This is a genomic window from Mucilaginibacter sp. (assembly GCF_965277465.1).
Taxonomy (GTDB): domain Bacteria; phylum Bacteroidota; class Bacteroidia; order Sphingobacteriales; family Sphingobacteriaceae; genus Mucilaginibacter.
On sequence record NZ_CBDICW010000002.1, the window covers coordinates 1,268,775 to 1,384,117 of the forward strand.

The window sequence follows — 115,343 nt, forward strand, 5'->3', positions numbered from 1 at the left end:
CTGGCCGCTTGCCAGCATGGCGATAACCGCTGCATAACCCGTTATACACCCGCATTTATATTTGATAAAGCAAACGCGCTATTAAATTCATTGCTTCATACAGAATTAGCGTAAACACCTGGGCGGTAAGGCAACCATTAACCATATCAGGCCGTAGTTACATAAAAGGGCTACCGGTATAAGTGATTCTTCGGCCTTATTATTAACTGCATTCCAATTTAATACTTTGAACGCTATTGTATCCGGTATTTTGGCAATCCTTAACAAGGCTGAAAAGATCAAGCTATTCAGGCTGATTTTTTTTGATTTTGTCATCGGCCTGCTTGATATTGTTTTTTTAGGTTTTCTATTATTAGTTATCAATTTTTATACGCAAAACAAAAGTAACCCATACCTTAAATTTTTACCGGCTGCCTTAACCAATCAAAATTCAATGCTGCTTTTATTGGTGTTTTTAATTCTTTTCGGCGTTAAAAATTGGTTGGGCTTTGTTCAGATCCGGTCGCAGCACCATTTCTTTTATAATATAGCAGCAAGGTTATCCAAACAAAATATCCGTAATTATTTAAATGGCAGCTATCAGGATTTTATTGAGGTTGATTCATCCACCCACATCCGGAAGATCAGTTATCAGCCTGTTGAATTTAGTCACCACGTGCTTACCAGCCTGCAGCAAATCATTTCGCAGGCAATTCTTATTTTTTTTACTACCTGTGCTATAATCGCCTATCATCCTTCATTGTTTTTACTCCTGCTGCTGTTATTACTGCCGCCCGTAATGCTGTTGTCTGTTTTTATCCGCAAAAAGCTAAAAAGTGTAAGGGGCACCATCGTGTCATCCGGCGAAAAAAGTCTACAACGCCTGCAAGAATCATTATCCGGTTTTGTCGAAAGTAATATCTATCATAAAAACGAGGTATTCACCGGGCGCTATTTTGCTTATCAGCAGCAATTAAATAACAATATAGCAACACAGCAAACCTTACAGGCGCTGCCGCCAAGGCTTATTGAGGTTTTTGCGGTAATGGGCTTTTTTATTCTGGTGCTGATCAACAAGCTATCAACCCATACGCCTGCTGTTGATGTTTTAACTATCGGCATTTTTATGGCTGCCGCCTACAAGATCATTCCGGGTATGGTGAAAATAATGAATAGCGCCGGGCAGATAAAAACCTACCAGTTTACCATTACTGATCTGCAAAATGATTCAGTTATAAAAGAAACAGCGCCAACCGAAACTGTGCAAGGTATTAGTTCCATAGCGTTTACCAATATCTCCTTCAAATACAACAGCTATCAGGTTTTAAGCAATATCAGTTTTGAGCTAAATAAAGGCGACTTCGCGGCTATTACCGGGAGCTCGGGCAAAGGGAAAACTACTGTGTTGAATGTGTTATTGGGCTTTTTAAAGCCTGATAATGGGGTAATTACAATTAATGGGCAGGTTTTAAATATTGACGATTTAAAAAACTACCGGCGTAAAATCTCGTATGTAAAGCAGCAGACATTTTTTACCGGCGATTCTGTTTTACAAAACATTACGCTTGCTGATCCCGAACCAGATCAGGATAAACTAAAAAAAGTAATTTCTTTTTGTGGGATTGATGAAATGCTGAGCTGTTACCCCGAAGGTATTGATAAAGCCATAAGGGAGAACGGGAAAAATATAAGCGGCGGCCAGCGCCAAAGAATTATGCTGGCACGTGCCCTGTACCATGATTTTGATGTGTTGATTATTGACGAACCATTTAGCGAGTTGGATGATGCGGCCGAAACTGCTATCCTTTTTAAATTAAAACAGTTGGCCCGGCAGGGAAAAATAATAATATTCATAACGCATAATAAAGCCAGTTTATCATTCTGCAATAAAATTATAGCATTGGATGAAGTGTAGTCAGGAAACGTTGGTTATTCTTACACCCGGCTTCCCTAAGGATGAGGCCGATACCACTTGTGTGCCCCCGCAGCAAATATTTGTAAGGGCACTGAAACAGGTATGCCCGGGTCTTAATGTAATTGTTTTAACGTTTGAATATCCTTTTCACACTGCCGAGTATGAATGGCATGGCATCAGGGTTATCCCGATAGGCGGAAGGGATAAGGGGCGATTGTTCCGCCTGCGTACCTGGCAAAAGGCATGGCTCATATTGAGTAAGCTCAACAAAGAAAACCAGCTGTTAGGTTTGTTAAGTTTTTGGATGGGCGAATGTGCTCTTGTGGGTGATAAGTTTGCCAAACAAAAAAAACTGACCCACTACACCTGGCTTTTGGGGCAGGATGCTAAAAAAGGCAACAAATATTTTAAATGGATAAAACCCAAAGGCGATTCGCTGATAGCTTTATCTGATTTTTTAGCAAGAGAGATTAAGCAAAACTATAAAATAACACCTGCACACATCATCCCGGTTGGGGTAGACAGGGCCATGTTTGGTACCGCGCCTGTAAAGCGGGATATTGATATTTTGGGTGCAGGCTCTTTGATCCCGCTAAAGCAATACCATCTTTTTGTTGAAGCCATTGCTTTATTAAAAGAGATCTTCCCTAATATTAAAGCGGTTATATGTGGTAAAGGTCCTGAAATGCAGCAACTGCAGACCATGACAATGGAAAAAGGGCTGTCGGCTAATCTGTTATTCGTTGGCGAAGTTGCCCATACCGAAGTATTGGCATTGATGCAGCGCTCCAAAATATTTTTGCACCCTTCAAATTATGAGGGTTTTGGCGCTGTTTTATCCGAGGCCTTTTATGCCGGGGCTCAGGTTGTTTCTTTGACTAAACCAATGAATAAGGATTACAGGCACCACTACGTAGTAAAGGATATGGACGAGATGATAACCATTATTTTGTCTATCCTTCGCAGCAAAAAAATAGACCATGAACCTGTTTTGATATGCCCTGTAGAGCAGATCGCTAAAAATATGATAAGCCTTTTTGTTGACTGAGGTGTATTAATCCCTCAAAAAGTATCAATATCGGCAGCTGTAAATTTGATGTTACCGGTAACTGTATCGCCTGCCAGGTTCTTAAAAATTACGGGGAACGATGGGATGGGATTGAAGCGCCCGGCAAATAAATTATGCAGGGTGGTACCGCTGCTTGTATGAAAATGTATTTCCTTAAGGCCCAATTTGCGGGCAAGTTTTATTAGTTGATCCATCAGTATATAAAAATCAGCAGGGATCACGGAAAGATCCCCGATCAGCAGTGTATGACTGATCTTAATCCATAAAATTGATTGCCCTATCCGGATCAATTGGGTTTTTGTATAGGTTTTGTATTGCAGGTAGTGATGATCCCGGTAAACTCCGGCAAAGCCATCTTTTAATACAGCGTTTTCCATTCCGTTTTGCGGCAGCAGGTAAGGTTTGAGTATGAGGTGCTGGTAGTTTTCAAACAACCTTTTAGTTAACGAAAACTTTCTGAAAAAGCGTCCCCATGAAAAAGTACCTGTTGGGATAATAAAAAGATCAAGGTGTTCCGTTTTTTTCCAGCCCAATTTATTCACAAAGCCCGGCAATGAGTTTTGATTGGGGAACCCGAAAATCAACTCAATACCACATTCGCGGCAAAGCTGATAAGTATGCAAAGCTAATTCAACAAACAAACCCTGGTTTCGGTAGTCGGGATGGGTCATGGTATCGGCAGACTGTGCCGAAAGGATGATCCTATCGCCTAAATCAATAAAACAGGGGATAACGCCGTAAAATGCGATGGGTGTTTGGTCAGTATTATAAGCAATAAAACCCGTGTATTCAACCCCGGTAAAAGCAGTATTATATTTTTGAGCAAAAAAGCCATTAACAGGCGTTTTATTATAAACAGCTGTATATAAACATTCCATATCAGGTAAGCTATGGGCACTTAATCTTTCAATAGTATAGTCTTTTTTCCTGCTGTTACTCATACTTGTGCTTTATGGTGGCATACATTTGATTAATAACCGATATAAATGGGTTAACAGTAAAGCGTTCTCGCAGGTAACTATTAGTATGATCGCTTGCTGATAAAAAATCGGTAGCTAATAGCTGCTTGTACCCTGTTTGTTTGGCAGCAGCAATTACTTCATCAGAATAGCTTCCATAAGGAAATGCAAGGCTGTTAACTTCTTTACCAGTAAGGTTTTCAAGATATTGTTTGGAAAATGACATTTCTTCGGCAGCATCCTGGATGCCGATCTTCGCCAGGTCATTATGGTAATAGCCATGTGCGCCAATGGTTAGAAAAGGCGAGGCCGATAGCTCCCTGATCTGCTCCGTTGTCATTTGCAGCCAGTAATCGTCTAATTGTTTATTGGTTTTAAAATTTGCTGTGGGGGATAACAGCGCCATCATTTCGGCCTTTTTATCAAACCCGCATGCCCGTAGCTGGTCTGCCAAACTTATCCCGTTTACGGTTGAGAGGAATTTATTATGCCGATCCTTATAGTAATTCTCACCATTTAAGTTGATGTTTTGTGGCCCGGTTTTACTGCTGATGCTTAAAAAATCGTTCCATAATATATCATAGCCAGCAGCCCTGATAGCAGTAATAAAAAAGGTGGCAGGTATTTTATACTGCGCTAAAAGTGGTAACACGTATTTATGATTATTCGTAAAGCCATCGTCAAAGGTTAGGCAAATATTAAACTTATTGTCACTGAACTTTTGCTGGTAATAATCGGCTAAGGAAACTACGTTGAAATGCTTTTTATAGAATTTAAGGTGTGCCTCAAATGTTTTTTGAGTCAAAAAAAGGGTGTTGAACCGGGTAGGGTTTTGCTGGCAAATGCCATGATAAACCATGATCCTGCTTCCGCGTGCCTGTTTGTAAAAGTTATGATAAAGACCAAGCGTGTGGTAAATATCCCTGCTTAAGTATTTAGCTTCCCGGTAAAGCCTTGCACATATTTTTTGAATAATGGCCATAAGCTAATCCGGTTGATTATTTACAGGGAAATTAACCGATGGCTGATATTGCCTTATCTTCTCCATCAGTTCCGGCAAATCACCCTGAATATACCTGCAAATACCATTCATATAAACCTTGCTGAAGATAGAAAGGTCTATTTCGTTTAATTGTGGCAGTATAGATTCATCAAAAAGACGGATATTCCCTTTATGGATCACCATTAGTAGGTCCTCTGGTTCAGTCGCGAAAAAGTTTTTGTATCCATTCTCGTTCTGTTTTATTCGGGCGATAACCATATCTGCATCCTTGCCTTCGGCAATCTCCCCGGTGTTTAACTTCCAGATCTTTGCCGGGTTTAGGGTTAGTGTATCATAAAGTTCTTTATCATTCAACAACTTGGTTTTTTTGGCTAATTTTAGGTGTTCCCAAATATTCCATGATCCTGTTAAGGTGGAGTCGGTGCCGAATAATAGAGTGCTGTAATTCTTTAAAGTATCTACACGCGCTGTTTTATTCAGCAGGAAATAATTAGATTCCGGACACCAAACCAATGCCTCAAATTTTTTAGCCTGATCTTCGGCCATAGCTACGGCATGGATACCTATCAGTTTCTTTTTTAGCAGATTATACCTGATGAGCTGGTTAATTTCCTCGAATGCCAACCAATCGCTTCCCTCTCCAACATGGATGGTAACCGGCAGTTTTTTTAGCGGATTATTGAGTTTGATTTTCCAGTGTTTTTCAAACATTACGGAATGCAGGCTTTGGGTATCCTCAAAAATAGAGATCAAATCGCTGGTGAGCCTTGAGGATTCACCATGATTTATAACCGTAGTTACCCCGCAAAGCAGGTTTTTAAATACGCCCCATTCTGATCGCAGCAAAACAGGGATGTTTAATACTCCCGCTATTTCTGTTTTATAATGATGATGGATGTATTTGCCCCATTCGGTGTAATTGTTATAAGTTTTATCACCTAATTGAGGGAACAAGTTAAAGTCCAAATGATCGTGCGAATTGATCAACCCAGGGAAAATGATGGCATCCTTAAACGTTATGTTTAAAGGGTTGGCAGTCCTGATAAAAGCAGTGTTCGCTATCTGCGCTATTTTTCCATTCGCAACCCTTACGTTAACGGGTTCATGCTCACCAATCATTTTTACATTATTCAGGATCATCACCTCCTCCTTAAATGCATCCCATAAATAATAGGGTAGCCTTTAAATTTTTCATAAACATGCAATGCATTCTGTTCCTGGTAATAATGCTTCACCGTTTCATCAACTGATTTTTCAACCAGGTTTACCAATAGCAATTGATGCTTTTTAAAGATCTCCCTAATTGCCTCGGTAGTATGCACAAAATTCCTGACTGCAATTTGCGATTGCCCATGCTTAAAGGTTCTTTTCCCTCCTGATGCCAGCGCATTCGGGTGGAAATCGGTAATGATAAGATCTCCCTTTGTTTTTAATATCCTGCTCCAGGCATTGGCAGCTGTCTCAAAATTTTCAATATGTGCAACCGTTAGGGTAGATACGATCATATCAAAAGTTTGATCGGCAATCGCAGTAAAATTATCGTCAGTAATAATCTGGGTTACGGCAGATGGAAACTTAGCTTTTAATTTACCCAGCATCCCCGGCGATACATCAAAGCCGGTTAAATTGGCTGGCTGCGCGGCATAAATTTCGGGCCAGTGTCTGCCTGTACCGCAACCAATATCGGCTATGGTTTTACTTTTTAGTTTAATAGTGTTCAGCAATTGGGTAAATACTATTTCATCTAAATCAAGCATCAGGTTACCTGGCTGTGCATCATAATTATCTGCCCAAATATTGTACGCTTCAACAACGCCTTTTTCCTTTACCGGGGCACTGAATATGTTTTTACGGATGTATTTTTTTAGCGTTTGTATCAAGGCCGTATGCTGTTAGTAAGTGAATAAACCGTGCTTATATCAGCAAATACGTGTTATTATTTATTGGGGTTGCCCTGGGCTATTTTTATTTATTAAAGCAGGCAACCATAGCTTTTTATGGCGCGTAACTATAGTAGTATAGTTTATTAATTAGGGTTAAATGGGTTTGTTGTGATTGTTGTCCCCGTTTAGTTTGGGTGAATACCGGTGGGCTCAACCCCACCGGTATTACGGGGATAGCGCACATTATTAAAACATATTGCATATAAAAGATGAATAAGATATTACTGTTTAATCCAAAAAGTGCCAATAATAAATATCGCATTCCCAATTCTATTTTAAACATAGCCGCCTCGGTTAATGGTAAGTATGATTGGGTAATTGTTGAAGGGAATTGCGAGGCCGATCCGGTAAAAAAAATAGAATCGTATTTAAATACAGGCGAGTTCAAATATCTTGGTTTTACGGTAATGCCTGGTCCGCAGCTAAGGCAGGCCATTATTGCAGCAAAGCTGATCAAAGAGCGTTTTCCCAATACCAAAATGATATGGGGTGGGTACTTTCCATCCAATCAGCCAAATTCTGTGTTGTACTCGGGCTATGTTGATTTTATTATCAACGGTCCTGGCGATAATGCTTTCCCCAACCTCATTGATGCTTTGGAGCGCAATCAACCTTTTGAGTTTATCAAAAACCTGATTTATAAAGCGCCGGATGGCCATATTGCTAAAACCGCAAAAGAAGACCTGATAGATCAGGATTCATTACCACCATTGCCTTATGATAAACTGAATACTTTTTACCCTATCCCTAAATTTTTAGGCAAAACCTATTTAGGTGAACGAACGCTTGCCTATCATTCAAGTATAGGTTGCCCTTTTACCTGTTCGTTTTGCGCGGTGGTGCCCATTTATGAGGCCCGGTGGAAGGGCAAATCGGCACAGAACATGTATAAGGATTTAAAATATATCAAGGATAAATGGGGCGCAGATGCCATTGAGTTTCACGATAATAACTTTTTTGTATCAGAAAAACGGGCTGTTGAATTTTCAAGACTGATTAAGGATGACAACATGACCTGGTGGGGTATGGCCCGGATTGATACCATGAGTAAATTCAAAGACTCATCATTAGCCGCCATTCGCGAGGCGGGGTGCAAGATCATTTTTTTTGGTGCCGAAAGTGGTAATAACGAAGTGCTGGCCCAAATGGATAAAGGCGGCACACAAACCGGCAACCAGATCATTGAATTTGCCGAGCGCCTTAAAAAGTTCGACATTATCCCTGAATATTCGTTTGTTTTAGGTACGCCCGCGCCAACACCCGAAAAGGTACAGGCGCAGATAGATTTCGAGATAGATTTCATAAAAAAAGTAAAAGCTGTAAACCCACGCACCGAGATCATTATTTATACCTATAGCCCTGTACCAACCGAAGGATCGGAAATGTACAAGCAGGTGCTGGCAAGCGGGTTCAGGTTTCCGCAAACGCTGGAAGACTGGATAAGCCCGGCATGGGAGAGTTTCGACCTCAGGAAAAATCCGCTTACACCTTGGTTAACACCCGAGATGATTGATAAGATCAGGAATTTTGAAGTGGTATTGAACGGCGTTTATCCAACGGTAACTGATATTCGACTCAATATGCTGAAAAGAAAAGCGATACAGGTAATCGCAGGCCTGCGCTATAAAGCAAACCTGTACCAATACCCTTATGAAATAAAGCTGCTGCAAAAAATATGGCGATACCGCCAACCCGAAATTCAGGGATTTTAGCTGCTGCTTATAAACTGATATGATGCCCGTTAAAGAGCTATATAATACTTACAAGCGTTACAGAACCTTGCAAACGCATAAAATAAGCGCATTGCCTATTGTTATACTTATGCCGCATAGCGCCTGTAACTGCCGCTGCGTAATGTGCGATATATGGAAAGATAACAAAAACCTGAAACAGTTAACCGAACAGGATATAACGGGCTTGCTTACGTCCTTAAAACAGTTTGGTACACAACAGGTATTGATGTCCGGCGGGGAGGCTTTGCTCAATACCAACTTTTTCAAGCTCTGTCAGATCCTGAAAAATCAAAATATTAAAGTTACCCTGCTTACCACCGGCCTCACCATAAAAAAAAATGCACAGCAGATATTGGATTTAGTGGATGACGTGATTGTTTCTATTGATGGTGATGAGCCATTGCATGATGCCATCAGGAATATTCCGGGGGCGTTCGGTAAATTAAAGGAGGGTGTGCAGTATTTGAAATTATTAAACCCCGGTTACCGGGTAACGGCGCGCACGGTAATTCATCGCCTTAATTTCAGAAACTGGGAAGCTATCATCAGGGAAGCAAAGGCAATGGGTATTGACCAGGTAAGCTTTTTGCCTGCTGATGTAAGCAGCCATGCCTTTAACCGCCAAATGGCCTGGACAGAACCTAAACAAAACGAGATATTAATAGCTGAACATGAGCTGCCTGAATTGCAGGAAATGATAAGCCGGCTAAACGGTAACAATAACGGCGCTGATTTTAAAACAAGGTTTATAGCCGAATCAGCCGAGAAGATACAGGACATTTATCGTTATTACGCGGCTTTTTATGAGTTAAACCCGTTCCCCTTTAAAAAATGCAATGCGCCCTGGGTATCAACCGTAATTGAGGCTGATGGAAATGTTCGCCCTTGTTTTTTTCATGATACGATTGGTAACATTCGTGATGCATCATTAACCGAGATCTTGAATAGTGAGGATGCTATCAGCTTCAGAAGAAATTTAGATATAGCTAAAAACCTGGTATGTGTAAAGTGCGTGTGCTCATTAAACTTATCGCCACTGGCAAAAATTGCTTAAAAAAGTTATGAAAAGTATATTATTTACCCACTCTTACTTTTTGCGTTTTGACCCTAAACAATGGCAGTTAGGGCAGCCTTATCCGCCATTGGGTACTATTTATGCCGCGGCTTTAATGCGGCAGCATAATTACCGGGTATCTCTATTTGATACCATGTTCGAGAGTGATCCGGAAGCGGTTACCATAGCCATAAATAACATTAAGCCCGATTTTTTTGTGATCTATGATGATGGTTTTAATTACCTGACCAAAATGTGCCTCACCAACATGCGCGAGGCGGCTTTCAGCATGAGCAAGATAGCAAAGGCAAACGGGTGTACTGTGATTGTTTCCAGTTCAGATTCGACAGACCGTTATGAAGAGTATTTAAATGAAGGTGCAGATTTTGTAATAATTGGCGAAGCAGAGCATACTCTATTAGCGCTAACCAGTCATATCGATGCTGGTTTAAATAACTATGATACCATTAATGGGCTGGCTTTTCGTGATAATGGCAAAACCATTAAAACAGCAGGTCGCCCGGTTTTAAAGGATTTGGACAGCCTGCCATTACCCGCCTGGGATTTGGTGGATATGGATGCCTACCGCCATACCTGGCTTAAACATGCAGGCTACTTTTCATTGAATATGAGCACCACCAGGGGATGCCCTTTTAAATGCAACTGGTGCGCCAAGCCAATTTATGGCAACCGCTATAATTCGCGCACTGCCGGAAATGTAGTTGCCGAGATAAAGCTGTTGAAGGATCAATACCAAATAGACCATATTTGGTTTTGTGATGATATTTTTGGTTTAAAACCCGGCTGGGTACAGGAGTTTGCCCTGCTTTTGCAACAGGAGGCGATCAGTATCAGGTTCAAGATCCAGTCGCGGGCCGACCTGTTGGTACAAGAGGATAACGTAAAAGCCTTAGCTGCATCAGGCTGCGAAAATGTTTGGATAGGGGCAGAGAGCGGATCGCAAAAGATACTGGATGCAATGGACAAGGGGATAATGGTTGAACAGATCCATGATGCCACCCTGCTTATGAAGCAGTATGGTATCAAACCTTCCTTTTTTATCCAGTTTGGTTACCCTGGTGAGTTAAGGGAAGATATTCAGCTCACTATTAATATGATCAATGAGCTTTTACCTTTCGAGATCGGGATTTCGGTATCATACCCCTTACCCGGCACCTCTTTTTATGATAAGGTAAAAGCTGATCTGAAGAAAAAAACAAACTGGACGGATTCCGACGAGATGGCGCTCCTATTCACCAACACTTTCCCACCATCATACTATAAACAGTTGCACAGGTACGTACATCAAAATTATCATAAGCACCTGGCTAAAAATAGTATGGTTAAACTGATTAAAAATCCCTTGAGTGCAAATACAAAAAGCCTGCGTAAAGCGATATCCGTATTGTACCATGCTCCCGCAACCTTAATAGCAGGCTTTAAACTTAAACAGCTGGAGGAAGCCTAAATATGGATGCCATTACAATAAATACCATTGAACAACAAGCCGAGCGGGCCTTTAGCAGCCAGTCGGTTATTTTTGATGAACTGTACTCCGGCAATACCATTGTTAGCTATAAAAGAGAGCGGGTGCGCAGCCATGTTTTAAAATACATTGCCCCTGGCGGTTCAATCCTGGAGCTGAACAGCGGGACTGGGGATGATGCCTTGTTTTTTGCCAGTCAAGGGCATAAGGTACACGCAACAGACCTGTCAGCCGGGATGCAGCAGGAGTTAGTGCATAAAGTAAAGGTATGCAGGATGCAAGGCATGATTAGTAATGAATTATGTTCATATACTATGTTGCACCAGTTGCAAAATAAGGGGCCATTTAACCATATCTTCTCCAATTTTGCAGGCTTAAACTGTACCAATGAATTGGATAAGGTACTGGCATCATTTAATGATCTCTTACTGCCGAACGGGATAGTCACGCTCGTGATCCTTCCCAGATTTTGCTTGTGGGAAACGCTGCTTGTGTTTAAAGGTAAGTTTAAAACTGCTTTCCGCAGATTTTTTAGTGGCAATGGTAGCAAGGCCCATATTGAGGGGGTGCATTTTAAATGCTGGTATTATAATCCATCCTACATCAAAAATCACTTAAAGCCTGAGTTTGATGTTTTAAGTGTTGAGGGTTTATGCACCATTGTGCCGCCCTCATACATAGATGGATTTGCAGAGAAATACTCCAGCCTTTATAATTTCCTGAAAAGAAAAGAAGACCGGCTAAAATCCAAATGGCCTTTTAATGTTATCGGCGATTATTATATTATCTCTCTCAAAAAGAAAGCCTGAAAGGAAATATCAATTATAAGCGCAGTGCTTAGAGTAAATTTAACCGCAAAGGGCACTAAGAAAGGCACAGAGAAACGCCGAGTTGAGGGGGTGCAAGGTATTGCACTCTTGTGTGGTAAACGTATAATTAATTCGAGAGGCTATTTTCGTACTCATTTAAAATATAAGCTATTCTGCGCTCATAGCGGGCCAACAGTTTGCTTTGAAAATTTGTTGGTTCGGGTTTGGCAAAGTGCTTACCGGTATCCATCGCCATAATTATGCCGTGGCTATTCAGTCTTTTTTGCCGGGTTTTTTTCAACCAGCGGCTGGCGGTAATTTTCATCAGTTTATTATCAAGGGCATTGCCGGCCTTATTGTTAAACAGCAGTTCGTAAAGGTTCTTGAAAAAACGGTTTCTAACTGGCTTAGCTGATGAAATGCGCATGTTTTTATTGGGTAAAAAATCACGTGTCCAGGAGTTGGCCGCATAAAATTTTTCAAATACGGTATCGCCCTGTAAAGGTATCAGCGTGCATACTTCAATGGCGGTATATATGTTTTGTTCGGCTATTTGTAATTGTTGTTCATCTATATAATAATTCATACAAAACAGGTGCTCTTTGTTAACCAAAAAGGTTAGTTTTTTAAAGCAGTGCATTATGGTACGGGCTATCCAAAGCTTATTTTTTGCGGTAATGATAAACAAATCAATATCAGAGTTATCATCGGCAAAGTTTTTTGACAGAGAACCTGATATAGCAATCCCCCGAACAAAAGGGAAACGGATCAGCATGTTGCCAACCTTTTCGGCAACCTTAGTTAATTCGGCCGCTTTTTTGTTTCCTTCGTTTCTTCTAACCGCTAAATGATGGTCGTTTTTCAACGTATAAAACTTATCAAACTGGTGGATCACGCCATTATCAAGCAGGCGTTGCAGGGCATTGTCAAACACCTCGAAACTATGTTTTTGCTGCAGAAACAGGTAGAGCTCGGCACGTGTTAAGGGATAGTCAAACATGTCGAAATAGGCCAGTGTTTCTAAAATATTTTCCTTGATTACCGACAAGTTCTTACTGATTAATGGATATGGGCTATTTAGCATTTATCTGTTTGTAATTGATTGATATACAAAATAAACTATATAATTATGACGGTATGAACAAGCCTTTGGTTGCCAGTGCTGTTAAATATTTATGCTGATTTTACAGGTATTGAAACCAGCTTTGCAGGTAGATTGGAGAACACGAAAAACGAAAAGAAAAAAGCGTAGAAAAATACTCCCTTATCTACATCCAAAATATTTTCAGATAATGAAACAAGGGTGATGATGGACATAAACGTAAAAAATAGCAGGTCCCTTTGCTGGATGGATATTTTGAATCCAAATACTAAAGTGGTTATATAGATGAGCAGGCCAATCGCCCCCGACTTTATTAAAAAGCTTAAATACTGGTTATGTGAGTTGAGTTTATGTAAGTAGGAGCTGTACAGCTTTTTATTAAAGAAACTATCCTGTAAAAGGCCAACCTCTGAGCCAGCCCCGTAGCCAATTACGGGCGATTTTCTAATCAGCTCAACTGCAATACCCCAGCGCTCCAACCGTGGATCAAGCGTTTCGCCGGGCTGGGCTTTGGTAAGGTCGCTTTTAAATTCAATAATATAGCGTTCGTGAAGCGTACCCGATAGAAATATAGCAGCTATCAGCAATACGCTGAACGATACCGTAACCCCTGCTAATATCCAACGCCTTTTCCCTTGTAGTAAAAAGTAGGGGATGGCCATATTTATAATTAAAACAAGCGTTATGAAAATTGATTTTGAGCTAAGCTGCATAATCCCGGCAGTTAAAATACAGGCACATACTAAATGAAAAACCCTGTAATAAAACCGGGTTTCTTTGATCAGCATTGATAATAAAAAGATCAGACTAATAGCTAACTGCATTGAAAAAAAGGTAGCATGCATATCAATCGGTTCCGAAAAATTATGATTAGTAAATGCGCTTGAAAAAAGTGCGTTATAAGGGAGCTGGTAATGCCTGATGGTTAGCAGCGCATCAGCATATAAATAAATAACCGTAACGGTACAAACCAAAGCAAATGAATGCAATAAAGGCGACCGGTATTTTTTAAGATCGAGCGGATTAAGGCAAAAAATGACCGGGATTATTAATATGGCAATACGCTCACCCCATTCGTTAAAAGCCTCTGCTTTATTCAGGGTATAAATAGTGCTCAGTACTGTAATATAAAATACAGACTGTAGCACAAGGGTACGCCAGGTAAACAAGTATTTCAGATCCTTTTTGTTAAGCTGGATAAGGGTATGCAGGGCAAGGCTTATCAGTATAAGGTGGCTATAAAACCTGTCGAACGGTAAGCTTGCCATTAACAACAGCAGGTGATAATAACTGATTTGATTGGCAAGGTTATCCTTTATGCTAAACAATGCGTTCATATTTTGCGTTGCGGTGGCACTCTAAAATATAGGCCTCGTACTGGTCAATTATCTTTTCCCAGTTAAACTGGTATTTAATTTTGTGCAGGTTATTACTCACCATGGTTTTTTCAGGCTCGGTACGTTGCACGGTTTCAACCAGGTTTCGTACCTCTTTAGCGTTGGAAAAATAAAACGCATCTGAGCTTAATACAGATTTATTAAAAGGGTTATTATGCGCAGCTATCAGCGCCTCGCTGGCCATTGCTTCTAACAGGGAAGGGTTAGTGCCACCAACACTATGCCCATGAAAATACAGGTAAGAGTTATTTTGTAAGGACCGTACTTTAGCCGTATCAAAAATTGACCCTTTAAACTCAATCCGGTCATCATTTTTAAATTTATCGGTAATAAATTTTCCAAAGCGGTTGCTGGTATCGCCCAAAACCTTAAATGTTCTGTGCGAACTGCTGTTGTTAAAGCCCTCTAATATGGTTTCAATATTATTTTCGGGCTCCATCCTTGCCATTAGTAAAAAATAGTCTTCCTTAAGGGCCTCACTGCTATCTATGTGCTCCCGTTCCTCTTCTGAAAACAGATCGGCCCCGTAAGGAATATATTTGCTGTTAACATCGTACTTTTCGCTCAGGTATGATTTAATCACCAGCGAATCAGATATGTAATACCGGCTATGCTTTACCGCTAATTTTTCGGCATATTTTAAAAACTTTTGTACGGTGGGCGAGTATTTTGACCGCTTCCATTCAAGCCCGTCCATATTGGTAATGATGGTGCTTTTTGACGGATACAATTTGCCCCAAACCGAGCTGCTGGTATAGCCCATTATTAAAACCACATCAAACTTTTTTTTACGTGCATCAAGCAGGCAATTCAAATCATAAATAAACTGCCCGGCAGTACCCACTAAATATTCCGGGTCGTAACAATGCTGTATGTGCACACCGTTCCATGAATCTTCTTTATAAGGGTGATTATGGGAATTGTAGACGGTAACAGAGTGTCCTCTTTTTACCAATCCCTCCGATACATACTCTGAGATGTGCTCAAAGCCCCCGTAATAATTGGGGATGCCCCTTGTACCTAATATTGCGACTCTTAATTTCATGCGATGGCTGCTAATTGATATGCTTTTAAAGTTTGTATGGCTGCCTGTTGCCAGGTGTGTTTTTCAATTATCTTATTGCGTAATGTTTCAGTAAAGGGCGATGCTGCTGCTTTTTCAACTGCGGTAAGTATGCTTTCGGGTACAGCTGGGTCGCAGTAAAAAGCATCGTCGCCAAAATATTCACGGGTATCACCTTTGTCGGTTATTACAATGTTGCAGCGCATGCAGGCCGCTTCTATTGAGCTTAGCCCGGTAGTTTCAAACCAGCTGGGCAGTATATGTACCTTGGCGCGGCTGTAATATTCAAGCAGCTCATCCTGCGGTATGCGGTCAACAAAATGGATATTATCTGCTGCTATACTCCGGCACTGATAATAATAACCTCCTTGGTTTGGTGCATGTGCGCCAATAATTACCAGCGTATATTTGGTGTTATTTAAAGCCTTGATCAGGTTGATATGGTTTTTTCGTCCCTCAATACGGGCAACACAAATAACCAGATTAGCATCTTTTGCTATTAATTGGTTTGACGGGAACTTTGCCGGGTTAATACCATTGGTAATTACCTTATGCCTAACCTTACAGGGATAAGCCTGCTGCACCCGCTCATATTCAGATTCGGAATTTGGCAGTATCATTTGGGTACGGCCCAATATTTCAATAATACTTTTGCGCTGTCCTTTCCATAAATAATCAATACTGGCTAAATGATCTTTGCGCAATAACCAGCGGGCAATGGTTTTAACGTATTCAATGCCATCGCCGGGTAGCCAGCTTAATAAGGCGCCAATGCCTTTGCGGTGATGTTTATCATATTCACTGTAACTGCAAAGTATAGTTGAAACCACAAACGGCTTTTTAGCCTTTTTATAATGATAAAGGATATCAGCCGGCCTGATGATATTAAAAAAATGAAGCAGGTCATACCGCTCGTAAGCTATAACAGCATTTGATAACAAAATTTCAACACCAATGCCCATACCATTAAGCTGCCGGGCAGTTTGCACCACCTGCACAGTATCCCCACCAGGAACGGTGTATAATGTTGACCGGGTTATGAAAGCTACCTTCATCATTTTTGATACTTTTTTTAGGAGGTTACTTTATGCAGCCAGTTAATAAATCTTTCGGGGCAATAGCTTACCAGGTACAGCAGGTAATTATCCAACCGTAAAGGATGCAGGTTTATGGCCATAACCATATTGATGCGGGCTCTTTCTGGTTGGTAATTATTAAGCAGGTACTTTTTAGCGCATAGCGCATAGTAGGCTCCTTCTTTTATTTTTGGCGAATATTGCTTGCCACCTATCTGGTATAGCTCATCGCCTTCGGCAGCGGTAATTACTCTGTTTTTTAAGGTGTTGTATTTGATGGAGCGGAATTTGCGGGTACGCCATTTTTCATCGATGGTAATCGATTCAGGATTTAGCCTAACCCTGATGAGCGTTTGCGAAAGATTGCAGGCCTTTTCGTTTTTCAGGATATTCACCCATAAAAAATGGTCCTCATAAGTATAAGCATGCTCGTTATAGCCTCCATTATTTAAAACCACTTCCTTTTTATAAAATACGCTGGAGTGTATAAACGGGCACACCGAATATTTTAACTGCTGGATCTCCTCGTTTAAATGTCCTTCGGGATGATGGGTAAAAATGAAATGACCGTCAGCATCCATATAATCAACCGCCGAACCAATAATGCTGTATTCAGGATAGGCTGTTATAAAATGATATTGTATTTTGAGGCGATTTGGCAGGCATATATCATCAGCATCAAATCTGGCTATGTAAGGTGCCCTTGCGTGTGCCAGGCCAAAATTAAGTGCAGCAGCTATCCCTTTATTTTCCTGGTCGATCAATACAATCCGCGGATCATTAAATGAACGGATCACTTTTTCCGTATCATCGGTTGAGCCATCGTTCACTATTAAGAGCTCAAAATTTGCAAATGATTGTTCCAGTACAGATGCTATGGCCTCACCTATATATTTAGCCGCATTATAAGCAGGCATTAAAACAGTAACCTTTGGATCATTAGTGTGCATAATTCAATGGTGTTTTTTCTGTATGCTCTTTTATGTTGAGGAATAGCAGCAATTCAAATAATACAACTACCGATAATTGCTCAAACCAGTAATCAATAAAAAAAACAGAGCTCATTATAAACAGCAGCGGTAAACCGTATGTAAGTATTTTATAATGCCTGGCAAAAAAGCCTAAATAATAAACAAAAAACGCAATTATGCCAATCAGCCCGTACTCGGCAATTAACTGGTCGTAAACAGAATACGGACTGTTGGTTAATGAATGGTTGCCCGCCCTTTTGCTGAAAAAATCGAGGTATATATCCAGGTGATTGGTCAAAAAATCAGGGTTTATGTAAACATGCCTGGCCGGGTAACCACCTGCAAAGCCAAACCCAGTGGCCCTGAATGCGAGCTTTGACGAAAAGTTTCCTATACCATCGCCCGTAATTATTTTAGCCGGGTGTAGCATCAAAAATTTAGCGGTTTGTACTATCCCCATAGCCTTGCCTGGTAAGGCAAGCAGGAATGTTTTTTTTGACGATAACGGCAAACTTGACCGGTGCGCATCAATAAACGACAATAGCTGCTGCTGATCGGGCGTGGTATCCGTGGCCGATTGAAAGGGCAGGGCATTAATATCGGCCTGGGTTATCAATATCCTTCCGTTATCGGTTTTAGGTAATAAGGCCCGGGATGTTTGTGCCTTGTTGACTTTTTTTACTTGTTCAGCTGTTTTTGAGATGCTATCTAAGTAACGTTTGGCTATATCCTGCTTTACTTCATCCGGGCTGGCTATAATAGCAACTTGTTTAGAAGTGTTTAGCGGTGCAACGCTTGGTTGCGGGTGCCTGATGATATTTACAAAAGTTTCGGCAGTGTACTTGTTGTTTTGCGGCGAGATCTTCCCCATAAAAACTACCAACAGCATCAGACAAAGGGCTATCAGGCTTTTTTGATCTTTACTGCTATTGAAAATGAACAGCAGTGCCAAAACAAAAACCAATGTTATGTTGGTGAAATTGCTGCCTGTTAACAGCAGGATTGCCATACAGGCCAGTACCATAACCGGGCTTTTTCTCACCAAAAAATAAACTACGCCGAAAGCATTAATGACGGCATTGGTGGTTGAGGTATCAAATGCCAGTCCGCGGATATAATCGCCGGTGCTGATAAAATATTTCTGGCGTTCGCCCTGGTAGCGGTAAGGATTAATTACCCCCGTTTTGTATATAATATGTGCAATATTGTAAAAGGAAAAGACTGCATTTGTAATGAAAAAAACCAGAATAGTTTGGTGAATAACAGCGGTATTATTCCTTTCAACCGAAAGCTTAATTTGGTGGGTTGCCAATATACAGAGCAGCCAAAACCCTAAGCCTGTAAAAAAAACTATCAGGTAATTGAAGCTGCTATATTGCCTGTTGATAATTAAGCCTACAAAAGGAATTACAAGGATTAGTAAATAAAAAAGCGGAATCCTTGAGCTTTTAAGGCTGAAACCAAACTTGAAATCAAACTGCAATAAATAAATAACAACAATCGCAGCAATTTTTACGGCCAGCTTTACATCCAAAAAAAGCAGCAAGAACAGCAGGAGCTTCCAGTCCACGCTGTTCAGTGTTTTTTTTAAATTAAAAGGGGCAATGCTGTAAGTCATTGTTCAAAGCTTTAAAACCTTTATGTTTTGATAGTAGTTACGACTTGAAAATTGAAAGGGTTGCCTGCCGTCTGTTCAAAATATTACGGCAGCTAAAAGGGCTCAGTACTCCACTACAAAGGCATCCTTAACGGGCTGGTTTTTATGCTGTCCGTTTTCCATCTGGCTCAGCAACTGGTATTTGCGCCGGGTATTTTTAATAGTGATTTTGGCAATGCGCCATCCGTCGTGCCCATCCAAAAAACCTAAATAAATAATGTAGCTTTTTATAAAGCCAAAAACAGGGGATAGGTATAGCTTAACAAAACCTGCCCGTTTCCCGCTACGGAAATATTTTTTGGCGCTAAGCTTAGCATAGTAATCTCCCTTGCTGTTAAACTGGTCGGCATCCTTAGCCGAATAATGGTGAATGCAGCCTTCAAGCTTTTTAACCTGTATATAAGCAGGTATCATCAGCGTTTCGTGTACCACGGCTTCGCTCCATTTTACCTTGCTGCGGTTAAAAAGCCTGATGTGATGGTCCCTGCCCCAGCTACCCCATTTAATAAGCTTATACCCAAAGTACGATCGGAATTTTATGTCATATACTATAGCAGGGTTGTTATATTCAACAGTGTTAAGGGCGGCTATCAGGGTATCATCGGGTATTTCATCAGCATCAATGCTTAATATCCAGTTATATTTAGCGGCCTCAATTCCTTTGTTTTTGTTAGCACTGTAACCGTCCCATTGCTTTTTGTAGATCCTACAGCCATCGGTAGTTGCATCATCGGCTTCACCATTATAAATTATTATAATATCGTCTGTTATCTGCCGGGCCTTATCTATGCAGCCATTAATAATATCAGCAGTGTTTTTAGTAATAATTACAACAGATACAGGAACCATTTATTGATAATTTGCGGCCTTTAAAACCAGGTGTATGCTCATAATACCGCCCGATTGGGTTAAAGGGTTGCCTGTTGTTATTAATTTTTTAGTAAATTTCCTTTGGATAAGGCTGTAATAGGATACTTATAACTTTTGTATTTTTAATTGCTTGGTAAACAGTATTTTAAAAGAGTGCTGTGATTTTTTTTTATAGCGAAGCAACCTTTAACCAATTATTACCGTGATGTAGTAAATAAGGTGCAATTAATTAGCTAACAGAACATAACCCGTATGGGAGAAGAAGATTTACATCAACTGATCAGGGGCTGTATTAAACAGGATAGAAAATGCCAGAAAATGCTGTATAAAGCTTTCTACGGCTTCTCTATGGGGATATGTTTGCGCTATACCGGCAACCGCGATGAAGCAGCCGAAGTAATGAACCAGGGTTTTTTAAAGGTATTTACCCATATTGACAGTTTTGATACCAGCCGCCCCTTTAAGGCCTGGCTTGGCCGTATCATGATGAATGTATCTATTGATCATTACAGGGCCAACCTCAAAATGGCTTATACCGAAGACCTGGACAATGCCGAGCACATCAGCGATGGCGACCTGGCGGATAAAAACCTTAACTATAACGATCTTTTGGCAATGGTACAGAAACTGCCGCAGGCTTACAGAACTGTATTTAACCTGTTTGCCATTGATGGTTATTCGCACGAGGAAATTGGAGTAATGCTTAATATAAACGCCGGTACATCAAAGTCAAACTTACACAAGGCCCGGCAAAAGCTTAAGCAAATGATATTTAAGGCAGATTTGCCTGCCAATGGTGCCAATTATAACAGCGGCATGGACTATACCCCTATAGTGGCTATCAAGGCGATAAACATGAACGGGGTATTTTTAAATAAAGGTATTAGAGAATGAACACGGACAAGGAAAAAAGATTAGACGATCTTTTTAAAAAGAAGCTGGATGACCCGGTCGATGAGATCAGGTACGAGGAGGGGGATTGGGATTCGCTTGAACAAATGATGGAGAAACCCAAAAGGAGAGCTATTGTCTATTGGTTACCAATTTTAAGCAGTGTTGCCGCATTATTGCTATTGTTTTTAGGCTGGTGGACATTTAAACCGCAAACAATAACAAAGCCGATAAAAAATCAATTACAGGCGGTTCAAACCCATAAAAATATTGATAGCATAACAGCACTTAAAGCAACACAGCAGCAGGCGTCGCCGATTCAAAAGGTACAGTCCACCATAAATTATGCGGCAACTGCCGGTAGGGTAAAACGTGTTAAAGTGAATAACGGAGGGGCATTAAATACCTCACCGGTTAATAATGGCCATATTGTCGCTGTTCCAAATAATCAGCAGGCTAATAACCAACTTGGTAGTGATCCTGATAAAATGCTGGTAGCGGTTAAGCCCGAACCTGTTTATAGAGTAAGTGGTATCGATGCCAAATCAATAAGCCTGGTTAGTTTAAAAAGGCCGGTATATAATTCAGGCTCCTTACTTTCAAAAGGAAAAAATGGTTTAAAGGTAAAACCGCCTTATCATTCACAGTACGCTTTAAGTGTTTTGGCTGCGCCAGATGTTAATGGAGTAGGTTCATCTTTTACACAGGGGAAGGTTGGTACCAATATAGGCCTCATGTTCTCTGCTGGGATAGCACGAAAACTTACTATTAGTACCGGAGCGCTATATTCGGTTAAGCCATACAGCACCAGTTTTGGTAACTACCATACGCCATACCAGTTTAAGGTTGACCCAACAAGTGTTATGGCCGATTGCCGGATGCTCGATATTCCAATCAATATTGGGTACCAGGTATATAACAAACATCAAAATAAAATATCAGTGGGCACTGGCCTGTCATCATACATTATGCTGCACGAAAATTATAAGTTTAATTACGAGTACGCCAATACTACCGGGCCCGTAAACTATATAGTGCCCAACAGCAATAAGTACTTTTTTGGGGTGCTCAATCTTAATGCTACTTATCAGCACCAGGTTAATTCAAAGGTGGGTATCAGTATCCAGCCTTATGTAAAACTTCCCCTAACAAATATCGGCTACAGCCAGGTAAAACTTCAAACTACAGGGGTAGCCATCGGGCTCACCTGGAACTTAAACTCGCTAACAAAACCTTAGAAAAATGAAACATATCAGTATTATTTTACTTGCCTGGATGAGCATCTTCCAGACAGGGCAGGATCTCTATGTCTGTAAAAATGCCAGCGTAAGCCTTTATTCAAGTGCCCCTATTGAGGATATTAAGGCTGCCACCAATACAGCAGCATCCGTATTTAATGCCACCACAGGCGAACTTAACTTTAGCGTGGCTATCCGTTCCTTTAAGTTTGATAAATCATTAATGCAGGAGCATTTTAATGAAAACTACATGGAAAGTGATAAATACCCGCAAGCCACATTTAAAGGCAAGCTGCAAGCGCCTGTTGATGTTACCCGGGATGGCACTTTCCCCATTACAGTTGCTGGCGAGCTAACCGTTCATGGTGTAAAACAAACCCGGACAATCCCCGGAAACCTGGTTATAAAGGGTGGGGTAATTACCATGACATCGGAGTTTATGGTGAAATGTGCCGACCACCATATCGATATTCCGCAGTTGGTATTCCACAACATTGCCGAAAGTATTAAAATGAATGTATCGGCCACTTACGCGCCATATAAAAGCAATCCAACCAAATAATTAACCGCTATGAAGAAATACTTAATCCTTTTAAGCTGTATAGTTACCAGCTTTAACTTGGCCGCTCAAAAAACTCATCAGGCCAATAAGCCAAGCGCTACCGATTCATTAATGAATGCCATGAGCGGTGCTAACGATACCAAAACAGATCCGGTTATTGCTACCTTTAAATCAACCAGGCTTATCCTGTCCGAAACATCAGAAACCGTAAAAAAGAACAACCTGAATTTTGTGGTGATACACCGCTTTGGCGATATTGGCGGTGTTGCAGGCGGCGGCAAAACCTTTTGGGGGCTTGATAACTCAAGCGATATTTATATCGGTTTTGAATATGGGATTACCAATAACCTTGATATTGATTTTGGCCGAAGTAAATTTGAGCAGCAGATTGATCTGGGTCTTAAATATGCCATATTACATCAAACCGCAAATGATGCCACGCCATTTGCCATAACGCTATTGGGTAAAGCCGGGCTTAAGCCCTACGCCAACGATGGTTCATTCAATACCTATGCTGATCGTTTTACTTATATAGCGCAGGCTATAATTGCCCGTAAGTTTTCGCCCAAATTTTCAATGCAGCTAACGCCGACTTTCGTTAGGGATAATTCGGTATATCCATACCTGCCCGGTAACGAGAACCAGTTTTTTGCTTTAGGCATAGCAGGCAGGTTAAAGGTTACCAAACGTTTAGGCATTATATTAGATTATGCGCACCCTTTCTCATCATTCAGGCAGCATGCAACGGGTGATAACGCCTTTTACGATCCGTTGGGTGTAGGTATTGAGATTGAAACCGGCGGCCACGTATTTACCATCAATTTCTCAAATGCCAAAGCCATTTCCGAAAGCAGTTATTTAAGTGATACCCAGTCTAAGTGGACAAAGGGCCAGTTCAGGTTGGGCTTTACCATCAGCAGGATCTTTGACCTTAACTCCAAACACAAAAACAATTTCAAATAACATAAACAATTTTGTTTTCGGTATAATGTGATTAGCTTTAAATCAATAAACCGATTTAAAGCTAATCCATTTTATGAGGTATAAATGTTCTGCATTGCTGTTGTTTGCAATAGCAGCGGTTGTTTCCTGTAAAAATTCATCTTCCCTATCAGCTGATAATGGCTGGAGTACGTACGCAGGCTCAAAAGAAGGAAACAGGTATGCAGCAAACGGGCAGATTACCCTCAAAAATGTTGCTCAGCTTAAAGTAGCGTGGACCTATAGCTCAAACGATAAGGATACCGGCAACCGGAGCCAGAACCAATGTAACCCCATCGTTATAAACAATATACTTTACGGCACCAGCCCCAAGCTGAAACTGTTTGCTTTGGATGCCATTACGGGTGTACAAAAATGGTCATTCGACCCGGCGGCTGCTGACAGCTCAAAAAAGGAAGACGCTTTAGCTTATTATAAAGTTTGTCGCGGCGTAGTTTATTGGGCAGATGAGAAAAGCGAAAACAAGCGCATTTTTTACAGCGTAGGTTCCAAAACCTATGCTATTGATGCAGAAACAGGTAATGTGATCAAAGACTTTGGTAAAGGCGGCTATTTAGACCTGACCGAAGATTTTGGCCGTAAAACTGAATCGTTTGTATCGGGCACCACGCCCGGGATTATTTATAAAAATCTGTTAATTATTGGTACCCGTGTTGCCGAATCAGAGGATGCGGCTCCCGGCCATATCCGCGCTTATAACGTACTTACCGGGAAACTGCAATGGATTTTTCACACCATTCCGCATCCCGGAGAAAAGGGATTTGAAACCTGGCCGGATAGCACCGCGTGGAAACGTTTAGGGGGTGCCAATAACTGGTCGGGCATGGCGCTGGATGAGAAACGGGGGATTGTTTATGTCCCGACAGGCTCCATTGGCGGAGATTTTTATGGCGGTAACCGTAAGGGTACTGATCTGTATGCAAACTCGCTTGTTGCGCTTGATGCGGCAACAGGTAAATACATCTGGCATTACCAGGTGGTTCACCATGATCTTTGGGATCGTGACCTGCCGGCCAACCCCAACCTGCTAACCTTAAAACACAACGGGAAAATAATTGATGCCGTGGCACAAATAACCAAGCATGGCTACATTTTTATGTTCGACAGGACTAACGGCCAGCCTGTTTTCCCCATCAATGAAACGCCTGTGCCACAAAATGCTTTACCCGGCGAGCAGCCATGGCCAACACAGCCCATCCCAACTTTACCGCAGGCATTTGCCCGCCAGCATTTTGGCCCCGAAGATGTAACTGATCTATCGCCCGAAAAACATAAGGATATGCTGGAAAAATATAATAGGGTAAAAAATCGCGTCATGTTTTCGCCGCCCAGCAAAGATGGCGGCTGGATCTTTCCCGGCTTTGATGGCGGTGGCGAGTGGGGCGGGGCAGCCTTAGATCCTGAAACAAAGGTTATGTACATCAGCAATACCGAGCTGCCCTGGGCGCAGGTAATGATAGATGTGCCTAAAAATACCAACGACCATACTTTACAGGGCGAGGGGCATGCTATTTATAATAAGTATTGCATATCGTGCCACGGGCCTGAGCTAAAAGGGAACGGGACTGCTTATCCCTCGCTGGTTAACATCAATAAAAAATACACTATTGAACAGGTAAGTAAAATTGTGGAGAACGGCCGCAATATGATGCCATCTTTTAAGCAGATCCCGGCAGCAGATAAAAAAGCATTGTTAGCATTTATTTTAAAACTACCCGAAGTTAAAGGAGCAGCGGGCAGTGATGTGCCAAAAGAGCCTTTTTCTGTAGCAAAGCCTACTTATCAAGTCCCGTACACCATGAATGGTTATAATAGGTTTTTAGATAAGGATGGTTACCCGGGTATAAAACCACCCTGGGGCAGCCTGAATGCTATCGACCTAACTTCAGGAAAGATATTATGGAAAGTTCCTTTGGGCGAATACCCGGAGCTTACAAAACAGGGAATCCCGGTTACCGGGACAGAGTTATATGGCGGCCCGCTGGTTACAAAGGGCGGCCTTGTGTTTATAGCCGCCACTAAAGACGAAATGATACGCGCGTTTGATAAAGCTACCGGCAAGCAGGTTTGGCAGGCCAAATTACCAGCAGCAGGCTATGCAACCCCGGCGGCTTATACCATAAATGGTAAACAGTATATTGTTATTGCCTGTGGCGGGGGTAAGGTGGGCAGTAAATCGGGCGATAGTTATGTTTGCTTCGCACTGCCCGATAAATAGCATAGTAAGTTGATTTTTTGATATTATTAACTATTTTGTTGGCTGATAATAAAATGGTTTATGGATAAAGGAAGATTAGAGGCATTTAGCGATGGGGTAATTGCCATTATTATAACAATAATGGTGTTAGAGTTAAAAATACCTCACGGTGCTGATATTGACTCATTATTGCCCTTGCTTCCTGTTTTTGTGAGCTATGTACTCAGCTTTATTTATGTAGGTATTTACTGGAACAACCATCACCATACCATGCAGCTGGTACAATCGGTAAACGGAGCTATCCTTTGGGCCAATATGAACCTGCTTTTTTGGCTCTCACTGGTTCCTTTTGTTACCGCCTGGATGGGCGAAAATCACTTTGCACACTGGCCTGTTTCCTGCTATGGCGTAGTTTTAATTATGTGTTCTCTTTCTTATGCTTTGTTTATCATGGTACTGATAAGGCATCATGGCAAAAACTCGGAATTGGCCAAAGCAATAGGAAAAGGAAGTAAGGGTGCTATATCATCCATTATTTATGCAGTAGCAATAGCTGCTTCATTCTTTAACTCGAAAATTGGATTTGCTTTTTATATAGTTGTGGCCTGCATCTGGTTTATCCCCGATAAAAGGATAGAGAAAAGAATAATAACCGAAGAACCTCCCTGTACCGATAAATAGGTGATACTTTTATCAAGTAAAAGCAGCCACGTTAAAAGTAAAATCAAAAATTGTATGCAGACTAATTGTTTGTAACATACAATCTCCGTGTTTCTCTGTGCTTTCTTAGTATTCTTTGTAGTCATTTACCACAGAGAACACTAAGATTAAAACGCAGAGAACACTAAGAAATATTTTAACTGTTTTTAAAGAAATTGACTTTTGACGGAGGCCCTTACATAATTTGTTTGGCGTATTAATTTAAACAACCTGCAATGTTCTGCTTGCTTTTGAATTATTTGTTTCTATTCCCGTTACCAGCCAAAGGGCAAGTATGCAACCATAGCTTCCGCCACGCTCAACCCATTCAAGCATCTCGTAATGCGGGTAAAATAACTCGCTGGCTATCTTCCATATCAAAAAGACAAATATTACCGGGCGTATAGGTTTTATTAATACCGTTATAGCCGCTGCAATTTCAAGTGCGCCTATTAATTGGGCGGTACCTTGTGGATTAGTAAAACCAAGCATGGTATATTGACTAATTAGCCCTTTCTTTTCAATCAGGTTAAGCCAGCCATGCCCTGCCAACAATAAAAACACCACCACTTTAAGGCAGTTGATAACGTTTACCAATGCTTTTGGGTCGATTGCCGTATCAGGGTCAATCCTGGAAAACAGACTTTTGATATTTAATTTGATCCCGCCCGACATTAACAATAGCGCTAAGGGAGCACCAAAGTTACCTGCCCGTTCAATAAACTCGGCAAAAGGCTCGCCTGACAGGGGGCGCATCAATGCTGTTGCAATTCCCCATACCACCAGCCAAAAAGGGATTATCCTTAACGGAAATACCAGCATAAGTATGCCGCATAGTATATCAAATGTGCCAACTATTGGCATTAAATGGTAGGCCATAACTTTGCCAATACCAAATACGGCAAAGTAGTTACACCAAATAGGTTTGGTTATTATTCCGAATGAACCATGCCCTATAAAACACATGGCAACGGCAAAGCGAAGCGTATAATGAAGTTTTTGTTGAATATTACTCATCTATATAAAAGAAAGCTGATCTCCCTTAAAAAGGCAGATCAACGGGTTTACAATAATGTTAATTAAAAGGGTTAACATATTGCTTTTGGAGGCTGATGAAAAATAGGCAGATAGCTGTTAATGGGTTTTACATGTAAACAGCTCATGCTTGCTTTAAGCAGCACAACCGGCGATGAAAACCTGTAAAGCACTATTGGAAAACTATAATTCCCAAGGTTTATAAGCTTGCCAAAAGGTACATGATCTTTCTTATTGATGGGTATATCGGCAATATCCCTGGCATTGATGATGTTTTGATTGAAGAGCCTTGTTTTTTCGTAATTGGGTACGCACATCAGGAAAATAGTATCTGATGTCAGCTTTATTTTTACGTAGTTATAGCAGGTGTTTTTAAACTGGATCTGCCCGTTAATTTTTTCATAACCAGTCCAGCTTTGAACAGATGGAGTATGTACGGGAACCTTGATCTCAACCAGGTCGTTTACGTTATACCTGTTTTTACTTATCTGCTCGTTAAACAACTTATCAGATCGGTAAACAAAATATTTGTACAGCAAAATATGCCCGCAAATGCTAAACATTTGCACACTCAAAAAAACTATGGCAATCAGCTTTTTCAATCAGTTGTAGTTTTAATAACGGTCTTTATAAAAGTATTAGAAATATACTATCAGTAAAAGTTTTTTTTAAAATTATTATGAAGTAAATAAATTGGAAGCTCCGTCATCCTAAAACAAAAAAAGCAGCCTTTTTATAGGCTGCTTTTGTATATGTAGTGACAGTTTTAAACTTCTTAAATGAAATTAGAAATTGAATGAAATTTCAAGATTGGTTTGCAATACCGTGATAGGTTGTTTGGTAACCAGGCGGCTTCCATTAATTAACTGGTCGGTATCGCCGGTGTTTTTCACTTTTACACCTTTCGAATCAATGTAATTAGCTTTTAAACCAAGGTCCCAACCTTCAGCAAAAGTCCAGCGAAGGCCTGCGCTACCGCCGTATGCAAGTGCTGTACCTGTTGAGCTAAGCTGATTGATTGTTTTTTCGGAGCTGGTTGAACTATCAAATATAATGGTAAGGGCGGGTGTTGAAGCACTTTTTACGATACCTGCCGATGCTCTTAGATCAAGTATGAATTTACCACGTGTAAATGAATATTGGGGCCCTATCATAAAGTTGTAATTATGATAACGGTTAACACCTTGTACCAGTGTGGCATATTTATTAAGCTGTGAATTATAGCCATCAGCAAGAGTTTGTGCATTATTGGTAGTTAGTTCGCCCTGATCCTGAAAAGTAAACATTCCACCTATGGCCAGGTTTTTATAAACATAAACCGCACCATCTAAACCAACAGTTGCGCCTCTTTTGGCAAAACCAGAACCATTAGCATAATCATAACGGGCAAAATCTCCAAGCGGGCTTGATAGACCTGCTGTTAAACCCATGTAGCTTTTAACATATTCTTTAATATCCTGTGCTTTGGCATAAAAAGAGAAGAGCGAAATTATTGATAGTAGTGTAAACGTTTTTTTCATTTTATTATATAGGGAATTTATTTAATTTTTTTGATGCGCTTAATATTTTGCCAAATATAGATATACATCGGTTATGCAAACGAATAAAGGAATGCAATAGTATCCATATTAATTCTTAAAAAATGTTAAATTATGGGTGTTGCAATGATATAGTAACCCATTTTAACCATTTGGATGTATTACATTGTTAATTTAGCACCCGGCAAAACTAAGGCAAAGCTCCCGGGTTTTAGCTCGCACTTAAATTTGAGCTGTAAAATACCTGGGTAATTAAAGCAGTATATTAAACTTTTATATTAGCAACCAGCACCTCAAAATCATAGCCGATAAACAAGCCGCTATCAATTACGCCTGTAATTGATTTAATGGCTTTTTCCATTTCTTTGTGAATATCCTTAAAATGAGCGTCCAGCAAAAAATTGCCGTTCTCGGTAATGATTGGTCCGTCCTTACCTTTGGCAGGCCTTAAGGATAGGTCTGTAACGCCTAATTTTAGTAATTCAGTTTCCACATAAGTAATGGCCCCCGGAAAAATCTCAATAGGCACCGGGAATTTTTGACCAAGTTTGGTAACCAATTTGCTATCGTCAACAATAATATAGCTTTTAGGGCTCGATCTTATTAAAAGCTTTTCTTTAAATAAAGCACCTCCGCGGCCCTTTATTAAGCTTTGGTCGGGGTCAACCTCATCAGCACCATCAAAAAGCCAGTCGGGCTTATCGGTTATTAAATTAGTTAGCGGAATGCCCAAAGTAGTACAGGTCATCATAATTTCTAACGAAGTTGGGATGGCCTTGATCTTTAAATTTTCGTTCTTTATCCGTTGCGCAATAGCAAATAACGCCAAATAAACGGTAGAGCCCGAGCCTACGCCCAATACGTCACCATCTTTAACCTTTGCCGCAATTTTGTCGGCTACAATCTGCTTGCCTTCGCGGTTTACTATATTATCAGACCAGCCCGTATTTGCTAATAATTGACTATTCCAGTTCATTTCAGATGTTTTTTAACAGGTATTATCCTGCAAACAAAGCTAATTGTTTTTTCATATAGTGTTTACGATCCCCACTACTATAAATATTATGAAATGTAAAACTGACAATTTTTATATAAATCAGGCTGTTTTATAGCTAAACAGGCGCTATATCAGGCTGTAATTTATATATTTGGTTTAAACACCCGTAGCATGACCCATTTATCATCCATCAAAAATAAGTCGAAAGCTTTTTTTAATTTTTTGGCGGCATCCATATCTTTTTGCCTGTTAATTAACTCTCCGGCATTTGCGCAGCAAGCCAATCAGCAATGGCATTATGCTATCACATTGGATCCGGGCTCAAAAATTATCCATGTCAGTTTAAAACTAAGCGGTAATAAGGCTGATACCATCCCCTTTAAAATACCGGCATGGACAACCGGCTACTACCAGTTTATGAACTTTGATAAAAACCTTTCGGCTTTTAGCGCTACAGATGGGGCAGGGAAACCATTGGCCTTTACACAGTCAACACCGGGAACATGGAAGGTAGCTGCTAAGCATGCCAAAGTTTTAATGCTGCAATATGATATAAAGGCAAACCGGAATTTTGTAGCCGGAAATTTTTTGGATGAAAACCATGCATTTATATCACCCGCAGGTGTGTTTTTATATGCAGCAGGAAACATCAAACAGCCCGTAACCCTAACCATTAAACAATTTGAAGGATGGAACCGAATTGCAACAGGCATGGATCATGTAGCCGGCGATATCGCTACCTACTATGCACCTGATTTTGATATTTTATATGATAGCCCCATATTGATGGGCAAGTTGGAAGCGCTGCCCGCTTTTAAGGTAAATGGCATTCAGCATGATTTTATTGGCTACAAAATGGGATCGTTTGATAAGCAGCAGTTTATGGACGATATGAAGAAGATAGTTGAAAATGGCTCAGCTATTATCGGCGATATTCCATACAATCATTATACCTTTTTAGCAATTGGCCCCGGTGGGGGTGGTATAGAGCACTTAAACTCAGCCGCGGTTGCATTTGATGGCAATGTGTTGAATACGGCAGCTGGTCGTATAAAATTATACAGCTTTTTGGCGCATGAGTATTTCCATAATTATAATGTTAAACGTATCCGCCCAATAGAACTGGGTCCGTTCGATTATGAAAATGGCAGCAAAACCGAAATGCTCTGGGTATCGGAGGGGTTTACAGTGTATTATGAATATATGATATTGCGCCGTGCAGGGCTTACCACGTCTGCCGAGCTGATCAGCCAGTTACGAACCAATTTGCTTAATTACGAAGCCAAACCGGGGCATTTATATCAATCAGCTACGCAATCAAGCACAGATACTTGGTCTGACGGGCCTTTTGGCCGTACAGGCGATGAGGTAAATAAAACTATATCTTACTACGACAAAGGCCCGTTGTTAGGCCTAATGATAGATTTAAAGATCAGGCACGAAACCCAAAATAAGAAAAGTCTTGATGATGTAATGCGCACGCTTTACCACCAGTATTACCAAAAGCTTAAACGCGGTTTTACTCCGCAGGAGTTTAAACAGGTTTGTGAGCAAACAGCAGGTGTTCCGTTGACCGAGCTTTTTGAATATGCATCAACCGTTAAGGAAGTTAATTACCACAAATACTTTGCCTATGCCGGTTTAAGTATTGATGATACCGTAAAAACACAACCCGGCGCATGGCTGGGCATCACCGCACAAAACCGGAAAGATACCCTTACCGTGACCGATGTTGACTGGCAATCACCAGCATGGAATGCCGGGATCCGGAATAAATGCAAAATTATGATGGTGGATGGCAAACCTGCAACTGCTGATGATTTAAAATTACTTTCAACCAATAAAAAAGCTGGTGATGTAGTAACCGTTGACATTATTAAAAATGGAAAACCCGAGCAGGTGAAATTGGTATTGGGAGTACATAATGCAAAAAGCTTTGAGATAAGCCCTGTTCTGCACCCCGATCAGTTACAGCAGGAGATTTATAAAAGTGTTTTTGACGGAGGGCATTAATGATTTTTAAAAGCCTCACCTAAATCTTCTCCAAAGGAGAGGACTTGAAAAACATGTTGTTTAAACCTTGACCTATCCTTTAACAGGGAAGGAATCGCAAAGGGGCCAACGCTTTTTTTAAAATACACCTAAGAGAACTCAAATCAAAAAGCGGGCAAAGGCCTGTCAGAAAAGCGGGCCTGGGAGTATGGCCTCCGGGGGGGAAGCTTTTTTCTGACTTGATCTTTGGTTAATTCCATCTAAGGGAAAGTGACTAAGACTCAGCGGCTATGAGCGGCACTGTGATTCCATTTACTACAAAGTACCTTTATTAAGCATAAAACCCCTACCTGCCCTTCCCCAGGGAAGGAATCGCACAGGGCCAATGCTTTTAAAAGCCTTATATGAATTTCCTTCAAAGAAAGGAAACGCAGAAATTCGGTTTGATCAGTAAATTAATCCTCAAAAAAAGAGACAGGTTCCAGTTCCTTTAATTCATCATCAGTAAATAACCGGGAGTGAATCATAAAACGGAATCCGGTTGGGATCTCAATAGAAAAACTCGACCCACGTCCTTTAGTTATCGTAACGGTAAGTTGCGTATGCTGCCAGTATTCAAACTGATCCTTACTCATCCAAAATTCGCAGTTATCAATTTCGCCTAATTTAATATCGCTGCCGCCCAGCTTAAATTCGCCTTTTTCAAAACACATGGGCGATGAGCCATCACAACAGCCACCACTTTGGTGAAACATCAGCGGGCCAAAACGGTCTTTTAATTCCTGAATTAAGCCCGATGCTTCGGGCGTTACCAATACTCTTTTTACCATTTTGCTGTTTTACTAAATGTAAAAGCACATACGCAAGGTAGCTATATACCTTTACGCATGTGCTTAATAAAATCAATTAATCAGTTACTAAAAAAAGCCCAGTTTATTTTTGTTGTATGAAATTAGCATGTTTTTGGTTTGGCGGTAGTAGCCCAGCATCATTTTATGATTTTCGCGGCCAAAACCCGATTTTTTGTAGCCGCCAAACGGTGCGTGTGCAGGGTAGGCATGGTAGTTATTTACCCAAACGCGGCCTGCTAATATAGCACGGGGTACCTGGTAAATTTCATGGGCATCACGTGTCCAAACTCCGGCACCCAGGCCATAAAGGGTATCGTTGGCAATTTCAATGGCTTCTTCGGTAGTTTTAAAAGTGGTAACGCATGCTACGGGGCCAAATATCTCTTCCTGAAAAATGCGCATTTTATTATGCCCTTTAAATAAGGTGGGCTGGATATAATATCCACCGGCTAATTCGCCGTCTAACTTTTTAATTTCGCCGCCGCATAATACTTCGGCACCTTCTTCTTTACCAATTTTAAGGTACGACTGGATCTTTTCGTACTGATCATTTGAGGCCTGCGCACCCATCATGGTAGTACCATCCAAAGGGCTACCCATTACTATGGCATTTGTGCGCTCAATAACACGGGCAATAAATTTATCATAAATGTTTTCGTGTACCAGGATACGCGATGGGCAGGTACATACTTCGCCCTGGTTCAGGGCAAACATTACGGCACCTTCAACTGCCTTATCAAAAAATTCATCGTCGGCATCGCCAACAGATTCAAGAAATATATTTGGCGATTTACCGCCTAACTCCATCGTAACCGGGATCAGATTTTCGGATGCATATTGCATAATCAAGCGCCCGGTAGTGGTTTCGCCTGTGAATGATACCTTGGCAATGCGTGGCGATGAGGCCAGCGGTTTACCAGCTTCGGGGCCAAAACCCGTAACAATATTTAATACACCCGGAGGCAAAATATCACCTATCAGCTCCATCAAAACCATAATAGAAGTTGGGGTTTGTTCTGCTGGTTTTACCACGCAGCAATTACCTGCTGCAAGGGCAGGGGCAATTTTCCAGGTCGCCATTAACAGCGGAAAGTTCCAGGGGATGATCTGACCTACAACGCCCAAAGGCTCATGCAGGCAAATGCTTACGGTAAATTCATCATGCTCTGATATGCCGCCTTCTTCGGCGCGGATAACACCTGCAAAATAACGGAAATGATCTATAACCAAAGGCAGATCTGCTGCGCGGCATTCGCGGATGGCTTTGCCGTTGTCAATACATTCTACTACTGCAAGATATTCAAGGTTGGCTTCAATAACATCAGCAATTTTATTTAAGATACCTGCCCTGTAAGCAGCTGATGATTTACCCCACGTAGCATAAGCCTTATGTGCGGCATCTAAAGCTAATTCAATATCTTCCTTGCCTGAGCGGGCTGCTTTTGTAAAGACTTTACCATCAATAGGAGAAATGTTATCAAAATATTCGCCTTTAACGGGTGCAACAAATTTGCCGCCAATAAAATTGTCGTACTTCTCCTTAAAGGAGGGTTTTGAAATAATACTCATGTTTTTTAGTTTTAATTGGTACAACTAAGTTAGGGTAATGGTTAGCTGCGCAGTTGCACAATGGTGTCAAATAATAGCACTATCGTGTCATTTTATATAAGTAGTTGTAAATGCTGTTAACTATATCTAAATTGTACCTAATTAGGCAGCAGCCATGACCAATAAAAACCTGGTTTCCCCATTAAGCTTATCAAGCGGGAAAGAAATTAAAACACTGGTAGAGCACCGAAAGGCTTATACCCTAAACCACTGTGAGCTTAATATTTTTGAAACCTACCAGCGTAGTGAACTTGTACCCTTAACCTTTAGCGACCTGGTTATTACCAGTATGCTGCGGGGCAAAAAAGTTATGCACCTTTTTGATCAGCCGGGGTTTGATTATTTGCCCGGTGAAACCGTTATTGTGCCGCCAAATATTACCATGACCATCGATTTCCCGGAAGCATCTGCCAGCCAGCCATCGCAGTGTACTGCATTGGCTATTAACCACCTGGAGATTATGAACACGCTGGATTTTTTGAACGAGAATTACCCCCGGGAAGATAACCGCATCTGGAAGCTGAACTATAACCAGTTTCACTTTTTTAATAATTATGAGCTGGCCCAGCTTATTAATAAGCTGATCCGCATTAGTACAGGGGATGCTTTAACCAAAGATGTGCTGGCAAACCTAACGCTAAAAGAACTACTGATCCGCATAATGCAGATGCAGAATTTGCACGATGTAAGTGATCACATGCACGAGCTATCAAGCGGTAGCCGGTTTGCTTTTGTGTTAGAATATATAAAAGTGCACCTTACAGATAAGCTGAATATTGATTCGCTTAGCCAAATGGCATTTATGAGTAAGGCCAGTTTTTTCAGGGCCTTTAAATATGAATTAGGGATCTCTCCGGTCGACTATATTATCAGGGAGAGGGTGCAATTAGCTAAACAGCTGATGAATAATCCTTACAACAGTATATCCGAAGCTTGTTTTAAGGCTGGCTTTAATAACCTCAATTACTTTAGCAGGGCATTTAAAAAAACCGAAGGCATTACTCCGAGCCTTTATCGTATGCGGTTAAAAACTAACCTTTAATCAGGTCAATTGAACCAAATCTTTTATTCCGGCTTTTTATATTCAAATAGCATTAGCTGTTTAGCTGAATACGTTATTCTGTCAATATTGCTGAAAAGGATTGGCCATACCCGCCACGCCTATATTATTAGCTGTATTGAAGATAAAGCATAACACAATATTTAAGTTGCTATTATATATAAGTTACGCTTTTTGCCTATTTTGTGATGCTTAAATTATCTGGTTGATTTTTAGTATCTCAACCATTTAAAACGTATATATATTAGCCTCTATGAGTGTATTTACCAGGTATTTAAATATTTTAAAGGTAACAATAATAGTTTTTTTAAGCTTTATTGCTGGCAGTAGTTTTGCCCAAACATTGTTGCAGCAGGATAGTATTAAGATAGCAATTGAACCTGAATATAATAAAGTTGGCAGTACACACCGGTTTTTATTCGGCGAAAATTACAGAAACTTATGGTCGGCTCCGGTTAAAATGAAGATATTTTATTTAAATACGGAAAAGGGAGGCCTTAAAATATTACAGCGTGGCGGTGGTATGCAAACCAAATCGCTCCGGTTGGAAGACCCTAACGGTAAGGAGTGGGTATTAAGAACCATTCAGAAATATCCCGAAAAAGTATTGCCACCTGGCCTGCGTGAAAGTATTGCAAAAGATATTATTCAGGATCAGATTTCGGCCGAGCATCCGTTTGCTGCCCTAACTGTGCCGCCATTAGCTGAAGCTTTAGATATTGCACATGCGCACCCGCAGGTAGTTTATGTACCAGATGACCCTGCCCTGGGCGAATACAGGAAGGATTTTGCCAACCAGGTTTTTTTATTGGAAGAGCGAGAACCCTTAGATGTTGATAAGACAGATAATGTAACTAAGGTTCAAGGTAAAATACAGGATGATAACGATAACCGGGTTGATGAAAAAAAGGTTTTAAGGGCCCGTTTGCTGGATATGCTTTTAGGCGACTGGGACAGGCATGAAGACCAATGGCGCTTTGAGCGTATAAAAGACAGTATTGGAACTTTATATGAACCCGTTCCGCGCGATCGTGACCAGGTTTATAATAATGGTTATGGTGTTTTCCCGTGGTTAGTTTCAAGGCACTTACTGATGGCTAAGTTTCAAAACTATGGCGATCATATCCGGTCTATAAAACGGTGGAACCTTAATGCCCGTTATTTTGACCGCTATTTTTTAAACGGACTAAATGAGCAGGACTGGAAAACCGAAATAACTTACGTACAAAGCAAACTGACGGATAAGGTTATTACTGATGCCATTAAATTAATGCCCGATACCATTTATAAGCTCAGCGGTGCGGAGATCATTCACAAGCTTATTTCCCGCCGAAACGTGCTGATGGAACAGGCTATGAAGTATTATCGTTTTATATCAAGCACGGTTGAGATCCCTGCATCTGATAAGCGCGAAAAATTCAATATAATAAATGAGCAGGATGGCAGTGTAACGGTAACCGTTAAAAAGTTAAAGAAGGATGAATCGGTTGGCCGCACCATTTATCAGCGCACGTTTGATCCGGCTGTAACTGATGAGATTAGGCTTTACGGCATGGGCGGTAAAGACTTGTTTGCTGTATCAGGAAAAAATTCGTCGCCAATTACTATACGGATGATAGGCGGCGATGATAAAGATACTTTTTTGATCGACAGCACCATTCAGGGTAAAGGTAATAGGTATGTTTATGACCGGTCTGACGAGAAAAATAACTTCCCCAAGGCATCGCAGGTGCACTTAAGGCTGGGTACTGATACCAGTGTAAACGCTTATCATAAGTTTAGCTTTAAGTATGATTTTTTACAACCCTTACTTTTGGCAAGCTATAACAAGGATTATGGTGTACAATTTATCGGCGATTTTATTTATCAGAAACAGGGTTTCAGAAAAGACCCTTATGCTTTCAGGCAAAGCCTGATGGTTAATTATGGCTTTGGGGCACATTCACTGTTGTTGAATTATAATGGCGATTTTGTAAAAGCCGTAGGTAATAATGATTTAGTAGTTGATGTTTTATCAAAGGGGCCAAACTATCAAAGCTATTTTTTTGGTATAGGTAATGAAACCCAGTATGTTGACAGGGGCGATAAGGAAAGACAATATTACCGTAATGTTTACAACTATCTTAATATTGATGTTAGGCTCAGGCACCGTTACAACAAATGGACTGCAAGCGCAGGCATTATAGCCCAGTATTATAATGGTGATAAGGATGGTAACCACGGCAGGTTTTTGAATGATTATAACCAGTTGTATCCTGATAAAAATGTGTTTGGCTCTCAGGGTAATGCAGGTTTAATTGCCGGGCTTATTTTAGATACCCGCGACAAGAGTATTATACCACATAACGGTGTTTTGTGGAACACTACACTTTCGGGTTTAAAGGGCCTTAATTCCAGTTCAAACAGTTACGGACACTTAACCACTCAATTTAGTTTTTATTTAAATCCCGATAAGGATTCAGTATTTGTAATTGCCAACCGTGTGGGTGGTGGTACAACTTTTGGTAATGCTGCATTTTACCAGCAATTACAGTTGGGTGGCAATGAAAGCCTAAGGGGATATTACATAGGCCGTTTTACAGGTAAAAGTATGGCCTATGATAATTTTGAGGTACGCCTTAAATTATTGGACGTAGCATCGTACCTGTTACCGGGTACATTAGGGGTTGTTGGTTTTAATGATATTGGGCGCGTTTGGACACCCGGCGAATCATCAAACCAATGGCACGATGGTTATGGCGGTGGCATTTATTACTTACCCGGCCAGTTATTTTTGGTACAGGCAGTTGTTGGTTTTTCAAAAGAAGGCGCGTACCCTTATATCTCTGCCGGTTTCAGGTTTTAATTTGTTTTATATCAGAAGTTAATAGATCAGTCTATTAATTCCTGGTATAAGGTTTCATAGGCAAAAAGCTGGTCTATAGGTTGTTTTTGGTTATGTAATACACTAACCCTTAACGCCTTTAAGCCCGATACTCCCTGCAAATCTTCCACATCAAATTTTTCAATTTCGGCGCCAAGTATTCCTTTTGCCTGCAGCAGGTTAATATAGTTCAGGTAGTTTTCTTCTTCCTCCATCGTTGATAAAATGATGGTGATCTTATTTTGCTGGGTTATCCGCTCTTTGGTGCCTTTTATAAAAGCTTTATCAATGCGTTTTTTAATAACCTCGTAGCGTATGTTATAAGCCCCATCAATATCAAAATGCTTTTCATCCATCCTGAACCGGATAGATATTACATTACTGAAAACTAAAACCAGTGAAGTAACCCCTAATGGATAAGGCAATGTTTGTTTAAGATGATATTGTTCAATGCCCATTTCGCAAAGTACCAGTAGCTGCCAAAACTGCAAATGGTGCAGGTGTGTTGCCTCAAAAGGCTGATCGGGGTTTATGGATGAGCCTGCATAAAGACTATGCTCAACACCATCCGTTTTAAATCTTTCAAAATAATGCGGATAATGGGCCTGCGCTTCGGTTTGCCTGTTATCTAATATGGCTATCAGCCTTTCGTTGATAAGAGATAGCGTAGTTTCGTAATTGCGCCGGTTAATATAAAAATCGCCGGTCAGCTTGTCCGTTTCCCTGAAATAAGCTTTAACCTTTTCGGCAATTGCCGGATCAAAATTTTCAGATTGGTTAAGCAAGGGATAAATATTGGTTTCCAGGTAATGCTGAATGTGTTGTTCCGTATCGGCTTTTACACCATTTTCCAAATCATCTACAAAGCTTTTAACATCAGCAGCTATCTGTTCGGCAATAATAATATAACTTCCCTGGTAAAGCTGATTCAGTAATAAAATAAGTTGCTCTAATTGTTTGCTCAGGTCGTTTTTAACACTCAGGTTACGGGTTATTGACGAGTCTTTTATGTCGATCTGTCCGTATAAAGGGTATACATCATTAAACACAATTTCTTTTAAATGATAAGTTTTACCGGCATTTTTGTTGCGGATATATTTTAACGCTTCGTTTCTGAATTTCCAGTTAACGCTGGGGTGCAGCGCAGTGTAGTTTTTTTGAATTACAGCCTGAATCCTGTTTTGCAGATCATTTATATTGCGACTTATGGTATCCACAATAAAAGGCATTACAATATCAAGCTTTTGGGTGTTAACGCTGTTAAGCTCTCTTTTTCTTTGCGAAACCAATTCTAAAATACCAAGCAGTTTATCATCCTTAACAATAGGGGCAAGGATAAAACTTTTAATGCCCTGGGCCGAAAAGTGTTTGGCCACATAACTATCAGGATTTAGGGCGGCAAATTCTGATACATCAGAAACAGAGAGTGGCTGATGTTTTTTAACTAAATTTTTGTACGAGCCGCTTTTTAATATGTTTTTGCAATCGGTTTCGGCTTGCTCCTGTAACAGAAAGCTTTGTACTTTTTTGCCGAAAGATGTATTGGTAAACCTGTCGTTTTCCTTGTCAAAGGCGGTAAACCCAATCTTAAGATCTGGTATCTTATATATTGATCTGAAAATTGACTCAAGGTTCTGCTGTAAATCAGGTTCGTTGGCATTGCCTAACAAGCTGCCTTTTAATGATGATACCGCGTTTTCGGTAGTAGCATCAAATAAGGTCATTATACCAAAGCCTTTTAATATCCAGCTGTTTGGCGGAAATTTAGCCTTCCAAAGGTCAAGATCATCGAAATTATCCATCAACAGGTTTATATCGGCCTGGTTTAGCTCAACTGATTTTTCGGTAGGGATGATCTCTAAAAAATCGGCATTGTACAAAATCCGGTAGTGCCGTGCTATGCCATCCGCAGTTGGTATATCATAAAACAGGGGCTTGCCAAAATCAAGGTGTGTGCCGTAATAGGAGTTGAGGATAATGCAGCTGGTCATGATATAAAACTGGTGTTCATCAAAATCGCGGATATTGAATGCGAAAGACGTACCTGCTGCATTTAAAATATTCAAAAACCGCTCAGTATAATTAAAAGTTAAGCCTAAAAATGGGATGCTTACCGCTTTTATCTCGTTTAAACTAAGTGCCGGGGGAAAAAGGTCTGCTAATAATTCTGAAATTATCGCACTTTTATTATCTATAAGTGCGGTATCAGTTATGCCGTCCCTCAGTTCGGGGTAAGGCTCAATTTTGGCTAATAATAGTTTAGCGCGTTCAGCATCAGGACCTTTTGCTTCGGCGGCAATTTTTTCAAACCTTTCAATAACCTTATGAAAGGAAAGCTTGATGATAAAGGGGTTATCAGAAAATTGCGGAAGCATCATTGCGGGGTAATATTTATTTTGAACAAATTTATTAAAAATATAAAGTGGAGATAATTACACACCAAATAGTTACACTCAGATAGTTGTTTTTTTACTTTGCTTACACTATTAAGTATAGCAAACTAAAAAGGAGCAATTTAGTTTATCTTTTTAAAAACATAAGCGATGTTGCAGTGCCTGCACCCAGTACAATGCCGGCTGCCACATCGGTAGGGTAATGAACGCCTAAGTACATGCGCGAATAACTAACCGTACCTGCCCATAAAAAGGCAGGGGTTATGATATACCATTTGGGGTAGGCCATTGATAATGCGGTTGCCGTGGCAAAGGTTGATGCTGCATGCCCCGAAGGGAATGAGGTGCTGCCCGCCCTGTAAACCGGCACTATATTTATATTTTGAATAAATGGCCGCCGGCGCTTTACAACGTGTTTAATAAGTGTCATTAACCCGTAGGATATGGCCGTGCTGCTTGCCACAAATAATGAGTTTTGCCGCAAGGCCTCGTTATGATAGGCTATACCGCCAACAAGCATTGCTGCAGGGATTCCAATATCGCCATATCTGTATGTGTTTGACATGAAGAGCAAAAAACCTGTTTTTTCGGGTGTGCGGGTGTTTTGAATATCAATCATTATACGATCATCAAACTGTTGTATGGGCGATTGTGCATACAGCTTACCCGGCAAAAAACAAGAGATCAGTACGGAAATGAATATTACAAAAAAAAGACGTTTATTTAGTATTCTATGCATGCAATGCTTTTAAATGGCAAAAAAATGAAGTTTGATTCCTTACTTTTACATTAAACAACAAGGTACAAACTTTAAAGCATTCATAACAAAAACCATTAGTTATACCCAACAAACAACCTCTGAATATGAATTACCAGCATTTACTTGAATATGCGCAGGATTATGTTTTAACTTATTATAAAACGCACGATACCACCAGCCTGCTTTATCATAATCAGCAGCATACAGAGGAGGTTGTTGAAGCTGCCATAAAAATTGCCAACCATTATCAGTTAAACGACCACGACTTTTTTATTGTGATGGCATCTGCATGGTTTCATGACCTTGGTTATATGGAAGATATAAATAACCACGAGGAGCACAGCGTTAAAATAGCCCTTGCCTTTTTTGAGCAGCATAAACTGCATAAGGATGACGAAGATTTAATTAAAGGCTGCATCATGGCCACAAAAATGCCGCAGGCGCCAAATACATTGCTCGAAGAAATTTTGTGCGATGCAGATCTGTTCCATTTAGGGCTGAATGATTTTTTTAAAAAAGATAAGCTTTTATTTAAGGAGATCAATATTCTGCATCATGCTGATATGAGCAAACTGGAATGGCGCGAAAAAAGCGTTAAGTTTTTAGAAGCACATACCTACCATACCGATTACTGCAGGCTTTTATTAAATGGCGATAAACAGAAAAATATTGAAGAGCTAAAAAATAAAGTAGAAAAAGAGGAGAAGGAAGAAGAAAAAGAGAACGACAAAGCTGCCAGGAAAGAAGAAAAAAAACATGCTGAAATGGTTGCCATAAGCGAAGGTATCCCGCTTGAAGTAACAGCGGAGCCGGAGCAAAAAAAGAAAAAGAAAAAAGATAAAGAGGAAAAGCCTGAAAAGGGAATTGAAACCATGTTCAGGATCAGCTCAAGCAATCACCAGCGACTGAGCGACATGGCCGATAAAAAAGCACATATCATGATCACGGTTAACTCCATCATCATGTCGGCCATTATAAGTTTGGTATTGCGCCGGTTAAATGAATATGGGTACCTCATCATCCCATCGTTTATATTGCTTACGGTTAGCCTGCTGGCCATGACTTTCTCCATCTTATCAACCCGCCCTTCCATCCCCAATGGTACCTTTACTCCCGAAGATCTTGAGGATAAAAAGGTTAACCTGTTGTTTTTCGGTAACTTTTATAAAATGAAATTAGAGGAGTTTAACAACGGCATGCAGATGATGATGGAGGATAAAGACTTTTTGTATGGCAGCCTGATCAAAGATCTGTACGCGCAGGGAGTTGTCCTTGGCAAAAAATATCATTTACTCCGCATAGCTTATAACATATTTATGTTTGGATTAATTGTGGCTGTAATAGCTTTTATCATCGCATCTGCATTTTTTAGCCACAATCCATCAGTATAATAAATGGAACACCGTTTTTATAACCGTGATTTAAGCTGGCTATCTTTTAACCAGCGTGTAATGGAAGAGGCTGGCAATAACAAGGTGCCATTGCTGGAGCGAATTAGGTTTTTGAGCATTTTTTCGTCAAACCTGGATGAATTTTACCGGGTACGTATGCCTGTGCTGCATGCCCTTAAAAAGATAGGCGAAAAGGATGATACCCCTATTAATGCCGATGAACAAGCAGGGATACTTAAACAGGCCATAGCTATGGTTAATGCCCAGCAAAACAGGTTTGGTCAAATATTAAAAGAACAGCTTATCCCTTTATTAAAGGCTGCTAAGGTTAATCTTTTATACAATGATCCTTTTCCCGCTGAGGTTGCCGGGGCCGCTACCGAATATTTTTTTGCGGAAGTACTGGCATTTTTGCAACCCGTCGAAATAAATGATACCAAATCGTTTTTCCCGGGGAATAACTGTCTGTATTTTGTTGTTCATTTGTTGGATGGCGTTGGTAAAGAAAAATTAGTACTGCTCAACATCCCGTCAGATGAGTTGCCGCGATTTTTTACAGTTAAAAGTGATGGTAAAACCTATATTGCTTTTTTAGATGATATTATCAGGTACAACCTTGATAAGGTATTTAAAAATGAGCAGATACAAGGTTGCTACAGTATCAAAATAACCCGCGATGCAGAACTCGACTTACAGGATGAATACCCCGGCGATCTTTCTGTAGAGATTGAAAAGCAGCTTAAAAAAAGAGATTTTGGTTTGGCTACCCGCTTTTTGCACCAGGCAGGTATTCCGCTGCGAATCCTTCAGTCGGTAATCCAGCAATTTGATCTTCAAAACTCAAACATAACCGAAGGCGGGCAATACCATAACCTTAAAGATTTTTATTCGCTGCCGGTAAACATACCGGGTACTTTGTTTGATAGCTGGCCAGCTATTAGCCCGGCAGAAATAGAGGCCGCGCCTGATCTGTTATCACTTATCGTAAAAAAAGACCTGCTCATCAGCACTCCCTATCAAAGTTATCACCCGGTTTTGAGGTTTTTTAATGAGGCGGCAATTAATCCCGATGTTCAGGAAATTTATGTTACCCTTTACCGTGTTGCCAGCAACTCAAGGATAGTTAATGCTTTAATAAGTGCCGCTAAAAATGGTAAAACGGTGAAGGTAATGGTTGAACTAAAGGCCCGCTTTGACGAAGCCAACAACCTTAAGTGGGCAAAAAAAATGAAGGATGCCGGTGTTAGGATCATTTATAGCATAACATCGCTTAAGGTACATGCCAAGGTTGCCCTGGTAAAAACCAAAAAGGATAACCGCATGGTTTATACAGGTTTATTAGCTACGGGTAATTTTAATGAGTCGACCGCTAAGTTTTATACTGATCATATCCTGTTTACCGCCAACCCCAACTTGTTGCGCGAAATGGAGCTGCTGTTTATATTTTTAAGCAAACGTGAAAAGCCATCGCTGGAAAAACAAGTAAAATTTAATCATTTGCTGGTAGCCCAGTTTAACCTGCAAAGTAAGTTTATTGAGCTGATTGACCTTGAAATTGAATTTGCAAAACAAGGATTGCCTGCCAGTATCACCCTAAAAATGAATAACCTGGAGGAGCAGGTGCTGATCAGTAAATTATACGAAGCATCGCAGGCTGGGGTTAGTATATCGCTGATAGTCCGCAGTGTTTGCTGTTTAATCCCCGGCATTAAAGGCATGAGCGAAAATATTATAGTAAGGCGTATTGTTGACCGTTACCTGGAACATGGCAGGGTATTTATTTTTAATAATAACGGCAATACCGAAGTTTTTTTAGGCTCGGCCGATTGGATGAACCGCAATATTTATCATAGGATAGAGGTTTGTTTCCCGGTTTATGACCAGGATATAAAAGCAAGCCTGCTTAAAATAATAGCGCTGCAATTAAGCGATAATGTACAGGCGGTGATGCTTGATAAAAATATACAAAATATCCCGGTGCATGCTGATATTCCCCCAATACAGGCACAACAAGAAATATACAGGCTGCTTTTAAATAAAGCATAGTACACTGTAAGTCTTTACATTATGTCGTCAGTAAGCTTTTTTATTCTTATTGACGACATCTTTCCTCCATTTGCTATTACTATAAAAACTTGCAGATTTTAAATACATCGATTTGAAAAATTATTAGATTGCGGGTAGAAGTTACTATACCCCCAATGCACTTAGATCTGTATCAAATGTTGTTGAATAATGATGAGGCTGCTTATAGCATGATCTATAAGGCGCACTATGCCATTATTAAACAATACATTTTAAAAAACAATGGTTCAGAAGATGATGTGAAGGATCTTTTTCAGGAAGGAATTATCGCGCTTTGGGATAATATCCAATCTGAAAAATATGCACATACTAATGATAGTATGTTGCACGGCTATTTCCGTACTATTTGCAAATACAAATGGATGGAAATAATCAGAAACAGAAGTAAAACGGTGATTATTCAGGCAGATGAGAATTTAGACCTGCAAAGTGATGAGCTGGTATTGAACAGCATGATTAAAAGAGAAGAGATACAGGCCTTTACCGATGTGTTTGCTGGTTTGAGCGACAAATGCCGCCAAATATTGTCATTATTTTATTATGATAAAAAAACAATGAAACAGATTAGTGTAATTACTGGTTATGAAATAAGTTCAATGCGTAACGAAAAATATAAATGCATTGAAAAGCTAAGGCAGCTTTACTTTAACAAGCAGCCAAAAAAGTAACAAAATGGATAATGAATATACCGTTCAGGATATTATAAACTTTATTAATGGTAAAATGGATAGTACCGCCGCCGCTGATTTTAGTGCCGCTGTTAAGCAAAATACAAAACTTGCCAGTGAAGTTACTGAACAAAAGCAATTAGCACGCCTGGTGCAAATAGCTGCTATTAAAGGTAAGCTTGATGTTATACAACAACCCTTTGTTTCGAGCGAAGCAGATGTAGTTGAGTTTAAACCAAAGGCTAAGCAACCGCTTGTTTGGTTGTTTTTAGCTGTAGCTGCTACTATTGCCGGTATGGCGTTTTTTTTATTTTTTTACAATAGCAGCCAAGACACAAGCCAAAAAATCTTTGCTCAATACTTTCAGGACGATAACGGTTTACCATCATTAATGGGGGCAAATGCTACAGCAATGGATGAGGCTATGGTTTACTATAAAGCCGGCGATCATCAAACAGCGACTGCAAAATTTGATGCCCTGCTCGCTTCCGATCCAAAAAATGATACGGTAAGGTATTACGATGCCCTATGCAAGGTTCGCCTTAAAAATGAAAACGATGCTATAAAATTGCTGTCATCCATAAATTCACAAAATAAGGATGGCCTGCTTTATACAAAAGTAAGGTGGTATACCGCTTTAGTGCTTATTCACCAGGAAAAAATACCCGCCGCTGTGGTTATATTAAAGCAAATTGCAGCTGCTGATGCCCCCGACTATAAGCAGCAGGCAGCAGATATATTGGCAAAATTGAAGTACGACTAAACCGATCTGTTTATCTCTTCCACTTTTTAAAGCCTACGGCGCCAATTGTTAAAACGCCAATTGCCCCAAATATCAGGCTATAAGTAGCAGGTGTGTTATTCTGTTCAAGGTGTATTTTTTCGTTGTTGCCAAGCAGTACCAGGCCACTCCAGTAAAAAGGATCAGATAGTTCAGCATCGGCTTTTTTCAGGAAATCCTTTTTAGCATTATATAAAGCGTCTGCTGTGGTTTGTCCTTCGCCTAAATGTTTATAAAACAATTCAGTTATGGTTGATGCTGTTTTTTCATCTATGGGCCATAAACTCATAATAGCACTTTTGCAGCCCGCGTAAGCAAAGCCGTACGATAATGACATCATCCCTTCACCTTCTTTATACTTGCCTGCACCTGTTTCGCAAGCGGTAAGGATCACCAGGTCCGCATTCAGCTTCTGGTTATAGATCTCTGACGAATACAGATACCCGTCATTGGCCTTATTATCGGTTGATAATTCCTTCGCAAATACCAGGCATGATTTCATCGGGTCAATATCATTTAACAAAGCATGCGATCCTATCTGTAAAATATTGTTACCGGGTGCTTTTTGTTTAAAGTCTGATTCTGTAGCATCATTGCCTACCTTTTTAGTAACGTTCCATGAGCTTGATAATGCATTACCCAATTTAATCATAAAAGGCTGGTAAAGGTATAACAGGTAATCCTTGTCGACAGGTAATTGGTTATCAGCCGCAAACTGTTTGTAATCACTTTTTAAATGATCATCAAAACCCGGAGCAGCATAATAGGCTTTTTTATTAGTTTGGGATAAATGCTCTTTATCAAAAGGGTTAAGTAATGAAAACGCAGAAATGGCATAGCTGAAATTGTACTTGTTGATCAAAAAATCAGCTTTATTAAATTGATTATTGGGGGCGGCAGGCTTGGTAACCAAAGCCTCAAAACTTAAGGCAGACAGGGGGCCATCGGCACTGATAATGATCTTGTTGCCGGGTTTAACATACTGCTCAAGTGGTTTTACAAGCTCCTTGTATACGTTATAAGCTTTTTTGTAATAAGTTTTGGCATCGTAATTTTTAAGTAAAAGGCTTAAATCGCCAATCTGTGCCAACACTTCATCTTTTTTTTCGAGTTTTATAATGGATGCATGTTGCTTACCGATCAGCATTATATAGACCTGTTTTTTGCTGATCAGGTATTCGGCAAATACGGTATTCGTATCAGGCAGCCATTGTTGTACGTCGCGTTCATTTAAAACGTAGGGTAAATATTTTAAACGGTAATAATTGTTATAGTGACTGGACAGATAGCTTAAAAACTGTTCGTAAACTTTATTGATACTGTCTTTTTTGCTAACCGCCACACTTCTGTCTGCCGCGGCGGTAACTTCATTGCGTATAGCTGTTTCTCTTTGAATAACCGCAGCTGGCACCCCCGAAAACTGTACCGTTTTGGAGCTTAAAACAGTACTCCGTAAAAATGCGCCGCGTTTATTTTCGGCATAATTTAAAATACTGTTGCGGTACTTTTCATCGCCGGTAAGTTCAAAAAGCTCGTACGATATATCGGCTGATATTTTATAGTAATCATACATCCGCTGGTATAAACCCGCCACGCTCTCCGGCGAATCAAAATGTGTGGCATAAGCCTGTATAAACTTATTCGTAGCATTACATAAACGGTAAGCTTCCTTTAAGTACTGCGTTTTTTGCTTCCTGTCTGTTGTGTTTTCAGCGCGGTTAAAAAAAATATCAACCCTGCTGGTCATATAATCTGGTATGTAAATATCAAAGGGGATAGCTGCCGTATGGTCAATAGCACTGGTATCTGTTGCCATATTGGGTATAAACATGCCCAGCGCTTTATTGCTGTATTGTATGGCCTTATCGTATTGCCTCAATAAACCATACGAATCGGCTTCGGCATCATAACCCCAGGCTACGTAACTGTGTTTAGGCCCATATTTTTTCAGGTACATCTCTTCAACAGCAATTTGCAGGGGCAGGGCCAATTTTGGCTTATCCATATTGTTATAGGTACGGGCCATGTCATCCATACAAAAGGCTATGGCAATGTTGTCTTTTGTGTAGATATTTTTTTCAAGCGCCAATACTTTGCCATAGTAATATAGAACAGAATCATAGCGCTCCTGGTACGAGTACAGGTTGGCCATGTTTGAATAGAAGTTGATAAACTCCTCGCTGTTTTTACCGAAGATGCTGCCGTTAAGCTTTATATTCCTTAAAAAGTAATACTTGGCCTTGCCATAATCGTGGGTGTTGGTAAAAAGCCGGCCATAGCAATTATTCACCAGGCTTGATTGTAAACTTTTTGCCGGGAATGTAATGCGAGCCTGGTGGTCCATACTATCGGTAAAAGCAAGGGCATTTTTAAAGTCGGTATTATAAAAATAGGCCTGCTGCATATCATGGTCGGCATTAAAAAGCAGGATGGGGTTATTGCTTGCCAGGGCAAAGCTCCTTTCTTTTTTTGCATACTTTATGGATGCTGCGTAATCCATGTTATTGATGCTAACTCCTGCTAACGCATGGTTAACCAGGATATGCAGGTAACTGTTGTTAGGGAACGAGCGGTCAATTTGAACAGCATATTTATTAATCATTGATAAAGCAGTATCCGCATTGCCGTTTTTATTAACAAACAGCACCCGGTTTAACAGCGCCAGGTTATAGTAAAAAACAGGATAGCCCTTACTGCCTGCTAAGTCCTTAATGCTTTGCTGACTTAAAGAGTCGGCAGTATTGGTTTGCTGCAAATGCTCAAAGTACGGCAGCTGGCCTAAATCAAGCCTCGCCCTTAAAAAAGTATTTTTAGCCTTACCCGTCCCGATTATTTTACGGGCCTTATTAAAGTTGTAAGCGGCAGAATCAGTTGCTAAGCCGGCAATATATAATTCGCCCTTTAACGTATAAAAAGTAGCATAAAGTGAATCGTTTTGAGCTTTGTTAATCAAAGGCCCGGCTTTTTTTAAATATTTAAAAGATATGGTGTATGCCGATTGATTTTTTTTAATAGCGGCCATCCATAATAAAGCCTCTGCCTGGTGTTTTATATCATTTTTATCCCTGTAAAATTGCAGCGCATTGGCAGCTATATCAAAAGCCTTGTTGAAATTACCATAAGTATAATAAGCATTTTCAATAGCAGGGATAGTAGCAGTTACAACGTGCTTATTTTTTTGGGCAGGCTTTGAACAGCCGGTCAGGAATATTAAAAAGAGCAGCAATGCAAATACATTATTTAAGCCATAAGGAATTTTCATTTCATTAACTGCATTACCTCAAAGCTAATCTAACTAAATCTTTTTATTTGTTGGATAGCATCCTTACAACTACAGGGAGTTAAATATCTATTAACCAAAAAATTAATTCTTTTTTTTGACGACATATTTTGCCCCCTTGCTATTTGTTTAAAAAACCTTAATTGGTTTTCAATAGGTTTTTTTAATTCACATTCATAGATCACTGCTCTTCAAACTCTTCAATTGTTCTTTATAGATCAGTTATTATTAGGGCAAAAGCACCCGTGAAGAGGGGGCTTTTATAATTTTTCAGTAAAAATTAAGATGGTGTTAAATTCAAAATTCAGGTACTTGTATATTTTTATAGGCCTTGCAGGGCTTGGGTTAATGGTTTATATTGTAGTTGATTCCTATCCTTTTGTAAACCCCGGATATATTTTATTAACCGCCACCATTGATATGGTGTTTTTTTTCCTGGCCTATAAAACCTATCCCGAATAATCTGTAATTATTTTACTTTAAGGCTTTTAAGCGTTACCCCAAAATATGATGATGCCTAATGGTATTTAATTGGCACGGCTCCCAGCTGTTACGCCTGCTTGTTTTCTGAGCAGCTACCATGTTCAGGATATTGATTTGTTTCATTTTGTAGTTGATGTGCCCTTTTATTTAGGGCTGGTATGGTGTTTATTGTTAATTTTAACAAAATTTAACATTTATACTTCACTTTTTCTTGGCAAAAAAATGATCATCTTTTTAAGTTTGCCTACCGAAAAATAAAAATGCTTTAATGGAAGAATTAAATAGTAATACCGGGCAGCTTTCGTCTGATGCTGTAACAGGTAGTTCATCGTATTCAACAGATATAAGGGCGCTTAATGAGATGATCCAAAGGGAAAGCGCCTTTATTGATCTTCTTAAAATGGAGATGGATAAAGTAATTGTCGGTCAAAAATATATGGTCGACCGCTTGCTGATCGGTTTATTGGCCGATGGGCACATCCTGTTAGAAGGTGTACCCGGGCTGGCTAAAACTTTAGCTATCAATACCCTGTCAAAAGCTATCCAGGCCGATTTTAGCCGTATCCAGTTTACGCCCGATCTGTTACCCGCCGATTTGCTGGGTACCATGATCTATAATCAGAAAAAAGAAGAGTTTATTGTACGTAAGGGCCCTTTGTTCAGCAATTTTATATTGGCCGATGAGATAAACCGTGCACCCGCAAAAGTGCAAAGTGCTTTATTGGAGGCCATGCAGGAAAGACAGGTAACCATTGGCGATACCACCTATCCACTGCCTACGCCGTTTTTGGTATTGGCAACGCAAAACCCTATTGAGCAGGAGGGAACCTATCCTTTACCTGAAGCGCAGGTTGACCGATTTATGCTGAAGGTTGTTATTGGCTATCCAAACAAGGAAGACGAAAAAAGGATTGTACGCGCCAATATTGCACCGCAGGGCATGTTAAAGCCCAATGCAATAATTAAGCCCGAAGATATTATCAGGGCGCGTAAAGTGGTTAGGGAAGTTTACATGGACGAAAAAATAGAGCAATACATTATTGATATTGTTTTTGCTACCCGTTACCCTGAACAATATAAGCTATCTAACTATAAAAACCTGATCACTTACGGGGCTTCGCCAAGGGCAAGTATAAATTTGGCGCTGGCATCAAAGGCGTATGCCTTTATTAAGCGCAGGGGCTATGTAATTCCGGAAGATGTAAGGGCTGTTTGCCATGATGTTTTAAGGCATCGTATCGGCTTGAGCTATGAGGCAGAGGCCGAGAATATGACATCCGAAGATATTATAACAGGCATCCTGAACGCAGTAGAAGTACCTTAACAAACACTGCTATAATTATGGCAAGGGACACCAAAGAACTGCTAAAAAAAGTACGGAAGATTGAGATAAAAACCCGCGGGCTAAGTAACCACGTGTTTTCGGGCGAATACCATTCTGCCTTTAAGGGGCGTGGCATGGCCTTTAGTGAGGTGCGCGAATACCAGGTTGGCGACGAGATCAGAACCATTGACTGGAACGTTACGGCACGTTTTAATCACCCGTATGTAAAGGTGTTTGACGAGGAGCGCGAGCTTACCGTAATGGTGCTGATGGATGTGAGCGGATCTGAAAACTTTGGTACCCTAAACCAGCAAAAGCAGGATTTAGCTACCGAGCTGTGTGCTGTATTAGCATTTTCGGCCATACAGAACAATGATAAGGTGGGGGTGATATTTTTTAGCGATAAAATTGAAAAGTTTATCCCGCCAAAAAAAGGACGAAGCCATATTTTAATGATCATCAGGGAGCTGATTGATTTTAAACCCGAAAATAAAGGCACTGATGTTGCCGGGGCATTGAAATACTTTACCAGTGCCATCAAAAAGAAATGTACCGCCTTTATCATCTCGGATTTTATGAGCGCAACATTTGAAAATCAACTTAAAATAGCCAATAAAAAGCATGATATTATTGCTTTAAGGCTTTATGATAAACACGAAGAGGAGTTTCCTGACCTGGGTTTAATCCCTGTTAAGGACGAAGAAACCGGGCAGTTAGTTTGGGTAAACACCAGCGATAAAGAGGTGAGGAAAGCCTTTAAGGTAGATGCCTTGAGGCGGAATGCGCAGCTGCTGGATGTTTTTAAAAAATCGGGCGTGGATGCAACGGATATAGGTACGCATGAATCGTATGTAAAACCTTTAATGACTTTGTTTAAAAGGCGGGAAAGAAGAAGGTAATGAACAAGCAGTTTTTTTATAATATACTTTTTATAATATCCCTTTTATCAGGCTACAGCATCAGCACATCAGCACAAAGTGTGCAGGTTGAAGCTAAGGTAGACCAGGGGACTATCCGCATTGGCGATCAAACCAAGCTGCGGTTAATTGTGCATCAACCGGCAAAAGAGCATATCAATTTTCCTGTTTTAACCGATACCCTAACCGGGAAGGTACAGGTAATTGGCAGCGTTAAGGCAGATACGGTGGTTGATCAGAAAGATCATAACCAGCTAACCGTTATACAAAGTTATACCATTACCTGTTTTGATGCCGGTACTTATACCATCCCGGCATATTCGTTTGGATCGGCCACCGGTGCAGTCAAAAGCAACGAGGTAACATTGCAGGTGCAAACCGTACAGGTTGATACCACCAAATCTATTTATGATATAAAACAGCCAATGGCGGTTTCCTACACCTTTTTTGATTGGTTAAGGGACAATTGGCTTTGGGTAGCTTTGCCGCTGCTTATTGTATTATTGATAATTGGCACAATTTGGTATCTGCGCAAACGTCCGAAAAAAGAAAAGGTGGTTGAAGAAATAAAACCAGCTGTTCCGGCGCACGTAATAGCATTGGGTAAGCTGCAGCAGCTTCGGGATAAGAAGCTATGGCAGCAGGATAGCGTAAAAGAATACCACAGCGAGCTAAGCGATATTATCCGTGAATACCTGGAGAACCGCTATGCCATAAAAACGCACGAAAAAACTACCGAAGAGATTTTTGCCGGCTTAAAATACATTGATCTTGCTGAACCCAACAGGAACAAATTAAGGCAAATACTACTCCTGGCAGACCTGGTAAAATTTGCAAAAGCAAAACCATTGCCTGCTGATAACGAAGAAAGTATGGAGAATGCCATTAGCCTGGTTACCCAAACCCAATTGGTTATTGAAAAGCCACGCACAGAAGGAGGTGCAAATACCCATGTTTAAAGGTATTGAATTTGCACATCCCGGTTTCTTTTGGCTGTTTATCCTCATCCCGGTAATGGTGGCCTATTATATATGGCGCGAGCGAAAGCTTTACGGCTATTTAAGCGTATCGGCGGTTAAAGGATTCAGTCTGCCTAAAAAAAGCCTGATCCCTATGTTCAGGCACTCGGGTATTGTGTTGCGGTGTTTGGCTTTGTCGGCACTGATAGTTGCATTGGCCCGTCCGCAATCATCGTTGAGCTGGCAAAATACCACTACTGAGGGAATAGATATTATCATCGCATCAGATATTTCGGGCAGTATGCTTGCCGAGGATTTTCATCCCAATCGCTTGGAGGCCGGTAAAAATATCGCCATTGATTTTATCAAGAACCGCCCTGACGACCGTATTGGCCTGGTGATATTCAGCGGTGAAAGCTTTACCCAATGCCCGCTTACTATAGATCATGACGTACTGATCAATCTGTACAAAGACATCAAGAACGGCATGATTGACGATGGTACAGCCATCGGCATGGGCTTAGCCACAGCAGTAAACAGGCTGAAAGATAGCGAGGCCAAAAGTAAGGTGGTGATATTGCTGACAGATGGTTCAAACAATATGGGTTCTATCCCGCCAATAACAGCGGCAGAGATTGCCAAACAATTTAATGTGAGGGTTTACACCGTGGGTATAGGTACCAAAGGTTTTGCACCTTATCCGGTTCAAACGCCTTTCGGTATTCAGTACCAGCGTATGCCAGTTGATGTTGACGAGGGCACACTTACAAAAATTGCCAATATAACCGGCGGTAAATATTTCAGGGCTACTGATAATGAAACCCTGAAAGATATTTATGAGCGGATTGATAAGCTTGAAAAAGCAAAAATTGATGTTACCCAGTATCATAAAAAAACAGAGGTGTTTTTGCCATTTGCACTGATAGCCCTCCTGTTTTTGTTGCTGGAGTTTGTATTAAGGAATACGGTATTTAAAGGAGCTTTAACTTAATAGATGTTACGTTTTGCACATATAAATTTTTTGTGGGGGTTGTTAGCCATCCCGGTATTTTTGCTGCTTTACTTACAGGTAAGCCGGTGGAAAAAAAATGCCGTAGCTACGTTGGGCGATAAGAATGTGGTAAAACTGATGATGCCCGATGTGTCTTTTTCAAGGCCCTGGCTTAAATTCATTTTATTCATATTAGCCTACCTGTTTTTGATTGTTGGTGCAGCCGATCCGCAGATAGGCTCAAAAATGGAAGAGGAAAAACGCAAGGGAGCCGACCTGATGATTTTGCTGGATGTATCAAACAGTATGTTATCGCAGGATTTAGCGCCTAACCGTTTGGAAAGCGCCAAACGTGCCATAGCCCAGCTTATTGATAACCTGCACAGTGACCGTATTGGTATCATTGTTTTTGCAGGCGAAGCATACGTACAATTACCGGTAACAACCGATTATTCGGCAGCCAAATTGTTTCTAAATACCATCAATACCAACATGGTACCAACGCAGGGTACGGCTATAGGTTCGGCCATTACATTGGGTATGAAATCGTTTGATTTTAATAATGGCACAGGTAAGGCTATGATTATTATAACCGATGGTGAAAACCACGAGGATGATGCCGTTGAAGCCGCTAAAACAGCAACTGAAAAAGGTGTATCGGTAAATGTGATCGGGGTTGGTTCTGTTGAGGGTGCGCCTATCCCTATTTATGATAATGGCAAGCAAACGGGTTTCCATTTGGATAGCGTAGGTAAGCCGGTTATCAGTAAGCTGAACGAGGATATGGGCAAAGAGATTGCCGCCGCCGGTGGGGGTGCTTATGTAAGGGCAACCAATGCCAATAGTGGTTTAGGTATAGTGATGGATCAGATCGAAAAGATCCAGCGGAAAACAGTCGATAGTAAAAACTTTAAAGATTATGAAGACCGTTTCCAGATCTTTTTAGGCATTGCCTTTTTACTGCTGATGGTTGAGTTTTTTATCAGTAACCGTAAAAGCCAGCGGTTAAGCAATTTGAAATTATTTGAGGTGAAGAAGATATGAAGCAGTTAATTATTATCATATTATTTTTACTAAAGGGATCGTGGCTTTTTGCACAGCAGGAAAAAAGTTATATCCATAAGGGTAATGAGCTTTATCAGCAAAAAAAATATACCGAGGCCGAGGCCAGTTACCGCAAATCGGTCGAGAAAAAGAACCAGAATGTTGAGGCTAACTTTAACCTGGGTGATGCACTTTATAAACAAAAGAAATTTACCGAAGCGGGCCAGCAGTTTAACCAGCTTGCAGGCTCATCAAACAGTAAAACAGTTACTGCACAGGCTTATCATAATTTAGGGAATAGTTTGTTAGAGAATAAAAAGTTGGAAGAAAGTATTGATGCCTACAAAAAATCATTGATCAATAACCCGGCTGATAACCAAACCCGTTATAACCTGGCTTATGCACAGGAAAAACTAAAGCAGCAGCAACAGCAGGATAAAAAGAATAATAAGAACCAAAAGAACGACGATAAGAACCAGGACAAAAAAGATCAGGATAAAAAGAACCCTGATGATAAAAAACAGGATAAGAAGGATCAGGATAAAAAGGATCAGGACAAAAAAGACCAGGATAAACAAAATCAGGATAAAAAGGATCAGAAAGAAGGACAGCAACCCAATAAGCTATCAAAGGATGATGCTGAACGGATGCTTGATGCCTTGAATAATAACGAAAAGCAAACGCAGGATAAGCTAAAAAATAAAAAGCTGAAAGGCGAAAAAATGCATATCAGTAAGGATTGGTAGTTAGCTCAAATTTTAAATGAAATTAAAGTATTATATATTATCGCTTTTACTGTTCTGCACAAGTTTGCTTTATGCCGATGATATAAAATTTACGGCTACAACAAACAGAACGGAGGTAGGTACCGGCGAGCAGTTTGAAGTTACCTTTACCGTTAATGGCAACGGTGAGCGCTTCACACCGCCTGATTTTAATGGCTTCCAGGTACTTTCGGGGCCAAATGAGTCAACCAGCATGACTTCCATTAATGGTACTACAACTGTCGAAACCTCCATCAGTTATATTTTAACGCCGGTTAGGGTAGGTGTATTAACCATTGGGCCTGCTATAATGATTGTTAACGGTAAAAGCCGGGCAACCAATCCGATAAAAATTACGGCAATAAAGGGAAGGCCTTCGGCAACCAACCCGCAAGGTGGCAATGCACAAAGCGCGCCCGACAATACTATCGAACAAGGCAATACTGCCGATCTGGAAAAATCATTGTTTATAAAGGCTGTGGTAGACAAGGCTAACGTTTACCAGGGCCAACAGGTAACTTTAAGCTACCGCTTGTACACAAGGGTTGGTATTGAGCAAAGCCAGTTAGATAAGCTGCCTGATCTGAACGGTTTTTGGAGCGAAGATGTTAAAAGCCCGCAGCAGGTACAATGGCGGGTTGAAACTTATAAAGGCTTAAAATATAACGTTGCCGATATTAAACAATCCATTCTATTCCCTGAACATGCAGGCGACCTGACGATTGACCCCATGGCCATGACCTTTATTGTAAGGCAGCCCGTAAAATCTAATGATATAATGGATCAGTTCTTAGGGTCGTACAAAGAAGTAAAATATTCAGCTAAGAGTGCTCCGGTAGTTATCCATGCCAGGCCGTTGCCGCAAACTGGCAAACCGGATAGCTTTACGGGTGCGGTGGGCAGCTTTAGTATCGATGCATCCGTAGATAAAACAGAACTTAAAGCCAACGAGTCCCTGAATTATACGGTTAAAGTTACCGGCTCGGGAAATATTAAGCTGTTAAAAACTATCAGCACAAACTTTCCACCTGATTTTGAAAAGTACGATCCTAAAATAACGGATACGACCAATGAGCGCGCAGGCGGCGTTTCAGGAAGCAGGATCTATACTTATTTATTGATCCCGAGGCACCAGGGCGATTTTACTATTGATCCTATAAAGTTTTCCTATTTTAACCCTGCTACTAACAGGTATGTTACGCTTACATCAAAGGCGTTCCGTATCAGGGTTAATAAAGGCATAGCAGAAAATAATGTAACCGCCCTTGCAGGTTCGGATAAGCAGGACGTTAAAATGCTGAACAAGGATATCCGGTACATAAAAACCGGTGATGCTGAACTGAGCCAAGCCGGCGATGCGTTTTTTGGATCGTTCGGTTATTACTTGTTATTGTTTATTGGTCCTGTGCTATGTATTGCCGCCTATAATTACCGGAACCTACTCATCCGGAACAACAGCGATATAGTTAAGGTGAAAGGCCGTAATGCAGGTAAAATAGCTTTAAAGCACCTTGCTAATGCGCAAAAACAGTTAGAGTTAAACAACACACAGGCATTTTACGAAGATATATTTAAAGGCCTTTATGGCTATTTAAGCGATAAGCTGAATATACCTTATGCAAACCTCGACAGGGAAACTATAGCCTCAAATTTACAGGTAAGGGCGCTTGACACTAACGTAAGCAAACAGTTACTGGATACGCTTGACTTGTGCGAAATGGCGCGTTATGCCCCGGTTACCCATATCTCCAAACAAGAAGTGTTTGAAAAGGCAAAAGGAATTATTAACGATATTGAAAGTATAATTTAAGGCAATGAAACGGACAGTATATTTTTTCCTGATGTTTGTTTTACCATCCTTATGCTTTGGTAATAACCCGGCAGATGGCTTTTTTGCATCCGGTAATACCTTTTATGCCAAAGGGAACTATAAGGAAGCATTAGCAGCATACCAAAAAGTATTGGATGCCGGTTACCAATCAGCAGCGCTTTATTTTAACATGGGTAATGCCAGTTATAAAACTGACGACATAGCATCGGCTATATTGTATTACGAAAAGGCGCATAAACTTAACCCTGCTGATGAAGATATTAATTTTAATATCCGTTATGCCAACCTAAAAACCACCGATAAAATTGACGAGGCACCGGAGTTTTTTATTACCCGCTGGTGGAGAGGATTTATACTGGGCTTTTCGCTCAATACACTCGCTTTATTAAGTATCTTGTTTATCCTGGCTGCATCGGGGGTATTAATACTTTACTTTTTTGCAAATGCGGTCTTGCTAAAAAAAGTATCCTTTTTTAGTTCGATAGCGCTGTTCTTTGTGGGAGCCATATTTGTTTTTATAGGCAATAGGCAAACTAATTATACATCGGCTCATAAGGAAGCAATTGTATTCAGCAGCTCAACCAATGTTAAAAGCAGCCCGGTTGATAAGGCAGCCACGCTGTTTGTAATTCACGACGGTACCAAGGTGAATATATTGGACAGCAGCAACGGCTGGGCTAAAATAAAGCTGCTAAACAGCAATGAAGGCTGGATAAGGTCTGCCGATATTAAAGCAATATAAGCTTATAGTAATCCAAAAGTCATAAACCCCAGGTTTTAGTATATCCATTTGTAATTATAAGACCGATCGGTTTATATTTGTGCTTGTAATGACAAAGGCAGAAAAAACCCGGCAATTCATCATTGAAAAAGCAGCACCCATTTTTAATAAGAAGGGGATAGCAGGCACTTCAATGAGTGATATTATGGAAGCTACCAAACTGGCTAAAGGGGGATTGTACGGCAACTTTGAAAGTAAGGAAGAGATTTGTGTGGAAGCTTTTAATTATTTAAGCCAGTCGTTATCCAACAATATTTCTAAAAGTATGGAAGGTAAGATCACTGCAAAAGATAAGCTTTTTGCTTTGCTTGATTTTTACAATGGTCGCTTGCTTGAAAAGGACAATGGAGGCTGCCCCATCCTTAATTTTGGTACCGAAGCCGATGATACCAACCCGCTGATTAAACAAAAAGTAAACGAAGCGATCAACCGCTTCCAGGCGCGGATTGCAAACCTGGTTAAGCTGGGCCATGAAAATGGAGAGTTTCCTGAAACCTTTGATGCCGATAAATTTGCCGTAAAAATGTTTTCGATGATAGAAGGTGCCATATTAGTAAGCAAAGTAAAAAACAGCAGGAGCCACATGGAAATGGTAATTGATATGCTTAAGGCCGAAATTGAACAAAATAAAAAATAAGTTTTTTTTTGATTTAAATAAGACCGTTCGGTCTTATTTAGGGGGTATAATAACAGAAAATAGAAATGAGTGGTTTGAGAAGAAAATTATTGATAATAACCGTGTTGCTTGCCGCGGTAATGGAGCTGATAGATACCACCATTGTAAACGTAGCCCTATCGCACATGAGCGGCAACCTCGGCGCTACGCTCGAAGACACTACCTGGGTAATTACATCATACGCTATAGCTAATGTTATCATTATTCCGCTAACTAGTTTTTTAACCACAAAATTAGGTCGCCGCAATTATTATATAGGTTCAATTATCCTTTTTGTGGTCTGTTCTTTTATGTGTGGCAGCTCAACCACTATATGGACACTGGTATTTTTCCGCTTTTTACAGGGACTTGGCGGCGGGGCTTTACTTTCAGTTTCGCAGGCCGTTATTTTTGAGTTGTTCCCCAAGGAAAAGCAAGGCGTTGCCAGTGCAATATTTGGTATAGGCGTATTTATAGGGCCAACTATAGGGCCAACAATGGGCGGTATCATTACCGAAAACTATTCATGGCCTTTAATATTTTATATCAATATCCCCATCGGTATAATGGCAGCAACCTCCTGTTATTTTTTACTGACAGAACCTGTCATCAAAACAAAGGTGCAAAATGTAGACTGGACGGGTATAGCGCTGCTGGCCATAGGGATAGGATCATTACAAACCGTTTTAGAAAGGGGCCAAACAGAAGATTGGTTTGCAACCGGTTATATAACCCTGCTTACTGTTACCGCTATAATAGCGCTAACCGCATTTATTTTGTGGGAACTGCATATTGAGCACCCGGTAGTAAACCTGCGTGTTTTTAAAAGCAAAACCCTAAGCGTGGCCGCAATACTAACCTTTATTACGGGGATAGGTATGTTTACCTCTATATTTCTGACACCTGTAATAGCACAGCGCCTGCTTGGTTTTACACCCACGCAAACCGGGCTGTTACTTTTACCCGGCGCTATAATTGCCATTTTAGGATTAATGGTATCCGGTAAGCTTTTGCAGCGGGGCGTATCACCCCTAATAATTATAACCGCAGGTTTCTTTTGCTTTATATTTTTTAACTGGAACATGTTCCGGATGGATCTGGATACTTCGGCCTATACCATTACGCTAAACCTGATCTTCAGGGCATTGGGGATGGCATTTTTAACGGTGCCCTTAACTATGTTAGCCATATCATCCTTAGCACCGAAGGATATACCGCAGGGAGCATCGTTAAATAATATGATGCGCCAGCTTGGAGGCTCATTCGGCATCTCCATAGTAAACACCTATTCGGCAAGGCGGGTGGCATCGCACCGGGTTGATCTTATATCGCACATAACAAATAATAATCCCTTAACTATAGATCGTATCAATTCATATACCGCTTATTTTATGCTTAAGGGAATTGCCTGGGACAACGCCCGGTTAAAAGCAATGGGAATGATTGATGCTGCTGTGGTAAAGCAGTCAACCTTGTTAAGCTATACCGATGCCTATTTTATGATAGGGATTTTATTTGCCGTAACGCTTCCGTTGCTGTTGTTTGTGGTTGGTGGCCCTAAAATTACCGCACCTAAAGTAATCGTATCAGATCATTAATTAAATAACAATAAAACAAATAATAAAATGAATATAACAAACAAAACTATACTGATAACCGGTGGTGGTTCAGGTATTGGCTTAGCAGCAGCAAAATTATTGAGCGAAAAAGGTAACAAAGTAATTATTACCGGCAGAACAGAAGACAAGCTTCAAAAGGCAGTTGCAAAACTGAATAATGTAAGCTACATAACATTCGATGTTAACAACGAAGATGCCATTGATGGGGTGATCAACAAACTAAACAACGAGTTTGGCGGTCTTGATATATTGGTTAATAACGCCGGATCAGCATCTTATTATTCACTTGGCGAAAACGCAAACGCGTATGATAAAGCTGCTGCCGAGATCCAAACCAATTACCTTTCAATTATCAGGCTCACTGAAAAATTGCTCCCGGTATTAAGTAAATCAAAAGAGGCGGCTATTGTTAACGTAACCTCGATAGTAGCATTTGTGCCGGGTATTAATATTCCTACTTATTCGGCAAGTAAAGCAGCTTTACATTCATATACACAGGCATTGCGTTATACTTTAGCCAAAACAACTGGTATCAAGGTTTTTGAATTGATGCCTCCATTGGTAAATACTGAATTCTCTGCTGAAATTGGTGGCGAGAACGGTATCCCTCCCGAAGTGGTGGCACAAGGCCTGGTAGAAGGCTTTGAAAATGACGAATACGAATTACACATCGGGCAAACAGCCAACCTGTATAAATTATATTTATCATCGCCCGAAGAAGCCATGAATCACTTGAACCAGGGCAGAGAATAATATCCCATCATTTTAAAAAATAAAACGAGGTTGTCTCTGTGTTTCTTTGTGAACTCTGTGGTTAATTTTATCACGGAGTTCACAAAGATTAATACACAAAGGGCACAACACTAAATATTATTGGCTGCCTTTTTCTGAAACGGGTTTTCGAGATAGCCCCGTTTTATTTTTTATCCTTGAGCTCAAATATTTTTATATATTTTTAGCACCTCAATGGAAGCTAAGAACAATAAAAAAACGATCTGGGCCTGGTGTATGTTTGATTGGGCCAATCAATCGTACAATATGGTTATCACCTCAACCATATTTCCGGCCTATTATGTGGCCATAACCGCAAATGAAAAAAACGGCAATATGGTTACCTTTTTTGGGCACCGGTATGTAAATACAGTCTTGTCAACCTATATCCTTGGGCTGTCATACTTAATCGTAGTTGCTTTGCTGCCCATACTTACCTCCATTGCCGATTACCGGGGTAATAAAAAGCTTTACTTACAAATGTTTACCTGGTTAGGTAGTTTAGCCTGCGCTGGGTTATTCTTTTTTAAACCCGGCGGCCCCTTAGAGATCCCGATGATCTGTTTTGGCCTGGCCTCTATTGGCTATTGCGGTGGCTTTGTATTTTATAATTCCTACTTACCACAAATAGCCTCGGTTGATCAGCAGGATGCTGTGAGCGCCAAAGGTTTTATATATGGCTTTATAGGCAGCATAGTGGTACAGATATTGTGTTTCATCGTCGTGTTGTCGCCCAAAACATTTGGTATTACTGATGATGCCCTGCCTGCCCGTATTTCGTTTTTAATTGTATTTGCCTGGTGGATAGGGTTCGCTATTATTCCTTTTAAATTATTGCCAAAAGGTACGCCGAATGCCGGTGCCCACACTTATAATGTACTAACAGGCGGGTTTAAAGAATTAGCCAAAGTTTTTGGAAAGATAAGGCAGATGCCGCTTTTAAAGCGATTTCTATCGGCCTTCTTTTTTTACTCGGTGGGGGTACAAACTATTATGCTGGTGGCTGCGAACTTTGCTGCCAAGGAACTGCACATGCCTGATGATTCATTGATCACCATTATATTAATCATTCAATTATTAGCAGTGGTTGGGGCCATAATTACATCTAAATCATCGGCTAAATATGGTAATGTAAAAACGCTTATCGGCCTGGTAACCATCTGGACCTTGCTTTGCTGCGGGGTTTATTTTGTTGCCAATGCTAACCAGTTTTATGTTGCGGCAGTAGTTGTTGGTTTGGTGATGGGAGGGGTGCAATCATTATCGCGCTCAACCTACTCAAAATACCTGCCCGAAAATATCCCGGATACAGCATCCTATTTTAGCTTTTATGATGTTACCGAAAAAACATCAATTGTAGTGGGCTTGTTCTGCTTTGGGTTTGTTGAATCATGGACACATGAAATGCGCGATTCGGCCCTGGCGCTTGATTGCTTCTTTTTTATCGGCTTAATATTACTGATTGTTTTAAACAGCGCCGAAAAGAAAGCTGCCAAAAGCAAAGTATTGGATTTAGCCTGATTTCTTTCACCATTAAAGTATCTTCATTTTAAAATACTTTAGTTCACTGCAAAGCACCCGTTTTGCAGTGAATTATAATGCTTTTATCCACACGCGCATTATTACACTGATAAAGGTTAAATAGTGTTAAATAAGCACGCTAAGGGCTTTTACAGCTAAAACATCAAACAATTTATAGCGATAATTGCAGCAGTCATCGGCACAAGTGCTCCTTTGGTCGATTGTTTGGATCTCTGCTTTTCGCAATAAGTTACCTTAGTTAACATGATTAAACGGTTAAAGCCTGCTGTAATTATTGAAGTATTATTACACCTGCTGTTTTGGGCATTTATAACCGTTTTACCCATTTTATCGCGCCCTTATGAAAATGCAGCATTCCGGCTCATCTTTCCATTCTGGCATTTGATACTCATCAATGTTTTATTGGCCGTACAGTTTTACCTCAATGCATTTTTACTGATCCCTGTTGTACTAAACAAAAACAAAAATATCTGGCTGTATTTTGCCTTGCTGCTGTTAGCCTTTATTTCGCTCGATCTGATCATTATCCACACCCGGCCTGTAATGCAGTTCCCCAGGTTAAGGGCAATGTATGGGCTGCCGCCACGGCCACCCTTTTTTGCCAATTTTAATTTGCTGCCTTTAACAGCCATTACCGCAGCCGGTTTTGCTTACCGTTACCTTGCCGATCAGTTCAGGGTGATCAATAATAAGCGCGAGATAACAAATGCAGCTCTGGTTTCGGAGCTGGCATTTCTGCGGTCGCAGATCAGTCCGCATTTTATTTTTAACGTGATAAACAGCGTGGTAGCCTTATCAAGGTTAAACCCGGTTGCGGTTGAGCCCACCCTGATACAACTCTCCAAACTGTTGCGCTACATGCTGTACATAACTGATGAAGAGAAAGTTACCATGCAGCAAAAAACGGATTACCTGGGCAGTTATATTGAGCTGCAACGCTTACGTTTTCGCGACCAGGTAACCGTGAATTTTAATTTCGATGTTACCGAGCCTGAAAAGACGATTGAGCCCATGCTTTTGATCCCATTTGTTGAAAATGCCTTTAAGTACGGTACCGGCGATGTTACCGCCCCGGTTATTGACATCAGCTTAAAAGCAAACAATAAATTACTTGATTTTAAAGTGCAAAACACCTATAACCCTAATGAGCCCTACAAGGATGAAAATCACGGTATAGGCCTGAATAATGTAAAACGACGGTTGGAACTGCTGTATCCAAACAAACACAGCCTGCTTATAACCCAGGCTGATAATATTTATAAAGTTAACCTGCAAATACAATTAAAATGATGCGATGTCTACTCATTGATGACGAACCACTGGCGCTTGATCTGATAGAAGATAATTTAAAACAAGCAAACTACATAAGCATTGTAGGGCGCTGCCGCACCGCCAGCGATGCATTGGCCATATTGCAGACGGAACAGATAGATCTGTTGTTTTGTGACATACACATGCCGGGCCTTAATGGCTTGCAATTGGTTAAAAGTTTGGTAACCAAACCAATGGTGATATTTGTAACCGCTTATGAAAAATTTGCCATTGATGGCTTTGAGCTTGATGTAATTGATTATTTGGTAAAGCCCGTTCCCCTGGAACGTTTTTTAAAGGCTTGCCAAAAGGCCTATAAACTATTTGAACTCCATAAAGGCCTGGGTGAGCAGGTGGCTGTAAAAAAGAGCCATATTTTTATTCATGCTGATTATAATTTGGTGAAAGTGAGCTTTGATGATATTGAATATGTTGAGGGCCTGAAAGATTATGTAAAGATCATTCTGGCTAACCAGCAGCGGCCGGTAATATCACGTACCAGTATTAAAGCGCTGGAGCTGCAATTGCCCAATGATACATTTTACAGGGTGCATAAATCCTATTTAATAAATGTTGATTATGTGCAGCAAATACGCCGTGGCAAAATAAAAACCCTGAACGCCGAACTGCCCCTGAGCGATAGCTATCGTGATGTTATCAATAAAATGATAGGGAAGGAGACAGTTTAGCAACTACACATTTGGTGGTTTCATCTGCACAATGGCACTGCTTATCTCATTTATTTCTCATCCTTACAAACAAGCAGCAAATTCGGTGCAGACAGAAACGAATCCGGATGAAGAAACTATTACTGATACTTGTTATTGCCGGGGTTGCCAATGGGGCGTTGGCACAACAAACCCAAAAAATTCTTAAAAAAAGCACGGTAGACAAACTCTTTACCTGCCCGCTCGACCTGATGCTGGATACCCTATCCATGACCTACCATCTGAATATTGTTTTTGAGCGAGATTCATTACATTCAATGGATATTGTGGAACACTTTTTTAACGAACCCCTAAAAAGTGTGCTTGATAAAGTGTGCAGCGCAAACGATCTGCATTATTGGATAGAAAGCGATGGCTCCATCTACGTGCTGCAAAATACCGATGATCTGGACAGGCTGAAAAAACTAAACCGGATAAAGCAAACCGGATCAGGCGCTATAAAGGCTTTTGCGCTCGAACCGCCTAAAGGGCCGCCAACGCATTTTATGTTCACCATAAGCGGCAGAGTTGTAGATCAAAACTCTGGCGAATCATTGCCATCGGCATCCATCAGGATCCGCAATACCGATCTCATGGCTACGGCAAATACCGATGGCAACTTTACCATATTTAATATACCATCTGATACCTGCGTGGTTGAAGTTTCGTATTCTGGCTATCAGCCCGATTATGTAAGGCTTAACGCTAAAAACATTAACAATGTATTGGTTTTGAGCATGTTTAAATCGCTCAATACGCTTAACGAGGTAACCATTATGGGTAAAAAGAGCGGCGTAATGAATACCGATACCAAAAAGGTTGGAGTGTTACAATTATCGCCGGCTAATCTTGATAAGCTACCAAGTTTAGGTGAAAAAGATATTATGCGCGCCTTTCAGCTGATGCCGGGCGTGGGGGCAACTAATGAGTCCTCATCAGGGGCTTATGTGCGCGGTGGTACACCCGATCAGAACTTGGTGGTGTTTGATGGCTTTACCATTTACCAGGTAGATCACCTTTATGGTTTTTTCAGCGCCTTTAACAGCAATGCAGTTAAGGATGTGCAATTGTATAAGGGAGGTTTTTCATCACAGTATGGCGGCAGGCTCTCCAGCGTAACCGAAATTAACGGCAAGGATGGCAATAAGAACGAAGCCAATTTTGGGGTCGATCTTAGTTTGCTGAGCATTAACTTATTTGCCGAAACGCCTATAAATGATAAATCATCCTTATTAGTTGCATTCCGCCGATCATACCAGGGGCCCCTGTACGATAAGATATTTAAACAGTTCAATACCTCTACGGCTACCGGCGGTGGCGGCCCGGGTGGAGGAGGCCCCGGCAGAGGCTTTGGCGAATCAACAACACCAGCCTCGCATTTTTATGATGCTGATGTGAGGTATACTTACCATTTAGATAAAAGTAACTCCTTATCGTGGAGCTTTTACAGCGGAACTGATGAAACCAATAACAGCCGTAAATTGGATATACCATCGTTCCTGAGTTCAAATACCAGTGATATTAATATTACCGACTATACCAAATATGGTAATTTAGGTACAAGTGTAAAATGGTTCAGCCAATGGAGCCCTAAGTTGCATTCAAATACTTACCTCACCTATTCATCTTACTTTAATGATCGTAACCGGACAAATTCAGGTACCATAACCGATAGCGACGGCGATGAAAAAGCATTCAGCAATGGTACCATTGAGAATAATGATCTGAAAGATATTGGCGTAAAATCTGAATGGGAATGGCAGCTGAGCAATAAATTAAAACTCCTATACGGTGGTTTCGGCACGCACGAGAAAATAAACTATACCTATACTCAAAACGATACCAGTAAGCTGATAGACCAGCACAATATGGCATTTTTAGGCGGTGCTTATGCCGAACTGGAGATTGATCCTAATAATAAGCTGCATTTACAGCCGGGTATGCGCACCACATGGTTTCAGCCAACCGGTAAAATATATTACGAGCCGCGCTTTTCTGCAAGTTATGTGCTGAGCGATAACTATACATTGAAAGCAGCAACAGGCCAGTTTTACCAGTTTATGAACGAAGTTACCCGCGAGGATGTAGTAAACGGAAACCGTAATTTTTGGGTGCTGGCTAACAACAGCAATATCCCTGTAAGTATGTCGAGACATTTTATGGGTGGTATCAGCTACGAGAACGACCAGTTTTTGATTGATGTGGAGGGTTATTACAAAACCCTCTCGGGCTTAACTCAATACTCTATCAGGCAAACCGGGTTTGAGCCCAGGAGTGGGGGCACAACATCCATTGAGCAGGATTTTTATACCGGAAGCGGCTATGCAAAAGGTATTGAAATTTTATTGCAGAAAAAACTGGGCCGATACACCGGCTGGTTAGGCTATACCCTTGCTGATGCTGAGAATAAGTTTGCCATTTATGGTAACAACTATTACCCGGCCGATCAGGACATAAGGCATGAGTTTAAGGCCATAAACATGTACCACTACTACCGCTGGAATTTCTCAGCTGTGTTTATATTCAGCACCGGGCACCCGTATACTGCGCCGCTATCAACCTATACTATTACCAATGCCGATGGTAATACCACCACATCATACAATGTTGGCGGTAAAAATGCAGAGCGCCTGCCTGATTATCACCGCCTTGACCTCTCCGCCACTTACGATCTGATCAAGATAAACGGTAATAAAGTTGGCAGTATAGGTTTATCGCTATTTAACGTGTATAACCATACCAATATTTGGTACCGCGAATATCAGCTGCAAAACAATGCAGCAATTACAACCGATGTTAATTATTTAGGCTTTACACCTAACCTAACACTTAGCTTAAGATGGAAATAAGAAAATCACCCCTGAAGTATATATTGCTGTTATGCCTACTAACCGGAATCGTTATAGCATCGTGCAAAAAACAAAATGTTGATACCACTACGGTGAACCTACCTGTTGTTTCAGCTTATTTAATACCCGGTCAATCCATCAGCGTTAAACTTTATAAGCAAAAGGATTTAACCGATACCGCCGTGTATGGCTCTCCAATAACAGGGCAGCAGCTTTCACTGTCTGATGGCAGCAGCACTGTTAAGCTAACGGAATCAGCCAAGGGTACTTATACCTACAGCGATCTGAGTTTTTTGGTAGCTGGTAAAACCTACACGCTTACTTTTAATTACCTGACTTTTGCCGTATCGGCAAAAACAGTAATGCCGGCCAAGCCTCAAAACTTTGCTACCCAGTATACGGGTATTACGGTTACTTCATCATCAAGCGGGCCAAACAGTACCCTTGATACTTTAGACCGGATGACCTGGAGCAACCCCGACTCATTAAATCATATCCTTGTTTTTAATAACGACGATGGGATTGCCTTCTCCTTAAATAGTTTCGGCAACAACAGCAAGCCTAATTTTGAGGTTAACACCAATCAAAAATCAGTGTATTATATAACACCTAATATTTTCCCTTACTATGGGCATTATCATGTAGTGCTGCTAAGTGTTAACCAGGAATATATTGATCTGTTAAAAAGTAATACCAGCAGTGCCAACTCCAATAACCTGTCAAACACACCAACAAATATTGTTAACGGTTACGGAATTTTTACAGCCATGCAATCAGACACGCTTAAGTTTAATGTGCTTGATTAAATCTATTATAGCTATGTGGGCAGATATTAAACTTGCCTGACAAACAATTAGCGCCTTTACTGTTTCTTAGTAAAGTAAAATGTAGCAAAACCTCTGTACCCAAAAACTATAGGTACAGAGGTTTTGTATTTATCATTAAAACAATAATTATGAAAGATAAGGTTTGGTTTATAACCGGTTGCTCTACCGGGTTTGGCAGGGAACTGGCTAAAGAAGTTTTAGAGGCTGGCTATAAGGCTGTAATTACAGCACGCAAAACAGCAGATATTGAAGATATTGCCAACGAGTACAAGGATACATCAATTGCCCTTACGCTGGATGTTACCAAAGCCGGTGATATTGAAAAAGCGGTAGCCGATGCTGTTAAACATTTTGGTAAAATTGATGTGCTGGTAAATAGTGCCGGCATAGGCTATTTTGGTGCGATAGAAGAAAGTGAAGATGATGAAGTGCGCCGGATGTTTGAAATTAACTTTTGGGGACTTGCCAATGTAACCAAAGCTATTTTACCAATTATGCGTAAACAACGCAGCGGACACATTTTAAATGTGGCATCAATAGGCGGGCTGGTTGGTTTCCCGGCGGTAGGTTTTTATAATGCTACCAAGTTTGCGGTAGATGGTTATTCGGATGCATTATCAAAAGAAGTAGCGCCATTGGGTATTAAAGTTACGGTGATTTGCCCGAGTGGTTTCCGTACCGATTGGGCAGGTCGATCAGCCAATAACAGCAAAATTGTTATTGACGATTACAAAGCAACAGCCGAAACCAACAAGAACACCATACGCGGCTACAGCGGTAACCAACCCGGCGACCCTGTACGCGCAGCAAAAGCTATTGTAAAGGCTGTTGAAACAGAAAACCCACCATTGCACTTATTGTTAGGTGTTGCTGCCTTAAAGGGCGGCCGTAACAAGCTTGAAGTTTTGAAAAAGGATTTTGATGCCTGGGCGGAAGTAACCGAAGGTGCCGATTTCCCGAAAGGGCAATAAGGTAAGATCTTATAAAATTTAATAAAGGCTATTGTATAATATAAGTACAATAGCCTTTATTTTTACGCTATGTTAAACAATGATGCCTCCTATTGGATCAATAGATTGCAATTGCTGCCACACCCTGAGGGCGGTTATTATAAAGAAGTTTTTCGCTCAGCAATTGAGGTAACCCGACAGCCCTCAGCTGTGGTAAAACAAGCATGTACCTCTATTTATTATTTATTGGAAGGTAATGATTATTCAGGCTTCCATAGGCTGGCATCTGATGAATTATGGTATTTTCATAAAGGTGCCCCACTTTTTGTGCATGTTATTGATGAAAATGGAAATCATTTAACGCATGAGCTTTCTGACACAGGTTCGGGCAGTTTATCTTTAGCTGTAAAAGCCGGGTTATGGTTCGCATCCGAAATTCCTTCGGGAAAGGATTTTACACTGGTAAGTTGTGCTGTTGCCCCGGGCTTTGAGTTTAATGAATTTGAAATGGCTGAAAGGCATCAGCTCACAACACTATATCCACAATATGCCCCGCTGTTTGAAAAATTATGCAGGGAATAAAAATGTAATTGATATTGAGGGTTTTATTATAATTTAGCTGCTACCAAATTATAATAACCAAATCATGAAAAAGTTATCATTACTAATTACAATGCTGGTAATAGTTTTTGCCAGTAACAAAGCGCACGCGCAGTTTACACAATCGCAAATGGTTGATGAATGGCAGCGGGCCAAAGCTTATACTAAAGCTTACCTGAGTGCGATGCCCGAAGATGGATACGCGTATAAACCCACTCCAGAAATGCGCTCATTTGCGCAGCAAATGCTTCACCTTGCTGATGCTAATTACTTTTTTTCATCAGCAGCAAGCGGAAAGGAAAATCCATTAGGTAAAGCATCTGCCGAAAAAACGATCCCTCAAACAAAAGAGGCCACAACCAAAGCTGTGTTGGATAGCTATGATTTTGCCATTAGCGCATTACAGGGTATGACAGCTGACCAGTTACTGGCAACTACTAAATTTGCCAATAAGGACATTACAAAAAGCGGCTTGTTTGGCAAAGGCTTTGAACATCAAACCCACCACCGTGGGCAAACAACAGTTTACCTGCGTTTAAAAGGCGTAACCCCACCACCCGAAATGCTATTTTAGTACCTGATCCATAAAATTGAAGGCCCTGTTTACTGATGTAGGCAGGGCCATTTGTTTTTTAACAGTATACTTTTCAGGAAAAAGCAACGCGGTGGATATTTTTCTGAACAGGTTTATCAGCCCAATTATGCACACTATAGCTCAGGTTTATGATTTTTAGAATTGCTGAATAATATTTTGATCGGAATTTATCTTTTTTTTATTGCCCCCATTATTATGGCACAATGTTGGTATTAATGGAAATACAAAACTATCAAACTATGAAAATCTCAACAAAAACCATCGTTATATTAAGAGCAATTGATTTGGAGTTAAAAGCCATATTAGAGAAAGATTTGGAACGTTACAGAATGCAGCATCCTAAACAGGTAGCCGTTAAAAAGGCAGCCTGACCATCATATATCTACCTATGTAAAAAGGAGTTCAATACTGAACTCCTTTTTTGTTTATAACAGGGTTTACTTGTTGCTGGTATTTATAATTTAACGGTTCATCAGTTTTATTACCTTATCAATTTCTTTAATGGTTTTATCCAAAAGCTCATTTGCCGTATCCGTTTTAAAGGCTACCATGTGCTCAAACTCATTGGCTAATTTAGCCAATACCGATAAACCTGCCGATACAGCAGTGCCATATAGTTTATGACCAGCCTGACTTAAACCTTTAAAATCTTCTTTGTTCACAAACTCCTGTAGGGTAGTGGCCGATTTAATGAGCTCTAAACGCGCAAGGTCAATCACTTCTCTTATCACGCTTTCATCATCGCCCACATACATTTTTATCCGTTTTATATCAAAGTGCGATGATTCATTATATTCATCGGCAGCTGATAGGTCAACCTGTTCAATATTATGGAAGTTGAGCCATTTGTTTAATACCAGTGCCAGTGTTTTTTCAATAACAGGTTTTACCACAAAATCATCCATGCCAGCTTCAAGGCATCTTTCCTTTTCGCTCTTTACATTGCCGGCAGTAAGGGCAATAATAGGGGTGTGGATACCATCACCCTCCATTGCCCTGATGCTTTTGGTAGCTTCGTAGCCATTCATTTCGGGCATTTGCACGTCCATAAAAATAAGGTCTGGCAATTGGTCAACACAATAATTTAATGCTTCCTGGCCGTTTTTTGCTTCTATAAGAGTAGCATTTGGTGCAATACGTTTAATCAGGGTGCGGGCTAACAACATGTTTACTGTATTGTCTTCGGCAACCAATATGGTTACCTTATCTTCAGTGGTTTGGGCATTCTTGCTTTGGTCTAATAAACGTTGGGTATCCCCATCTTTTTTATGCAGCCTTGAAAGTGTATTGTAAATCTCCTGCATTTTAACAGGCTTAATAAGGCGGTGATTTACCTTTAATTCTTCACAACCCTGAATTACCTTATCATCGTCAGAAGAACTATAAAGTAAAATAACAGGCTGTTCTTTTTGGGTATGTGAAAAACTGCTCTTTATTTTTCTAATAGTTTCAAGCCCATCCATATAAGGCATGTGGTAATCCATTATAATAACATCAAACTGCTCACCTTTGGCCAAAAGCTGCAAGGCTTCAAACCCGTTTTTAGCTTCGGTAGTTTTAATGTTTTTTAACAGCAGTATCTGGCTTAATATTGTCCTGTTGTTATCGTTGTCATCAACAACCAGTACATTTTTAATCAGGTCAATGTTTTCCCATTCAATGGCATCTCCCTTTTCTGTTTTAAAAGTAATATCAAAATAAAAAGTACTGCCTACACCCGGTGTGCTTTTTAATTGCAGCTTGCTGCCCATTAAAGCCAATAATTTGTTGGAGATAGATAGGCCAAGACCTGTACCTCCATATTTTTTGGTTGTTGAGCCATCCTCCTGCGAAAATGCTTCAAATATTTTACCCTGTTTTTCGGGTTTAATGCCTATACCAGTATCTCTAACGCTAAAACGCAGCGTGCTTTGATCGCCTGATGAGAGCAGCGTTTCTATTTTTAACTCTATCTCGCCCTTTTCCGTAAATTTTGAAGCATTACCCAACAGGTTTATCAGGATCTGTTTCAGGCGGACGCTATCGGCCCAGATAAAACGCGGCATGCTGGGTGCTATGTTCAGCAGCATTTCGAGCCCTTTGGTTTGTACCTGGTAGGTAATAATATCAGTTGCCTGGTATCCCATCTCGTACAGATCACATTTTTCAATATCAAGCTCAAGTTTGCCCGCCTCTATTTTTGAAAAATCAAGTATATCATTAATAATGCTTAACAGTGCGTTGGCCGATTGATTGACGATAGACAGGTATTGGTGCTGTGTTTCGTTCAGACTGGTTTTTAGTACTAAATCAGTAAAGCCGATCACGCCATTCAGCGGGGTACGGATCTCGTGGCTCATGTTAGCCAAAAACTCTGATTTTGCTACGCTGGCCTGCTCCGCTAATAATTTTGCAGCCTTTAATTCTTCTCTCTGGGTAACAAATGGTGTAATTATTTGGCTAAACATCATAATGCCGCCAATTTTACCATCAAACTGGTACCAGGGGCGCATTTCCCAGGTTACGTAACCGTCCTTGTCCGATCCATCAAGCCGGTAAACATCTTCCTCTTTTCGTTCAACAGCACCTTTCAAAATACGTTGATGCCTGTCGTGGCTTCCCAGGTCCATTTGCGGAAAAAGCTCATACTGAGATACGCCTAAAATATGCTTACCTAACAGGTTATAATCTTCCATCCAGCGGGTGCTGGCAGCAATATACCGCATATCGTTATCAAACATAGCCACCGCTGCCGGGGCATGTTCAACAAATGCCGATAAGCGTGCTTTTTCTGTAAACAGTGCTTCTTCTATCTTTTTTCGTTGGGTTACATCGGTAGCGATACCAAGATAACCTGTGATTTTGTTTTCCGGATCACGGATAGGGGTAACCACTAACGAAACGATGAGCTTACTGCCATCCCTTTTAACATAAGTCCATTCGCGTTGTTCGGCACCTTCATCTTCGGGTTTTTGAACAAACACCCTGAACCCTTCAATCGGGTATCCGTATTCTTCCGTTAATTCTCTACCGCGTTTGGCCACCTCATCGGCCGAGTTGATCATTACTAATGATCGTTTGCCTATTACCTTTTCGGCAGTATAACCTAATAGTTTTTCGGCCCCGGAGTTAAAAACTGTGATTAGCCCATTAACATCAGTGGCAATAATGCTAACCTCTGATGCGGCGGTCAAAACATCGTTTAAAAGTTTTTGTGATGCATATACAGCCAGCCCGGCACGTTTCTTTTCGTCAATATCCTGGAAGGTGCCGTAAAGTCTTTGACATTCGTTATCAATAAATTCGGCACTACCAATTGCCCGTACCCATAATTCTTTTCCGCTATTGGTGATTATTTGTAGTTCCAGATCCCAGGATTTACCCTCATTTATGGCCTGGATAATTGCTTCATTTAATTTTTGCCTGTTCTCGCCTTCCTTATAAAAATTAATGCTGTTATCCAAGTTTGGTTCATAGTCTTCAGGTACCTCATGGATTTCTTTGGTTACCGAAGTCCACGATATTTTTTGGGCCTTTACATCAAACTCCCAGCCGCCAACACGGGCTACCTTATTGGTTTGCTCTAAAAGCTGCTTGGTTTCTTCTAAGGCTTTTTCTAATTTATAACGATCTGTAATATCAGTTCCGTTACCTATAACGTAGGTTTCACCGTCTAAACGCGTTTCGGTAACGTTATTGAATATCCATATACGGTTTGACCCATCTTTATGACGGGTTAACATTTGCCCTTTAACGCTGCCTTTAGTTCTTATTTCATCCAGGTAGGCATGTACAAATGGATGCCTGAATTCAGGAATAATATCAAACAGTGTTAACCGTAATATTTCCTGTTGGGTGTACCCCAAACTTGCAGCGCCTGATATATTGATGGATAGTAATTTACCTCGCAAATCATGCGTGCACATAAAGCTTTGCGAATGCTCAAAAAATGCTTTGAGTTTATCTTCGCTCAAAGCAAGCTCCCGTTCTTTTAAAATTATTTCAGAAACATCTCGTCCAATGCCAAATATGTCAGTTCCTTCGGGTGTTGAGGTCCATTCAATGGTTTTATATTCACCCGTAATTGTTTTAAAGCGCTGTTGAAAGTTAACGGTGTTGTGCCCCTGCGATAGTTTTAACAACTGTTTTTCTGTTCCTGCTATATCATCGGGGTGTATAAACTCAAAAGATGATGTTTTTAAGATATGTGCTCTATCCCATCCTAATACGCGGCTAAAAGCCGGGTTTACCTTTTTAAAAAAACCATCAGCACCACCAACAAATATCAAATCGTTTGATAGTTCAAATAGCTTTTCAAAGCTCCTGAGCTCGTCCCTTTGCTTGCGCTCAACTATTAGTAGCATTACCTCTTCGGCAAGTAATTCAAGCGCTCTTTTTTGCTTATCGTTAAGCTGCCTGGGTATACGGTCAATTACACACAAAGTGCCCAATGCATAGCCATTAGGATCAATAAGGGGGAAACCCGCATAAAAACGGATATTAGGATCGCCAGTTACCAGGGCATTCATTTTAAACCTAACATCTGCCAGTGCATCCTGTACCTCAAAAAGCTTGGTATCCATAATGCTATACTGGCAAAAGGCAAGTTCGCGCGGGGTTTCTTTTACGTCAAGCCCTACTGATGATTTAAACCACTGTCGGTTCTCGTCAACAAGGGATACCAGTGAGATAGGTACATCACAAATAATTGATGCCAGTTCCGTTATCCTGTCAAATTCATATTCGCTTAAGGAATTTAGTATTTCATAATCCTGCAGTGCCTTTAAGCGATCTTTTTCGTTATCCGGTATGGGAAATTTGCTCACAAATGGTGGCTTTAATCATTGATATAAATCTAATATACCAATAATTATCAATCAGGTTATGAAAGTTAAAATCTTTATACGTGATACAACAAGGGGGAGTAAACTATTATGGTATAAACTACAGGGAAATATAATAAAACAAGTAAGAAATAATTTAACCAATAAGGGTTTCAATTTTGTTTAAAAGCACATTCATATCAAAGGGCTTTTCCAAAAAGTCATCGGCGCCACTGGCTAAGGCCGAATCGCGGATCTCCCTGCTGGCCGAGATCATTAAAACAGGAATGCTCTTTGTTTCGGGATCGGCTTTTAAATCCCGGCAAACCTCCCGGCCATCAATGCCCGACATCCAGATGTCTAAAAGCAACAGATCGGGTTTATTTTGTATACCGGCTTGTATCATTGCCCCGTTAAGGGTATGCTCAACCTGGTAACCCATAACTTCTAAAATCATGGTTGTTGAATCAACTATAGCCTCGTCATCATCGGCTATAAAAATCTTTTTTGTTTCGGCTCTCATGCAATAGGGGTAAATATAAGCTGCAGGGCAGTGATTTTTAGCTTAAATTTTAATTTAATCCAGCTGTTTGATGGGTAAGGCAAAGCAAAAGGTTGATCCTTTACCTTCAACCGAGGTTACCCAGATCTTCCCGTTCAGCCTTTTTACGATCTCAGCCGAAATATAAAGCCCTAAACCAAGCCCCGGGAAAGTGTATTCCTTTGTTCCGCTTACGCGGTAGAATTGCTCAAATACTTTATCTTTTTTGTCGGCGCTGATGCCTATGCCAAAATCCTGTACGCAAAGCTGCACCTCATGGCCGTGGTCTTCGGTGTAAATAATTATCTCGTTAGCGTCGGGCGAGTATTTGATAGCATTGGTAAGCAGGTTAGTTACTACCTGTGTAATGCGATCTTTATCGCCCATAAGCTCGCTGGTAAATTTAAGCTGCTTTTTAATAATGTGCTTACTGGTGGTGCGCTGTACCTCTTCGGTAACCTCTTCAACCATTTGGTTAAAATCAAATTTTTCATAGTTAAACTGCAGGCGCCCGGTATTTATTTTGGTAACATCCAACAAATCGCCAATAAGATTATTAAGCCTGTTTACCTGTTTATCCATTTTTGCAACAAGGGCGGCATTTTTAACATCGCCTGTTCGTTTAAACATCATTTCCATTACCTGCGCATAAGCTTTTATGCTGGTAATAGGTGTTTTTAATTCGTGGCTGGCTACTCCTAAAAAATTATCTTTTTGTTTTTCCAGTTCCTTTTGTTCGGTAATATCTGTATTGGTGCCGTACCATTTAATAATGGCGCCGTCTTCGTTTTTTAAAGGGAGGGCCCTAACCAGCCACCAGCGGTATTCGCCAGTATTATCTCTTATTCTAAATTCAATCTGGTAAGGGTTTCCTGTTTTTAATGATTCTGTCCATGCCAATTCTGTGGCTTTTACATCATCGGGGTGCAGCGTATCAACCCAGCCCATACCTAATGCTTCGGCAAGCGGTTTTGCACCCCGTTCAGTCCACCGTTTGTTAATATAATCCAGCTGCCCGTCAGGAGTACTTGTCCAAACAACCGATGGAACAGAATCTGCTAAAAACTCCATTTCTTTAATTACATTTTGCAGCTCACTGTTTTTATCGGCCAGTAATTTACGGGCATAAAGTTCGGGCCTTAAATCATGCGCGGTTGCGCCTCTGCCAATTATGTCACCATTTTCAGGGTCTTTAATCAGCATATAACTTATATGGCAGGGAAATTCCTCTTTTGTTTTATTATTGGTAAGGTATACGGTACCCTGCCAGCCATTATGCTCATTAATCTCTTTTATAACATAGTTTTGAACCCGGCCCAACTCTTTTGCCGAGTAAAAATCAGCAGCGCTAAGCAGGGTAACATCTGTATCGGCATCAACACCCAGCATTTCTCTTGCTGCCTGGTTCATGTAAATCAGGTTGCCATCCATGTCGGCAATGGTCATGTGGTCGGCATTGTTTTGCACCAGGCTTAATAATTGCTGTTCGCGCCTGCGCGCTTTTACCTCTTCGGTAATATCCCTTGCTGTACCTGCAAACCGGTAGGCAATATTATCTGCATTAAAATAAGCTTTGCCTTTGCAATGCACCCAGCGGGCCTCATTATTATGGGCGTTAACGGTTCGGTATCTGATATCATACTGACCCCTGCTTTTTGGATTAATGGCTGCAAGCACCGCCTGGTGAACCATTTTTTTATCATCGGGGTGCATACAATCGCGCACATCATCAAAGGTAATAATTCCTTCTAAAGGAAAACCGAATAACTCCCGGCAGCGCTTATCCCATTTTACGGTATAATTGATAGGATCAAGATCCCAGGTGCCAATGCCTGCCGAAGTAAGTGCGAATGAGAGCTGTTCTTCATTTTCAGAAATCTGTTTGCGCGCATTTACCAGTTCGGTTACGTCAGCAGCGGTATTAATTATGGCTTCGGGTTTGCCATTTATGTCTTTTATGGCGCGGTATGTAAAGGTATAATAGGATGTTTTTAATTTGCCGTCAATCATCAGATCGGCACGGCCCTCTTTGGTATGGTAGGGGATGCCGGTAGTATAAACCTTATCGAGCAGTTTATGAAAAGGCTGCCCGTCTAATTCAGGAAGAGCTTCTCTAAGCGTTTTGCCGATAACGGATGTTTTTTTGCCCCAAACATCTAACATAGCCTGGTTAGCTGCTGCTATGATCATTTCTTTTCCTTTGTAAATAGCCGTTGGCATAGGGGATGCATCAACCAGTAAATTAAAACGATCAAGTTCGGAGTACAAAGAAGCCATTGTTAGTTTAAAATTTTATAAATATAGCAAGTTATATGAAAGCTATAGCGCCAACTTACAAAAGAGCAGATGAAGATATGGCCCGGAAAACAGCAAGGTCATAAGTTAACGGGGGAATATTTATAAAGCAAAAAAAGCAGGTGTGGCCTTGCGCTATTCCTGCTTTTACATAATTAACTAACTATTAACTGACAGTTTTTAAATACTGTTAATTAGTTATAAAAATATATAATTTATTTATAATTTAATTATTATAATTTTAATTAAAAATAAATTATATATTCTTTATTGTTGTATTATGTTTTTAACTTATTGATTGTTAGGTTTTTGTGTTGTTTTCTACTTATTGTGAATGGTTTTTCAAAAAACAGGCTATTTTTAATCTGATAATAAATTCTACATTTATACAACAATTACAAACTGGTTTTAAATTCATTTTTTTAATCTTTTAAATTAGACAATGGCAAAGGTTAAAAATGAAGAAGTTTCTGGTTTGCAATTCCCTGTAGTAGGTATCGGTGCATCAGCGGGTGGGTTAGAAGCAGTAAAAGCATTTTTAAAGGCATTACCTGCAAAATCTGGGATGGCATTTGTTTTTGTACAACATTTAAGCCCTCAGCATACCAGTATTTTACCCGAGATACTTCAAAAAATAACCCCATTCCCGGTACAGCTTATTACCGATAACGTACATCTGGAGCAGGATCATCTTTATATTATCCCGCAAAATAAAATTCTTACAGCTACCGATGGTGTGCTGCGGCTTGCACCATTGGACGCTACGCATAAACAGAGCAATACCATTGATCTTTTCTTCTCATCACTGGGCTTGGTGCATCAAAGTTATGCCGTAGGTATTGTACTTTCTGGTGCATTGAACGATGGAACTGCCGGGTTACAGGTAATTAAATCATACGGTGGTTTAACTTTTGCACAGGATGAAGCTTCGGCGGCTTACGATAGTATGCCGAAAAGTGCAATTAAAGCCGGGGTAGTTGATTTTGTATTATCGCCCGAAAAAATTGCAGAAAGGCTGATCAATATAAATTACCCTTTTCACAGTGATTACTCAACCTCCGAAATGTTAACCACCCTGCCACAGCAGGACAGCGAGGTTTTTAAACAAATGCTTACCGTACTGCGTGTACGCAGGGGTGTTGATTTTACTTACTACAAGCAAAGCACGCTTAAACGCCGCATTATAAGGCGGATGGCTTTAAGTAAAATGGAGCAAACTGCTGATTATCTTTCTTTTCTCCGCGAGAATAAGAACGAGCAGGATGCTTTGTATAATGATATGCTGATCTCTGTAACCAATTTTTTCAGGGATACACAAAGTTTTGAGGTATTATGCGATAATATATTCCCGGCATTACTCAGCAAAAAAACAATTAATGAACCGTTAAGGATCTGGGTGGCAGGATGTGCCACCGGCGAGGAAGCCTATTCAATGGCGATTTGTTTACAGGAGCAATTGGGTGATAAGGCTGCAGCCATGAAGATCCAGATTTTTGCTACCGATATTTCAGAAACTGCCATTGCTAAAGCACGTACGGGCATATACCGCCAAAGCGAATTAGATGGTATTTCGACCTCAAGGATGCAGCAATTTTTTAGCAAGCTTGATGGGAGTTACCAGGTTACAAAAAGCGTACGTGATATGTGTGTGTTTGCACACCATAATTTACTTAAAGATCCGCCATTTTCAAAAATAGATCTGGTAAGCTGTCGTAATGTAATGATCTACCTTGAACCTGTTTTACAGAAACGGGCATTAACCACTTTCCATTATTCATTAACCGAAGATGGATTTTTGATGCTCGGTAAATCAGAAACCATTGGCAGCAATACAGATATTTTTACTCCCTATAACAGCACCGAAAAAATATACCGCAGAAAAGGTCCTTTAGGCCGTTTTATGGCAGTCAGTTCGCCGGGAAGGGAGCGTACCTTTCGCGAGATTGATAAAAACATTCAAAAAGAAAGCAATGTAAAAGATATTTACAAAGTAGCCGATGAAGCTATGCTATCTAATTTTATGCCGCCATCAGTTTTGGTTGATGAAAAGTTTGATGTTATACAATTTAGGGGCACAACGGAACTTTGGCTTACACCCCCAAGTGGTAAACCAAGCTTTAATATCATAAAAATGGCCCGCGAGGGATTGGCATTTGAATTAAGGAATATTTTGCACCTTGCCCAAAAAACAAAATTGCCGGCCCGCAAAGCTGCTGTTTTTTTTAAACTGAATGGTTTACAGCATTATGTAAATATTCAGGCTATGCCATTAAAGGATACTGCTGAGCCTTATTTTTTGGTTGTTTTTCAAAATGTTTCATCGGCAGGTATTCAGCAATCCATTAGTGAGGTGAATGAACCTGTTGAAAATATGGTGGAGAACCGTGACGAATTGCGTATTGAGCAATTGGAAAAGGAGCTTTCGCAATCACGGCTTGATATGCGCGCCATTACAGAAGAGCAGGAAACAGCTAATGAGGAGTTACAAAGTGCCAATGAAGAACTGCTTTCGGGCAGTGAGGAATTGCAAAGCCTGAATGAAGAATTAGAAACCTCCAAAGAAGAACTGCAAAGCACCAACGAAGAGGTGATGATTGTTAATAAGGAATTAATTGACCGCAACGACCAGTTAAATAATTCGCGTTTATATACCGAAGGCATTGTAAATACCATTCGCGATCCGTTACTTATCCTTAATAAAGATTTGCGTGTAAAAAGGGCAACGGCAGGGTTTTATAATAAATTTAAAACTACCGAAAATCAAACCGAAGGTCAATATATATATGACCTTGGCAACCAGCAATGGAACATACCTGAACTTAAAGAGATCCTTGAAAATATTCTTCCAAAACAGAAAGAATTAGAAGGCTTTGAGGTAATGCTGCCTTTCCCCTTCATAGGGAATAGAATAATGCTTTTAAATGCAAGGCAAATTCATAATGTTAACGGGGAGCCTTTAATTTTATTGGCTATAGAAGATATTACCGATAAACGTAAAGTAGAAGAAGGCTTGGCTGAAGCCGAACGTTTATTGAGCGAAAGCAAGGAACGGTTAAAATCAGCAGTTGATTCGGCCGGTTTGGGTACCTGGGATTATGATCCAAAAACACAGGAACTGGTTTGGGATAAACGCTGTAAGGAGATATTTGGTGTGCAACCATCAGCATTGGTAACCCTGGCTCATTATTTAGATAGAATTCATCCTGATGACCGTAAATGGGTTGAAAAACGCATTAGTGACGCTATGGACGTTAATTACACAGAAGAGTTTGATATTGAGCACCGTACACCACCCATTGATGGGAAAATAAAATGGCTAAAGGGTAAGGGAAAAGTTTACTTTAATAAACAGGGCGAGCCTATTCGTTTTATAGGCACCTTGCTGGACATTACAGTTCAAAAACTTATAGACGAAGCCACCCGCGAATTGTTAAGTAAAAAAGACGAGTTTATAAGTATTGCAAGCCACGAATTAAAAACGCCAATTACCAGTTTAAAAGCATTTTTGCAGATAATTGAACGTACAACCTCAAATTATGCCGAAATGAAACCTGCGCTTATTATGGTACAAAAGGCTATTAAGCAGGTTGATAAACTAATTGTACTGATTAAAGATCTGTTGGATGTTACCAAAATTCAATCGGGTAAGTTAACATTGAAAAAATCAAGGTTTAAAGTTGGCGAGCTGTTAATTGAATGTTGCGACGAATTGGAAAGTACTTCAATAAAGCACCAGTTAATTATAGAAGGCGAAACGGAACTGGAAATTTATGCAGACCGTAACCGCTTAGAGCAAGTAATGATCAACCTGATCTCTAATGCAATTAAATATTCTCCGGACGGCGAAAAGGTAATTGTTAAAATTGATAAGATAGAGAATGCTGTTAAGGTATCAGTTACTGATTTTGGTATAGGTATCCCTAAAGATAAGCTGCCTTTGTTATTTGATAGATTTTACCGGGTTGAGGAAAATTCCCAAAGGTATGCAGGTTTGGGCCTGGGCTTGTTTATCTCGGCCGAGATCGTCAAACAGCATCATGGAATTATCCGCATTGATAGCGAAGAAGGGGTTGGTTCAACTTTTTGGTTTACCATTCCCGACTAAAAAATTAAAGCGCAGCTAACAACTACTGCTCCGTAATAATTTGCTTTTCGGGTACCTGGAGTTCAATCAGGTCTTCCTTTATTGCCGATACAAATTCATCAGGTCCGCATATATAATAGTTTTTTATTTGCGGGCCTGTGTATTGTTTAAGCAGTTGCCTATCAATATGTTTTCCCGTTTTACCGGGTGATTGGTCAGATAGAACGTCAATATGATTTTCACCCAGCATCGCGTCTAATTCATCCTTTAAAATAATATCTTTTTCGGTGCGGTTTGCAAACAGCAGTACATTACCTGCAATGTCTTTTTGCTTTGTAAGCTCACGGAATATGGAAATAAAAGGGGTTATCCCTGCACCACCCGCAATAAACAATCCTTTATCATGGTAGTTAATGGTTCCAAAAACCTCGTGTACTATCAGTTCGTCGCCCACATTAACATTTAGCAGCTTTTCAGTAATGCCATTGTGCCCAGTATAAATTTTTATGGTAAACTCCAAATGGTCATCGCTGTTAAGGCTGGTCAATGTAAACGGCCTCAGCTCATCCGTAAGTTCCGGTTTATTGATGGATACATCTGTAGCCTGCCCTGATACAAAGGTATAGCCCTTTGGCCTTTCCAATGTAAAGCGTTTTACATTGTGCGTTACAAATTCGGTTTTTAAAACTTTTACAATATGCTTTTCCATAACAGGTACTGCTTGTGTAGTTACAACAACAACAAAACGCTTATAAAGTGTTTAATTAATACCGGCTCATTTAATTTATGCCAAACAAATTGTAAATTAACTTTTACTTTAAGCTATTGTACACTATAAAAAGTATATTGCTGAACCAAATTATTAAACCCGGATAGATGCCCCCATCGCGGCAGATAATTAAAAATGAAAAACTTTTTAAACGAAGATTTTTTACTGGAAACTAAAACCGCGCAGCAGTTATACCACAACTATGCTGCACAACTCCCTATTATTGATTACCACTGCCACTTACCGCCAGATCAGATTGCCGGCGATGTGAATTTCAATACCCTTACCTCGATATGGCTCAACGGCGATCATTACAAATGGCGGGCAATGCGCGCCAACGGGGTTAATGAAGCTTATATAACCGGGAATAAAACCGATTGGGAAAAGTTTGAACAATGGGCCGCAACTGTACCTTATACGCTGCGCAACCCATTATACCATTGGACACACCTGGAATTGCAGCGCTATTTTGGCATAAAGGAATTACTATCGCCGGCAACGGCAAAAAATATCTATGACGAGTGCAACGAAAAGCTGCAATCGCCGGAGTATAGTGTGCGTAACCTGATCAAAAACCGCAGGGTTGAGGTAGTTTGTACTACCGACGATCCTTTGGATGATTTGGCACATCATCAAAAAATAAAACAAGATGGGTATGCAGTAAAAATATTGCCCGCATTCAGGCCGGATAAGGCAATGGAGGCCGATAATACCAAAGCCCTTAATGCTTACATCACCAGGTTAGAGGCGATTTTCAATACATCAATTGATAATTTTGAGGCTTACCTGCAGGCATTAAAAAAGCGGCATAATTACTTTGCTGCCAATGGCTGTTCGGTTTCTGATCATGGGCTTGAACAGCTTTACGCAAAAAAAAGTACCGATCTGGAGATCAGGCTAATCTTTTCGCGGATCAGAACCGAGCAGGTTTTACTGCCCGATGAGGTAGAGAAGTTTAAATCGGCTATGCTGTATCATTTTGCCGTTTGGGATCATGAAAAAGGATGGGTACAGCAATACCACTTAGGTGCTTTACGTAACAATAATGTACGCGCCTTGATGCAGGCGGGACCTGATACAGGCTATGATTCAATTGGCGATTTTTCGCAGGGCAAAAACCTTTCGGCTTTTTTAAATAAGCTGGAGGCTGAAGACAAGCTTACTAAAACCATCCTATATAATTTAAACCCTGCCGATAATGAGCTGTTTGCAACCATGGCAGGCAATTTTAATGATGGGGTTACCGCCGGAAAAATGCAGTTTGGATCGGCCTGGTGGTTTTTAGATCAGAAGGACGGGATGATCAAACAGCTGAATGCCTTATCAAATATGGGGCTGCTGAGCCGCATGGTGGGGATGCTTACCGACTCCCGCAGCTTTTTATCATACCCAAGGCATGAATATTTCAGGCGCATCCTGTGTAATCTTTTTGGTAATGATATTGAGAACGGCGAGCTGCCGAATGACCTGCCGTGGACGGGCAAGATCATCCAGGATATTTGCTATTACAATGCAAAAAACTATTTCGATTTTGATAAAGTAAAATGAGCGCACTTTTAAATAACTATACACATCCCGGTAAAATACTATCCTTCGGAGAGTTACTGCTCCGCATTTGCCCTGATGCCGAAGGCGAGTGGCTTAGTACCAACCAACTGCCATTTTATGTGGGCGGTGCCGAGCTTAACGTGGCAACAGCACTGGCATTATGGGATGTACCTTCTGCTTATTTTACAGTCTTGCCAAATAATGGTTTATCGGCACAAATTGTAAACGCACTAACTAACAAGGGTATTGATACCTCGTCCATTTTTTATGGTGATGGCAGGATAGGCCTATATTTTTTAACAGCAGGGCAGGATCTTAAACATGATGCCCTGATATACGACCGTGCCAATTCTGCCTTTGCAAATTTAAAACCCGGGGTAATTGACTGGGATAAAGTTTTACAAGGGGTAAGCTGGTTTCATTTTAGTGCGATATGCCCGGCTATAAACAATGATATTGCAGCGGTTTGCCTGGAAGTTTTGGAAGCTGCATCCAAACGAAACATTACTATTTCGGTTGATTTGAACTACCGGTCAAAATTATGGAAGTATGGTAAATCTCCGCTTGAGATAATGCCCGAACTGATAAAGTATTGTGACCTGGTAATGGGCAATGTTTGGGCAGCCGAAATGATGCTCAGTATCCCGGTTTTTCCTGATATTCATGAGTCGGGACAAAAAAGCATCTACCTGAAAGAAGCCCTGAAAACTTCAGAGCAGATTATGGCGCAGTACCCAAAATGCAAAGCCGTTGCAAATACCTTCAGGTTTGATGCCAGTAACGATATTACTTATTACACGGCTTTGTATACCAATAATGAGTTTCATAGCTCGAGTGTATATGAAGCCAAGTACATAACAGATAAAGTAGGCAGCGGTGATTGTTTTATGGCAGGGCTCATCTACGGTTTTTACAATAACCTTGAACCCGCCGAAATAGTAGAGTTTGCAACTGCCGCAGCATTTGAGCAGCTGTTTGTTAAAAGCGATGCAACCGATAAAACCATAGCCGAAATTAAAAAAGCAATGCAATGAAAATAAAAAAAGCAGTATTAGATAGCATAATAACGCAAGGCATGTTGCCGCTGTTTTTTTATGAAGATGCAGAAGTAAGCCTGCAAATAGCCCTTACACTTTATAAAGCAGGTATACGGGTAATTGAATATACCAACCGGGGCAAACAGGCATTGGATAACTTTAAAGTGCTGATAAAGGCCCGGAAAAAAGAAATGCCGGATATGTATATTGGTATTGGCACGATAAAAAATGTATCGGAGGCCGAAGCTTTTATTGATGCCGGGGCTGACTTCATTGTAGCACCTATTATAAACCCCGAGGTGGCTAAAGCAACCCACAAGCATAAGCTACTATGGATTCCCGGCTGTATGACGCCAACGGAGATCTACGCAGCGCAAAAGAACGGTGCTGTATTGGTAAAGATCTTCCCGGCAAATATAGTAGGGCCTGCATTTGTAAGTTCGGTAAAAGAGTTATTCCCCGGTTTGCTTTTTATGCCTACCGGTGGGGTGGAGTTAAATGGAAAAAATATCAGCTCGTGGTTCCACGCAGGCGTATGTGCAGTTGGGATAGGCAGTAAACTGATAAGCAGGGATGTTTTGGATAAAAAACTTTACGAGCAATTATATACAGATACTGTTAGGGCATTGGAGTTAGTTAAGGCTGCCATGTAATAAGTATAAACCAAACATTATGGAAGAAAAAAAGGTGGGGAGCTACAGATGGGTAGTGGTTGTCCTTCTGTTTTTTGCTACATCAATTAACTACCTGGACAGGCAGGTTATCGGTCTGTTAAAGCCCATATTGGCTATTCAGTTCCACTGGACGGAGATTGATTACGGCAATATTGTAATGGCATTTTCTGCGGCTTATGCCGTAGGTTTACTGCTGTTCGGTAATTTTATTGATAAAATTGGTACAAAGTTAGGCTATACCATCTCTATCATTATCTGGAGTCTTTCGGCTATGCTGCATGCCATAGTTAAAAGTACTTTAGGGTTTGGCGTGGTACGGGTAGCATTGGGATTGGGCGAGTCGGGTAACTTTCCGGCGGCTATAAAAACCGTTGCGGAATGGTTCCCTAAAAAGCAGCGTGCCTTTGCTACCGGGCTTTTTAATTCGGGTGCCAACATAGGCGCCGTAATTGCACCCGTTCTTGTACCCTGGATACTGGGTATATATGGCTGGCAAATGGCATTTATTATTACCGGTGCCATAGGTTTTGTATGGCTTATCTTTTGGCGCATCTTTTACGAAGTACCATCAAAACATAAAAAACTTGGAGCAGCAGAATTTGAATTTATCCACAGCGATATAGACGAAGTTGTGGTTAAACCCGAAGATGAAAAAAAGATAAGATGGGTACAGCTTTTAGGCATCAGGCAAACCTGGACGTTTGTTGCCGGTAAACTACTCACTGATCCTATCTGGTACTTTTTTTTATTTTGGCTGCCCTCATATTTTGCAAGCACCTTTAATATCGACCTTAAAAAACCAAGCTTACCATTGGTTATAGTTTATACAGCAACTACCATTGGCAGCATTGGCGGTGGTTACCTGTCATCGTGGTTTATAAAAAAGGGATGGCCTATTTTTAAGGCCCGTAAGGTATCCATGCTGATCTTTGCTATTTGTGTAGTGCCCATTATTACGGCCCGCTTTGCTACAAATATATGGCAGGCCGTTTTTTTAATTGGTTTAGCGGCAGCGGCGCACCAGGCATGGAGCGCTACCATTTTTACAACTGCGTCAGATATGTTTCCTAAGCGGGCTATAAGTTCGGTTGTGGGTATCGGTAGTATGGCCGGGTCTGTTGGCGGCATATTTTTCCCGGCGCTGATTGGGGTTATATTGGAAGCCAATAAAAAAGCAGGCCATATACTTTGGGGCTATAATATAATCTTTACCATTTGCGGCTGTGCTTACCTGTTGGCATGGATAATTATGCATCTCCTGTCCCCAAAAATGAAAAAGGTGGAGTTATAAAATGATGGCTTAAAAGATAATTGGGGATTCAGCGATGGTTTAGGCTAAAGCGAATGGTGCCCGGTGCTGATGCTTTCTAAAAAATCAATCACGATAGCATTAAATTCGTCCGGGTGCTCCAGGTTGGGCATGTGGCCGGCATCTTCAATTATTGCCAGTTTGCAATTTTTAAGGCTTGCTTTTAGTTCTTCGGCCATTACAACGGGTGTAAACTCATCCTGGCGGCCAACTATTATCAGCGTAGGGATATTTATCTGCGGTAATACATCTGCTAAGTAATCAATTCTTTCGGCCCTTGCCCTTAAGGCTATTGCCGCAGCAGCAGGGTTGGTATCCTTCATCATGTTTATAACAAAGGCGGCTACTCCAGGCATTTCGGTAACATGTTCGGGCTTAAGCATTTTGTAAATTGCTTCTTCGGCATAGGCATCCATGCCCTCATTTTCAAACCGGGTGGCTGCATCATAACGGCCCTTTTTTACAGCAGGGGTATCTAATGATGCAAATGTATCGGCAAATATTAACGATTTGATCTTTGCCGGGGCCTGCCTGTATATTTCCATAATCACCTGCCCGCCCATGGATAATCCACCTAAGTGGAAACTATCTATCGCTAAATTATCCAGCAGTTTTAAAACGTCGGTTGCGTAATCCTCAAAGCTGGTTTTTGAATTTTCGGGCAAACTGCTTTTACCATATCCGCGCAGATCGGGCGTGATAACCTGGTAAAATGCTGATAACGCAACTGCCTGCGGCTGCCACATGGTATGGTCAAAGGGATGCCCGTGTATCAATACAACGGGCGTTCCCTTGCCTGTAATTTTGTAGTTTATTTCAATACCGTTAACTTTTACTTTTTCCATTTTGTGGTGATATTAAAATATAACAGCCCCTTTTTAAAGGAGATTTGAAAATAAGCAGATAAAATATTTATCGGTTAAACTTTTCGCGGAGGTAAGTCAAACGCTACAGCATTGTGCTCAAAGTGTCCTTTGTGGGCACCGTCACAAAATGGTTTATTAGCCGATAAGCCGCAACGGCAAATAGAAACAACGGTTCTGCCCTGCAAACCGTAAGGGTTGCCCTGCATATCTACAATTTCAAAATCCCCGTCAATTTTTACCGAGCCGTTGTTATTAATAGTCAATTTAGTTGTTGCCATAATTGTTCTTTTTTTGCGAAGATAAACATCCTGTGTTAGGTATATGGGGTAACTATTTAAATAAATTAAAAATAAAATCCCCTCTTGGCACCCCGTTAAAACACCCGGAGTAAATACCGTTAAAACACGGGGTGATAATTTGTTTAGAGTAATTAACTTTAAATGGATCAACCTTAATTATCCTATGCATTACCCCGGCTACGCTATTCAGCAAAATGAAATTGACATAACTGTTGTTAAATCTATTCAGCAACAGTTAAATGAAAAGGGCTGCGGCCCGCTTAAAGTTAATGGTGATTTTGACTTAGATACGCGCCATGCAATAGTTCTTTTTCAAACCCGCTTTACCGATCAGTATGGTAATCCTTTAAAAGCTGATGGCATAATTGGCCCTGTTACCTGGGCTACTTTATTTAACGAAGAATGCAACACGGTAATAACCGATGCACCAAATGGCTTGCTTGCAAATGTTTTGGATGTAGCCCGTTCTCAGGTTGGGGTAATGGAATTTCCAACAGGGAGCAATAATGGCCTTAAGATAAATAAGTATCAGGATTCGGCAGGTATACCGCATGGCGAACCCTGGAGCATGGCGTTTATTTACTGGTGCTTTAAACAGGCAAGCAGTAATCTTAGGGTAACAAACCCGGCATATAAAACAGGTGGCGTTATTGATATGTGGTGCAAAACAACCAGTAAAAGGATACAGGGTAATGATGCTAAATTAGATATCTCCTTAGTTTTACCCGGACAAATATTTATTATCTCTACAGGTGGCGGCAACGGCCATGCCGGGCTGGTGGAGAAGAACGAGAACGGTCTTTTAACTACCATTGAAGGCAGCATCAGCATTAATGCCAATTACGGCATTGGCGTTTTTAGACGAACCCGGCGCGTTGATGCAATTAATATTGGTTTTATTGAGCTGGATTAGATCAGTAAAGATTTTAACACCTGCCAAACATTATTACCTACAATTTTGGCACCTTCGGCAGTTGGATGTATGCCATCCTTTTGGTTTAATGCAGCCACACCACCAACATCTTTTAGTAAAAATGGCATAAGCGTCATTTTATTTTTTGCAGCCAGTTCAGGAAATATAGCTTTAAAACTTAAGGCATAGGCCGTACCCATATTAGGGGGCACCTGCATACCTAGTAGCATTAATTTTGCCTTTGGATATTTTGATTTAACGCTATCAATAACTGCCTGCAGGTTTTGGGTAGTTTCACTTACCGGGATGCCGCGTAAGCCATCATTAGCGCCAAGCTCAAGCACAAAAACATCAACCTTTTGTTTAAGTATCCAGGCAATACGGCCCTTGCCACCGGCAGATGTTTCACCGCTTACCCCTGCATTAACTACCTTGTAGGGCAGCTTAGCCGAATCTATTTTGTTTTGTACCGCACCAGGAAAAGCCTTTGAGGCATCATCCAAACCATAACCTGCTGTAAGGCTGTCCCCGAAAAAAAGGATCGTTTTTGCACTTGTTGAATCCGCAGTATTATTACTTACCGATGTGGTGTTAGTTGCAGCAGTTTTTTTATCGCCGCAACTGCTTATCAGCAAGGCAACGGTTAACAGGCCAATGATGTTTAATTTATACATTTCCGGGTATTACGATGTAGTTCTTAATATCTCTAAAGGTGGTTTATTGAGTGCGCCCCTGCTATTTAATAATCCTATAACAATAGTTAATAAGGTTATTATAAAAAACAGGATAGCTGCCGGTATTAAATTAATAACAAACGGAATTTCAAAGCTATATTTTGCTAATAACCAACTCCCACTTATAGCAATTACAATACCAGTTAAGGCTGATAGTGCTCCTAAAAATAAATATTCTAAAGCGGTAATGGCAAATATTTGTTTACGGCTTGCACCCAGGGTACGCAGCAGCACACTTTCTTTAATCCGTTGATATTTACTGATCCTTACTGATGCTATCAACACCACCACACCTGTAATAATACTAAAGGCGCTCATAAAGCGGATGATATAACTGATCTTATCCAACAGATCATCAACCACGGTTAAAACCAGCCCCAAATCGATAATGGAAACATTGGGAAAGCTTTTTACTACAGCCTGCTGGAACTTTGCAGATATAGCAGCCGATGGCACATGCGTAAGCAACACGCGGAACTGGGGTGCATCCTCCAATACGCCTTTCGGGAAAACAATCTGGAAATTGGTTTGGATCTTGTTCCAGTTCACCTGCCTTACGCTGCCTACTACTGCGGCCATATCAACACCCTGGACGTTGAATACCAAATGATCGCCAACGGTGATGTGGTTGCGTTTAGAAAAATTATCCTCTATAGAAACCGGGATTTCCTTACCTGCTCCGGTTGTGCCAACCCATTTGCCTTTAATGATCTTTTCGGTAGGCGAGAGCGAATCGCGGTAAGTTACCCTATACTCGTAATTATAAGCACGGGCGGGTACTTTAAGCGTACTGTCTTTTTTTACATCAGCCGCAGTTTTACCATTTACTTTTTCGAGCCTGATGGCAACAATCGGTACCTGCTGTATAACTGGTAAACCATTTTGCTTGGTTAACTGGCTGATTGCTTTTTCCTGGCTGGTTTGTATATCAAACAATATCATGTTTGATTGATTTCCGCTGGATGATAAACTCACTTGGTTAATCAAAATGCTCTGGATAAAGAACAGCGTACAAATAAAAGCAGTACTTAAGCCAATGGAAACAATAAGAATTATAGTTTGATTATTTGGCCTGTATAAGTTAGCAAACCCTTGTCGCCATAAATAACTCCAGGAACTTTTGATAAAAAGGCGCATCAGCTTCATTAAAAGCCAGGCCGTAAATGTGAGTATCAAAAAAGCTACCCCAATACCTATGGTGAAAAAGATACTTGCCAGCCAGCTGTTTAACTGTAAAAAAGAAAAGGTGATAATAAATAGCAGGATTAAAAGATAAACCAACCATCTTAAAGGGTCGCGTATAATGCTGACCTCCTCGTAGGAGATGCGCAGCGTATTTAAGGGTGATATATTACGGATAGAGATAAGCGGTAACAGCGCAAATAATACAGAAATGATAACCCCTAACAGGATGCCCTGCCCAATTGCCAGCCATGATATGGAGGTAGAGATGGTTAAGGGTAAAAAATCCTTCATCACCATTGGTAAAACGTGCTGTATGGATGTGCCCAACAGCGCACCTATTACAGAGCCTACAACGCCGATACCAACTATCTGGATCAGATAGATCAAAAATGCTTCGGATGCTTTTACACCTAAACAACGCATAATAGCAATAGATGCAATTTTTTCGCGGATGTAAATATGGATAGCACTGGCAACGCCCACGCAGCCCAATAACAAAGCTATAAACCCGACTAATGATAAAAAGCGGGTAAGGTCGCCAAAGGAGCGGCCTGTGTTTTCTTTGCGGGTTTCAATAGTTTCATAATTCATTTCGGCCTTGTCAAGCCTGGGTTCAATACTTTTAACCAGTTTGTCCATTTTTACCGGCCTGTCATACTTATAATAAAAAGTATAACTGATGCGGCTTCCTTTTTTTAATAAACCTGTTTTTGGCAGGTATTCCATCGGGATGTAAACAATAGGGGCAACGCTTGATGATACCCCGGTTTGTCCCGGCGCTTTATTCAGGGTACCCACAATTAAAAACGTAACATCCCCAACTTTTACCGAATCATTTACATGGGCATTAAATTGCAGCATCAGTATTTTATCAACCAATGCATATTTCCCTGTTTTAAATGTTTGTCCGGCTTTTTCGGGGGTAGTTTCTAAACTGCCGTAATACGGGAAACCGCCTTGTAAAGCCTTAACCTGCACCAACCTTGTGCCCTGGTTTTTAGGGAAATAGATCATGGAAGCAAAGCTTCTTTCTTCTGATCTTTTATCGCCTAATGAATCAAGCAGCGGCTTTATGGCCACGTCGGCCGGTTTGTTGCCTGATACTACCAAGTCTGCACCAATCAGTGTAGCAGCCTGGGAGTTAATATCGTTTTGCAGGTTATACCTGAACGAATATATAGCCACCAACGCGGCTATCCCGAAGATGATAGCTGATATAAAAAGGAACAGCCGCGAGCGGTTTTTACGGCTATCGCGCAGGGCCATTTCAAATAGCCAGGGGATATTTATTTTTCTTTTAATGATCTGATCGTTATCCATCGCAGCTTATCCGTTATCGGTTTTTTCGTCAGCTACTAATTTGCCGCCTTTAATACGCAGGATGCGCTGTGTTTTTGAGGCCAGTTCCAAATCGTGGGTAACCACAACCAGCGTTGTTCCGGCTTCCTTATTCAAATCGAAGATCAGTTTGATCACTCTTTCGCTGGTTTCGGCATCTAAATTACCGGTAGGCTCATCTGCAAATAATATTCTTGGGGCATTGGAAAATGCCCTTGCTAACGAAACCCTTTGCTGCTCGCCGCCTGATAATTGCATAGGGTAGTGGTGACTGCGATCGGCAAGGCCAACCTTATCCAACAGATCAAGTGAACGTGCCTTGATATTCTTTTCTCCGCGAAGCTCAAGCGGAACCATTACATTTTCAAGCGCCGTTAGGGTAGGCAGTAACTGAAAATTCTGAAAAATGAAACCAATATACTGGTTACGTACCTGCGCCCGCTGATCTTCGGATAAATTACTCAGGTTGATGCCGTTTAGCTCTACAATGCCTGAGCTTGCCCTGTCGAGCCCGGCACATAAGCCTAAAAGTGTAGTTTTACCACTTCCGGATGGCCCAACAATAGCATTGGTTGAACCAGCAGCAATTGAAAAATTTATATGATCAAGCACAGTAAGCGTTCGGCCGGCACTTTGATAGGTTTTGGTAAGGTCTGTAATATTCAGAATGGGTTCCACTATAATGCTTTTAATTGTATAGATAAATGTTGACTGTGTTTGTTACTTAAACAAGTTTAGTAAATATCCATCTATAAGCCGATACAGCATAAAAAAGTGCCGGATTTATAAACTATGACATAAATATGGCTGAAGCCAACCATTTTGCCAGAATGGATCGTACAAAACAATGTAGTCGGAACACCTTATAATTTAGCCTTTAAATTTTCTTTAACACCGTTTACCCATTCGCTTTTTAAAATGCTGAGCACTATTGAATCCCGGCGGCCACCTTCGGGCAATGGGGTGTTGCTGCGCAGCAGTCCTTCAACCGTACAGCCAATGCTTTTCATGGCGGCAATACTGCGCTCGTTACGTGCATCGGCCCTAAATTCAACACGCTCGGCACCTAAGGTTTCAAATGCAAATTGCAGAAGTAAAAACTTGCAGTGCTTGTTTAGTTTTGTACCCCTGAACTTTCCGCCATACCAGGTATATCCCAGTTGCAATGTTTGCATTTTAGGCTGAATATCGTAAAAGCGGGTGCTGCCGGCATAGCTTTGGGAAAGCTTATCAAAAACAATAAAAGGGTATTCAATACCTGTTGCCTTTAGGGTAAGTGCATCCTGTATATAGGCAAGCATACCATCGCGCCCTCTGCCGCCTTTTGACGAATATTTCCAGGTATCCTGTTCGTTCAAAGCAAAGGTTAAGAGATTATCAAGGTCGGTTTCCTGTAATGGTCTTAATAATACATGGTCGTCTTCAAGTATGTATTCGGCGTTGCGGTCAAAGTTTAAGGCAGGCATTTGTGTTTGGTATATATTGTTTACTGCCAAATTTGAGCAATTTGAAGCACAATAAGTAAAGGATGCTCCATTAATTTTACATTTGGCAATAAATCCAATCATAAATCAGCATGCTTTATCAATCGCTTACCGATCGTTTAAATAATCAGCATAGTGTTATCCAGCTATTTATTGATAAACTCAATGACGAACAGCTAAAACAGCAACCTGAACCTGGCAAGTGGAGTATTCACGATCAGATTGCGCACCTTGCAAAATACCAGCTATTATTTATTGACCGGATAGATTTGCTGGTAGCAGTTGATGAGCCAGAGTTTGAACGTTATGATGCCAATGAAGATACAAGCTTTGCGATTTATCAAAATTTAGCTACAACTGAGCTGTTGGCTTTGATCAATAAGGAGCGTGCGGTCATCATCCAAAATATCAATGGTTTATCTTCCGGTCAGCTTACCCGTACAGCCCGCCACCCCAAGTATGGAAATTTAACGGCGTTGGAGTGGACCGAGTTTTTTCTGCTGCACGAGGCACATCACTTGTTTGCTATATTTCAATTGGCACATACGTTTTAAAATATTTTTAATCATCAATCGTCATCATCTTTAAATAGCAATACATTATTATTTTTACCGAGTTTTATGCATAACCCCAACCCGAATGGCCCCACCCGATAATAAACCAAAACAACCCGGCATATTTAGTTTGCTTAAACCGTATTCGGGTTTAGTGAGCCTGCTTATATTGTTTGCGGTGTTCAGCAATAGTATTACCCTATGGCTGCCCAAAATCATTTCGCATGGTATTGATGATTATATCCATAGCATGGTAGGGCATTCGCACTTTGATGTTAACCCAACGCTTGTTAAGTTTTCATTAGCGGTGTTTTTTATTTTTGTGTTTACCTATCTGCAAAGTATTTTGCAGACCTATACATCCGAAAGGGTGGCCCGCGATCTGCGTACCCGGCTATCTGACAAAATATCTCGCCAAAGCAGTGTTTTTATTGACCAGGTAAACCCATCAAAGCTATTAACCAACCTCACTGCCGATGTTGATTCTATTAAACTCTTTGTATCTCAGGCCTTGGTTTCCATCGTATCGTCGGTGTTTATCATTATTGGCGCCAGCATCCTGTTATTAACTATAGACTGGAAGCTTGCACTTTGCGTTATTGCAATTATCCCCATTATAGGCGGTACATTTTTTTATGTATTGCGTAAGGTGCGTGCCCTGTTTAAGCTAAGCCGGGAGGTGATTGACTGGCTTAATAAGGTAATTAATGAAAGTATTTTAGGCTCGGCGCTTATCAGGGTTATTAACTCCCAGCAGTTGGAGTATAATAAGTTTTTATTGGCCAATACCAAGGCAAAGGATTACGGGCTTTCCATACTGCGGTTGTTTGCAGGGCTTATACCTGTAATAACCTTTACAGCCAATTTAGCGGCATTAACAATTCTGGCATTGGGCGGCCACTTTGTAATAAACGGCACCATGAGCCTGGGCGATTTTGCAGCCTTTAACAGTTACCTGGCGCAGTTAATTTTCCCAATTTTAGTTATCGGCTTTATGAGCAATATTATAGCACAGGCTACGGCATCGTTCCAAAGGATCAGCGTGGTTTTAGATACTGCCGATACTTCAGAAACCGGCACACTGGTTGAAGCCTTAAAAGGTAATATCGAACTAAAAAACATCTCTGTTTCGTATGGTCAAAAACCAGCTTTAAAAGATGTGTCGTTCAGCGTAAAGGCAGGTTCAAAAATAGCCATTATAGGCCCTACCGCAGCGGGTAAATCACAATTGCTATACCTGCTAACCGGGTTGATTAAACCTAAAAGCGGCGAAGTATTGTTTGATGATATTAATATTGATGATTACAATAGCGAATCGTTCCACAGCCAGGTAGGTTTTGTTTTTCAGGATAGTATTATTTTTAACATGAGCATCCGCGAGAACATTGCTTTCAGCGATACCGTTACCGATGAATCATTAGAAAAAGCCATTGAAACAGCTGAATTAAAAGGATTTATTGACGGCCTGCCCGAGAAATTGAGCACCATAGTATCTGAACGCGGATCAAGTCTTTCGGGCGGACAAAAACAAAGGATCATGCTGGCAAGGGCACTGGCTATTAACCCCAAAGTTTTATTGTTAGATGATTTTACAGCCAGGGTTGATGCCAATACGGAAAAGAACATATTAACCAACGTTCAAAAAAACTATCCGGGGATGACCCTGATCTCGGTAACTCAAAAAATAGCCTCCGTTGAGCATTACGACCAGATCATATTATTGATGCAGGGCGAAGTTATTGCCAGCGGTAAACACGATGAGCTTATGGCAAGCAGCCCGGAATACATACAGATATTTAATTCACAACAAAGCACCAGTAACTATGAACTACGATCTAAATGATCTGCAGGCGAAGGCTCCCAAAACTTCCACCTTCACATCGCTTAAAAAACTGTTGCAATTAATCTCGCATGAGCGGAGAAACCTGATATTAGCTTTAATAGCCATCCTTATTACCTCGAGCATTAACTTATTGGGGCCGCTGGTTATTGGACGCACTATTGACCATTATATTTTTGTACCTGTTAAAAATTATCATGGCGTGCTGGTAAATTGTGCCGTGTTATTCGGTATGTATCTTATATCGTTGGTTACCAGCTACTGGCAAACCATTTTAATGGGCGGGGTAGGGCAGCGCATGTTGTTTACGCTGCGTAACTCTATTTTTAATAAGCTGCAATTGCTGCCTGTTGGTTTTTTTAACCAAAACAAGGCCGGCGACCTGATCTCTCGTGTAAATAATGATACAGATAAGGTTAACCAGTTTTTCTCGCAATCGTTAATGCAGTTCATCGGTAGCATTGCTACCATGACGGGGGCGGGCATATTTTTGCTATCCATCAATTTCAAGCTTGGTTCGGCATCGCTGGCTCCAGCCGTGGTGATCTTATTGTTTACCAGTATAATATCCCCCTGGGTAAAAGGAAAAAATGCGAAGAACCTGAAAAGCGTAGGTGGCATGAGCGCCGAGATTCAGGAAAGCCTCAATAACTTCAGGGTGATCATTGCCTTTAACCGTCGTGATTATTTCCGTAAGAAGTTTGATGGGGCCAATAAGGAGAATTATAAAACTTCTATAGGTGCAGGTTTGGCCAATAACGTTTTTGTACCTGTTTACGGGTTGTTTTCGAGCCTGGCGCAACTGATTGTTTTGGCTTTTGGCATCTATTTAATTTCGATAGGGGAGTTTAGTATTGGTTTGCTGGTGAGCTATTTATCATACGCCAATAACTTTTATAATCCATTACGGCAATTAGCTGCATTGTGGACAAATTTCCAGGTTGCTATGGCCGGCTGGGACAGGATAGCGCAGATTCTATCCTTAGAAACCGACCTGGTTACCGTTGATAATACCATTGCAGAACCATCGGCAGCACTGCTGGAGTTCAGGAATGTTCATTTTGGGTACGATGATAATAAAGAGATTTTACACAATATCAGCTTTAAAATGGAGCGTGGTAAAACCTATGCATTGGTTGGCCCGACGGGTGGTGGTAAAACAACTACCGCATCATTAATAGCCAGGTTATATGATGCCAGTAAAGGAACGGTTTTGCTTGATGGGAAAGATATAAGAAGCTATGAAGCTGTTGAGCGTACCAAAAAAATAGGATTTATATTGCAGGAGCCATTTTTGTTTACCGGCACAGTTAGGGATAATATTTTATACGGTAATGAGCTTTATGTTGATTATACCAATGAGCAATTGGAAAAGGCCATACATGATGCCAATTTAGGTACGCTGCTTGCCATATTTGAGAGCGGACTTGATACCAAAGTGCTGAGCAGCGGCGATAGCATAAGCCTTGGCCAGAAGCAGTTAATAGCCTTTATGCGTGCCGTTTTGCGCAACCCTGAATTGCTGATTTTGGATGAAGCAACCGCCAATATTGATACCATTACCGAAAAACTTTTAGGCGATATTTTAAATAACCTGCCGGCATCAACCACAAGGGTTATTATTGCGCACAGGCTAAATACAATTGAGAACGCCGATGAGATATTTTTTGTGAATTCGGGTGAGGTGATCCTTGCGGGATCATTTGACGGGGCTATGGACCTGTTACTGCATGGTAAAAGGGTAAGTTGATTTTTTTTGTTCGACAAAGGAATTAAGTTGTTAATAGCGATGATTTTTATATTAATTACCATTTATTAAGGACTTTAACTACTTTCCGGAATTGGAACTGAATTTTCAATAATTATTTTTACAATTGTAAATAAACTATAAACCCAATTATGCAGAGATATACTGGTCAAAAACGAATATTGATAGCAACTGATTGTATCATCTTCGGATTTGATGGATGGAACTTAAAATTATTGCTGGTTCAGCGTAATATTGAACCTGAGCGAAATAAATGGAGTTTGATGGGCGGCTTTATACAACCATCTGAAAGTCCGGAGGATGCTGCCAATCGTGTTTTAGAACTGCGTACAGGTTTAAAAAATGTTTACATGGAGCAGTTCCAGGTTTTCGGAAAGCCCGACCGTGACCCTGTTGAAAGAACTTTATCAGTTGCTTACTTTGCGCTTATTGATATTCATCAGTACGAAAAGCAGCTTAACGACGAGTACCACGCCGAGTGGTTTTTGCTAAATGAAATGCCCGACCTGATATTTGACCATGCCGAAATGGTTAAACTTGCACAAAGACAATTACGTTATAAGGCAGCCTTGCACCCTATACTATTCCAACTATTACCCGAACGGTTTACCATACCACAATTACAGGCACTTTATGAGGGCGTTTATGATACCTCATTTGATGACCGGAACTTTAGCCGTAAATTATTATCGACAGGTTTGTTAGTTAAACAGGCTGAAAAGGATAAGTTTTCGTCAAAAAAAGGGGCATTTTATTATAAGCTCGATCAATCCCATTATACCGAGAACTTTGAACGTTTTTTAAACTTAGTGCCCAACCCCGATAAGTTTTTTTAGGTAGTGCAATTAATATTGCTGTAACAATAGCGTATTATTGAAGGCTAAATACTGCTTTTGATATTATTTTTTTGTGGTAACTGTGTTTTCATTCAAAGCTTTATGTATTTTTAAATCCCCAATTTATTCATCGTCAATTAAATAAATTGGATTATACCAATTAATACTGTTGAGCAGGGTGAAAATATTAGTACGTATTGTAGCAGTTATTATTGTTGTGTTTTGCTTTGTATGCCAAACAAAGGCACAAAATACTACCAATAGCGGTACTGAATTTTGGACGGCCTATATGGATCATAACAATGGGGCCAGTAAAGATGGCACCGGGGCCGATGGTGGCAGCTTAATGAGCCTTTATATCACATCAACGGTAAACACATCCGGAAAGGTTGAAATTGTTGATAATAGTTTTCCTGCTATTTCATTTAACGTTGCAGCCAACCAGGTAACTATAGTAACCATACCCCCAGCGGCTTTTTTAGCTTATGCGGGCGTTGCCAATAAGGGTATCCATATTACGTCTTTAAAACCTATTGCCATATATGCACACATCTATGCTTTTTCGGTTTCGGGGGCTACATTATTGTTACCCGTGAGTACTTTGGGAAAAGATTACCTGTCTATCAATTACACCCAAAAATCAAATGCCCCTGCTAATGCTCCGGCCTACTCATCATTTATAGTAGTAGCAACCGAAGACAATACTACCGTACAAATAACCCCTGCAGCTAATTTGGGAGATGGTAACACAAAGGGTGCTACGTTCAAGATTTCGCTTAGCAAGGGCGAAATTTACCAGGGCCTTTCATCAAGCGATTTAACGGGTACCATCATAACATCAATAAATTCTGCAACGGGAGGCTGTACTAAAATTGCCGTTTTTTCGGGCAGCTCAAGGTTAAATATAGGATGTAACGTTAATAACGTAACATCTGATAATCTTTTTCAGCAGGTTTATCCAACAGCATCATGGGGAAAAAATTATATCACTGTTCCACTTAAAAACAGGGGTTATGATATTTTCAGGATCATACTGAGTAATCCAGCCGCCACTACTGATCCTAATGTGATGCTTAACGGGGCTAAACTTTCCATTAATCAGTTTATAAACGGGTACTATGAGTTCTCATCAAACTCGCCCAATATAATTTCGGCAGATCAGCCAATCCAGGTTGTTCAGTATGCGGTAACGCAGGGTGATGGCCTAAACTGCGGAAATATCCCGGGAGATGTGGGCGATCCGGAAATGATCTACCTGAACCCCCTTGAACAAACGCTTGACCGCGTTACTTTATACTCAACCGGGAACTATCAAATTAGCAGCAGCTATATCAATGTGGTTATAAAAACCAACGCAGTACCAACGTTTATGCTAGATGGGGCACCCTATACCAACTTTACAACCTTAGATAGTAATCCTTTATATTCTTATGCACAGATTTCCGTGCAGTCTGGTCCGCAGGATATTCAGTCGCTATCCGGAAACAGCAGGGGTACCCACACGTTAAGTGCCGGCGATGGTTTTAATGCTATTGCGTATGGTTTCGGCAATCATGAATCGTACGGTTACGCTGCGGGAACAAACCTGCAAAACCTGAATGAAAACATTACGCTTGCCAGCCCGGTAAATGATACCATAACGCAAAATAATGGCTGTACCGGCACAACCTATAAGCTGCAATTAACCCTGCCTTATCAAACCACAAAAATTACCTGGGATTTTAAAAACGGCACTACATATACCGATAATGCCCCGCAGGTAGTATCAACATTTACCCGGGGCACGCAATTGCTGTACCGTTATCAATATTTTAAACCGGTAACCTACATTAAACCCGGTGATACCACAGTTGTTGCAACGGTTTTTGACCCGGTTGCAGGCACCTGCGGTAATAACGAGGTTATTGAATTTGATTTTAATATATCAGCGCCCCCGGTTGCTAACTTTAGCTTTGATAGCTCGTGCCTTGGTGACTCATCTATATTTATTGATAAAACCAGTGTTAATGGCAGTTTTATAAAATCATGGCTTTGGGATTTTGGCGATAATACCACATCAATACAGCAAAATCCCAAACATAAGTATGCAAACCCGGGCACTTACAAGGTAAAGTTAACGGTTGCCAATGTTAATGGCTGCGGCACTGATACAACGCAATCAATTTACATAAGCCATAAGCCCGTAGCCGCTTTTACGGCATCAACGCCTGATTGTACTGGGCAAAACGTTACGCTTACTGATCAGTCTACATCAATTGATGGCAAAATAACTCAATGGATATGGAATTATGGCGATGGAAAAATTGATACCCTTACTAACAGCAATCCTGTAAATCATAAATATTTAAATACGGGAACCGATACCGTTACTTTAAAGGTTACTATAAGCGGGGGATGCTCATCAACCACCACCCAGGTTTTAAATGTAAACCCTGCTCCATTGGTTGATTTTGTTTTGCCTGATGTTTGTTTAAGCGATACATACGCACAGTTTACCGATAAAAGTACGATTGCCGATCATACGGAAGCTAACTTTACCTACTTGTGGAATTTTGGTGACCCAAATGCAAATGCATCGAACCCCAATACGTCAACAATGCAAAATCCTACACATAAATATACGCAGGCAAGTAACTATCAGGTAACGTTAACCGTTAAATCAAAGTACGGCTGTACTTTTTCTGAAACACAGCCGTTTACGGTAAACGGCGATATACCTAAAGCTGCTTTTTTAGTAGAAAACAGCGCAAACTTATGTAGTATGAATGATGTAATATTTGATGATCAGTCTACAGTTAACTTTGGTAACATCACCAAAATAGTTTGGTATTATGATTATAACAATCAGCCTGCAGATACGGTTGTAATTAAAAAAGGTGCTATCCCGGCCGATCGTAAATTTCACCATAATTATGGTTTGTTTAATTCGCCGCTAACCAAATCATACGCAGTGCGCATGGATGTATATTCGGGGCTAACCTGCGTAAACTCAACCCAGCAAAATATCACGTTAAAAGCAAATCCATTGGTTAAGCTATCAGCAATTGGTCCTTTGTGCCAAAGCGACCAGGCGATACAGATCAATGTTGATAAAAACGGCTTTACCGGTACTGGTGTTTTTTCGGGTACCGGGGTATCCGCAAGCGGCTTGTTTGATCCTATAGTATCCGGGCCGGGCACGTTTACTGTTAATTATGTTTTTACAGAACAAAACGGATGCGATTACTTAACTACCGAACAAGTAGTGGTAAATGCAGCACCGGTAGTATCAGCAGGTGCAGATATTCACATGCTGGAAGGCGGGCAAACCGCTATAAATGCTACAGCAACGGGGGATGGGCTTACCTATAAATGGACACCATCAACCGGGATCGACCATGATGATGTATTAAAACCAATCACCAGCCCATCCGAAAACATAACGTATACATTGCTTGTTACCAACGCATCTGGTTGTTCGGCATCTTCATCAGTTAATGTTACGGTGCTTAAATACCCGGTAATACCATCGGCATTTACCCCTAATAATGATGGTATAAATGATACCTGGAATATTAAATACCTGGATACTTATCCAAATAATACAGTTGATATATACAACCGATACGGAGAAAAAGTATATTCGTCTATTGGTTACGCAATTCCATGGGATGGACGATACAAAGGTGCCGACCTGCCAACGGGAACTTATTACTATATCATCAATCCCAAAAGCGGTCGTAAAGCTCTTTCAGGCAGTGTAACTATCATTAGATAATAAATGAAGAAATTTTTATATTTATTACTGGTATTTGTTTTTTGTATAGAGGTTGCCGGGGCCCAGCAAAGGCCGCAGTACACGCAATATGTTTTTAATAACTATTTGCTAAACCCAGCGGTAACAGGTATTGAAAACTACACCGATGTTAAGGCAGGATACCGCAGCCAGTGGACAGGTTTGAACGGCGCGCCAGTAACCAGTTACCTAACTATAAATGCACCTTTAGGATCCAATTTTTTACAGGGCGATGCGACTGCCTTCCCGGCCAGCGGGGGTGAAAACCCATCGAGCAGGTTGTATACCCAGAACTATATGGCTGCTGAGCCGCATCACGGCATCGGTATGACGATAGTTACCGATCAGACGGGCCCTATTACCCAAACCAATATTGATGCCACCTACGCTTACCACCTTGGCTTGACAGATCGTGTAAACTTAGCGGTAGGGGTATCGGCGGGGGTGAGCCATATCAGTTTAAATACTTCCGAGATTACGACCGAAAACCCACTTGACCCTGCCATAAGCAACGGTAATAACAGCCAGTGGAAACCAGATTTAAGTATAGGTGTATGGATGTATTCATCAACCTATTACTTTGGTGCTTCTATTCAGCAGCTTTTACCTCAAAATCTTTATTTCAGTACTAATAATTCTTATAACCAAAGTAAAACGGTGCCCCAGTATTTTTTAACCGGTGGCACAAAGATTTTCATGACGGACGATATTACCCTGTTGCCCTCATTTTTAATAAAGGTAATAGAACCAACCCCGGTTACTTTTGATATTAATGCCAAGTTCTCTTTCAGGGATAAATTTTGGTTTGGTGGATCGTACCGCCGTAATGATTCGTTTGGAGTATTGGCTGGTGTAAATATCAGCTCATTTATCAACATCGGCTATTCGTACGATATTACAACTTCGGGTCTTAATACCGTAAGTAACGGCACGCACGAAATTGTGATAGGCTTGCTTTTAAACAACAGGTATAAAGTAACCTGCCCGCAGCACATGTTTTAATCCCCTGCTTCCGAAGGGGGAGTTAAACTTACCTAATAAAAAGAATGCCCTGACTTTTATTAAAATCAGGGCATTCTTTTTATTAGATAGCAGTGGCGGTTATAATTCCTTCCTTAACCTGGCAACCGGGATATTCATTTGTTCGCGGTATTTGGCTACGGTACGGCGGGCTATATTGTAACCTGCATCTTTTAATATTTCGGTCAGCTTTTCATCTGCCAATGGATGGCGCTTATCTTCAGATCCTATATGTTCCTCTAAAATCTTCTTAACCTCTTTGTTTGATACTTCTTCGCCGCTTTCGGTTTGGATAGCTTCGGAGAAGAATGATTTTAACAGGAATGTACCAAATTCAGTTTGTACGTATTTTGAATTGGCAACCCGCGATACGGTTGATATGTCCATACTGATCCTATCGGCAATATCCTTAAGGATCATTGGTTTTAAATTTTTATCATCACCAGTTAAAAAAAACTCGTACTGGTACTGCATTATAGCGTTCATTGTTTTTAAAAGCGTTTGCTGGCGCTGTTTAATGGCATCAATAAACCATTTGGCCGAATCAAGTTTTTGCTTTACAAACTGAACTGCTTCTTTTAGTTTTTTATCCTTTGCCGATGCTTTATCATAATGCTCAAACATCTCCTGGTAGGAGCGGCTTACCCTAAGTTCGGGCGCATTTTTTGAGTTTAGGGTAAGTATCAGGATCCCGTCGTTGTTGATGATATGAAAATCAGGGATCACCTGCATCTGCTTGGTGTTTATCTCGTTCGAGTCGCCTGGTTTAGGGTTAAGCTTTAATATTTCATTAACCACACCCCTAAGTTCAACAGAGGTCATGTTTAATGATTTCTCGAGCTTATCATAATGCTTTCGCGTAAACTCATCCAGGTAATGCTCAACTACGTTTATTGCTTTTTTTACAATAACGTCATTTGGGTCTTTTTTTCTTAGCTGTATCAACAGGCATTCCTGTAAACTGCGTGCACCAACGCCGGCGGGGTCAAAGCTTTGAATTACTTTAAGCATATCCTCCACCTCATCATCCTCGGCCATCACATTCTGCGAAAAGGCAAGGTCGTCGGTAAGTGACATAATGGGCCGGCGCAGGTAACCATCATCATCAAGGCTGCCAATAATCTGTTTGCCTATCCTGAAATCTTTGTCAGATAGCGGTAAAAGATCAAGCTGCTGCTGCAAGCTTTCAAAAAAAGAGCTCTGTACAGCAATAGGTATTTCCTTACGTTCGTCTTCATCATCGCCATTTTGATCATAGCGCGATCCGTATTCGTTTAGGTTATCCTCCTGCAGGTAATCATCAATGTTAAACTCATCTGCTTCGCCTTTTTCCTCATCACCGTTATAAGTGTCTTCTTCAGGGTCACGGTCAGGATACTGTTCTTCCGGCTCGTTTAGGTTGGTCAGGCTCAGATCTTCAAGCGCAGGGTTTTCTTCCAGCTCTTCTTTGATGCGGGTATCCAATGAAACGGTAGGCACCTGCAGCAATTTTATAAATTGTATTTGCTGCGGCGAGAGCTTTTGTAAGAGTTTTTGTTGAAGGTTCTGTTTAAGCATAAATTAGATCGCGTCAAAAATACATCAATTACCCCTAACTAAGAAATTCTTCGGATAATGTGATGAATGTAGTTAATGCAAAAGGAAATATTTTGTTTGTTTACTTTAATAATTTTATAACTTTATTCAACTTAATTAGTAATACATGGCGTTTGTTAAAGAATTTAAAGAGTTTGCCATGCGGGGCAATGTGGTTGACCTTGCAGTGGGTGTTGTTATTGGAGCGGCTTTTGGGAAAATAGTTACCTCGTTGGTAGCTGATATTATTATGCCCCCAATAGGCTATATTACAGGTGGTGTTGATTTTTCAGAAAAAAAGATTGTTTTGAAAGATGCTGACCCTGCCCATAAGGTTTTAGAAACAGCTATTCATTACGGTAACTTTATAAATGCAATCATCCAGTTCCTGATCATCGCTTTTTGTATTTTTATTGTGGTTAAAGGTATCAACTCCATGAAAAAGGAGGAAGCGCCTGCCCCGGCACCAGATCCGGCTCCAAGCAACGAAGAAGTTTTACTTACCCAAATACGGGATTTGCTGGCTAAAAAAGCATAACAGCTATTTTTGATACATAAGAGGTTATCAAATTCAGTTTCAGCAAAACTTGCTAAATATTATCTTAGATATCTCTGTGTCTTAGTGCGCTCCGTGGTAAAATTAACCGCAGAGCGCACTAAGAATGGCACAAAGAAACACGGAGATGCTTGAGTGTAAAATATTATGCTCCGCAACTTTTTTTGATTCTACTTCTAATACAGCCTATTAAAAGCTTTTAGGAAGCTTTGGATCGGTTAGTATAATATAATCACCATTCTTGCTGAATTTGCTCCAGTCGGGGTTGTCAAAGCTATCGTCAGCGTACGCCGCAATATTTAGTAGCCTTACTTTGGGGTAATACTTTTTTAATTGGGCAACTGCACCTAATTTTTCTTCGCTGTGGAATCCGCCGTTAAGCTGTAATACCTTGTACCCGTTATGAGCCTTTATAAACTGTGCTATTGACCATCCCATGGTAGCATCCCATAAATTTTGCGCCTGGTACATCTGCATGCCGCCCATACTGCCGTGCCCGCCCATTATTTCGCCAAATTTATCGTAGTAGGCCCCGGTTGCGGTATCAATAGGTAGGGGTGGTAAGTATGATTTTCCTGTTGCACTTAATAGCTGCAGGCTGGTTAGTCCCTTCCTATTAACCATATTGGTATACCTTGCCGGTGCATTAGCTGCAATTACAGGTACCTGGGTTATTTTGGCCAATTCAATCATCGGGCGGTAGTCTTTATAATTGGGCCATGTACGGGCATCAATTAAAAAGTTCTTTTCGCGGATAAGGCCTTTTAAATATTCATCCAAAACATTCTGGCAATCGGTTTCAAACATCTCCATTGATAAGGCGGTTTTCCCCGGGAATTTTTCAGCCAGTTTTTTTAATAAAGTATATTCCAGGTAATGCGCTGTGGAGTCGTTGTGCTCTTCACCAAAAAATAAAATATCGGCCCTGGCCATATCTTTTATTATATCGTCTGCTGATACAAGTTTTTGTTTTGAGGTACTGTATATTTTATAATGACTGGCTAATGAATCCTGTGAGAGTGCATAAAAGGGGAGTATAAGGAGTATTAAAAGGGATTTAATTTTCATGCCGTAAATTTGGGTGATGCTCAAAGTTATTAATAAGATTGCTAACAAGTTTTAAGTATTGTTAACTTTGGGCATTAATATAAGCGGATTAGTTATCAACTATTGTGCTTTTTTCAACATAATGAAGCTCAGGCAGGTAAATAAACTGTTAACTTATGTTTGAAATAATTAAAAAATACAGTACATTTGCGCTCTTGTTTTAAAAAGGACGAATAGAATAAAATAGCCATGAAAAGAACGTTTCAGCCCTCACAAAGGAAAAGAAGAAATAAGCACGGTTTCCGTGAGCGCATGTCAACTGCTAACGGCAGAAGAATATTAGCAGCAAGAAGAGCTAAAGGCAGAAAGAGATTATCTGTTTCTGACGAGGGTAGTCATAAAGCATAACGCTGGTTGCTTTCTCCAAACTGGGGTTTGAACCGGTTATTTAATTAATTTCGGTTCAGGATCAGTAGATGTATACTTTTAAAAAAGAAGAACGGTTATGTAATAAGAAGCTTATTGACAAGCTTTTTCATAACGGCTCTTCTTTTTTGTGTTATCCCTTCAAGGCCTCGTGGCTTATAGCCACCAGCCCGCAGCAATTTCCTGTACAGGTTTTATTTTCGGTTTCCAAAAGGCGTTACAAACGCGCTGTTGACCGTAATTTAATAAAACGCCGTATGCGCGAAGTTTACCGGCTTAGCAAGCAGCAATACCTTTATGATTTATTGAACAGTACCGATAAAAAGATCGTACTCTCATTAGGATTTATTGGGAAAGATATTGCTGAATATGAATTTGCCGAAAAAAAGATGCTGAAGCTTTTAGCCCAGTTAGCTGTGGAGATTGCCAAATGAAAACCATTGGCAATATATTAAAAACCATAATTGGCTATTTTTTTATTGCCCTTATAAAAATATACCAGTATTTTATTTCGCCATTGTCTGCCGCAACGTGCAGGTATACGCCCACTTGTTCGCAATACGGTATTGAAGCAGTAAAAAAACATGGCGCTTTTAAAGGCGGATGGTTAACTTTGAAGCGGATTGCCAGCTGCAACCCATGGGGTGGGCACGGGCACGATCCTGTACCTTAACAAGCAGCCGATGTTTTTTAAAGATCAAGTTTAAACTAAACTGAAATTTAAAGCGTCCATACTTTTCACTTTACAAATGAGCCTGATACTACAAATAGAAACCGCAACCACTGTATGTTCTGTCGCTATCGCGAGGGATGGAAAGATCTTAGCTTTTGAGCAGGTAAATGAGCGGAATTTACATTCTGCAGTAATTACACGTTTTATGGAAGATATGACGGCATCGTTAGGCATTGCCTTTAACGATCTGGATGCCGTAGCGGTAAGCTGCGGGCCGGGTTCATATACTGGGCTGCGTATTGGTATATCAACCGCTAAGGGGCTCTGTTTTGCTTTGGATAAACCACTAATAGCCATTGAAACCCTACAAGCTATGGCCTATGGTGTTATAAATAATGAAGATCATCAGCTTGAACCCGGTACACTGTTGTGCCCTATGATAGATGCCCGGCGCATGGAAGTTTATACCGCCATTTTTAAGTTAGACGGCACGCAGATAAAACCAACAGCAGCAGAAATAATTGACGAAAACAGCTTTAGCGACCTGCTGAAAAGTAATAAAATATTATTTTTTGGTGATGGTGCTGATAAGTGCGAAGATGTTTTAGGCGTAAATGCTAATGCGCAGTTTTTAAACGGCTTTACAAATTCGGCTACTTATTTAACCACTAAAGCGTTTGAGAAATTCCAAAACAGGCAATTTGAAGATGTGGCTTATTTTGAACCTTATTATCTTAAAGATTTTATCGCCGGGAAAAAGGGGGTATAAAATTAATCGTCTGTTTTAAATATACGTCCCCATAAACGGCCAAAGAAACCCTTTTCGCCGGTGTTCATGGTGCTTGAATTCATTGGGTGCTCAATTACCGGCCCAAATTTAACCGCAAAACCTAAAAAGAAATCGGCCCCGGTAAATGAACCATTTTGAAAGGTTTGATTGGTGCTCTTGTTTAACTCGCTACCTAATAAACTTACACTTTGTGCTAATTTATCTGTGCCTATATAAAACTCAAAGTTGGGCGTTTTGAGCATAAACTGCGCACCCAAGTTAAACAGTTTCATATCATCATAAGTAGCAGTTAAGGTTGCCACGTATTTTTTATATTGAAAAGGGTTAACTAATGCGGCTGTAAATCCCGGGTAAAATAACTCTTTTGATGCGATTAGTGTAGGCGAATACGTGAACTCATTATTCTGATCGATAAAATAGCTCCGGTAAACGCTTATTTCGGCCCTGCCGTCAATTGGTGTTGTAAATGAGCCAATGGTTTGGTTACTATGGATTATTTTGTAAACTGAATTATAAATGCTGTCCTCGCGGCCTCTGGTTGATAAACCTCTTATACTGCGCGTATCATCAAAATTATAAATGCTTGAACGGCTGCTCCAATGGATAAACCCCAGGTCTTTTACATTGCCCTGTATTAAAAATCCATCTTCGGTTTTAAACGAACCGCCCATTGTAATGGATGCGCCCGGGTTCCTGAAATTTGGTAAATAATCCCTCGGCGTTAAATGGCCTGGAATATAGCTTGAATGGTAAACACCTTGTAGCGCAACCACGGCCGAATCATTTAGCTTATCAAACGCGATGGATGAGTTGGTGATATTTACTTTTTCATACTGTATACCCGAAAGTACGCTTAACTTAAACCCGAAAGCAAATTGTTTATCAATCTTTTCGCGGTAGGTATATGAAAACTGGTGGTACGATTGGAAATAAAAGTTATCATTAAAAATATTGGCATAACTATTATTTTTAAAGCTGGTTGTCCCGTTAAAAACTGCCGCGGTTTCATCTGTAAAAATACTCTTGCCTTCGCCTTTTATCTGCCACGAAAATCCCATCTCAACGTCACCGTTTAGGCTGGTGAACATTTTGAGCATCAGTACATAAGCATTGGCATTTAAGTTGGCATGGTTATATCTGCCCTGCCCTACCTGTAATGCGGAGTTATCGTACTTATAATTAAATACCCTGTTTTTTATGGTAGACTGCGCATTGCCGGTTACATAAAAGTTCGTATTGAAATTTGGAACCAGAAAATTAAAGGCAAACTGCTTGCTTGAATCTGTTATAAAGGCTTTTTGTGATGGGTTTTCAAAAGAGTCGTATAAGGTACCTGTGTTATACTGGGAAAACTGCTGGGCAAATATTGTAGAGGAGAGTAGGAGTAAACAAAAAGCAAGTAAAATCTTCTTCATATATCGCGCTGTACCTTGGGGCTTCTATAACCGTCTTAAAGATAAAATTACAATTCGATTAATTGAAAAATAATCGCAATTAAACCATTTAAACGTAAACTAAGCATTATAGTTGTACAAAACAGGGCTTATTTTGCTTTATTTTGAACTGTATCTGTATTTAGTTTGGTGCAAAAGTTGGTGTAAAAATTTTTATCCGCTGCTGATAATTGGATCGATGCCGAATAAAAGTTTTTCCATCCCGGCTCGTTTGTTTTAAGCTCATCATAAATGCCGGGATATAGGTCGCGCTCAAAAATCGGCATTGAGTTTTTGAAATTTATAAAGAACGATACATTGCTTTGGCCGGCTAAAAGTTCGTCAAACTGATTATACTGGTCATTTTTACTTAAAAACTTTCGGTTTATGTAGCTGTCGTAATAGCTCTTTAATTCTACGGGGCTATTTGCCATTATCAAATAGTTGTCTATAATAATAAAATAAGGTTTCCTAAACACGCTGAATGAATCGCCCAGTAAAAAGAAAGGTAATTTATTATAATTTAACTGCCCGGAGTGCTCATCGGTCATGGTACTTATGGCTGTGATGAGTAGCTTAAGCTTAGAGCCATCTTTAACAGATACAATGGCAAATTTTTCAAAAAAGCGGGTGGTTACAATGGCAAACTCATTAGCCAGCAGGTTATTAAACTCTGTTTTTATACTGCTGCCTGTTTCTGCTTTTATCTTGTCGAAAAGCAGTGCTTTTTCGTTTTTTAGCCCTGCTTTAACATGCCATTCGGCTATAGCTGTTCCGAATTTTAACGGGTCAGAAACCGCGAAGCTGGTACTGTAAGCGGTAGTTGAAGGAAAAATATCTTTTAAATGGTTAGTAACCGGCTTTTGCCCGGCAAAAATGGTCAGATAACTCGGTGCTTCATTTTGCTGAATAGTGGTTGAGCCATTAAACATTAATGCATCGCTGCGGTAGTTTAAGCTCAATGCAGCCTGGGCAGGCAGCAGCCTGAAACTTTTAAAAATATCGGAGTTCTTGTTTTTAAAAAGCTGATCAAACAGCAGATTAAGCCCGGCATAGTTTACATAAAGATTAGCCAATGAATTGGTACTTTGCTGTTCAGAAAGTAACACAAAGCTTTGCTTATCCTTTTTGTTTTTATACAGGGAGCTTTCATCTATCAGTTCTTTTGAAAAACTCCCTGCAAAAACATTTTCACCGGTGTTAATTACATAAAAGCGTTTCTTTAAAACGTTTATGTAAATATTATAACCTTGTTTGCCATTTAAGTGTAAGGGCGTAATCAGCAAGCCGCTGTTGGGCTGCCGTGCTAACTGATCAACCGCTGTTGTGGTAAATCCTTTTGATGGCGACAATGAAAGCAGCAGGTCAATATTATTTGTTTTGGATGGATGAACGGAGATGAAAATATTTTGCCCGTCAAAATACTCGGCCAGTAAGGGGTTATTGATTAACTGCTGCCTAAGCGTATCCAACTGGCCAATTTTCTGTTTGCCAATAACTGCGGCCAGCAACTTATTGTTGTTGAAAATATCGTAAAAGCCCTTGTCATTATTGAACTCAAATATCAGCGAAGCATCATCAGGGATAGATTGAATTACCTGGCTGGTACGTGTGCCGGGTGGATTTAAATTTTTAAAATAAACAACCGTTACATACGCAGTAGCTACTAATAAAATTATGGTGATAATAATTTGTTTTTTCATTACTGATTGCCCTGCAAATGTAGTTTATTTGAACTGTAGGTTATTAAATCAATAAAGTTAATTTGATTTGTTTATGCATGGCCGTTATTTGATGCAGTGGCGGCATAATCAACCTCTCACTAAAATTGGCTAACTTAGCTGTTTATAATTTGATGAAAAGAAAAATAATTATCACTGCCGCTGTTTTTGGTGCGCTGGCAGTTATTGCAGGGGCCTTTGGGGCGCATGGTTTAGAAGGTAAGCTTACTCCAAAAAGTTTTGAAGTTTGGCATACTGCTGTACAATACCAGTTTTATCATGTATTTGCTTTGCTGTTTTTATCTACTTTAACCAGGTACAAAACAGGTCTTGTTAAAAATTGCTATAACCTGTTTACATTGGGTGTAATATTATTTTCAGGGTCATTATACCTGCTTGCATTTTCGCAGATGTTTAACTGGCAGGTAATGAATTTTATTGGCCCGGTCACCCCGTTAGGAGGTTTACTGCTGATAGGCGGCTGGGTAACATTGGGTATTGCAGCTTTGACCAATAAATTTGTTTAATGTTAGAATTTGCCGAAGCACATTATACCGGGCGCGAAACACTTTTTGTTGAAGTGATTTTACCCCTGGCTATCTCCAAAAACTACACTTACCGTGTTCCGTTCGAGAAGAACGACGCGGTACTGGTTGGCAAAAGGGTAGTGGTGCAATTTGGTAAAAGTAAACTGTACACAGCTATTATTGCCTCAATAGGTAAGCTTGCCCCCGAAAAATACCAGGCCAAATATATTATTGAAGTACTTGACGATCGTGCGGTGGTTACCCATGAGCAGCTGCAATTTTGGAACTGGCTTGCCGAATATTACATGTGTAATGTTGGCGAAATAATGAATGCAGCACTGCCGTCGGCATTAAAATTAGCCAGCGAAACACGTATTACGCTCAACAAGGATTTTGAATTTGACCGTACATCCTTGCACGATAAAGAGTTTTTAATTGTTGATGCGCTTGATATTCAGCCCGAGCTAACGGTAAGTGATATAGCCAAGCTGTTAGGACAAAAAACAGTGATGCCTATCCTGAAGCTGCTGTTCGAAAAAAATATAATCCATATTTCCGAAGAAGTGAGTGAGCGGTATAAGCCGCGTACGCGCAGTTTTATCACCCTTAACCCGGTATATAATAACCCGGATAGCCTGCGCGAACTTTTTGGCATCCTTGAAAAACGCGCACCTAAACAGGCCGATGCGGTGCTGGCTTATATAAAATTGTCTCGTACACAAAAAAGCATTTCGAAAACTGAACTGATTGAAGAAAGCGGGGCAGGTGCATCAAGCATTAAATCCCTGGAAGAAAAAGAGATTTTTATTACCGAGGAACGGAATGTTAGCCGCCTTTTTTATGAAGATGATGAGATATACAGCAGCTTTGAATTAAGTGAGCAGCAACAACGCTCGCTTGAGCAGATAAGCGAAGAATTTAAGCAAAAAGATGTAGTGCTTTTGCACGGGGTTACCTCATCAGGCAAAACGCAGATCTACATCAGGCTGATTGAGGAAATGATTGCTACCGGCAGGCAGGTGCTTTACTTGTTGCCCGAAATTGCACTTACAACCCATATAATTGAGCGGCTGCGGGTTTATTTCGGTGCCAGTATTGGTATTTATCACTCAAAGTTTAATGATAACGAACGGGTTGAGGTATGGCAAAAAGTGCTCAATAACGAATACAAGGTTGTATTGGGCGCGCGGTCATCTGTTTTTTTGCCGTTTAATGATTTAGGTTTGATCATTGTGGATGAAGAGCACGAAACATCGTACAAACAATTTGACCCTGCACCACGGTACAATGCCCGCGATGCTGCGATATTTTTAACCAATATGCACCAGGGCAAAGTATTGTTGGGCTCTGCCACGCCATCGTTTGAAAGCTATTATAATGCACGCATCCATAAATATGGTTTGGTTGAGCTGACCGAACGGTATGGC

94 protein-coding genes (2 of these 94 cut by a window edge) are annotated in these 115,343 nt (G+C 40.6%); 60 read left to right on the forward strand and 34 right to left on the reverse strand.

The window, feature by feature from the left end; genetic code table 11:
* The 3 genes from ACQY4U_RS17985 to ACQY4U_RS17995 form a co-directional block, all read left to right on the forward strand.
* Window positions 1–114 carry the final stretch of a glycosyltransferase family 9 protein gene (locus ACQY4U_RS17985; protein ID WP_428330837.1) on the forward strand. 963 nt of this gene lie to the left of the window's left edge, so the window shows 114 of its 1,077 coding nt (coding positions 964–1,077); its start codon lies beyond the left edge, outside the window; the stop codon is at window positions 112–114.
* 112 nt (window positions 115–226) lie between these two features.
* The gene (locus tag ACQY4U_RS17990) at window positions 227–1,894 is read left to right on the forward strand and encodes an ATP-binding cassette domain-containing protein (protein ID WP_428330838.1); all 1,668 of its coding nucleotides are present in this window, start codon (window positions 227–229) and stop codon (window positions 1,892–1,894) included.
* A complete protein-coding gene (locus ACQY4U_RS17995; protein ID WP_428330839.1) occupies window positions 1,884–2,942 on the forward strand; it encodes a glycosyltransferase family 4 protein in 1,059 nt (352 codons plus the stop codon). Before ACQY4U_RS17990 ends, ACQY4U_RS17995 begins: the two co-directional genes overlap by 11 nt.
* 14 nt (window positions 2,943–2,956) lie before the next feature.
* On the opposite strand, the gene ACQY4U_RS18000 is transcribed toward ACQY4U_RS17995, so the two are convergent.
* From ACQY4U_RS18000 to ACQY4U_RS18015, 4 genes are read right to left on the reverse strand one after another with little or no spacing between them, the layout of a single operon-like run.
* Complete coding sequence (locus tag ACQY4U_RS18000; protein WP_428330840.1) at window positions 2,957–3,904, reverse strand: GNAT family N-acetyltransferase; 948 nt, start codon at window positions 3,902–3,904, stop codon at window positions 2,957–2,959.
* Window positions 3,897–4,904 carry a polysaccharide deacetylase family protein gene (locus ACQY4U_RS18005; RefSeq protein WP_428330841.1) on the reverse strand — a complete coding sequence of 336 codons (1,008 nt, stop codon included), beginning with the start codon at window positions 4,902–4,904 and terminating at the stop codon, window positions 3,897–3,899. Before ACQY4U_RS18005 ends, ACQY4U_RS18000 begins: the two co-directional genes overlap by 8 nt.
* 3 nt (window positions 4,905–4,907) lie before the next feature.
* The gene (locus ACQY4U_RS18010; protein WP_428330842.1) at window positions 4,908–6,065 is read right to left on the reverse strand and encodes an amidohydrolase family protein; all 1,158 of its coding nucleotides are present in this window, start codon (window positions 6,063–6,065) and stop codon (window positions 4,908–4,910) included.
* On the reverse strand, window positions 6,065–6,805 hold the full coding sequence (locus ACQY4U_RS18015; protein ID WP_428330843.1) for a class I SAM-dependent methyltransferase: 741 nt from the start codon (window positions 6,803–6,805) through the stop codon (window positions 6,065–6,067). The genes ACQY4U_RS18010 and ACQY4U_RS18015 overlap by 1 nt, the downstream gene beginning before the upstream one ends.
* Before the next feature lie 272 nt (window positions 6,806–7,077).
* Here ACQY4U_RS18015 and ACQY4U_RS18020 point away from each other — a divergent pair, with 272 nt between their 5' ends.
* Genes ACQY4U_RS18020 through ACQY4U_RS18035 form a run of 4 tightly spaced genes read left to right on the forward strand, consistent with a single transcriptional unit; the run spans window position 7,078 to window position 11,950 of the window.
* Window positions 7,078–8,580, forward strand: coding sequence for a B12-binding domain-containing radical SAM protein (locus ACQY4U_RS18020; RefSeq protein WP_428330844.1), 1,503 nt, complete (start codon window positions 7,078–7,080; stop codon window positions 8,578–8,580).
* A 19-nt stretch (window positions 8,581–8,599) separates the two neighbouring features.
* On the forward strand, window positions 8,600–9,655 hold the full coding sequence (locus ACQY4U_RS18025) for a radical SAM protein (protein WP_428330845.1): 1,056 nt from the start codon (window positions 8,600–8,602) through the stop codon (window positions 9,653–9,655).
* 7 nt (window positions 9,656–9,662) lie between these two features.
* Window positions 9,663–11,123: a B12-binding domain-containing radical SAM protein gene (locus ACQY4U_RS18030; protein WP_428330846.1), complete on the forward strand. Its 1,461-nt coding sequence runs from the start codon at window positions 9,663–9,665 to the stop codon at window positions 11,121–11,123.
* A 2-nt stretch (window positions 11,124–11,125) separates the two neighbouring features.
* Window positions 11,126–11,950: a class I SAM-dependent methyltransferase gene (locus tag ACQY4U_RS18035; RefSeq protein WP_428330847.1), complete on the forward strand. Its 825-nt coding sequence runs from the start codon at window positions 11,126–11,128 to the stop codon at window positions 11,948–11,950.
* A 127-nt stretch (window positions 11,951–12,077) separates the two neighbouring features.
* On the opposite strand, the gene ACQY4U_RS18040 is transcribed toward ACQY4U_RS18035, so the two are convergent.
* The 7 genes from ACQY4U_RS18040 to ACQY4U_RS18070 form a co-directional block, all read right to left on the reverse strand.
* Window positions 12,078–12,998 carry a hypothetical protein gene (locus ACQY4U_RS18040; RefSeq protein WP_428330848.1) on the reverse strand — a complete coding sequence of 307 codons (921 nt, stop codon included), beginning with the start codon at window positions 12,996–12,998 and terminating at the stop codon, window positions 12,078–12,080.
* Window positions 12,999–13,123: 125 nt separating this feature from the next.
* Window positions 13,124–14,389: an O-antigen ligase family protein gene (locus ACQY4U_RS18045; protein WP_428330849.1), complete on the reverse strand. Its 1,266-nt coding sequence runs from the start codon at window positions 14,387–14,389 to the stop codon at window positions 13,124–13,126.
* Window positions 14,373–15,494, reverse strand: a complete 1,122-nt coding sequence (locus tag ACQY4U_RS18050) for a DUF1972 domain-containing protein (RefSeq protein WP_428330850.1) — start codon at window positions 15,492–15,494, stop codon at window positions 14,373–14,375. Before ACQY4U_RS18050 ends, ACQY4U_RS18045 begins: the two co-directional genes overlap by 17 nt.
* Window positions 15,491–16,570 (reverse strand): glycosyltransferase family 4 protein, encoded by a 1,080-nt coding sequence (locus tag ACQY4U_RS18055; RefSeq protein ID WP_428330851.1) that lies wholly within the window; start codon window positions 16,568–16,570, stop codon window positions 15,491–15,493. Before ACQY4U_RS18055 ends, ACQY4U_RS18050 begins: the two co-directional genes overlap by 4 nt.
* 14 nt (window positions 16,571–16,584) lie before the next feature.
* Window positions 16,585–17,538: a glycosyltransferase family 2 protein gene (locus tag ACQY4U_RS18060; protein ID WP_428330852.1), complete on the reverse strand. Its 954-nt coding sequence runs from the start codon at window positions 17,536–17,538 to the stop codon at window positions 16,585–16,587.
* Window positions 17,528–19,129: a hypothetical protein gene (locus ACQY4U_RS18065; RefSeq protein ID WP_428330853.1), complete on the reverse strand. Its 1,602-nt coding sequence runs from the start codon at window positions 19,127–19,129 to the stop codon at window positions 17,528–17,530. Before ACQY4U_RS18065 ends, ACQY4U_RS18060 begins: the two co-directional genes overlap by 11 nt.
* A gap of 150 nt (window positions 19,130–19,279) precedes the next feature.
* Window positions 19,280–20,065 (reverse strand): glycosyltransferase family 2 protein, encoded by a 786-nt coding sequence (locus ACQY4U_RS18070; protein ID WP_428330854.1) that lies wholly within the window; start codon window positions 20,063–20,065, stop codon window positions 19,280–19,282.
* Window positions 20,066–20,338: 273 nt separating this feature from the next.
* Here ACQY4U_RS18070 and ACQY4U_RS18075 point away from each other — a divergent pair, with 273 nt between their 5' ends.
* The 6 genes from ACQY4U_RS18075 to ACQY4U_RS18100 all read left to right on the forward strand — a co-directional run bounded on the left by ACQY4U_RS18075 (window position 20,339) and on the right by ACQY4U_RS18100 (window position 26,657).
* Window positions 20,339–20,980 carry an RNA polymerase sigma factor gene (locus tag ACQY4U_RS18075; protein ID WP_428330855.1) on the forward strand — a complete coding sequence of 214 codons (642 nt, stop codon included), beginning with the start codon at window positions 20,339–20,341 and terminating at the stop codon, window positions 20,978–20,980.
* Window positions 20,977–22,215 (forward strand): hypothetical protein, encoded by a 1,239-nt coding sequence (locus tag ACQY4U_RS18080; RefSeq protein ID WP_428330856.1) that lies wholly within the window; start codon window positions 20,977–20,979, stop codon window positions 22,213–22,215. The genes ACQY4U_RS18075 and ACQY4U_RS18080 overlap by 4 nt, the downstream gene beginning before the upstream one ends.
* 4 nt (window positions 22,216–22,219) lie before the next feature.
* Window positions 22,220–22,777, forward strand: a complete 558-nt coding sequence (locus ACQY4U_RS18085; protein WP_428330857.1) for a YceI family protein — start codon at window positions 22,220–22,222, stop codon at window positions 22,775–22,777.
* A gap of 9 nt (window positions 22,778–22,786) precedes the next feature.
* The gene (locus ACQY4U_RS18090) at window positions 22,787–23,740 is read left to right on the forward strand and encodes a DUF5777 family beta-barrel protein (protein ID WP_428330858.1); all 954 of its coding nucleotides are present in this window, start codon (window positions 22,787–22,789) and stop codon (window positions 23,738–23,740) included.
* A gap of 73 nt (window positions 23,741–23,813) precedes the next feature.
* Window positions 23,814–25,997: a PQQ-binding-like beta-propeller repeat protein gene (locus ACQY4U_RS18095; protein WP_428330859.1), complete on the forward strand. Its 2,184-nt coding sequence runs from the start codon at window positions 23,814–23,816 to the stop codon at window positions 25,995–25,997.
* Between the two features lie 60 nt (window positions 25,998–26,057).
* On the forward strand, window positions 26,058–26,657 hold the full coding sequence (locus ACQY4U_RS18100) for a TMEM175 family protein (protein WP_428330860.1): 600 nt from the start codon (window positions 26,058–26,060) through the stop codon (window positions 26,655–26,657).
* Window positions 26,658–26,897: 240 nt separating this feature from the next.
* On the opposite strand, the gene ACQY4U_RS18105 is transcribed toward ACQY4U_RS18100, so the two are convergent.
* The 4 genes from ACQY4U_RS18105 to rpiA all read right to left on the reverse strand — a co-directional run bounded on the left by ACQY4U_RS18105 (window position 26,898) and on the right by rpiA (window position 30,224).
* Complete coding sequence (locus ACQY4U_RS18105) at window positions 26,898–27,692, reverse strand: hypothetical protein (RefSeq protein WP_428330861.1); 795 nt, start codon at window positions 27,690–27,692, stop codon at window positions 26,898–26,900.
* Window positions 27,693–27,763: 71 nt separating this feature from the next.
* On the reverse strand, window positions 27,764–28,312 hold the full coding sequence (locus ACQY4U_RS18110) for a hypothetical protein (RefSeq protein WP_428330862.1): 549 nt from the start codon (window positions 28,310–28,312) through the stop codon (window positions 27,764–27,766).
* A 183-nt stretch (window positions 28,313–28,495) separates the two neighbouring features.
* Entirely contained in the window at window positions 28,496–29,230 is a 735-nt protein-coding gene (locus ACQY4U_RS18115) for an outer membrane beta-barrel protein (RefSeq protein WP_428330863.1), read from the reverse strand.
* Between the two features lie 283 nt (window positions 29,231–29,513).
* Window positions 29,514–30,224, reverse strand: a complete 711-nt coding sequence (rpiA, locus tag ACQY4U_RS18120) for a ribose 5-phosphate isomerase A (RefSeq protein WP_428330864.1) — start codon at window positions 30,222–30,224, stop codon at window positions 29,514–29,516.
* A 192-nt stretch (window positions 30,225–30,416) separates the two neighbouring features.
* Here rpiA and ACQY4U_RS18125 point away from each other — a divergent pair, with 192 nt between their 5' ends.
* Entirely contained in the window at window positions 30,417–32,258 is a 1,842-nt protein-coding gene (locus tag ACQY4U_RS18125; protein ID WP_428330865.1) for a M61 family metallopeptidase, read from the forward strand.
* A gap of 434 nt (window positions 32,259–32,692) precedes the next feature.
* Here ACQY4U_RS18125 and ACQY4U_RS18130 read toward each other — a convergent pair whose 3' ends face one another.
* On the reverse strand, window positions 32,693–33,067 hold the full coding sequence (locus ACQY4U_RS18130) for a DUF779 domain-containing protein (protein ID WP_428330866.1): 375 nt from the start codon (window positions 33,065–33,067) through the stop codon (window positions 32,693–32,695).
* Window positions 33,068–33,154: 87 nt separating this feature from the next.
* Window positions 33,155–34,657 (reverse strand): aldehyde dehydrogenase family protein, encoded by a 1,503-nt coding sequence (locus ACQY4U_RS18135; RefSeq protein ID WP_428330867.1) that lies wholly within the window; start codon window positions 34,655–34,657, stop codon window positions 33,155–33,157.
* Window positions 34,658–34,811: 154 nt separating this feature from the next.
* Here ACQY4U_RS18135 and ACQY4U_RS18140 point away from each other — a divergent pair, with 154 nt between their 5' ends.
* Window positions 34,812–35,738, forward strand: coding sequence for an AraC family transcriptional regulator (locus tag ACQY4U_RS18140; RefSeq protein ID WP_428330868.1), 927 nt, complete (start codon window positions 34,812–34,814; stop codon window positions 35,736–35,738).
* Between the two features lie 271 nt (window positions 35,739–36,009).
* Complete coding sequence (locus ACQY4U_RS18145; RefSeq protein WP_428330869.1) at window positions 36,010–38,601, forward strand: BamA/TamA family outer membrane protein; 2,592 nt, start codon at window positions 36,010–36,012, stop codon at window positions 38,599–38,601.
* A 26-nt stretch (window positions 38,602–38,627) separates the two neighbouring features.
* Here the strand turns inward: ACQY4U_RS18145 and ACQY4U_RS18150 are convergent, their stop codons facing one another.
* Together ACQY4U_RS18150 and ACQY4U_RS18155 are read right to left on the reverse strand one after the other, a co-directional pair.
* Window positions 38,628–40,997: a GAF domain-containing protein gene (locus ACQY4U_RS18150; RefSeq protein WP_428330870.1), complete on the reverse strand. Its 2,370-nt coding sequence runs from the start codon at window positions 40,995–40,997 to the stop codon at window positions 38,628–38,630.
* Between the two features lie 142 nt (window positions 40,998–41,139).
* Window positions 41,140–41,751 carry a phosphatase PAP2 family protein gene (locus ACQY4U_RS18155; protein WP_428330871.1) on the reverse strand — a complete coding sequence of 204 codons (612 nt, stop codon included), beginning with the start codon at window positions 41,749–41,751 and terminating at the stop codon, window positions 41,140–41,142.
* 125 nt (window positions 41,752–41,876) lie between these two features.
* Here ACQY4U_RS18155 and ACQY4U_RS18160 point away from each other — a divergent pair, with 125 nt between their 5' ends.
* The 4 genes from ACQY4U_RS18160 to ACQY4U_RS18175 all read left to right on the forward strand — a co-directional run bounded on the left by ACQY4U_RS18160 (window position 41,877) and on the right by ACQY4U_RS18175 (window position 46,679).
* Entirely contained in the window at window positions 41,877–43,163 is a 1,287-nt protein-coding gene (locus ACQY4U_RS18160) for a Pycsar system effector family protein (RefSeq protein ID WP_428330872.1), read from the forward strand.
* Between the two features lie 3 nt (window positions 43,164–43,166).
* Window positions 43,167–45,209: a polyphosphate kinase 1 gene (ppk1, locus tag ACQY4U_RS18165; protein WP_428330873.1), complete on the forward strand. Its 2,043-nt coding sequence runs from the start codon at window positions 43,167–43,169 to the stop codon at window positions 45,207–45,209.
* 155 nt (window positions 45,210–45,364) lie between these two features.
* On the forward strand, window positions 45,365–45,916 hold the full coding sequence (locus ACQY4U_RS18170) for an RNA polymerase sigma factor (protein WP_428330874.1): 552 nt from the start codon (window positions 45,365–45,367) through the stop codon (window positions 45,914–45,916).
* A gap of 4 nt (window positions 45,917–45,920) precedes the next feature.
* Window positions 45,921–46,679 carry a tetratricopeptide repeat protein gene (locus ACQY4U_RS18175; RefSeq protein ID WP_428330875.1) on the forward strand — a complete coding sequence of 253 codons (759 nt, stop codon included), beginning with the start codon at window positions 45,921–45,923 and terminating at the stop codon, window positions 46,677–46,679.
* Between the two features lie 10 nt (window positions 46,680–46,689).
* On the opposite strand, the gene ACQY4U_RS18180 is transcribed toward ACQY4U_RS18175, so the two are convergent.
* Window positions 46,690–49,959 carry a CHAT domain-containing protein gene (locus tag ACQY4U_RS18180; RefSeq protein WP_428330876.1) on the reverse strand — a complete coding sequence of 1,090 codons (3,270 nt, stop codon included), beginning with the start codon at window positions 49,957–49,959 and terminating at the stop codon, window positions 46,690–46,692.
* 303 nt (window positions 49,960–50,262) lie between these two features.
* Here ACQY4U_RS18180 and ACQY4U_RS18185 point away from each other — a divergent pair, with 303 nt between their 5' ends.
* From ACQY4U_RS18185 to ACQY4U_RS18285, 21 genes are all read left to right on the forward strand, one after another.
* Complete coding sequence (locus ACQY4U_RS18185) at window positions 50,263–50,439, forward strand: hypothetical protein (protein WP_428330877.1); 177 nt, start codon at window positions 50,263–50,265, stop codon at window positions 50,437–50,439.
* A gap of 289 nt (window positions 50,440–50,728) precedes the next feature.
* Window positions 50,729–51,784: an AAA family ATPase gene (locus tag ACQY4U_RS18190; protein ID WP_428330878.1), complete on the forward strand. Its 1,056-nt coding sequence runs from the start codon at window positions 50,729–50,731 to the stop codon at window positions 51,782–51,784.
* A gap of 17 nt (window positions 51,785–51,801) precedes the next feature.
* Window positions 51,802–52,683, forward strand: a complete 882-nt coding sequence (locus tag ACQY4U_RS18195) for a DUF58 domain-containing protein (protein WP_428330879.1) — start codon at window positions 51,802–51,804, stop codon at window positions 52,681–52,683.
* Window positions 52,683–53,660, forward strand: a complete 978-nt coding sequence (locus tag ACQY4U_RS18200) for a BatD family protein (RefSeq protein ID WP_428330880.1) — start codon at window positions 52,683–52,685, stop codon at window positions 53,658–53,660. Before ACQY4U_RS18195 ends, ACQY4U_RS18200 begins: the two co-directional genes overlap by 1 nt.
* A complete protein-coding gene (locus ACQY4U_RS18205; protein ID WP_428330881.1) occupies window positions 53,617–54,651 on the forward strand; it encodes a vWA domain-containing protein in 1,035 nt (344 codons plus the stop codon). The genes ACQY4U_RS18200 and ACQY4U_RS18205 overlap by 44 nt, the downstream gene beginning before the upstream one ends.
* Before the next feature lie 3 nt (window positions 54,652–54,654).
* Window positions 54,655–55,695 carry a vWA domain-containing protein gene (locus tag ACQY4U_RS18210; protein WP_428330882.1) on the forward strand — a complete coding sequence of 347 codons (1,041 nt, stop codon included), beginning with the start codon at window positions 54,655–54,657 and terminating at the stop codon, window positions 55,693–55,695.
* Complete coding sequence (locus ACQY4U_RS18215; RefSeq protein WP_428330883.1) at window positions 55,692–56,441, forward strand: tetratricopeptide repeat protein; 750 nt, start codon at window positions 55,692–55,694, stop codon at window positions 56,439–56,441. The genes ACQY4U_RS18210 and ACQY4U_RS18215 overlap by 4 nt, the downstream gene beginning before the upstream one ends.
* Window positions 56,442–56,457: 16 nt before the next feature.
* Complete coding sequence (locus tag ACQY4U_RS18220; protein ID WP_428330884.1) at window positions 56,458–58,269, forward strand: BatD family protein; 1,812 nt, start codon at window positions 56,458–56,460, stop codon at window positions 58,267–58,269.
* Between the two features lie 4 nt (window positions 58,270–58,273).
* On the forward strand, window positions 58,274–59,032 hold the full coding sequence (locus ACQY4U_RS18225) for a tetratricopeptide repeat protein (RefSeq protein WP_428330885.1): 759 nt from the start codon (window positions 58,274–58,276) through the stop codon (window positions 59,030–59,032).
* An 88-nt stretch (window positions 59,033–59,120) separates the two neighbouring features.
* Window positions 59,121–59,708 carry a TetR/AcrR family transcriptional regulator gene (locus tag ACQY4U_RS18230; RefSeq protein WP_428330886.1) on the forward strand — a complete coding sequence of 196 codons (588 nt, stop codon included), beginning with the start codon at window positions 59,121–59,123 and terminating at the stop codon, window positions 59,706–59,708.
* 65 nt (window positions 59,709–59,773) lie between these two features.
* Complete coding sequence (locus tag ACQY4U_RS18235; protein ID WP_428330887.1) at window positions 59,774–61,324, forward strand: DHA2 family efflux MFS transporter permease subunit; 1,551 nt, start codon at window positions 59,774–59,776, stop codon at window positions 61,322–61,324.
* 27 nt (window positions 61,325–61,351) lie between these two features.
* On the forward strand, window positions 61,352–62,098 hold the full coding sequence (locus ACQY4U_RS18240) for an SDR family oxidoreductase (protein ID WP_428330888.1): 747 nt from the start codon (window positions 61,352–61,354) through the stop codon (window positions 62,096–62,098).
* Window positions 62,099–62,311: 213 nt separating this feature from the next.
* Complete coding sequence (locus tag ACQY4U_RS18245) at window positions 62,312–63,637, forward strand: MFS transporter (RefSeq protein WP_428330889.1); 1,326 nt, start codon at window positions 62,312–62,314, stop codon at window positions 63,635–63,637.
* Window positions 63,638–63,901: 264 nt separating this feature from the next.
* A complete protein-coding gene (locus ACQY4U_RS18250; protein ID WP_428330890.1) occupies window positions 63,902–64,948 on the forward strand; it encodes a sensor histidine kinase in 1,047 nt (348 codons plus the stop codon).
* Window positions 64,945–65,658, forward strand: a complete 714-nt coding sequence (locus tag ACQY4U_RS18255) for a LytR/AlgR family response regulator transcription factor (RefSeq protein WP_428330891.1) — start codon at window positions 64,945–64,947, stop codon at window positions 65,656–65,658. Before ACQY4U_RS18250 ends, ACQY4U_RS18255 begins: the two co-directional genes overlap by 4 nt.
* A 107-nt stretch (window positions 65,659–65,765) precedes the next feature.
* On the forward strand, window positions 65,766–68,525 hold the full coding sequence (locus ACQY4U_RS18260) for a TonB-dependent receptor (protein ID WP_428330892.1): 2,760 nt from the start codon (window positions 65,766–65,768) through the stop codon (window positions 68,523–68,525).
* On the forward strand, window positions 68,516–69,331 hold the full coding sequence (locus ACQY4U_RS18265) for a DUF4249 family protein (RefSeq protein ID WP_428330893.1): 816 nt from the start codon (window positions 68,516–68,518) through the stop codon (window positions 69,329–69,331). Before ACQY4U_RS18260 ends, ACQY4U_RS18265 begins: the two co-directional genes overlap by 10 nt.
* 149 nt (window positions 69,332–69,480) lie before the next feature.
* Window positions 69,481–70,323, forward strand: a complete 843-nt coding sequence (locus ACQY4U_RS18270; protein WP_428330894.1) for an oxidoreductase — start codon at window positions 69,481–69,483, stop codon at window positions 70,321–70,323.
* Window positions 70,324–70,392: 69 nt separating this feature from the next.
* The gene (locus tag ACQY4U_RS18275) at window positions 70,393–70,884 is read left to right on the forward strand and encodes a cupin domain-containing protein (RefSeq protein WP_428330895.1); all 492 of its coding nucleotides are present in this window, start codon (window positions 70,393–70,395) and stop codon (window positions 70,882–70,884) included.
* A gap of 64 nt (window positions 70,885–70,948) precedes the next feature.
* Window positions 70,949–71,476, forward strand: a complete 528-nt coding sequence (locus ACQY4U_RS18280) for a DinB family protein (protein ID WP_428330896.1) — start codon at window positions 70,949–70,951, stop codon at window positions 71,474–71,476.
* A 260-nt stretch (window positions 71,477–71,736) separates the two neighbouring features.
* On the forward strand, window positions 71,737–71,868 hold the full coding sequence (locus tag ACQY4U_RS18285; RefSeq protein WP_428330897.1) for a hypothetical protein: 132 nt from the start codon (window positions 71,737–71,739) through the stop codon (window positions 71,866–71,868).
* Window positions 71,869–71,958: 90 nt separating this feature from the next.
* Here the strand turns inward: ACQY4U_RS18285 and ACQY4U_RS18290 are convergent, their stop codons facing one another.
* The 3 genes from ACQY4U_RS18290 to ACQY4U_RS18300 all read right to left on the reverse strand — a co-directional run bounded on the left by ACQY4U_RS18290 (window position 71,959) and on the right by ACQY4U_RS18300 (window position 79,117).
* Window positions 71,959–76,302, reverse strand: coding sequence for a PAS domain S-box protein (locus ACQY4U_RS18290; protein ID WP_428330898.1), 4,344 nt, complete (start codon window positions 76,300–76,302; stop codon window positions 71,959–71,961).
* Between the two features lie 154 nt (window positions 76,303–76,456).
* Window positions 76,457–76,822, reverse strand: coding sequence for a response regulator (locus ACQY4U_RS18295; RefSeq protein WP_428330899.1), 366 nt, complete (start codon window positions 76,820–76,822; stop codon window positions 76,457–76,459).
* A 54-nt stretch (window positions 76,823–76,876) separates the two neighbouring features.
* Entirely contained in the window at window positions 76,877–79,117 is a 2,241-nt protein-coding gene (locus ACQY4U_RS18300) for a PAS domain-containing sensor histidine kinase (protein WP_428330900.1), read from the reverse strand.
* Window positions 79,118–79,577: 460 nt separating this feature from the next.
* Here ACQY4U_RS18300 and ACQY4U_RS18305 point away from each other — a divergent pair, with 460 nt between their 5' ends.
* Window positions 79,578–83,240 (forward strand): CheR family methyltransferase, encoded by a 3,663-nt coding sequence (locus ACQY4U_RS18305; protein ID WP_428330901.1) that lies wholly within the window; start codon window positions 79,578–79,580, stop codon window positions 83,238–83,240.
* Window positions 83,241–83,262: 22 nt separating this feature from the next.
* Here the strand turns inward: ACQY4U_RS18305 and ACQY4U_RS18310 are convergent, their stop codons facing one another.
* The gene (locus ACQY4U_RS18310; protein WP_428330902.1) at window positions 83,263–83,928 is read right to left on the reverse strand and encodes an FAD-binding oxidoreductase; all 666 of its coding nucleotides are present in this window, start codon (window positions 83,926–83,928) and stop codon (window positions 83,263–83,265) included.
* A 195-nt stretch (window positions 83,929–84,123) separates the two neighbouring features.
* Here ACQY4U_RS18310 and uxaC point away from each other — a divergent pair, with 195 nt between their 5' ends.
* The 4 genes from uxaC to ACQY4U_RS18330 are packed head-to-tail and all read left to right on the forward strand — an operon-like array spanning window position 84,124 to window position 88,538.
* The gene (uxaC, locus tag ACQY4U_RS18315; RefSeq protein WP_428330903.1) at window positions 84,124–85,536 is read left to right on the forward strand and encodes a glucuronate isomerase; all 1,413 of its coding nucleotides are present in this window, start codon (window positions 84,124–84,126) and stop codon (window positions 85,534–85,536) included.
* On the forward strand, window positions 85,533–86,570 hold the full coding sequence (locus tag ACQY4U_RS18320; RefSeq protein ID WP_428330904.1) for a PfkB family carbohydrate kinase: 1,038 nt from the start codon (window positions 85,533–85,535) through the stop codon (window positions 86,568–86,570). Before uxaC ends, ACQY4U_RS18320 begins: the two co-directional genes overlap by 4 nt.
* Window positions 86,567–87,226 (forward strand): bifunctional 4-hydroxy-2-oxoglutarate aldolase/2-dehydro-3-deoxy-phosphogluconate aldolase, encoded by a 660-nt coding sequence (locus tag ACQY4U_RS18325; protein ID WP_428330905.1) that lies wholly within the window; start codon window positions 86,567–86,569, stop codon window positions 87,224–87,226. The genes ACQY4U_RS18320 and ACQY4U_RS18325 overlap by 4 nt, the downstream gene beginning before the upstream one ends.
* A gap of 19 nt (window positions 87,227–87,245) precedes the next feature.
* Window positions 87,246–88,538, forward strand: a complete 1,293-nt coding sequence (locus ACQY4U_RS18330) for an MFS transporter (protein WP_428330906.1) — start codon at window positions 87,246–87,248, stop codon at window positions 88,536–88,538.
* 44 nt (window positions 88,539–88,582) lie between these two features.
* On the opposite strand, the gene ACQY4U_RS18335 is transcribed toward ACQY4U_RS18330, so the two are convergent.
* Both ACQY4U_RS18335 and ACQY4U_RS18340 read right to left on the reverse strand, forming a co-directional pair.
* On the reverse strand, window positions 88,583–89,401 hold the full coding sequence (locus tag ACQY4U_RS18335; RefSeq protein ID WP_428330907.1) for an alpha/beta fold hydrolase: 819 nt from the start codon (window positions 89,399–89,401) through the stop codon (window positions 88,583–88,585).
* Between the two features lie 74 nt (window positions 89,402–89,475).
* Window positions 89,476–89,700: a CDGSH iron-sulfur domain-containing protein gene (locus ACQY4U_RS18340; protein ID WP_428330908.1), complete on the reverse strand. Its 225-nt coding sequence runs from the start codon at window positions 89,698–89,700 to the stop codon at window positions 89,476–89,478.
* 184 nt (window positions 89,701–89,884) lie between these two features.
* Between ACQY4U_RS18340 and ACQY4U_RS18345 the strand changes: the two genes are divergently transcribed.
* Window positions 89,885–90,634: a peptidoglycan-binding domain-containing protein gene (locus tag ACQY4U_RS18345; RefSeq protein ID WP_428330909.1), complete on the forward strand. Its 750-nt coding sequence runs from the start codon at window positions 89,885–89,887 to the stop codon at window positions 90,632–90,634.
* Here the strand turns inward: ACQY4U_RS18345 and ACQY4U_RS18350 are convergent.
* The 4 genes from ACQY4U_RS18350 to ACQY4U_RS18365 form a co-directional block, all read right to left on the reverse strand.
* Complete coding sequence (locus ACQY4U_RS18350; RefSeq protein WP_428330910.1) at window positions 90,631–91,308, reverse strand: arylesterase; 678 nt, start codon at window positions 91,306–91,308, stop codon at window positions 90,631–90,633. The two genes, ACQY4U_RS18345 and ACQY4U_RS18350, sit on opposite strands and share 4 nt — an antisense overlap.
* A gap of 9 nt (window positions 91,309–91,317) precedes the next feature.
* Window positions 91,318–93,873 (reverse strand): ABC transporter permease, encoded by a 2,556-nt coding sequence (locus tag ACQY4U_RS18355; protein ID WP_428330911.1) that lies wholly within the window; start codon window positions 93,871–93,873, stop codon window positions 91,318–91,320.
* 6 nt (window positions 93,874–93,879) lie between these two features.
* Window positions 93,880–94,569: an ABC transporter ATP-binding protein gene (locus ACQY4U_RS18360; RefSeq protein ID WP_428330912.1), complete on the reverse strand. Its 690-nt coding sequence runs from the start codon at window positions 94,567–94,569 to the stop codon at window positions 93,880–93,882.
* Between the two features lie 185 nt (window positions 94,570–94,754).
* Window positions 94,755–95,357: a GNAT family N-acetyltransferase gene (locus tag ACQY4U_RS18365; protein WP_428330913.1), complete on the reverse strand. Its 603-nt coding sequence runs from the start codon at window positions 95,355–95,357 to the stop codon at window positions 94,755–94,757.
* Window positions 95,358–95,467: 110 nt separating this feature from the next.
* Here ACQY4U_RS18365 and ACQY4U_RS18370 point away from each other — a divergent pair, with 110 nt between their 5' ends.
* The 6 genes from ACQY4U_RS18370 (at window position 95,468) to ACQY4U_RS18395 (ending at window position 105,150) form a co-directional block, all read left to right on the forward strand.
* Window positions 95,468–95,929: a DinB family protein gene (locus ACQY4U_RS18370; protein WP_428330914.1), complete on the forward strand. Its 462-nt coding sequence runs from the start codon at window positions 95,468–95,470 to the stop codon at window positions 95,927–95,929.
* Window positions 95,930–96,014: 85 nt separating this feature from the next.
* Entirely contained in the window at window positions 96,015–97,772 is a 1,758-nt protein-coding gene (locus ACQY4U_RS18375) for an ABC transporter ATP-binding protein (RefSeq protein ID WP_428330915.1), read from the forward strand.
* A complete protein-coding gene (locus tag ACQY4U_RS18380; RefSeq protein WP_428330916.1) occupies window positions 97,753–99,519 on the forward strand; it encodes an ABC transporter ATP-binding protein in 1,767 nt (588 codons plus the stop codon). Before ACQY4U_RS18375 ends, ACQY4U_RS18380 begins: the two co-directional genes overlap by 20 nt.
* A 149-nt stretch (window positions 99,520–99,668) precedes the next feature.
* On the forward strand, window positions 99,669–100,373 hold the full coding sequence (locus tag ACQY4U_RS18385; RefSeq protein WP_428330917.1) for an NUDIX hydrolase: 705 nt from the start codon (window positions 99,669–99,671) through the stop codon (window positions 100,371–100,373).
* Between the two features lie 178 nt (window positions 100,374–100,551).
* Window positions 100,552–104,130 carry a PKD domain-containing protein gene (locus ACQY4U_RS18390; protein WP_428330918.1) on the forward strand — a complete coding sequence of 1,193 codons (3,579 nt, stop codon included), beginning with the start codon at window positions 100,552–100,554 and terminating at the stop codon, window positions 104,128–104,130.
* Window positions 104,131–104,133: 3 nt separating this feature from the next.
* Window positions 104,134–105,150 carry a PorP/SprF family type IX secretion system membrane protein gene (locus ACQY4U_RS18395; protein WP_428330919.1) on the forward strand — a complete coding sequence of 339 codons (1,017 nt, stop codon included), beginning with the start codon at window positions 104,134–104,136 and terminating at the stop codon, window positions 105,148–105,150.
* 99 nt (window positions 105,151–105,249) lie between these two features.
* Here ACQY4U_RS18395 and rpoN read toward each other — a convergent pair whose 3' ends face one another.
* Window positions 105,250–106,725 (reverse strand): RNA polymerase factor sigma-54, encoded by a 1,476-nt coding sequence (rpoN, locus tag ACQY4U_RS18400; RefSeq protein ID WP_428330920.1) that lies wholly within the window; start codon window positions 106,723–106,725, stop codon window positions 105,250–105,252.
* Window positions 106,726–106,870: 145 nt separating this feature from the next.
* Here rpoN and mscL point away from each other — a divergent pair, with 145 nt between their 5' ends.
* Complete coding sequence (mscL, locus tag ACQY4U_RS18405; protein WP_428330921.1) at window positions 106,871–107,281, forward strand: large-conductance mechanosensitive channel protein MscL; 411 nt, start codon at window positions 106,871–106,873, stop codon at window positions 107,279–107,281.
* 207 nt (window positions 107,282–107,488) lie between these two features.
* On the opposite strand, the gene ACQY4U_RS18410 is transcribed toward mscL, so the two are convergent.
* Window positions 107,489–108,367 carry a ChaN family lipoprotein gene (locus ACQY4U_RS18410; RefSeq protein ID WP_428330922.1) on the reverse strand — a complete coding sequence of 293 codons (879 nt, stop codon included), beginning with the start codon at window positions 108,365–108,367 and terminating at the stop codon, window positions 107,489–107,491.
* 228 nt (window positions 108,368–108,595) lie between these two features.
* Here ACQY4U_RS18410 and rpmH point away from each other — a divergent pair, with 228 nt between their 5' ends.
* From rpmH to tsaB, 4 genes are all read left to right on the forward strand, one after another.
* Entirely contained in the window at window positions 108,596–108,754 is a 159-nt protein-coding gene (gene rpmH, locus ACQY4U_RS18415) for a 50S ribosomal protein L34 (protein ID WP_184542896.1), read from the forward strand.
* 68 nt (window positions 108,755–108,822) lie between these two features.
* Window positions 108,823–109,206, forward strand: a complete 384-nt coding sequence (rnpA, locus tag ACQY4U_RS18420; protein ID WP_428330923.1) for a ribonuclease P protein component — start codon at window positions 108,823–108,825, stop codon at window positions 109,204–109,206.
* A complete protein-coding gene (gene yidD / locus ACQY4U_RS18425) occupies window positions 109,203–109,445 on the forward strand; it encodes a membrane protein insertion efficiency factor YidD (RefSeq protein WP_428330924.1) in 243 nt (80 codons plus the stop codon). The genes rnpA and yidD overlap by 4 nt, the downstream gene beginning before the upstream one ends.
* A gap of 76 nt (window positions 109,446–109,521) precedes the next feature.
* Window positions 109,522–110,214 (forward strand): tRNA (adenosine(37)-N6)-threonylcarbamoyltransferase complex dimerization subunit type 1 TsaB, encoded by a 693-nt coding sequence (gene tsaB / locus ACQY4U_RS18430; protein WP_428330925.1) that lies wholly within the window; start codon window positions 109,522–109,524, stop codon window positions 110,212–110,214.
* A gap of 2 nt (window positions 110,215–110,216) precedes the next feature.
* Here the strand turns inward: tsaB and ACQY4U_RS18435 are convergent, their stop codons facing one another.
* Both ACQY4U_RS18435 and ACQY4U_RS18440 read right to left on the reverse strand, forming a co-directional pair.
* Window positions 110,217–111,650: a DUF5723 family protein gene (locus ACQY4U_RS18435; protein WP_428330926.1), complete on the reverse strand. Its 1,434-nt coding sequence runs from the start codon at window positions 111,648–111,650 to the stop codon at window positions 110,217–110,219.
* Between the two features lie 128 nt (window positions 111,651–111,778).
* Window positions 111,779–113,371, reverse strand: coding sequence for a hypothetical protein (locus ACQY4U_RS18440; protein ID WP_428330927.1), 1,593 nt, complete (start codon window positions 113,369–113,371; stop codon window positions 111,779–111,781).
* 152 nt (window positions 113,372–113,523) lie between these two features.
* Here ACQY4U_RS18440 and ACQY4U_RS18445 point away from each other — a divergent pair, with 152 nt between their 5' ends.
* The gene (locus ACQY4U_RS18445) at window positions 113,524–113,916 is read left to right on the forward strand and encodes a DUF423 domain-containing protein (RefSeq protein ID WP_428330928.1); all 393 of its coding nucleotides are present in this window, start codon (window positions 113,524–113,526) and stop codon (window positions 113,914–113,916) included.
* On the forward strand, window positions 113,916–115,343 hold the 5' portion of the coding sequence (priA, locus tag ACQY4U_RS18450) for a replication restart helicase PriA (RefSeq protein WP_428330929.1). Its footprint extends 1,059 nt past the window's final position; 1,428 of the gene's 2,487 nt are visible here — the first part of the coding sequence; it begins with the start codon at window positions 113,916–113,918; its stop codon lies beyond the right edge, outside the window. The genes ACQY4U_RS18445 and priA overlap by 1 nt, the downstream gene beginning before the upstream one ends.

Excerpts from the sequence above, each read along its gene's own strand:
- ACQY4U_RS18310 (WP_428330902.1), bottom strand. The coding sequence starts at position 83,928 with ATGGAAAAGCATATTGTAAAAGTTTTAAAAACCGAATTTGTAACGCAC.
- ACQY4U_RS18210 (WP_428330882.1), top strand. The coding sequence starts at position 54,655 with ATGTTACGTTTTGCACATATAAATTTTTTGTGGGGGTTGTTAGCCATC.
- ACQY4U_RS18295 (WP_428330899.1), bottom strand. The coding sequence starts at position 76,822 with ATGAGAGCCGAAACAAAAAAGATTTTTATAGCCGATGATGACGAGGCT.
- ACQY4U_RS18060 (WP_428330852.1), bottom strand. The coding sequence starts at position 17,538 with ATGCACACTAATGATCCAAAGGTTACTGTTTTAATGCCTGCTTATAAT.
- ACQY4U_RS18445 (WP_428330928.1), top strand. The coding sequence starts at position 113,524 with ATGAAAAGAAAAATAATTATCACTGCCGCTGTTTTTGGTGCGCTGGCA.
- ACQY4U_RS18155 (WP_428330871.1), bottom strand. The coding sequence starts at position 41,751 with ATGCATAGAATACTAAATAAACGTCTTTTTTTTGTAATATTCATTTCC.
- ACQY4U_RS18200 (WP_428330880.1), top strand. The coding sequence starts at position 52,683 with ATGAACAAGCAGTTTTTTTATAATATACTTTTTATAATATCCCTTTTA.
- ACQY4U_RS18105 (WP_428330861.1), bottom strand. The coding sequence starts at position 27,692 with ATGAGTAATATTCAACAAAAACTTCATTATACGCTTCGCTTTGCCGTT.
- tsaB (WP_428330925.1), top strand. The coding sequence starts at position 109,522 with ATGAGCCTGATACTACAAATAGAAACCGCAACCACTGTATGTTCTGTC.
- ACQY4U_RS18070 (WP_428330854.1), bottom strand. The coding sequence starts at position 20,065 with ATGGTTCCTGTATCTGTTGTAATTATTACTAAAAACACTGCTGATATT.
- ACQY4U_RS18080 (WP_428330856.1), top strand. The coding sequence starts at position 20,977 with ATGAACACGGACAAGGAAAAAAGATTAGACGATCTTTTTAAAAAGAAG.
- ACQY4U_RS18140 (WP_428330868.1), top strand. The coding sequence starts at position 34,812 with ATGACCAATAAAAACCTGGTTTCCCCATTAAGCTTATCAAGCGGGAAA.
- ACQY4U_RS18100 (WP_428330860.1), top strand. The coding sequence starts at position 26,058 with ATGGATAAAGGAAGATTAGAGGCATTTAGCGATGGGGTAATTGCCATT.
- ACQY4U_RS18280 (WP_428330896.1), top strand. The coding sequence starts at position 70,949 with ATGAAAAAGTTATCATTACTAATTACAATGCTGGTAATAGTTTTTGCC.
- ACQY4U_RS18000 (WP_428330840.1), bottom strand. The coding sequence starts at position 3,904 with ATGAGTAACAGCAGGAAAAAAGACTATACTATTGAAAGATTAAGTGCC.
- ACQY4U_RS18240 (WP_428330888.1), top strand. The coding sequence starts at position 61,352 with ATGAATATAACAAACAAAACTATACTGATAACCGGTGGTGGTTCAGGT.
- ACQY4U_RS18385 (WP_428330917.1), top strand. The coding sequence starts at position 99,669 with ATGCAGAGATATACTGGTCAAAAACGAATATTGATAGCAACTGATTGT.
- ACQY4U_RS18335 (WP_428330907.1), bottom strand. The coding sequence starts at position 89,401 with ATGGAAAAAGTAAAAGTTAACGGTATTGAAATAAACTACAAAATTACA.
- ACQY4U_RS18370 (WP_428330914.1), top strand. The coding sequence starts at position 95,468 with ATGCTTTATCAATCGCTTACCGATCGTTTAAATAATCAGCATAGTGTT.
- ACQY4U_RS18055 (WP_428330851.1), bottom strand. The coding sequence starts at position 16,570 with ATGATGAAGGTAGCTTTCATAACCCGGTCAACATTATACACCGTTCCT.
- ACQY4U_RS18050 (WP_428330850.1), bottom strand. The coding sequence starts at position 15,494 with ATGAAATTAAGAGTCGCAATATTAGGTACAAGGGGCATCCCCAATTAT.
- ACQY4U_RS18325 (WP_428330905.1), top strand. The coding sequence starts at position 86,567 with ATGAAAATAAAAAAAGCAGTATTAGATAGCATAATAACGCAAGGCATG.
- ACQY4U_RS18375 (WP_428330915.1), top strand. The coding sequence starts at position 96,015 with ATGGCCCCACCCGATAATAAACCAAAACAACCCGGCATATTTAGTTTG.
- ACQY4U_RS18170 (WP_428330874.1), top strand. The coding sequence starts at position 45,365 with ATGCACTTAGATCTGTATCAAATGTTGTTGAATAATGATGAGGCTGCT.
- rpmH (WP_184542896.1), top strand. The coding sequence starts at position 108,596 with ATGAAAAGAACGTTTCAGCCCTCACAAAGGAAAAGAAGAAATAAGCAC.
- ACQY4U_RS18095 (WP_428330859.1), top strand. The coding sequence starts at position 23,814 with ATGAGGTATAAATGTTCTGCATTGCTGTTGTTTGCAATAGCAGCGGTT.
- ACQY4U_RS18125 (WP_428330865.1), top strand. The coding sequence starts at position 30,417 with ATGACCCATTTATCATCCATCAAAAATAAGTCGAAAGCTTTTTTTAAT.
- ACQY4U_RS17995 (WP_428330839.1), top strand. The coding sequence starts at position 1,884 with ATGAAGTGTAGTCAGGAAACGTTGGTTATTCTTACACCCGGCTTCCCT.
- ACQY4U_RS18345 (WP_428330909.1), top strand. The coding sequence starts at position 89,885 with ATGCATTACCCCGGCTACGCTATTCAGCAAAATGAAATTGACATAACT.
- ACQY4U_RS18085 (WP_428330857.1), top strand. The coding sequence starts at position 22,220 with ATGAAACATATCAGTATTATTTTACTTGCCTGGATGAGCATCTTCCAG.
- ACQY4U_RS18380 (WP_428330916.1), top strand. The coding sequence starts at position 97,753 with ATGAACTACGATCTAAATGATCTGCAGGCGAAGGCTCCCAAAACTTCC.
- ACQY4U_RS18235 (WP_428330887.1), top strand. The coding sequence starts at position 59,774 with ATGAGTGGTTTGAGAAGAAAATTATTGATAATAACCGTGTTGCTTGCC.
- ACQY4U_RS18020 (WP_428330844.1), top strand. The coding sequence starts at position 7,078 with ATGAATAAGATATTACTGTTTAATCCAAAAAGTGCCAATAATAAATAT.
- ACQY4U_RS18135 (WP_428330867.1), bottom strand. The coding sequence starts at position 34,657 with ATGAGTATTATTTCAAAACCCTCCTTTAAGGAGAAGTACGACAATTTT.
- ACQY4U_RS18260 (WP_428330892.1), top strand. The coding sequence starts at position 65,766 with ATGAAGAAACTATTACTGATACTTGTTATTGCCGGGGTTGCCAATGGG.
- ACQY4U_RS18215 (WP_428330883.1), top strand. The coding sequence starts at position 55,692 with ATGAAGCAGTTAATTATTATCATATTATTTTTACTAAAGGGATCGTGG.
- ACQY4U_RS18350 (WP_428330910.1), bottom strand. The coding sequence starts at position 91,308 with ATGTATAAATTAAACATCATTGGCCTGTTAACCGTTGCCTTGCTGATA.
- ACQY4U_RS18225 (WP_428330885.1), top strand. The coding sequence starts at position 58,274 with ATGAAACGGACAGTATATTTTTTCCTGATGTTTGTTTTACCATCCTTA.
- ACQY4U_RS18075 (WP_428330855.1), top strand. The coding sequence starts at position 20,339 with ATGGGAGAAGAAGATTTACATCAACTGATCAGGGGCTGTATTAAACAG.
- ACQY4U_RS18265 (WP_428330893.1), top strand. The coding sequence starts at position 68,516 with ATGGAAATAAGAAAATCACCCCTGAAGTATATATTGCTGTTATGCCTA.
- ACQY4U_RS18355 (WP_428330911.1), bottom strand. The coding sequence starts at position 93,873 with ATGGATAACGATCAGATCATTAAAAGAAAAATAAATATCCCCTGGCTA.
- ACQY4U_RS18115 (WP_428330863.1), bottom strand. The coding sequence starts at position 29,230 with ATGAAAAAAACGTTTACACTACTATCAATAATTTCGCTCTTCTCTTTT.
- ACQY4U_RS18130 (WP_428330866.1), bottom strand. The coding sequence starts at position 33,067 with ATGGTAAAAAGAGTATTGGTAACGCCCGAAGCATCGGGCTTAATTCAG.
- ppk1 (WP_428330873.1), top strand. The coding sequence starts at position 43,167 with ATGGAACACCGTTTTTATAACCGTGATTTAAGCTGGCTATCTTTTAAC.
- ACQY4U_RS18255 (WP_428330891.1), top strand. The coding sequence starts at position 64,945 with ATGATGCGATGTCTACTCATTGATGACGAACCACTGGCGCTTGATCTG.
- ACQY4U_RS18305 (WP_428330901.1), top strand. The coding sequence starts at position 79,578 with ATGGCAAAGGTTAAAAATGAAGAAGTTTCTGGTTTGCAATTCCCTGTA.
- ACQY4U_RS18270 (WP_428330894.1), top strand. The coding sequence starts at position 69,481 with ATGAAAGATAAGGTTTGGTTTATAACCGGTTGCTCTACCGGGTTTGGC.
- ACQY4U_RS18245 (WP_428330889.1), top strand. The coding sequence starts at position 62,312 with ATGGAAGCTAAGAACAATAAAAAAACGATCTGGGCCTGGTGTATGTTT.
- mscL (WP_428330921.1), top strand. The coding sequence starts at position 106,871 with ATGGCGTTTGTTAAAGAATTTAAAGAGTTTGCCATGCGGGGCAATGTG.
- ACQY4U_RS18025 (WP_428330845.1), top strand. The coding sequence starts at position 8,600 with ATGATGCCCGTTAAAGAGCTATATAATACTTACAAGCGTTACAGAACC.
- ACQY4U_RS18395 (WP_428330919.1), top strand. The coding sequence starts at position 104,134 with ATGAAGAAATTTTTATATTTATTACTGGTATTTGTTTTTTGTATAGAG.
- rpoN (WP_428330920.1), bottom strand. The coding sequence starts at position 106,725 with ATGCTTAAACAGAACCTTCAACAAAAACTCTTACAAAAGCTCTCGCCG.
- rpiA (WP_428330864.1), bottom strand. The coding sequence starts at position 30,224 with ATGAACTGGAATAGTCAATTATTAGCAAATACGGGCTGGTCTGATAAT.
- ACQY4U_RS18410 (WP_428330922.1), bottom strand. The coding sequence starts at position 108,367 with ATGAAAATTAAATCCCTTTTAATACTCCTTATACTCCCCTTTTATGCA.
- ACQY4U_RS18185 (WP_428330877.1), top strand. The coding sequence starts at position 50,263 with ATGGTGTTAAATTCAAAATTCAGGTACTTGTATATTTTTATAGGCCTT.
- ACQY4U_RS18365 (WP_428330913.1), bottom strand. The coding sequence starts at position 95,357 with ATGCCTGCCTTAAACTTTGACCGCAACGCCGAATACATACTTGAAGAC.
- ACQY4U_RS18435 (WP_428330926.1), bottom strand. The coding sequence starts at position 111,650 with ATGAAGAAGATTTTACTTGCTTTTTGTTTACTCCTACTCTCCTCTACA.
- ACQY4U_RS18320 (WP_428330904.1), top strand. The coding sequence starts at position 85,533 with ATGAGCGCACTTTTAAATAACTATACACATCCCGGTAAAATACTATCC.
- ACQY4U_RS18175 (WP_428330875.1), top strand. The coding sequence starts at position 45,921 with ATGGATAATGAATATACCGTTCAGGATATTATAAACTTTATTAATGGT.
- ACQY4U_RS18195 (WP_428330879.1), top strand. The coding sequence starts at position 51,802 with ATGGCAAGGGACACCAAAGAACTGCTAAAAAAAGTACGGAAGATTGAG.
- uxaC (WP_428330903.1), top strand. The coding sequence starts at position 84,124 with ATGAAAAACTTTTTAAACGAAGATTTTTTACTGGAAACTAAAACCGCG.
- ACQY4U_RS18220 (WP_428330884.1), top strand. The coding sequence starts at position 56,458 with ATGAAATTAAAGTATTATATATTATCGCTTTTACTGTTCTGCACAAGT.
- ACQY4U_RS18300 (WP_428330900.1), bottom strand. The coding sequence starts at position 79,117 with ATGGCTTCTTTGTACTCCGAACTTGATCGTTTTAATTTACTGGTTGAT.
- ACQY4U_RS18005 (WP_428330841.1), bottom strand. The coding sequence starts at position 4,904 with ATGGCCATTATTCAAAAAATATGTGCAAGGCTTTACCGGGAAGCTAAA.
- ACQY4U_RS18180 (WP_428330876.1), bottom strand. The coding sequence starts at position 49,959 with ATGAAAATTCCTTATGGCTTAAATAATGTATTTGCATTGCTGCTCTTT.
- ACQY4U_RS18090 (WP_428330858.1), top strand. The coding sequence starts at position 22,787 with ATGAAGAAATACTTAATCCTTTTAAGCTGTATAGTTACCAGCTTTAAC.
- ACQY4U_RS18035 (WP_428330847.1), top strand. The coding sequence starts at position 11,126 with ATGGATGCCATTACAATAAATACCATTGAACAACAAGCCGAGCGGGCC.
- yidD (WP_428330924.1), top strand. The coding sequence starts at position 109,203 with ATGAAAACCATTGGCAATATATTAAAAACCATAATTGGCTATTTTTTT.
- ACQY4U_RS18010 (WP_428330842.1), bottom strand. The coding sequence starts at position 6,065 with ATGATCCTGAATAATGTAAAAATGATTGGTGAGCATGAACCCGTTAAC.
- ACQY4U_RS18230 (WP_428330886.1), top strand. The coding sequence starts at position 59,121 with ATGACAAAGGCAGAAAAAACCCGGCAATTCATCATTGAAAAAGCAGCA.
- ACQY4U_RS18275 (WP_428330895.1), top strand. The coding sequence starts at position 70,393 with ATGTTAAACAATGATGCCTCCTATTGGATCAATAGATTGCAATTGCTG.
- ACQY4U_RS18160 (WP_428330872.1), top strand. The coding sequence starts at position 41,877 with ATGAATTACCAGCATTTACTTGAATATGCGCAGGATTATGTTTTAACT.
- ACQY4U_RS18145 (WP_428330869.1), top strand. The coding sequence starts at position 36,010 with ATGAGTGTATTTACCAGGTATTTAAATATTTTAAAGGTAACAATAATA.
- ACQY4U_RS18045 (WP_428330849.1), bottom strand. The coding sequence starts at position 14,389 with ATGAACGCATTGTTTAGCATAAAGGATAACCTTGCCAATCAAATCAGT.
- ACQY4U_RS18250 (WP_428330890.1), top strand. The coding sequence starts at position 63,902 with ATGATTAAACGGTTAAAGCCTGCTGTAATTATTGAAGTATTATTACAC.
- ACQY4U_RS18030 (WP_428330846.1), top strand. The coding sequence starts at position 9,663 with ATGAAAAGTATATTATTTACCCACTCTTACTTTTTGCGTTTTGACCCT.
- ACQY4U_RS18285 (WP_428330897.1), top strand. The coding sequence starts at position 71,737 with ATGAAAATCTCAACAAAAACCATCGTTATATTAAGAGCAATTGATTTG.
- ACQY4U_RS18150 (WP_428330870.1), bottom strand. The coding sequence starts at position 40,997 with ATGATGCTTCCGCAATTTTCTGATAACCCCTTTATCATCAAGCTTTCC.
- ACQY4U_RS18340 (WP_428330908.1), bottom strand. The coding sequence starts at position 89,700 with ATGGCAACAACTAAATTGACTATTAATAACAACGGCTCGGTAAAAATT.
- ACQY4U_RS18190 (WP_428330878.1), top strand. The coding sequence starts at position 50,729 with ATGGAAGAATTAAATAGTAATACCGGGCAGCTTTCGTCTGATGCTGTA.
- ACQY4U_RS18440 (WP_428330927.1), bottom strand. The coding sequence starts at position 113,371 with ATGAAAAAACAAATTATTATCACCATAATTTTATTAGTAGCTACTGCG.
- ACQY4U_RS18330 (WP_428330906.1), top strand. The coding sequence starts at position 87,246 with ATGGAAGAAAAAAAGGTGGGGAGCTACAGATGGGTAGTGGTTGTCCTT.
- rnpA (WP_428330923.1), top strand. The coding sequence starts at position 108,823 with ATGTATACTTTTAAAAAAGAAGAACGGTTATGTAATAAGAAGCTTATT.